Source organism: Flavobacterium sp. 140616W15 (genome assembly GCF_003668995.1).
Classification (GTDB): domain Bacteria; phylum Bacteroidota; class Bacteroidia; order Flavobacteriales; family Flavobacteriaceae; genus Flavobacterium.
In genome coordinates this window covers 3344939-3460281 of sequence record NZ_CP033068.1, presented here as the reverse complement: position 1 = coordinate 3460281, position 115343 = coordinate 3344939, and the positions used below count along the sequence as shown (strand labels likewise).

103 protein-coding genes, 4 tRNA genes and 3 pseudogenes (2 of these 110 running past the window's edge) are annotated in these 115343 nt (G+C 32.0%); 61 read left to right on the top strand and 49 right to left on the bottom strand.

Annotation, left to right across the window (positions count from 1 at the left end; genetic code table 11):
* The 5 genes from EAG11_RS15170 to EAG11_RS15150 all read left to right on the top strand — a co-directional run.
* Positions 1–703 carry the 3' portion of a dicarboxylate/amino acid:cation symporter gene (locus EAG11_RS15170; RefSeq protein WP_129539889.1) on the top strand. It extends 521 nt beyond the left edge of the window, so 703 of the gene's 1224 nt are visible here — the last part of the coding sequence; the start codon falls outside the window, past its left edge; it ends in the stop codon at positions 701–703.
* 158 nt (positions 704–861) lie between these two features.
* Entirely contained in the window at positions 862–2271 is a 1410-nt protein-coding gene (locus tag EAG11_RS15165) for a pyridoxal-dependent decarboxylase (protein ID WP_129539888.1), read from the top strand.
* 295 nt (positions 2272–2566) lie between these two features.
* Positions 2567–4948, top strand: coding sequence for a TonB-dependent receptor (locus EAG11_RS15160; RefSeq protein ID WP_129539887.1), 2382 nt, complete (start codon positions 2567–2569; stop codon positions 4946–4948).
* 49 nt (positions 4949–4997) lie between these two features.
* Positions 4998–6233: a DUF4374 domain-containing protein gene (locus tag EAG11_RS15155; protein ID WP_117590090.1), complete on the top strand. Its 1236-nt coding sequence runs from the start codon at positions 4998–5000 to the stop codon at positions 6231–6233.
* Between the two features lie 197 nt (positions 6234–6430).
* A complete protein-coding gene (locus EAG11_RS15150; RefSeq protein WP_129539886.1) occupies positions 6431–7603 on the top strand; it encodes a PepSY domain-containing protein in 1173 nt (390 codons plus the stop codon).
* Positions 7604–7951: 348 nt separating this feature from the next.
* Here the strand turns inward: EAG11_RS15150 and EAG11_RS15145 are convergent, their stop codons facing one another.
* A complete protein-coding gene (locus EAG11_RS15145; protein WP_129539885.1) occupies positions 7952–10066 on the bottom strand; it encodes an outer membrane beta-barrel family protein in 2115 nt (704 codons plus the stop codon).
* A gap of 556 nt (positions 10067–10622) precedes the next feature.
* Positions 10623–11519 (bottom strand): gliding motility-associated ABC transporter ATP-binding subunit GldA, encoded by an 897-nt coding sequence (gene gldA / locus EAG11_RS15140; RefSeq protein ID WP_129539884.1) that lies wholly within the window; start codon positions 11517–11519, stop codon positions 10623–10625.
* A 146-nt stretch (positions 11520–11665) separates the two neighbouring features.
* Here gldA and EAG11_RS15135 point away from each other — a divergent pair, with 146 nt between their 5' ends.
* Entirely contained in the window at positions 11666–12247 is a 582-nt protein-coding gene (locus tag EAG11_RS15135) for an outer membrane beta-barrel protein (protein WP_129539883.1), read from the top strand.
* 234 nt (positions 12248–12481) lie between these two features.
* Positions 12482–13057, top strand: a complete 576-nt coding sequence (locus EAG11_RS15130) for an outer membrane beta-barrel protein (RefSeq protein WP_371414643.1) — start codon at positions 12482–12484, stop codon at positions 13055–13057.
* A gap of 177 nt (positions 13058–13234) precedes the next feature.
* On the opposite strand, the gene metE is transcribed toward EAG11_RS15130, so the two are convergent.
* Positions 13235–15559 (bottom strand): 5-methyltetrahydropteroyltriglutamate--homocysteine S-methyltransferase, encoded by a 2325-nt coding sequence (gene metE / locus EAG11_RS15125; protein WP_129539882.1) that lies wholly within the window; start codon positions 15557–15559, stop codon positions 13235–13237.
* A 157-nt stretch (positions 15560–15716) separates the two neighbouring features.
* Between metE and EAG11_RS15120 the strand changes: the two genes are divergently transcribed.
* Both EAG11_RS15120 and EAG11_RS15115 read left to right on the top strand, forming a co-directional pair.
* Positions 15717–16178: an Lrp/AsnC family transcriptional regulator gene (locus EAG11_RS15120; protein WP_129539881.1), complete on the top strand. Its 462-nt coding sequence runs from the start codon at positions 15717–15719 to the stop codon at positions 16176–16178.
* Between the two features lie 79 nt (positions 16179–16257).
* Positions 16258–17604, top strand: a complete 1347-nt coding sequence (locus tag EAG11_RS15115) for a deoxyguanosinetriphosphate triphosphohydrolase (RefSeq protein ID WP_129539880.1) — start codon at positions 16258–16260, stop codon at positions 17602–17604.
* Between the two features lie 3 nt (positions 17605–17607).
* Here the strand turns inward: EAG11_RS15115 and EAG11_RS15110 are convergent, their stop codons facing one another.
* From EAG11_RS15110 to EAG11_RS15100, 3 genes are read right to left on the bottom strand one after another with little or no spacing between them, the layout of a single operon-like run.
* Positions 17608–18603 (bottom strand): DUF3078 domain-containing protein, encoded by a 996-nt coding sequence (locus EAG11_RS15110; protein WP_129539879.1) that lies wholly within the window; start codon positions 18601–18603, stop codon positions 17608–17610.
* Between the two features lie 39 nt (positions 18604–18642).
* Positions 18643–20424: a 1-deoxy-D-xylulose-5-phosphate synthase gene (locus EAG11_RS15105; RefSeq protein WP_129539878.1), complete on the bottom strand. Its 1782-nt coding sequence runs from the start codon at positions 20422–20424 to the stop codon at positions 18643–18645.
* A 52-nt stretch (positions 20425–20476) separates the two neighbouring features.
* Entirely contained in the window at positions 20477–21343 is an 867-nt protein-coding gene (locus EAG11_RS15100; RefSeq protein WP_129539877.1) for a hypothetical protein, read from the bottom strand.
* Between the two features lie 63 nt (positions 21344–21406).
* On the opposite strand from EAG11_RS15100, the gene EAG11_RS15095 reads away from it, so the two are divergent.
* Positions 21407–21850, top strand: coding sequence for a nucleoside deaminase (locus EAG11_RS15095; RefSeq protein ID WP_039112436.1), 444 nt, complete (start codon positions 21407–21409; stop codon positions 21848–21850).
* A 44-nt stretch (positions 21851–21894) separates the two neighbouring features.
* Here the strand turns inward: EAG11_RS15095 and EAG11_RS15090 are convergent, their stop codons facing one another.
* The gene (locus EAG11_RS15090; RefSeq protein ID WP_129539876.1) at positions 21895–22419 is read right to left on the bottom strand and encodes a hypothetical protein; all 525 of its coding nucleotides are present in this window, start codon (positions 22417–22419) and stop codon (positions 21895–21897) included.
* 241 nt (positions 22420–22660) lie between these two features.
* On the opposite strand from EAG11_RS15090, the gene EAG11_RS15085 reads away from it, so the two are divergent.
* Together EAG11_RS15085 and pbpC are read left to right on the top strand one after the other, a co-directional pair.
* Positions 22661–28336, top strand: a complete 5676-nt coding sequence (locus EAG11_RS15085) for an alpha-2-macroglobulin (protein WP_129539875.1) — start codon at positions 22661–22663, stop codon at positions 28334–28336.
* Between the two features lie 105 nt (positions 28337–28441).
* A complete protein-coding gene (gene pbpC, locus EAG11_RS15080; protein WP_129539874.1) occupies positions 28442–30817 on the top strand; it encodes a penicillin-binding protein 1C in 2376 nt (791 codons plus the stop codon).
* Between the two features lie 7 nt (positions 30818–30824).
* Here pbpC and EAG11_RS22395 read toward each other — a convergent pair whose 3' ends face one another.
* From EAG11_RS22395 to EAG11_RS15065, 3 genes are all read right to left on the bottom strand, one after another.
* Positions 30825–31112 (bottom strand): hypothetical protein, encoded by a 288-nt coding sequence (locus EAG11_RS22395; RefSeq protein ID WP_242499174.1) that lies wholly within the window; start codon positions 31110–31112, stop codon positions 30825–30827.
* A gap of 623 nt (positions 31113–31735) precedes the next feature.
* Complete coding sequence (locus EAG11_RS15070) at positions 31736–33280, bottom strand: ribonuclease E/G (RefSeq protein WP_129539873.1); 1545 nt, start codon at positions 33278–33280, stop codon at positions 31736–31738.
* Positions 33281–33666: 386 nt separating this feature from the next.
* Positions 33667–33957, bottom strand: coding sequence for an HU family DNA-binding protein (locus tag EAG11_RS15065; RefSeq protein ID WP_024981932.1), 291 nt, complete (start codon positions 33955–33957; stop codon positions 33667–33669).
* Between the two features lie 131 nt (positions 33958–34088).
* On the opposite strand from EAG11_RS15065, the gene mutY reads away from it, so the two are divergent.
* The 4 genes from mutY to gldD are packed head-to-tail and all read left to right on the top strand — an operon-like array spanning position 34089 to position 37500.
* Complete coding sequence (gene mutY, locus EAG11_RS15060; RefSeq protein WP_129541115.1) at positions 34089–35123, top strand: A/G-specific adenine glycosylase; 1035 nt, start codon at positions 34089–34091, stop codon at positions 35121–35123.
* 49 nt (positions 35124–35172) lie between these two features.
* Positions 35173–35613 (top strand): single-stranded DNA-binding protein, encoded by a 441-nt coding sequence (locus tag EAG11_RS15055; RefSeq protein ID WP_129539872.1) that lies wholly within the window; start codon positions 35173–35175, stop codon positions 35611–35613.
* Between the two features lie 23 nt (positions 35614–35636).
* Positions 35637–36932 carry a gliding motility-associated protein GldE gene (locus EAG11_RS15050; protein ID WP_129539871.1) on the top strand — a complete coding sequence of 432 codons (1296 nt, stop codon included), beginning with the start codon at positions 35637–35639 and terminating at the stop codon, positions 36930–36932.
* Between the two features lie 4 nt (positions 36933–36936).
* On the top strand, positions 36937–37500 hold the full coding sequence (gene gldD, locus EAG11_RS15045; protein WP_129539870.1) for a gliding motility lipoprotein GldD: 564 nt from the start codon (positions 36937–36939) through the stop codon (positions 37498–37500).
* A gap of 75 nt (positions 37501–37575) precedes the next feature.
* On the opposite strand, the gene EAG11_RS15040 is transcribed toward gldD, so the two are convergent.
* Positions 37576–37953, bottom strand: a complete 378-nt coding sequence (locus tag EAG11_RS15040; RefSeq protein ID WP_129539869.1) for a heavy-metal-associated domain-containing protein — start codon at positions 37951–37953, stop codon at positions 37576–37578.
* Positions 37954–38057: 104 nt separating this feature from the next.
* Between EAG11_RS15040 and EAG11_RS15035 the strand changes: the two genes are divergently transcribed.
* Complete coding sequence (locus EAG11_RS15035; protein WP_129539868.1) at positions 38058–38924, top strand: DMT family transporter; 867 nt, start codon at positions 38058–38060, stop codon at positions 38922–38924.
* 128 nt (positions 38925–39052) lie between these two features.
* Here the strand turns inward: EAG11_RS15035 and EAG11_RS15030 are convergent, their stop codons facing one another.
* Together EAG11_RS15030 and EAG11_RS15025 are read right to left on the bottom strand one after the other, a co-directional pair.
* Complete coding sequence (locus EAG11_RS15030) at positions 39053–41101, bottom strand: pitrilysin family protein (RefSeq protein WP_242499173.1); 2049 nt, start codon at positions 41099–41101, stop codon at positions 39053–39055.
* Positions 41102–41114: 13 nt separating this feature from the next.
* Positions 41115–42437: a pitrilysin family protein gene (locus EAG11_RS15025; RefSeq protein ID WP_129539867.1), complete on the bottom strand. Its 1323-nt coding sequence runs from the start codon at positions 42435–42437 to the stop codon at positions 41115–41117.
* A 269-nt stretch (positions 42438–42706) separates the two neighbouring features.
* Here EAG11_RS15025 and rplU point away from each other — a divergent pair, with 269 nt between their 5' ends.
* From rplU to EAG11_RS15010, 3 genes are all read left to right on the top strand, one after another.
* Positions 42707–43141 carry a 50S ribosomal protein L21 gene (gene rplU, locus EAG11_RS15020; protein WP_129539866.1) on the top strand — a complete coding sequence of 145 codons (435 nt, stop codon included), beginning with the start codon at positions 42707–42709 and terminating at the stop codon, positions 43139–43141.
* Between the two features lie 24 nt (positions 43142–43165).
* Positions 43166–43426: a 50S ribosomal protein L27 gene (gene rpmA, locus EAG11_RS15015; RefSeq protein WP_007805051.1), complete on the top strand. Its 261-nt coding sequence runs from the start codon at positions 43166–43168 to the stop codon at positions 43424–43426.
* A gap of 287 nt (positions 43427–43713) precedes the next feature.
* On the top strand, positions 43714–44895 hold the full coding sequence (locus tag EAG11_RS15010) for a hypothetical protein (RefSeq protein WP_242499172.1): 1182 nt from the start codon (positions 43714–43716) through the stop codon (positions 44893–44895).
* Positions 44896–44901: 6 nt separating this feature from the next.
* On the opposite strand, the gene EAG11_RS15005 is transcribed toward EAG11_RS15010, so the two are convergent.
* A complete protein-coding gene (locus EAG11_RS15005) occupies positions 44902–45459 on the bottom strand; it encodes an AAA family ATPase (RefSeq protein WP_129539865.1) in 558 nt (185 codons plus the stop codon).
* A 415-nt stretch (positions 45460–45874) separates the two neighbouring features.
* Here EAG11_RS15005 and EAG11_RS15000 point away from each other — a divergent pair, with 415 nt between their 5' ends.
* The 3 genes from EAG11_RS15000 to EAG11_RS22645 all read left to right on the top strand — a co-directional run bounded on the left by EAG11_RS15000 (position 45875) and on the right by EAG11_RS22645 (position 47989).
* Positions 45875–46951, top strand: coding sequence for a calcium:proton antiporter (locus tag EAG11_RS15000; protein WP_129539864.1), 1077 nt, complete (start codon positions 45875–45877; stop codon positions 46949–46951).
* 49 nt (positions 46952–47000) lie between these two features.
* Positions 47001–47534 (top strand): phosphotransferase, encoded by a 534-nt coding sequence (locus EAG11_RS22650; RefSeq protein WP_256387062.1) that lies wholly within the window; start codon positions 47001–47003, stop codon positions 47532–47534.
* A 95-nt stretch (positions 47535–47629) separates the two neighbouring features.
* Positions 47630–47989, top strand: coding sequence for a hypothetical protein (locus tag EAG11_RS22645; RefSeq protein ID WP_256387061.1), 360 nt, complete (start codon positions 47630–47632; stop codon positions 47987–47989).
* Positions 47990–48086: 97 nt separating this feature from the next.
* On the opposite strand, the gene EAG11_RS14990 is transcribed toward EAG11_RS22645, so the two are convergent.
* Both EAG11_RS14990 and EAG11_RS14985 read right to left on the bottom strand, forming a co-directional pair.
* Positions 48087–50498, bottom strand: a complete 2412-nt coding sequence (locus EAG11_RS14990; protein ID WP_129539863.1) for an ABC transporter permease — start codon at positions 50496–50498, stop codon at positions 48087–48089.
* A complete protein-coding gene (locus EAG11_RS14985) occupies positions 50492–51217 on the bottom strand; it encodes an ABC transporter ATP-binding protein (RefSeq protein WP_129539862.1) in 726 nt (241 codons plus the stop codon). The genes EAG11_RS14990 and EAG11_RS14985 overlap by 7 nt, the downstream gene beginning before the upstream one ends.
* A 273-nt stretch (positions 51218–51490) precedes the next feature.
* On the opposite strand from EAG11_RS14985, the gene EAG11_RS14980 reads away from it, so the two are divergent.
* From EAG11_RS14980 to EAG11_RS14970, 4 genes are read left to right on the top strand one after another with little or no spacing between them, the layout of a single operon-like run.
* A complete protein-coding gene (locus EAG11_RS14980) occupies positions 51491–52840 on the top strand; it encodes a sigma-54 dependent transcriptional regulator (protein WP_129539861.1) in 1350 nt (449 codons plus the stop codon).
* A 1-nt stretch (position 52841) separates the two neighbouring features.
* Positions 52842–53519: a hypothetical protein gene (locus EAG11_RS22900; RefSeq protein WP_371414596.1), complete on the top strand. Its 678-nt coding sequence runs from the start codon at positions 52842–52844 to the stop codon at positions 53517–53519.
* Positions 53520–53524: 5 nt separating this feature from the next.
* Positions 53525–54175, top strand: a complete 651-nt coding sequence (locus EAG11_RS22895) for a PAS domain-containing sensor histidine kinase (protein ID WP_371414595.1) — start codon at positions 53525–53527, stop codon at positions 54173–54175.
* Positions 54176–54212: 37 nt separating this feature from the next.
* Positions 54213–54647, top strand: a complete 435-nt coding sequence (locus EAG11_RS14970) for a GNAT family N-acetyltransferase (protein ID WP_129539860.1) — start codon at positions 54213–54215, stop codon at positions 54645–54647.
* A gap of 60 nt (positions 54648–54707) precedes the next feature.
* On the opposite strand, the gene EAG11_RS14965 is transcribed toward EAG11_RS14970, so the two are convergent.
* Complete coding sequence (locus EAG11_RS14965) at positions 54708–55094, bottom strand: helix-turn-helix domain-containing protein (RefSeq protein ID WP_129539859.1); 387 nt, start codon at positions 55092–55094, stop codon at positions 54708–54710.
* Between the two features lie 172 nt (positions 55095–55266).
* Between EAG11_RS14965 and EAG11_RS14960 the strand changes: the two genes are divergently transcribed.
* From EAG11_RS14960 to EAG11_RS14955, 4 genes are all read left to right on the top strand, one after another.
* Positions 55267–55608: a hypothetical protein gene (locus tag EAG11_RS14960; protein ID WP_129539858.1), complete on the top strand. Its 342-nt coding sequence runs from the start codon at positions 55267–55269 to the stop codon at positions 55606–55608.
* Between the two features lie 255 nt (positions 55609–55863).
* The gene (locus EAG11_RS21780; RefSeq protein WP_164998714.1) at positions 55864–56001 is read left to right on the top strand and encodes a hypothetical protein; all 138 of its coding nucleotides are present in this window, start codon (positions 55864–55866) and stop codon (positions 55999–56001) included.
* Positions 56002–56014: 13 nt separating this feature from the next.
* On the top strand, positions 56015–56164 hold the full coding sequence (locus EAG11_RS21775) for a hypothetical protein (protein ID WP_164998713.1): 150 nt from the start codon (positions 56015–56017) through the stop codon (positions 56162–56164).
* Positions 56149–56466, top strand: coding sequence for a hypothetical protein (locus tag EAG11_RS14955; protein WP_129539857.1), 318 nt, complete (start codon positions 56149–56151; stop codon positions 56464–56466). Before EAG11_RS21775 ends, EAG11_RS14955 begins: the two co-directional genes overlap by 16 nt.
* Positions 56467–56894: 428 nt before the next feature.
* Here the strand turns inward: EAG11_RS14955 and EAG11_RS14950 are convergent.
* Together EAG11_RS14950 and EAG11_RS14945 are read right to left on the bottom strand one after the other, a co-directional pair.
* Positions 56895–56978 (bottom strand) — tRNA-Tyr (locus EAG11_RS14950).
* 79 nt (positions 56979–57057) lie between these two features.
* Positions 57058–57135: transfer RNA gene (locus tag EAG11_RS14945), tRNA-Val, on the bottom strand.
* Between the two features lie 386 nt (positions 57136–57521).
* Here EAG11_RS14945 and EAG11_RS14940 point away from each other — a divergent pair.
* Positions 57522–57956: a hypothetical protein gene (locus EAG11_RS14940; protein ID WP_129539856.1), complete on the top strand. Its 435-nt coding sequence runs from the start codon at positions 57522–57524 to the stop codon at positions 57954–57956.
* A 17-nt stretch (positions 57957–57973) separates the two neighbouring features.
* Here EAG11_RS14940 and EAG11_RS14935 read toward each other — a convergent pair whose 3' ends face one another.
* From EAG11_RS14935 to EAG11_RS14920, 4 genes are all read right to left on the bottom strand, one after another.
* On the bottom strand, positions 57974–59008 hold the full coding sequence (locus tag EAG11_RS14935; protein WP_129539855.1) for a two-component regulator propeller domain-containing protein: 1035 nt from the start codon (positions 59006–59008) through the stop codon (positions 57974–57976).
* Between the two features lie 195 nt (positions 59009–59203).
* Positions 59204–59284 (bottom strand) — tRNA-Tyr (locus EAG11_RS14930).
* A 49-nt stretch (positions 59285–59333) separates the two neighbouring features.
* Positions 59334–59408 (bottom strand) — tRNA-Val (locus EAG11_RS14925).
* A 201-nt stretch (positions 59409–59609) separates the two neighbouring features.
* The gene (locus tag EAG11_RS14920; protein WP_129539854.1) at positions 59610–60848 is read right to left on the bottom strand and encodes a folylpolyglutamate synthase/dihydrofolate synthase family protein; all 1239 of its coding nucleotides are present in this window, start codon (positions 60846–60848) and stop codon (positions 59610–59612) included.
* Between the two features lie 131 nt (positions 60849–60979).
* Here EAG11_RS14920 and EAG11_RS14915 point away from each other — a divergent pair, with 131 nt between their 5' ends.
* Positions 60980–61675: a MotA/TolQ/ExbB proton channel family protein gene (locus EAG11_RS14915; protein ID WP_129539853.1), complete on the top strand. Its 696-nt coding sequence runs from the start codon at positions 60980–60982 to the stop codon at positions 61673–61675.
* A 3-nt stretch (positions 61676–61678) separates the two neighbouring features.
* The gene (locus EAG11_RS14910; RefSeq protein ID WP_129539852.1) at positions 61679–62074 is read left to right on the top strand and encodes a biopolymer transporter ExbD; all 396 of its coding nucleotides are present in this window, start codon (positions 61679–61681) and stop codon (positions 62072–62074) included.
* A 70-nt stretch (positions 62075–62144) separates the two neighbouring features.
* Here the strand turns inward: EAG11_RS14910 and EAG11_RS14905 are convergent, their stop codons facing one another.
* The 6 genes from EAG11_RS14905 to EAG11_RS14880 all read right to left on the bottom strand — a co-directional run bounded on the left by EAG11_RS14905 (position 62145) and on the right by EAG11_RS14880 (position 68423).
* The gene (locus EAG11_RS14905; protein ID WP_242499171.1) at positions 62145–63101 is read right to left on the bottom strand and encodes an energy transducer TonB; all 957 of its coding nucleotides are present in this window, start codon (positions 63099–63101) and stop codon (positions 62145–62147) included.
* A 249-nt stretch (positions 63102–63350) separates the two neighbouring features.
* The gene (locus EAG11_RS14900; RefSeq protein WP_129539851.1) at positions 63351–64577 is read right to left on the bottom strand and encodes a Glu/Leu/Phe/Val dehydrogenase dimerization domain-containing protein; all 1227 of its coding nucleotides are present in this window, start codon (positions 64575–64577) and stop codon (positions 63351–63353) included.
* A gap of 123 nt (positions 64578–64700) precedes the next feature.
* The gene (locus tag EAG11_RS14895) at positions 64701–65276 is read right to left on the bottom strand and encodes a chalcone isomerase family protein (protein ID WP_129539850.1); all 576 of its coding nucleotides are present in this window, start codon (positions 65274–65276) and stop codon (positions 64701–64703) included.
* 135 nt (positions 65277–65411) lie between these two features.
* Positions 65412–65987, bottom strand: coding sequence for a chalcone isomerase family protein (locus EAG11_RS14890; RefSeq protein ID WP_129539849.1), 576 nt, complete (start codon positions 65985–65987; stop codon positions 65412–65414).
* 663 nt (positions 65988–66650) lie between these two features.
* The gene (locus EAG11_RS14885) at positions 66651–67187 is read right to left on the bottom strand and encodes a chalcone isomerase family protein (RefSeq protein WP_242499170.1); all 537 of its coding nucleotides are present in this window, start codon (positions 67185–67187) and stop codon (positions 66651–66653) included.
* 660 nt (positions 67188–67847) lie between these two features.
* Positions 67848–68423 carry a chalcone isomerase family protein gene (locus EAG11_RS14880; protein WP_129539847.1) on the bottom strand — a complete coding sequence of 192 codons (576 nt, stop codon included), beginning with the start codon at positions 68421–68423 and terminating at the stop codon, positions 67848–67850.
* A 617-nt stretch (positions 68424–69040) separates the two neighbouring features.
* Here EAG11_RS14880 and EAG11_RS14875 point away from each other — a divergent pair.
* From EAG11_RS14875 to EAG11_RS14815, 13 genes and pseudogenes are all read left to right on the top strand, one after another.
* Positions 69041–70183 (top strand): acyl-CoA dehydrogenase family protein, encoded by a 1143-nt coding sequence (locus EAG11_RS14875; protein WP_129539846.1) that lies wholly within the window; start codon positions 69041–69043, stop codon positions 70181–70183.
* 107 nt (positions 70184–70290) lie between these two features.
* The gene (locus tag EAG11_RS14870; RefSeq protein WP_129539845.1) at positions 70291–70968 is read left to right on the top strand and encodes a Crp/Fnr family transcriptional regulator; all 678 of its coding nucleotides are present in this window, start codon (positions 70291–70293) and stop codon (positions 70966–70968) included.
* 80 nt (positions 70969–71048) lie between these two features.
* A complete protein-coding gene (locus tag EAG11_RS14865; protein WP_129539844.1) occupies positions 71049–71645 on the top strand; it encodes a peroxiredoxin-like family protein in 597 nt (198 codons plus the stop codon).
* Positions 71646–71651: 6 nt separating this feature from the next.
* Complete coding sequence (locus EAG11_RS14860; protein ID WP_129539843.1) at positions 71652–72110, top strand: YHS domain-containing (seleno)protein; 459 nt, start codon at positions 71652–71654, stop codon at positions 72108–72110.
* A 6-nt stretch (positions 72111–72116) separates the two neighbouring features.
* Positions 72117–72497: a DoxX family protein gene (locus tag EAG11_RS14855; RefSeq protein ID WP_129539842.1), complete on the top strand. Its 381-nt coding sequence runs from the start codon at positions 72117–72119 to the stop codon at positions 72495–72497.
* A gap of 7 nt (positions 72498–72504) precedes the next feature.
* A complete protein-coding gene (locus EAG11_RS14850; protein WP_129539841.1) occupies positions 72505–72993 on the top strand; it encodes a DinB family protein in 489 nt (162 codons plus the stop codon).
* Positions 72981–73691 carry an NRDE family protein gene (locus tag EAG11_RS14845; protein ID WP_129539840.1) on the top strand — a complete coding sequence of 237 codons (711 nt, stop codon included), beginning with the start codon at positions 72981–72983 and terminating at the stop codon, positions 73689–73691. The genes EAG11_RS14850 and EAG11_RS14845 overlap by 13 nt, the downstream gene beginning before the upstream one ends.
* 11 nt (positions 73692–73702) lie before the next feature.
* Positions 73703–74737, top strand: coding sequence for a D-alanine--D-alanine ligase (locus EAG11_RS14840; protein WP_129539839.1), 1035 nt, complete (start codon positions 73703–73705; stop codon positions 74735–74737).
* A 4-nt stretch (positions 74738–74741) separates the two neighbouring features.
* Positions 74742–75395 (top strand): hypothetical protein, encoded by a 654-nt coding sequence (locus EAG11_RS14835; RefSeq protein ID WP_129539838.1) that lies wholly within the window; start codon positions 74742–74744, stop codon positions 75393–75395.
* Positions 75396–75413: 18 nt separating this feature from the next.
* Positions 75414–76387 (top strand): annotated as a pseudogene (locus EAG11_RS14830) (M20/M25/M40 family metallo-hydrolase).
* Between the two features lie 37 nt (positions 76388–76424).
* A complete protein-coding gene (locus EAG11_RS14825; protein WP_129539837.1) occupies positions 76425–77102 on the top strand; it encodes an SDR family oxidoreductase in 678 nt (225 codons plus the stop codon).
* 63 nt (positions 77103–77165) lie between these two features.
* Positions 77166–78446, top strand: a complete 1281-nt coding sequence (locus tag EAG11_RS14820) for a hypothetical protein (RefSeq protein ID WP_129539836.1) — start codon at positions 77166–77168, stop codon at positions 78444–78446.
* 74 nt (positions 78447–78520) lie between these two features.
* A complete protein-coding gene (locus tag EAG11_RS14815; RefSeq protein ID WP_129539835.1) occupies positions 78521–79126 on the top strand; it encodes a SprT-like domain-containing protein in 606 nt (201 codons plus the stop codon).
* Positions 79127–79239: 113 nt separating this feature from the next.
* Here EAG11_RS14815 and EAG11_RS14810 read toward each other — a convergent pair whose 3' ends face one another.
* The 6 genes and pseudogenes from EAG11_RS14810 to gcvP form a co-directional block, all read right to left on the bottom strand.
* Entirely contained in the window at positions 79240–80001 is a 762-nt protein-coding gene (locus EAG11_RS14810) for an ABC transporter ATP-binding protein (protein ID WP_129539834.1), read from the bottom strand.
* Positions 79998–80747 (bottom strand): ABC transporter permease, encoded by a 750-nt coding sequence (locus EAG11_RS14805; RefSeq protein ID WP_035619715.1) that lies wholly within the window; start codon positions 80745–80747, stop codon positions 79998–80000. Before EAG11_RS14805 ends, EAG11_RS14810 begins: the two co-directional genes overlap by 4 nt.
* An 81-nt stretch (positions 80748–80828) precedes the next feature.
* Complete coding sequence (locus EAG11_RS14800; RefSeq protein ID WP_129539833.1) at positions 80829–81677, bottom strand: glycosyltransferase family 2 protein; 849 nt, start codon at positions 81675–81677, stop codon at positions 80829–80831.
* Between the two features lie 30 nt (positions 81678–81707).
* Complete coding sequence (locus EAG11_RS14795) at positions 81708–82229, bottom strand: methyltransferase (RefSeq protein WP_129539832.1); 522 nt, start codon at positions 82227–82229, stop codon at positions 81708–81710.
* Positions 82230–82388: 159 nt separating this feature from the next.
* A pseudogene (locus EAG11_RS14790) lies at positions 82389–83446 on the bottom strand (3-oxoacyl-ACP synthase III family protein).
* A 259-nt stretch (positions 83447–83705) separates the two neighbouring features.
* A complete protein-coding gene (gene gcvP / locus EAG11_RS14785; protein ID WP_129539831.1) occupies positions 83706–86555 on the bottom strand; it encodes an aminomethyl-transferring glycine dehydrogenase in 2850 nt (949 codons plus the stop codon).
* 147 nt (positions 86556–86702) lie between these two features.
* On the opposite strand from gcvP, the gene EAG11_RS14780 reads away from it, so the two are divergent.
* Positions 86703–87506, top strand: a complete 804-nt coding sequence (locus EAG11_RS14780) for a hypothetical protein (RefSeq protein WP_371414594.1) — start codon at positions 86703–86705, stop codon at positions 87504–87506.
* Between the two features lie 58 nt (positions 87507–87564).
* On the opposite strand, the gene EAG11_RS14775 is transcribed toward EAG11_RS14780, so the two are convergent.
* The 8 genes from EAG11_RS14775 to EAG11_RS14740 all read right to left on the bottom strand — a co-directional run bounded on the left by EAG11_RS14775 (position 87565) and on the right by EAG11_RS14740 (position 91854).
* Positions 87565–87963, bottom strand: coding sequence for a DUF1090 family protein (locus EAG11_RS14775; RefSeq protein WP_129539829.1), 399 nt, complete (start codon positions 87961–87963; stop codon positions 87565–87567).
* 65 nt (positions 87964–88028) lie between these two features.
* The gene (locus EAG11_RS14770) at positions 88029–88490 is read right to left on the bottom strand and encodes an SRPBCC family protein (protein WP_129539828.1); all 462 of its coding nucleotides are present in this window, start codon (positions 88488–88490) and stop codon (positions 88029–88031) included.
* Positions 88491–88519: 29 nt separating this feature from the next.
* On the bottom strand, positions 88520–89428 hold the full coding sequence (locus EAG11_RS14765) for a TIGR01777 family oxidoreductase (RefSeq protein WP_129539827.1): 909 nt from the start codon (positions 89426–89428) through the stop codon (positions 88520–88522).
* A gap of 55 nt (positions 89429–89483) precedes the next feature.
* Positions 89484–89870 (bottom strand): hypothetical protein, encoded by a 387-nt coding sequence (locus EAG11_RS14760; protein ID WP_129539826.1) that lies wholly within the window; start codon positions 89868–89870, stop codon positions 89484–89486.
* Between the two features lie 13 nt (positions 89871–89883).
* A complete protein-coding gene (locus EAG11_RS14755) occupies positions 89884–90240 on the bottom strand; it encodes a hypothetical protein (protein ID WP_129539825.1) in 357 nt (118 codons plus the stop codon).
* A 4-nt stretch (positions 90241–90244) separates the two neighbouring features.
* Entirely contained in the window at positions 90245–90949 is a 705-nt protein-coding gene (locus EAG11_RS14750; protein WP_129539824.1) for a YqjF family protein, read from the bottom strand.
* A complete protein-coding gene (locus tag EAG11_RS14745; RefSeq protein ID WP_129539823.1) occupies positions 90946–91281 on the bottom strand; it encodes a hypothetical protein in 336 nt (111 codons plus the stop codon). Before EAG11_RS14745 ends, EAG11_RS14750 begins: the two co-directional genes overlap by 4 nt.
* Positions 91282–91350: 69 nt before the next feature.
* Positions 91351–91854, bottom strand: a complete 504-nt coding sequence (locus EAG11_RS14740) for a GbsR/MarR family transcriptional regulator (RefSeq protein ID WP_129539822.1) — start codon at positions 91852–91854, stop codon at positions 91351–91353.
* 376 nt (positions 91855–92230) lie between these two features.
* On the opposite strand from EAG11_RS14740, the gene EAG11_RS14735 reads away from it, so the two are divergent.
* From EAG11_RS14735 to EAG11_RS14705, 7 genes are all read left to right on the top strand, one after another.
* A complete protein-coding gene (locus tag EAG11_RS14735) occupies positions 92231–92542 on the top strand; it encodes a hypothetical protein (protein WP_129539821.1) in 312 nt (103 codons plus the stop codon).
* A 90-nt stretch (positions 92543–92632) separates the two neighbouring features.
* On the top strand, positions 92633–92842 hold the full coding sequence (locus EAG11_RS14730; RefSeq protein WP_129539820.1) for a DUF1843 domain-containing protein: 210 nt from the start codon (positions 92633–92635) through the stop codon (positions 92840–92842).
* A gap of 40 nt (positions 92843–92882) precedes the next feature.
* On the top strand, positions 92883–93056 hold the full coding sequence (locus EAG11_RS14725) for a DUF1843 domain-containing protein (RefSeq protein ID WP_082001761.1): 174 nt from the start codon (positions 92883–92885) through the stop codon (positions 93054–93056).
* A gap of 80 nt (positions 93057–93136) precedes the next feature.
* Positions 93137–94561 carry a radical SAM/SPASM domain-containing protein gene (locus EAG11_RS14720; protein ID WP_129539819.1) on the top strand — a complete coding sequence of 475 codons (1425 nt, stop codon included), beginning with the start codon at positions 93137–93139 and terminating at the stop codon, positions 94559–94561.
* A 354-nt stretch (positions 94562–94915) separates the two neighbouring features.
* Entirely contained in the window at positions 94916–95329 is a 414-nt protein-coding gene (locus tag EAG11_RS14715; RefSeq protein WP_129539818.1) for a DUF1842 domain-containing protein, read from the top strand.
* A gap of 246 nt (positions 95330–95575) precedes the next feature.
* Complete coding sequence (locus tag EAG11_RS14710) at positions 95576–95845, top strand: hypothetical protein (protein WP_129539817.1); 270 nt, start codon at positions 95576–95578, stop codon at positions 95843–95845.
* Positions 95846–95905: 60 nt separating this feature from the next.
* Complete coding sequence (locus tag EAG11_RS14705) at positions 95906–97357, top strand: hypothetical protein (protein WP_129539816.1); 1452 nt, start codon at positions 95906–95908, stop codon at positions 97355–97357.
* Between the two features lie 229 nt (positions 97358–97586).
* Here EAG11_RS14705 and EAG11_RS14700 read toward each other — a convergent pair whose 3' ends face one another.
* A complete protein-coding gene (locus tag EAG11_RS14700) occupies positions 97587–99614 on the bottom strand; it encodes a M3 family metallopeptidase (protein WP_129539815.1) in 2028 nt (675 codons plus the stop codon).
* 221 nt (positions 99615–99835) lie between these two features.
* Between EAG11_RS14700 and EAG11_RS14695 the strand changes: the two genes are divergently transcribed.
* The gene (locus EAG11_RS14695; protein ID WP_242499169.1) at positions 99836–100507 is read left to right on the top strand and encodes a hypothetical protein; all 672 of its coding nucleotides are present in this window, start codon (positions 99836–99838) and stop codon (positions 100505–100507) included.
* A gap of 70 nt (positions 100508–100577) precedes the next feature.
* Here the strand turns inward: EAG11_RS14695 and purE are convergent.
* The 3 genes and pseudogenes from purE to EAG11_RS14680 form a co-directional block, all read right to left on the bottom strand.
* Positions 100578–101057 (bottom strand): annotated as a pseudogene (gene purE / locus EAG11_RS14690) (5-(carboxyamino)imidazole ribonucleotide mutase); the annotation flags it as partial.
* 49 nt (positions 101058–101106) lie between these two features.
* On the bottom strand, positions 101107–102261 hold the full coding sequence (locus tag EAG11_RS14685; RefSeq protein ID WP_129539814.1) for a 5-(carboxyamino)imidazole ribonucleotide synthase: 1155 nt from the start codon (positions 102259–102261) through the stop codon (positions 101107–101109).
* Positions 102262–102315: 54 nt separating this feature from the next.
* Positions 102316–102867, bottom strand: a complete 552-nt coding sequence (locus tag EAG11_RS14680; RefSeq protein WP_129539813.1) for a hypothetical protein — start codon at positions 102865–102867, stop codon at positions 102316–102318.
* 98 nt (positions 102868–102965) lie between these two features.
* Between EAG11_RS14680 and hpt the strand changes: the two genes are divergently transcribed.
* From hpt to obgE, 4 genes are all read left to right on the top strand, one after another.
* On the top strand, positions 102966–103496 hold the full coding sequence (hpt, locus tag EAG11_RS14675) for a hypoxanthine phosphoribosyltransferase (RefSeq protein WP_129539812.1): 531 nt from the start codon (positions 102966–102968) through the stop codon (positions 103494–103496).
* A gap of 88 nt (positions 103497–103584) precedes the next feature.
* Entirely contained in the window at positions 103585–104157 is a 573-nt protein-coding gene (locus EAG11_RS14670) for an adenylate kinase (RefSeq protein ID WP_129539811.1), read from the top strand.
* Positions 104158–104307: 150 nt separating this feature from the next.
* Positions 104308–105531 (top strand): hemolysin family protein, encoded by a 1224-nt coding sequence (locus EAG11_RS14665; protein WP_230605205.1) that lies wholly within the window; start codon positions 104308–104310, stop codon positions 105529–105531.
* Positions 105532–105607: 76 nt separating this feature from the next.
* Positions 105608–106609: a GTPase ObgE gene (obgE, locus tag EAG11_RS14660; RefSeq protein ID WP_129539809.1), complete on the top strand. Its 1002-nt coding sequence runs from the start codon at positions 105608–105610 to the stop codon at positions 106607–106609.
* Positions 106610–106685: 76 nt separating this feature from the next.
* Here obgE and EAG11_RS14655 read toward each other — a convergent pair whose 3' ends face one another.
* Positions 106686–107213: an outer membrane beta-barrel protein gene (locus EAG11_RS14655; protein ID WP_129539808.1), complete on the bottom strand. Its 528-nt coding sequence runs from the start codon at positions 107211–107213 to the stop codon at positions 106686–106688.
* 259 nt (positions 107214–107472) lie between these two features.
* Here EAG11_RS14655 and EAG11_RS14650 point away from each other — a divergent pair, with 259 nt between their 5' ends.
* A complete protein-coding gene (locus EAG11_RS14650) occupies positions 107473–109617 on the top strand; it encodes a S46 family peptidase (protein ID WP_129539807.1) in 2145 nt (714 codons plus the stop codon).
* A gap of 73 nt (positions 109618–109690) precedes the next feature.
* Here EAG11_RS14650 and EAG11_RS14645 read toward each other — a convergent pair whose 3' ends face one another.
* On the bottom strand, positions 109691–115343 hold the 3' portion of the coding sequence (locus tag EAG11_RS14645) for a carboxypeptidase-like regulatory domain-containing protein (protein ID WP_129539806.1). It continues 869 nt past the right edge of the window; only the last 5653 of its 6522 coding nucleotides appear in the window; its start codon lies off the right edge, out of view — the gene reads right to left on this strand; it ends in the stop codon at positions 109691–109693.

Here is a 115343-nt window from a genome sequence, read left to right as displayed (position 1 = left end):
CCTAGATTCAGGAAACGAAGTGATGAAACAGTTGTTGAACATTATTATGAAAATGGCTCCAATTGGTTTAGGAGCTTATTTTGCCTATCAGGTTAGTTTTTATGGACCCCAGTTATTTGGGGTTTATGCCAAACCATTGGGGATTTATTATGGAGCTTGTGTGTTCTATTTCTTTGTTTTCTTTAGTTTTTATGCTTTGGTAGCAGGAGGGAAAAGAGCTTTTGTAGTGTTTTGGACAAATAATATAACCCCAGCACTTACAGCTATCGGAACCTGTAGTAGTATTGCAACAATTCCAGCCAATCTTAAAGCAGCTGAAAAAATGGGAATTCCTGCTCACGTTCGTAATGTGGTTATTCCGCTAGGGGCGCCATTGCATAAAGACGGTTCAAGTATGTCATCTATTTTAAAGATTACCGTATTGTTCACCATGTTTGGAAAAGACTTCACAGAACCAAGTACGATACTGATGGCGTTAGGAATTACTGTAATAGTATCAATCGTAGAAGGAGGAATTCCAAACGGAGGGTATATTGGAGAAGTTTTGGCGATAACAGTTTATGGCTTTCCAATGGCAGAAGCTTTGCCAGTGGCAATGATATTGGGAACACTTGTCGATCCAATTGCTACTTTACTAAATGCCAACGGTGATGTGATTTCGTCGATGATAGTTTCCCGATTTTCAGAAAAAACGAAATGGTAGAAATTAATTCACGATTTATTTAAACCTTATAAGCCATTTAAGAAAATATAAGTTTTAATACTTTTCCTAAATGAAGTTACATCGCTTATATGGTTCGTTTTCTTATTACAATTTCAAATTGTAAACTTCAAATTTTATTTTAAACTATACTATCTAAAATGAACACTACACTTCAACAAGATTTAAAAGATATTGAAAATATACTTGAAAAAGTAAAACAACAAGGGATAGAATTTTTGAATAATCTAGATACTATTCCAACTTCAACTTCAAATACAATAACTACCGATAGAAATCTAAATCAATCAGGTTTAGGTGCATTAGTAGCCTTAGATGAATTTAATCAGCGATTAGCTCCCTTAATGATTGCATCGCCAGGGCCAAGATATTTAGGTTTTGTTACAGGCGGGAGTACACCAGCTTCGATAGTTGGCGATTGGTTAACGACAATTTACGATCAAAATACACAAGCAGTAAAAGCACAAGGAGGTGTTTCGGCTTTAATAGAAATTGAGACTATTAATTTATTATTGCAATTGCTTGATTTGCCAAAATCATTCTTAGGCGGATTTGTGACTGGTGCAACTATGTCTAATTTTACCTCTTTGGCAGTGGCAAGACAATGGTTTGGAAAACAACTAGGAAAGGATTTTGCTAAAAATGGAATATCTGATCCAGTCACAATTTTTTCTGCAACCCCTCATTCTTCTTCTATTAAATGCCTCTCGATGTTGGGAATAGGAAGTCAGAATTTCACAAAAATAAAAACTATTGAAGGAAATAAAGAAGCAATAGATGTAGCCGATTTAGAAAAATATATTAAAACTCTAAACGGGAAACCATTTATTCTAATTTCAAGTGCTGCAACGGTTAATACTGCCGATTTTGATGATTTTGTAACCATAAATGAATTGAAGAAGAAGTATAAATTTTGGTGGCATATAGACGCAGCTTTTGGAGGATTTGCAGCTTGTTCTCCTAAATACAAATACTTATTAAACGGATGGGAAAATGCCGATAGTATTACGATCGATTGTCATAAATGGCTAAATGTACCTTATGAAAGTGCTTTTTATTTGATAAAAGAAGAGCATAAGATATTACAGATAGAAACATTTCAAAATTCGAATGCACCGTACTTAGGAGATCCATTAGAGAATTTTAGTTTTTTAAATTTTTTACCCGAAAATTCTAGAAGATTAAAAGCTTTACCAGTTTGGTTTTCTTTATTAGCTTACGGAAAAGAAGGATATCAGGATATAGTCGAGAACAGTGTTGATCTTGCCTTGCAATTTGATGCCTTTATCACAGGGAATGAAAACTTTGAGTTATTAGCTCCAACAAGACTAAATAATGTTTGCTTTACCTTATCGGGAGAACACAATCAGGAAAAGGTAAATTCATTCTTGAGTCGTCTTAATGATACAGGAAAAGTATTTATGACACCTACTGTATATCAAAATCGTAAAGGCATCCGTGCTTCATTTGTGAACTGGAGAACAAGTGAAAAGGATATTGAAATAATCGTAGAAGAAATGAAAAATACAATTCTTGAGTTGAAAATATAAGTAAAACATACAATAGCATTTTTTGAAAGTAGCCCGTTTAATTTGTTAAACGGGCTACTTTTTTTATGTTTTTTTATTTCTTGACGAATTGAAGCTTTGAGTTTTAACTTTTAAGATGTTAAATTTTAATCGAATATTAAGTTAATCTTAATTATTCACTAATAAATATATTAATTTTTTATTGAATTGGCTACTTGAAAGTGAATCATCATTTTTATTTAGAATAATTAAAAATAACTTGGAAATGGTATTTATTGATGTTAATTTTGTGCCAAATTAATTTCAACTTTAAGTAATGAAAATAAATAGAATATTTATCTTAATCCTGGTACTCTTAACTTCGATTCAAGGTTTCTCACAAAATAACAAAGTAAAATTAAATGGAGTCATTTTAGGTAATAACGGGCAACCTATCGAAGGTGTTTCTGTAGAACTAAAAGATACTGCTTATTCAACATTAACCAATGAGAAAGGGGAATATGAAATTATAGCAGAACCACGAAACTATATTTTATCTATTACTTATGTTGGATATAAACCAAAGCAAGTAAAGATTAATTTAAAAGAGGTAAATCAAACAGTTCCAACTCTTACTATTGAAGAAGATATGGCTGCGTTAGATGAAGTTCAGGTTAAAGGAATATCTAAAGTAACCAGAGTAAAAGAATCTGCTTTTCAGGTTAATGCGGTCGATACTAAGTCAATGGCTAACATTACATCCAATTTGAGTCAAATATTGAATAAAACTACTGGGGTAAAAGTTAGGGAACAAGGAGGTATGGGTTCTGATTTTGATTTTTCTATCAATGGACTTTCTGGTAGTGCCGTAAAGTTTTTTATAGATGGTGTACCTTTGGATATTATGGGAAGTTCAATGTCGCTAAACAATATACCAGTTAATTTATCTGAAAGAATTGAAGTATATAAAGGTGTAGTACCAGTGAACTTAGGTTCTGATGCTCTTGGCGGTGCTGTAAATATTATTACGAATCATCAAATATCAAATTATTTTGATATGTCATATAGTTTAGGATCATTTAATACGCATAGTGCTTCATTAACAGGACAGATGCGTGACAAAAAATCAGGATTAACTTTTAAAGCTTCTGGTTTTTTAAATTATTCGGATAACGATTACACAATGCGAGATGTGCAAGTAATAGAAGTGATTGATAAAGATAATTCTCGATTTGTTACTGGTGATTTTAAAAGATTCAATGATCAATATAAGTCTGCTATGGGGCAGGCAGAACTAGGTTTCGTTGATAAATCTTGGGCTGATATGTTTTTTATTGGAGGAAGTTATTCAGCTACAGAAAAAGGAATACAAACAGGAACTAACCAAGACGTAGTATACGGTCAAGTACATAGAGGAGGAGATGCTTATTCATTCTCACTAAGATATTTAAAAAAGAATTTGTTTACAAAAGATCTTGATTTAAGCTTTTTTTCTTCCTATTCAGACGATCAATATACTATTACAGATACCGCACTTAGAAAATATTATTGGGATGGAAGTTATGTGGCAGCTACTTCTTCCGAAATGGGAGGGCCTGCAACTAAATGGAATATTCGACGTCCAAAATATTTTATCGGATCGAATCTTAGCTACAAAATAGACCATAATAACTCGTTAAGTCTTAACTATACTCTGGACAAAGTCGAAAACAAGACTTATGATGAGTTGCTTACTGACAAAGATTATAATCCTGGGAAAATTACAAAGCATATTATAGGGCTATCCTATCAACAGAATTTATTGGAAGAAAAACTGACCAACACGTTTTTTGGAAAATATTATAGTATGTTGTTAGAACAACCTTTTGCTATTACTAATTCTGGAACTGGAGCGGGCGAAACTGTTAGAGATAACAATGGTTACACCGGATATGGAATTGCATCACGCTATAAAATAACTTCGTCTATAGGTATAAAAGCATCTTATGAAAAAGCATATCGTTTGCAAAGAGTAGATGAGGTGTTTGGTAATGGGTACTCGGTTGTAGCTAATCCTAATCTTAAACCAGAGAATAGCGACAATTACAATTTGGGTGGTTATTGGAAGAATGCAGCGGAAAACCACCATTTTTTTATTGAAACAGGAGGGTATTTAAGAAATGCGAAAGGCTTTATTTCCCCAGTTGTTTATCAATCGAATAGTCAGATAAGTAGATTTGAAAATACATCAAATGTTCTTATCAAAGGACTTGAGGCCGATATTAAGTACAATTATCAGGATAAGATAAACGTTGGGATAAATTTTACTTATCAAAGCACGCTTGACAACACGAAATATCCTAATGGATCAAATTCTGGAACAATATCAGCTACATACAAAGATGACTTGCCTAATAGACCTTGGATGTTTGGTAATGCCAATTTAGGATATAGAAAGTCGGACTTCATTAAAAAAGGAAATAATCTACAGCTTAATTGGGATTTGCAATATACACACTGGTATTACCTTACATGGGAAAACTATGGTACAAAAGAAGGGAAAAGTATAATTCCTAATCAGTATATCCAAAATGCATCTATTTCTTATTCTATGAATTCTGGAATGTATAATATTTCTTTAGAGTGCAACAATCTAACAAATGATTTGGCTTATGATAATTTTAAGCTACAAAAGCAAGGACGCTCCTTTTCAATTAAATTTCATTATTTCTTAAAATAGCCTGAAACGAACTTTTATTTTTAATAATTATATAAAAAATATTTTAAACATGAAACGATTTATTAAACCCTCTTTTTATTTTCTATTTATTAGTACATTGATAATGGGTACAACTATTTCTTGTTCTAGTAATGATGATTCTGGAAGTGATTCAGCTGGTGCAAAAGCTGATTATGCGCTATGGTTGCAATTAGGGAGTTGGCCAAATACAACTCAGTACATTGTAGGAGTTGATGATTTGACTAAAGGGAGTGTTAGTTTGGTAGGTAATGGTGCCGAAGTTACAAGCAAGGCAGATTATGGAATTATTGCCAAAAACGGGTTTTATTACTATCCAAGTACAAGTTCTAATTTTGGTAAAATGACTAAATTCGAATTTAAGAACAATCGATTATCTGTTGTATATGAAGTGCCTTTTACGTATCAAAAATCTATAAGTTGTTATGCATGGGTTGATGACAACACGCTAGTATTGTTTGGAACGAATGGAGATGGAAGCAAAGTGTTATATACCGTTGTAAATGCCACAACACTTTGGATAAAAAATGGAGAATTGGCATTGCCTGCGATTCCAGCGGGATATACTTCTTATAATCAAGGGAATATTCAATATTCAAACGGAAAACTATATGTAGCATTTTCTAATATGGCTATTTGGCCATCACTTGCTGAGGCAGGTATGAATATTGCCGTAGTAGATTATCCAAGTTTTGCTGTTGAAAAGGTTATTAAAAGCTCGGAAGCTGATGGTAATGGAGGATCTAATATGTGGATGCCAACTTCTTGTACTGATGAGTCTGGTGATGTTTATATGATGTTTTTTGCTGATTGGATGACTTCTAAAGATAGTCCAACAAAAATATTTAGAATCAAAAAGGGTGAAACTACATTAGACTCTTCTTATAATTTTAACCTTGGTACTGCTTTAGGAGGAGAAACTGCTAGTGGACTTTGGTATGTTGGTAACGGTAAGGCTATTGCTAAATACATAGATTCAAAAATAGTAGCAGAAAATCCTTCGGGATTGTTTAATACTAAATTTGCTTTAATTGATATAGCTACTAGCTCGGTAATTAAAAAATTAGATTTACCTGCAGATAAAGGAAGCCAATTACAAAATGTAATTACATCTGATGGTAAAGTATTTATTCAGGTTAACGCTGAAACTACTAAAGATTATATTTGGGAAGTTAATACCACAACAGGTGCTGTAACTTCAGGAGTAGAAATTGTTGGAGGTTATGATTATATTTTACGTTTAGATAATTTGAAATCATCTAAGTAAAAACTTTAAGAGCTCTTGAAATTTTATTTTCATTTCGCTACTTTCATTAATTGATTGCAATTGCTAAGCTTACACTTTAAGTTAATACAATTTTAATGGCTTGAGGAATTACTTAACTATAAATATTCCTCAAGCCATTTTTACTAATACATCTTTTTTGCCCATAAAAACTATTACCTATTAAAATTATAATATCAATGAGTACTATTAAAAGCCGTTCGAATAAACCACCAAATAAAGGAAAATCACGTTTTAGTAAAATTAATGCATGGTTGCATTTATGGTTAGGACTCGCTTCGGGACTCGTTGTATTTATAATGGGAATTACAGGTTGTATTTTGGTTTTTGAACAAGAAATTAAACATGCAACATCTCCTTGGTTGAATGTAGAAGCGCAAGAGTCAGAAAAAGTATTACCCCCTTCTAAAATATATGCAGCAGTTAGTAAAGCATTACCTAATAAAGAAATTCATGGTTTATGGTATAATGGTTTAGATAAAACGATTAAAGTTGATATCGAATCAGATTCTTTGATATTTGTAAATCCATATAATGGAGTTATTACAGGGATAGTTGATCACGAAGACTTTTTTCATATCATGGATGAAGGACATCGACATCTATGGTTAGGTCGGGATGTTGGTTCACAAGTAACGGCATGGGGAACGCTAATTTTTTTCTTTTTACTTATAAGTGGTCTTATTCTTTGGTTTCCAAAAAAATGGAACAAAACGACAAGAAATGCTAGTTTTAAGATAAAATGGAATGCTAAATTCAAGCGACTCAATTATGATTTGCATAATGTAATGGGATTTTACACTATCATATTAGCATTGCTAATTTCGTTCACTGGATTATTAATGAGTTTTCATTGGGTCAGGTCAAGTACGTATTGGATAGCTGGTGGTTGGGCAGATGAAAAAGAAAAAAAGGAACAAATTTTTACTGTCAAAAAAGATACTTTATCTAAAAAGCAATTAGACAAACTGGCTGCGGCCGATTTTATCTGGAACAAAGTACGCAAGGAAATTGCTAAAGAAAATAAAGAAGCAGTTATCATTGATCTTCCACATGAGCCAGAGGATGATTTTTACGCTTGTACAGATATGAATAAAGGAGTTTGGAGGGATTTGTACTTTGACCAACAAACATTGGAATTAAAGCCTAATTCGCAGAAATATATTGATAACGAACGTTTCTCTAAATGGCTTATGCGATCTAATTATAGCTTACATATAGGTGCTATTGGAGGAATACCAACTAAGATTTTATATTTCGTAGGTAGTTTAATATGTGCAAGTTTACCAGTTACAGGTTTTTATATTTGGTGGGGAAGAAAGAAAAAAGCAAAACCTGGAGTTAAAAATTAAGATTACTTTTTTTTACATATTTTTAGTTAGTTAAAGTCTTTTGAAGATCTGTGTATTTCAAAAGACTTTTTTTATGTTTAAGAAATAAAGAAAGGATCTTTCAAAAACCAATATCATTGTTTTGATGAGTGAAGTTCGATTGTCAGACTGAGTCGAAGTCTCATTTGCTGAATCTCTTTGCGGGACTTCGACTCCGCCAGTCTGACATTAGTATATTGGAATTAATTGCAAGTAACAATTTTAAATGTTTATTATTATCGAATAAAAATAAATAGAGCCTGCTTAAACAAGCAGGCTCTATTCTATCAAAAAATTAAAATAAGAGAAGAAACTAAAGATCCAAAATTATTAAATTCTATAAGTAAAAGAAATTGTTGCTACACGGCTATCAAGGTTGTATCTTTTGTCGATGCTAGTTTGTCCAATAACCGAATTGATGTTGTATTTATTAGTATTAAAAACATCAGTAACATTAAATTTTATGCTCCCCTTATTTGCAAGAACTTGTTTTGATAAACCGATACTAAAATCAAAAAAACTATCTCTTTCGTAAATACCTACATTCGATTTTGATTGGTATTGCGCATTGGCTTCAGCTTTCCAAGTATCAGTAATTGTAAATGAGTTTTGAACATTTAAATTTAATGTTATTATTGGATCAATTTTATTTGAGTTAATCATGTTTCCTTCAAATCTATTCTCAAAAACATTCATCAACGTATTTACAGACCACCATTTATAGACATCGGTAGTATTGGTAATATTTACACCATAATTAAATGATTTTTTGGCATTGATTTGAGAAGTTACTGTTGTATTATCTACAGGATTATAAACATAGATTTCTGTAAAAACATCTTTAGTTTGATTAAAATATACAGAAGCCATAAATGCACTTTTCCATGAATATCCTATCTCTGTTGAATGCGTAATTTCTGGAACCAAATCAGGATTTCCTTGTGAATAATTAAATGAATCATCGTAAAAACGGAAAGGATTTAAATCAAACTGGCTTGGTCTATTAATTCTTTTACTGTATGAAGCATGCATGGAATGATTGCTGTTCATTTCGTATTTTAACGCAAGACTTGGGAACCACTTTAAATAGTCATCTTTATGTTTCTCATTTAATGTTTTTTGATTGATATCAATTGCAGTATATTCAGTTCTTATTCCTCCTTGAATGCTAAGATTTTCTAGTTTGTATTTATAGTTAGCGTAAGCAGCATAAATCTGCTCATCATATACGAAATGATTTGTCGAACTACCATCAATTATCCATTGATTATTGTAATACTCGTAAACTGAGGGATTGTCATTATTCTTTACACTAGCTTTAAATCCCCATTCTAAAGTTTGTTTTTCTTTTATAGGATTTGTGAAATCTACTTTACCAGTGAAAACTTTTAAATGTGAAGGAATATAGCCTCTTCGGTCATTAATTGGCGCGCCAGCGATTAAATTTTGTGCACTTTGAAACTGATTAGATCTAAATTTTGATGTCTCATATTCAAAATCAAAAGTCATATTTTTACCTTCAGTATTAAATTTATGAACTCCTGAAAAAGCATAAGTATAATCAAACCACTTTTCTTTACTATCATTATAGGTCAAAGCATCAAAATCTAATTGATTTAAGCTATTATATAAAGTATTGCTACCGTTGGCAATATTTTGGTAACGACCAATTTTTGCATCAAGTGAAACCTCTAAATTTGTTTTTGAAGAAACTTCGTAAGTTGTTCCAATTTTAAAATTATTAGATGTAAGTGGTTCGCTAGTAGTTGAGTGCTGATAATTTGTTGTAGAGACTTCTTGTCTGCTATCGTCTTTGTATTGAATTTGATCAAAATTTTTACGTTCCTCTTCCCCTCTGAAAGTGTAGCTGTAATTACCAAAAACACCAAATTTGTCTTTATTGTAACTTAAATTCATACCAGAGTTAGTTCTGTTTTTTCTACCTCTTCCGTAACTAGAAAATACGGTTCCCTTTATTCCAGAAGCACTTGGTTTTTTCAATATAATATTAATCATTCCAGCTTTACCTGTTGCGTCATATTTAGAAGAAGGATTAGTAATAACTTCAATTTGCTTAATATTTGATGAGGTTGTAGATTTTAAATAGTTTGCGAGTTCCTTTTGCGAAAGTTGCGTTAGTTTACCATTAATCATAACGCCGACTCCTTGTTGTCCTCTAATAGATAATTCTCCATCTTGAGACACTACAACACCTGGAGCACGCATTAATACATCTAAAGCAGTTCCTCCTTCAGCAACAATGCTGTTCTCAACATTAAAGACCATACGATCTGATTTTTGAGTATAAAGAACCTTCTTTTTTACAATTATAATTTCATCTAATGCATTTATTGATGTTTCGATAATACTATCTTTTTCTTTCTGAGTTTGTGATGAGGCATAAACAGAAAATGCAAGCATAAGGGATGTTATAATATTTTTCATATTATTTGTTTTAATTTATGGGAATAATAAAAGGGCCTTTGAATTAAGCCTAAAGTACAGCTGATCTATAATAATTCTTATTTTAAAAAATGAAATCTGAAATAAACAAAGTCAGTTTTTAATTGTAATAAAAATCATTTTAGCAAATTTCATCTGAGTATTTTTTTTCAAGATAAAATAAGTTACTTGAATGTGAGGAGGAGGAGATTTCTGATGAATAAAATAAAAACATGATTGTGTATTATTTAAATTTTTAAACTTCAAATATAGTATTATTTATAACAAGTCTAAATAAAAACAATTGCAAATTTTATATAAATGATAATCTATTGGTAATTAGTCATTATCCGGTTTTAAATTGGGCTTAAATCGTAGTAAATTCTCTATTTTTTATTTTTTAGACGAATTATATAAAGGTGAGAATACCTAAAAAAGTCCAGGTTTGATGAAATGTCGTTTAATAAAAAAATCCAATTCGCTCTATATAATAGAAAGAATTGGATTTTTATAAGTGAACAGATTTAATACTGTTGAAATGTAAACTGAATACAGAGACTTATTTAGTAATTTCTCTAAACACTGCCTCTAGGTTTTTATTTTTTTGGTTAAGTTGTAGCGTTTTTAATCCGTTGGCAGTAGCAAAGTCAAAAATAGCAGGGCGCATGTCTTTTTCAGTGACAAATGTCAGTTCCCAAATCATGTCATGCGTATTTTTATATGAACTAATGTTTTCTAGTTTGGCAAGAAGTTGTTCTTCTACCTGATAATCAAACTCTACTTCAATAATTTGTTCTTTATCCTCAGAAATTAATTTGTCTAGTTTCTTGTCAGCAACGATTTTTCCATTGTTAATAATAATAACTCTGTCACAAATTGCCTCTACTTCTTGCATAATATGTGTCGATAAAAAAACCGTTTTATTTTTACCTACATTCTTAATTACGTTTCTGATTTCTATTAACTGATTAGGATCCAGACCAGTTGTTGGTTCGTCAAGAATTAAAACATCAGGATTGTGTAATAGAGCATTTGCTAATCCTACACGTTGACGATATCCTTTAGATAACTGTCCTATTTTTTTATGACTTTCGGCTGACAGCCCTGTCAGTTGAATAACTTCCTCAATACGGAATTTTGCCACTTTATAAACATCGGCATTAAAAGCCAAATACTCACGAACATACAAATCCAAATACAATGGATTATGCTCTGGTAAATAACCAATAGATAGTTGCACTGCCTTGGTATCAGTCATGACATCATGACCGTTTACAAGTGCTGTACCCGAATCGGCTAGTAAGTAAGTAGTTAAGATTTTCATCAAAGTTGATTTTCCAGCTCCGTTAGGACCAAGAAACCCAACGATTTCACCCTTTTTAATCGAAAATGAGATTTCGTCTAATGCTTTTTGAGTGCCGTAACTTTTTGATATGCTGTTTACTTCTATCGACATGACTTTTTTATTTGTTGCAAAAGTAAACAGAAATCTGCTCGATTACTAAATTTTTGTCTTTTAAAGAAATCATAAAAAAAACTTAAAGCCCAACAGCAACGGCACCGTTATTGTTAAAGGAATGTCAAATTAAACAAACAAATAAAATGAAAAAATTTTTACTTATTCTTGCGTTAGCTACTTTTAGCTTTGCAAATGCTCAAAAAGGAACAATATTAGTTGGTGGAAACATCTCTTACACTTCTGAAAAATCAGAATTCAAATTTGGTGAAGAAAAAGAAAATACTTTTAGCTTTTCTCCTAAAGTAGGTTACCAATTTAACGACAACTGGACTGTTGGGGGTGAATTTACAGTAGCATCATCTAATCAAGATAATGGAATTGAAGAAGTAAAAAACAATGCTTTCAAAATCGGAGCATTTGTACGTTATTCTGTGCCATTAAACCAGACTTTTTCTGTTTTTGCTGATATGGGTGCAGGTTTCCAAAATGTTAAAAACAAAGAATACGGTCCTGGAAATGCTTATTCAAAATCTAAAGCAGATGGTATGTACGTAGGTGTAACTCCAGCTCTTTTCATCAACATGAAAAATGGTTTTGGTTTAAACTTTAATATTGGTGGTTTAGGTTATGAAACATTAAGTTTTGATAACAACGGTGCTGATTACAGTAGATTCTTCTTTAATTTCGGTAAAGAAGTTGGTATTGGAATTTCTAAAAACTTCTAATCTTAGATTAGTTTTCAATTTTAAAAGCACCCAAATAAGGGTGCTTTTTTTGTGCTTAGAAGTAAGGTTTTAGTTTCTTATATTATTAAATTATGATTTCAAGAGCTTTGCTTAATGTTCTTTTTAAACAAATTGTTAATAAATCTGTTAGAGTTAAATGATGGTATTTTTGTTGTTGTGTGTTTGTAATAACTTAATAAACATTAATATGAAAAAAATGCTACTTATTCTTGCATTAGCTACGTTAAGCTATGCAAATGCTCAAAAGGAACAATCTTAGTTGGTGGAAATATCGGATATTCCTCTGAAAAAACTGATCAACAAGCCGAGAACAGAAAATCAAATTCGTTTACTTTTTCTCCAAAAGTAGGTTACCAATTTAACGATAACTGGACAGTTGGGGGCGAATTTGCATTGTCTTCATCAAAAGGGACAGTTTCTTTACCAAATAATGCTATAGAGGATTCAGAATCGAAATATAATGCTTTAAAAATAGGAGCATTTGTACGTTATTCGGTTCCCTTGAGTGAAACGTTTTCTGTATTTGCTGATTTAGGAGTTGGCTTCCAAAATCAAAAAAACAAAAATTATATTAATGAATCACTTATTTCAAAAACTAAAGCAGACGGTATGTACGCAGGAATAACTCCAGCTCTTTTTATTAATATGAAAAAAGGCTTTGGTTTAAACTTTAGTATAGGTGGTTTAGGGTATGAAACATTAAATTTTGATACTAGTGATACCGATGTTCGTAAATTCTACTTTAATTTTGGTAAAACAGTTAACATTGGAATTTCTAAAAACTTCTAGTATTAAATAGATTAAAAAATTAAAAAGCATTCGTCAATAGCGAATGCTTTTTTTGCTTTTGGTTAAAGTGTTTCAAAAAATAAAGTCAACTAAAGTGAAATCGAAAATAATCATAACTACAAGAATTTCGACTCCACGTAGTTGACACAAATAACAAAAAATAGATTTAAATAAAAATTATAGGCTTACTGCATTTTCAACAGTTGCTCTCATTTCTTGAGCGGCAGCTACCATTTCAATCAGTGCTTTTTTTGTTTCATCCCAATGACGAGTTTTTAAACCACAATCAGGATTAACCCAAAGCTGATTTACAGGAATAACTGCGGATGCTTTTTCTAACAATTTCACCATTTCATGGCTAGAAGGAACGCGGGGAGAGTGGATGTCATAAACTCCAGGGCCTATTTCGTTAGGATATTTAAAATCGGCAAAGGCATCAAGTAATTCCATTTGCGAACGCGAACATTCGATAGTGATTACATCGGCATCCATATCGGCAATATTTTGGATAATATCATTGAATTCGCTGTAACACATATGTGTGTGTATTTGAGTATCATCTTTAACACCACTAGCTGAAATTCGGAATGCTTTAACAGCCCAATCCAAATAAGTAGCCCATTCTTCTTTACGTAATGGCAATCCTTCACGAATAGCAGGTTCGTCAATTTGGATGATTTTAATTCCCGCATTTTCAAGATCTACAACTTCATCTCGTATTGCCAATGCAATTTGTGTACAAGTTTGAGAACGTGGTTGATCATTACGAACAAATGACCATTGCAGAATTGTTACAGGACCAGTTAACATCCCTTTTAGCCATTTAGGAGTTAGTGATTGTGCATATTTTGACCATTTTACAGTCATAGGTTTTGGTCTGGAAACATCACCATAAATTACAGGAGGTTTTACACAGCGGCTGCCATAACTCTGTACCCAGCCATTTTTGGTAAAAGTAAACCCAGCTAATTGTTCTCCAAAATATTCCACCATATCATTACGCTCAAATTCACCATGAACAAGAACATCTATTCCGGTTTCTTCTTGAAAACGAATTGTTTCTTCCGTTTCTTTCTTTATTAAATCATCGTATTGCTGTTGTGATAATTCGCCTTTTTTGAATTTAGCTCTCCAACTTCTCACTTCAGGAGTTTGCGGGAAAGATCCAATCGTAGTAGTTGGGAACAAAGGAAGATCTAAAGCATCTATTTGTTTTTCGCGACGAATGGCAAAAGTATTTTTTCGCTGATCATCACCTGGAGCAATGTCTGCTACACGATTTTTAACCGATTCGTTATGGATTAATTTTGATGTTTTTCTGTTTTCGTTTGCCAAAGTATTTTCTGCAAATTGGATAGAGTTTGCGATATCTATTTCTTTCGTAGCAAACTGTTTCACTAAAACAACTTCTTGTATTTTTTGTTTAGCAAAAGCCAGCCATTGTTTAATTTCCGGAGTAAGGGTTTTATTGTTAGTTTCTAATTCTAAATCGCAAGGACTATGAATTAATGAGCAAGATGGAGCGATTAATATTCTGTTTTCGCCAAGAGCTTTAGTCGCTTTTTCGATAATTGCCAATGAATTTTTAAAGTCATTTTTCCAGATATTTCTTCCATCTACTAGACCAAGTGAAAGATTTACGTTTGGAGATAATAAATTTGATTCTAAAATATCATCTAGTTGTAACGGACAGCGTACTAGATCTAAGTGCAAGGTGTCAACAGGCAAAGCCAATGCTGTAGTTAGGTTTTCTCCAAAGCAGTCAAAATAGTTTGCAAGGATAATTTTTATATTAGGGAAACGGTTGTTGATTTCTGTATATACTTTCGTGAAAACATTTCTTTCTTTATCAGTTAAGTTTAAAGCCAGGAAAGGCTCGTCTAATTGAATATAAGTTACGTTTTCAGTTTCTAATTTTTCGAAAATCTCAAAATATACAGGAAGTAAGGCTTCAATAAGGTCAATTCGGTGAAAACCTTCTTCCTTTTCTTTTCCTAAAAGTAAGTAAGAGATTGGTCCGATAAGGACAGGTTTTGTAGCAATACCTAAATCATTTGCTTCTTTAAATTCGTTGATTATCTTTTCTGAAAATAAAGTAAATTTTTGTTTTTTTGTGAATTCAGGAACAATATAATGATAATTGGTGTCAAACCATTTTGTCATTTCCATAGCAACAACATCTTGCCCATTTTTTTGAGAACCTCTAGCCATTGCAAAATATAGATCGATAGAAGTATTTGTTTTTGCAAAATCATTATAACGCTCAGGAATTGCTCCCAAAGTCAATGTTAAGTCCAGAACCTGATCGTAAAATGAGAAATCATTTGACGGGATTAAATCAATGCCAGATTCAGCTTGCAATTGCCAGTTTTCTTTGCGGATGTTCTTTCCAACAGCCAAAAGTTCTTCATTCGAAAGTTGCCCTGCCCAGTATAATTCACTAGCTTTTTTTAATTCTCTGTTGCTACCAATTCGAGGATAACCTAAATTATTTGTTTTCATTTTTATTTCAGTATTTTTTACTGAACAAATTTATTGTATTGGTTTTTAAAACTTATATTTGGGCTTTATTTAAGTAAATAAACTTTATTAAGTTGTTATTTAAAGATTATAATACTGATGAATCCTTTTAAAACGAACTTTAGCCGTAAAAATTACTATGGAAAATTTAGATAAAACCGATTTAGAGATCTTGAGACACCTTCAGGAGAACTCAAATATCAATACAAAAGACCTGGCAAGCAAATTATTCCTCACTGTTACGCCTGTTTACGAACGTATAAAAAGATTAGAACGAGACGGATATATTACCAAATATGTTGCGCTGTTAGACAAGAAAAAAATGAATTGTGGTATGACTGTTTTTTGTAATGTTCGATTAAAAGAACATGCAAGAAATGTAGGGAGCAATTTTGTGAAAGATATTGTTGCGCTTCCCGAAATTATAGAGTGTTATAATATTGCAGGAGATTATGATTTTATGCTAAAAATCCTTGTTCAGGATATGACTAGTTATCAGGATTTTGTAATGAATAAATTGTCTACTATCGAAAACATAGGGAATACGAACAGTATTTTTGTGATGGGGGAAATTAAACACAGCACCGCATTAGAGTTTTAATCATTACAAAGTCCTGAAATAAAAATGTATTTTTGCCTTTCAAAACCTAAAATCGTTAATCTTCAATCTAAAACACACAATGAACTGGGAACAACTTTTATCACTCAAACGCCAAGGCGATACTAGCAAAAGATTACGTGTAGAACAAGATGATACGCGATTGGGATTTGAAGTAGATTACGACCGAATAATATTTTCATCGGCATTTAGAAGTCTACAAGATAAAACGCAAGTAATTCCTCTTTCTAAAACAGATTTTGTACACACCAGATTAACGCACAGTTTAGAAGTTTCGGTTGTAGGCCGTTCTATAGGTCGTTTGGTAGGAAAAAAAATAATCGAAAAATATCCATATCTAAAAGAAGTTCACGGATACCACATGAACGATTTTGGTGCTATAGTTGCAGCCGCATCTTTGGCACATGATATTGGGAATCCACCTTTTGGACATTCGGGAGAAAAAGCTATTGGAGAATATTTTTCTATAGGAAAAGGACAACAGTACAAAGAACATTTGACGGATAAAGAATGGCAGGATTTAATAGATTTTGAAGGTAATGCTAATGGGTTTTCTGTTTTAACAGCAAGTAGACCAGGAATAGAAGGAGGACTTAGAATTTCATATGCTACGTTAGGAGCATTTATGAAATATCCAAAAGAAAGCCTGCCTAAAAAACCGACCAAAAATATAGCCGATAAAAAATATGGTTTCTTTCAGACTGATAAAGACTTTTTTAATAAAGTAGCTGTCGATATGGGCATGTTACCTAATAAATCTGGAAATGATATTGGTTTCGAAAGACACCCTCTAGCTTATTTAGTAGAAGCTGCCGATGATATTTGTTATACTATTATTGATTTTGAAGATGGAATAAACCTAGGGCTAGTTTCAGAGGATTATGCATTAGAATACCTGATTAAACTTGTAAAAGATAATATTGGCGTAGCCAAATATAAAACGCTAACAACTAAAGAAGACAGGATTAGTTATTTACGAGCTCTAGCAATTGGAAGCTTGATAAATGATGCTGTTAAAGTTTTTATTGATAACGAAGATGCCATCCTTGCGGGTAAATTTCCTTATGCATTAATGGATAAAAGTCAATATAAAGCACAGATGAACGATATTATAAATTTGAGTGTTCAAAAAATATATCAGAGTCGTGAAGTGATCGAAAAAGAAATAGTTGGTTATCAGATTATCCAGACACTTCTAGATAAATTTATAACGGCTTTTAATAATAAATACAACGGAGAAACATCAAACTACGATACCTTAATTTTAAAGATGTTGCCAGAAAAACACCATTTAGAAAAAGAAGGATTGTATGAAAGATTACTTCATATATGCCATTATGTTTCATTATTAACCGATGGAAATGCCTTAGAATTGTATGAAACTATAAATGGAAGAAAAACAAGTTAGTTGTTAAAAAGCATAAACAACTCCAACTCCTAGAACTTGTTTTAATTGTGCTTTCGGACCTTGAGTAACTTGTACTCCGTCTATTTCTTTTTTAGATTTGATGTCATCATCATAAACAAAATGTATGCCGACATTGGCTTTTACATATTGGTTTACAACAAGATCTAGACGGGTATCATAATCGATGTCAACATTTCCGAATCGATTTAGGTAATCGGTATAAAGACTAAGACGATTTTCAAAAAATATATTTTTGAAAATCTCATTTTTTGTATAAGCTGTAAATAAAATACCAAATTCAGCCTTTATTTTTTGGCCATTTTCAACAAGAATCTTATTGTTAGGATCTAGAGGGTCATCAATATAAATGGCTTTTCTAACACCAAATGCTCCCTGATTTGCCAAGGTTTGATCTAAAACCAAAGTGGTTTTTAATGTAATTGGTGAGAAATAGAAAGCACGATTTTTTTGTTTATTAGCGTTTTCAGCCCCTGCTCCTAAGAATACATAAGCTGGAGCAAAAAGTTTGGAAATAGGAATGTCTGTATTTGGATAAGAATATCCATTAGTAAACTGTGAGTTTAAATTAAATTTTGCAGAATAATACCAGTTTGAAAGTGTGTCTCTTCTAAAACCATAAGTTGAGTTAAACTGAAAAGCATCATCAGTTTTACGTAACTCAATACCATCTTGTTTGTTTAGTCCATATTTTAGTAGAAGTTCATTTGCCCATTTATGATTGTCTTTTGTGTATACTCTTGAAAACTCACCTTTAAATAGCCCCGAAATTGAGCTAGTTCCCCCAGCGCTCCAGTTAACAAAAGCAATTTGGGTAATATCAAAACCTAATTTATTTTTCTTAGTCCAATTAGAATGTACATCTGGTAATTGAGTTTGGATTACTGGATTTAATTGAGTTTGAATTAAAGATTTCTGAGCGAAATTTTTAGATGAACAAAATAAAAAAAGTATTAAAATAGGGAAATGGAATAATTTCATTATGGCATTTTTTGTTTTGGGTCTGCAAAATAATTATTTTTAACCAAGAGAAAAAAGAATTTCTAAACTTTTAACGTCAATATTGCATAATTGTTGTAATTCGGTAACAGTTCCATGTTCAATAAAAGCATCAGGAATACCTAATGTTGTTATTTTAGGAGTATACTTATGAAGGGCTGAAAACTCTAAAATAGCAGCTCCAAAACCACCAGTTATAGCCCCATCTTCGATAGTAATTATATTTGTGAACTTTTCAAAAATGGCGTGTAATAATTTGTTGTCTAATGGTTTGATAAACGGGAAATCGTAGTGAGCAATAGTACTTGAATTACTACAATTTTCTAAAGCAGTTATTACATTGTTTCCAATTGTTCCAGAAGATAAAACGGCTGTTTTACTACCATCTTTAAGGCAGGTTGCCGCTCCGATTTCGATTGTAGCATAATTCTTAAAATAATTCTTTTGCCAATCAGTAATTACGCCACGGCCTCTAGGATATCGAATAGCAATAGGATGATCTAATCCTAGCTGTGCAGTATATAATATGTTTTGTAAGGCTACCTCATTTAAAGGAGCATAAATTATCATATTAGGAATGCAACGCAAATAAGCAATATCAAAAACGCCATGATGAGTTGCGCCATCTTCTCCAACCAAACCGGCTCTGTCAAGACAAAAGATAACAGGCAAATCCTGTAGAGCTACATCGTGTATAATTTGGTCGTATGCACGTTGTAGAAAAGTAGAGTAGATGTTGCAATATACAATCATCCCCTGAGTAGCCATACCAGCAGCAAGTGTTACAGCATGTTGTTCGGCAATCCCTACATCAAAAGCACGTTTAGGAAAAGCATCCATCATAAATTTAAGAGAACTTCCAGAAGGCATTGCAGGAGTGATACCAACAATTTTTTCATTTTTTTGAGCCAGATCCAAAATAGTTAAACCAAATACGTCTTGGTATTTTGGGGGAAGATTATTTTCGATTTTAGGGATGATTTCTCCAGTTGCAGCATCAAATTTTCCAGGAGCATGGTATTGAACCTGATTTTCTTCGGCTTGTTGTAATCCCTTTCCTTTGGTAGTAACAATATGCAGGAATTTAGGACCTTTTATATTCTTTAAGCGTTTTAATTCTTTGATCAAAGCAAAAATATCATGACCATCGACAGGACCCGAATAATCAAAGTTTAATGACTTGATCATATTATTCTTCTTCGGATTTTTCCCCTCTTTTACAGCGGTGAGGTATTTTTTGAGCGCACCTACACTTGGATCAATCCCAATGGCATTATCGTTTAAGATCACCAATAAATTAGCATCTGTTACCCCAGCGTGATTCAGACCTTCAAAGGCCATTCCCGATGCAATAGAGGCATCGCCAATTACAGCAATATGATGTTTGTTGAAATCGCCTTTTAAGTTAGATGCAATTGCCATTCCTAATGCTGCTGAAATAGAAGTAGAAGAGTGGCCTACACCAAAAGTATCATACTTGCTCTCGGCTCTTTTTGGGAAACCAGAAATTCCGTTCAGTTGGCGATTGGTATGGAAAATCTCTCTTCTTTCGGTCAGGATTTTATGTCCGTAAGCTTGATGACCAACATCCCAGACTAATAAATCATCTGGCGTGTTAAATACATAATGTAAGGCAATAGTAAGCTCAGTAACACCAAGGCTTGCGCCCAAATGACCTTCTTTTACAGAAACAATATCAATAATAAAATCACGTAATTCCTGAGCAACTTGAGGAAGTTGCGCTTCAGGGAGTAAGCGTAAATCGGCGGGATTGTATATGTTCGAAAGTAAATTGCTTTTCATTGTAAGGTAAAAAGCAAATTTACGGTTTTAAATTTAAATTTTATCCGAGATATCATTCCAATACAATTGGTAAGGAATATTGCATCCTTATTTTTTTTCCACTAGATTCTCCGGGCTCCCATTTTGGTGATAAACTTAAAACTCTAATGATTTCGTTCTCTATTGCTTTATCAATAGCGGGTACTGATTCAAGATATGATAAAGTTCCGTTTTTTTCTACTGCAAAGGAGATTCTAATTTTGAGATTTTTGGTGTCTGTATTTTCGGGCGTTTTAAATTCATCAGCAAAAAAGGTATAAAATGGGTCAATACCTCCAGGGAATTCTGCATTTGTCTGCGTTACCGCTCCTGTAGTAAATACAGGATTATCTTTTTTAACTTGATTTGAAGATTGTGTTTTGTCTTTAGTAGTTTCACCAGAACTTTTAGGAGTTGGTTTTACAAATTTTACATGATCTACTTTTGGCGGAGGTGGTGGTGGTGGAACTTGGGATGATTCATTACCACTAACTTTAATATCTCCAACCATAACACTTTGTTTAGTTGAGGAATCTTCAACTATTTCTATTTTATTTATTTTTTGCTTGTCACCATTTTTATCTTGGCAACTAAACAATGTGGTACCCATAGCAATAAATAATGCTAATAAAAACATTCTATGATATTGAGTCTGCTTGTATAAAACTTTGGCAGGAATTTGAATTATTATGTTTTCTAATTGAGAATTCTTGAATCTGCCACAAACACTTTTGTTCTGATTTGCCATAAAAAAATGCTGTACTTCCTCTGGTAGCATTGTTGTGAAATCAATAACAGTTTTAGAACAACTAAGACAAAAACGCCCGTTTTCAGCAGGAATCATTTTATCCCATTTTTCGTGGCAAGGCTCAGGAATGCTTATTTTGTGTTTTGTTGGCATAATTTTAAAAATCAAAAAAATAAATGTAATAAAAATTACTTCTTAAAAATGTATTTTTGTTTTATGATAGATATTTTTACCGACGAGTATTTTATGAAAAAGGCTTTACAAGAAGCCGAAATGGCATTTGATAAAGATGAAATTCCTGTAGGAGCCATTATAGTAATTGATAATAAGGTCATTGCAAGAAGCCATAATTTAACCGAATTACTAAATGATGTTACGGCTCATGCCGAAATGCAGGCAATAACTGCTGCTGCTAATTTTTTAGGCGGAAAATATTTAAAAGACTGTACACTTTACGTAACGCTGGAACCTTGCCAGATGTGTGCAGGAGCTTTATATTGGAGTCAGATTTCGAAAATTGTTTTCGGAGCAAGTGACGAACATCGTGGTTACGAAAAAATGGGAACTCAACTACATCCTAAAACTGTTGTTGTTCGTGGTGTTATGGCAAATGAAGCTTCGGATTTAATGAAACGTTTCTTTGCTAAAAGACGAAGATAATTAAAGATTATAGAGAAGGATTGTTTAAATAAAGTTGTTTTAGTTTAATATAGATAAGTCATGTAAATACATATGAATATTATAAATGAATTAAAACAAATTATATTGTAAAATGTGTTTTCAGAAAAGCTCTTTTTTGAAAGAAGTATTTTTAAACTTATAGCTATAGAAATAAGTAATACTCCACAAAAATAAAACTGAATTCCATTACTACTTAAATCATTACAAAGAAGGTCGGTATAATCATTCTTTTTTGATTTTACTTTTGTTACAGATTTAAATAATAAAGAATACTCAAGTTCTATATCATTCTCCTCAATATCATCTCTGATAGTCGAAAAAGTAAATTCCTTCTGCGTATAATAGTGAACAGAAACTTTTTCTGGGTTAGATCCTCTTCCTGTAGTTATCACTGCATAGTGTGTTATTACATCTGTTGTTTTTGAGGCTGGTAGAACATAATAATCCGTAAAACACAACAAAATAATAAAAGTTACTACCATCAGGAGGTATACGATAACTGATTTGTTTTTTATAATGAATTCGTTTTCAGTAGAATCTTTACGCAAACTATTTGATGTTTTCTATAATATTAAAAAGAAAGAAATATAGTATATTTAATAATTGATTTTTCATAGCCTTCAAAAAAAGTTAAAAAAAATAGCATTACTGATTTTTCTTCTTAAAAGTAATTAAAATTTACAGTACTTTTATTACATATAAAGCGCATTTAATCAATTGTAAATTTAATTGTGAAGTGCTAAACCTTTATATAGTATATTATTTTGTAACCATTAATTTGATACTAAATTGAGAACAAGAGGATTAGTTTACGTGTTGTTTGTTTTTTTTATTTTTCAGTCTTGTGGAAGGAAATCTGCTTCTGATTTTAATTCTGATTTTTCATTATTCAAAGATTATATAACGAGTTTTACCGGAGGGATTGTTTCTTCTCAATCGGATATACGCGTTGTTTTGGCTTTTGAGAAAAAAGAATGGAAAATAAATGAAGTTTTAGATAACGATTTATTCGATATTTCGCCAAGTGTCGATGGTAAAGTTGTAGCGCTTTCTAGCAATACTATTGCTTTTATCCCCGAAAAAAAGCTAAAAGCAGGAACAGAATATCAAGTAACCTTAAATTTAGATAAACTAATTACGCTTCCTAAAAAAGGAGATGATGATAAAGATTTGTCTAAATTCAATTTTACTGTTAAAACCGTTAAACAGGATTTTATTGTAAATACGCTAGATGTTCAATCGTATAGTAAAGAATATCAATACCTAAATTGTGTATTAAAAACGGCTGATATTATAGATTTAGAAACAGCAAAAAAACTAGTTTTAGCTAGCCATAACGGAAAAAATCTTACTATTAAATTTGATAAAGCAGCAAGTTCTGGGAAGGAATTTAAGTTTATCATAGATAGTATTCAGCGTTTATCTGATGCAAGTAATCTTGAGATTTCTTATGATGGAAGCGATTTTGACATTGATCAAAAAGGAAAAATGGATTTTCTAATAACATCAATAAATGAGTTTAAAATAATAAAAGTTGAGATTCCAGACGAAAACAATCAATCTGTATTAATTAACTTTTCGGAGCCGTTAGAAAAAGGACAAGATTTTAAGGGATTGGTTGCCATACAAAATACAAACAACTTAAAGTTTTCAACTCAAGGAAATATTTTAAAAGTTTATTTCAGTAATCAAAAACCAGTTGAGGAAGTTGTACATGAGGTTGCTGTTGCTGTTATAGATTCAGCAAGTGTAGCAGTAGATTCAGCAAGTGTATCTGTGGATAGTGCTGCGGTGGCTGTACAAGAAGTAGTAGAAGAACCAGAGTCAGAGCCAGTATCTGATCAAACAGTAACTGGTGAACTATTGTTGGAAGTTTTTCAAGGAATAGAAAGTCAGTATGGTCGAAAGATGAGTGAAAATTACACGGAGAAAATTTCTTTCGATCAGATAAAACCGAATATTAAGTTCATAAAAAACGGAACGATTTTACCAAGTTCAAATAATTTAAAATTAAATTTTGAAGCGGTAAATCTTAGTGCAGTAGATGTAAAGGTTTACAAGATTTATAAAAATAATATCTTACAGTTTCTTCAGAACAATGAATTAAATGGAGCTCAAAATCTAAAAAGAGTGGCACAACCTGTTGCCAAAACAACAATTAATCTAAAAGAAAATACTTTAATTAATCCAACTAAGTGGAATACTTATGCCTTGGACTTGTCTAAAATAATCGCACCAGAACCAGGAGCAATTTATAGAGTGGAGTTCTCGTATAAAAAAGCATATTCTTTATATAAATGTGAAACTAGTGAAGTAGATACAGATCAAACAGAGGAAGAAGAGGTAGATGAAAATGATGTAAACTACAGTGGTAACTCATACGATGACTATTATTATGATGATTACGAATGGAGAGAAAGTCAGGATCCTTGTACAGGTTCCTATTATTATAATGCGAAAATTGGAACTAATATTCTAGCTTCAGATCTGGGAGTAATAGCCAAACGAGGAGAGAATAAATCCTATTTGTTTGCAGTAAATAACATAATCACCACCGAACCAGTTTCGAATGCAAGAGTAGATTTATACAGTTTTCAGCAACAGAAATTAATAACAGGAACAACAAGCAGTGAAGGAATCGCTTCTTTTCAGTTAGATAAATTTGCCTATTTTGCTATTGTCACTTTAGGAACGCAATCGACTTATGTGAAACTTGATGATGGAAATTCATTGTCGGTAAGTAACTTTGATGTAGCGGGGGAAACCTTGCAGAAAGGTTTAAAAGGATATATTTATGGTGAGCGTGGAGTTTGGCGCCCAGGAGACAATTTGTATTTATCATTTATATTTAATGATGCAGCAAATAAATTACCAAAAGCACATCCGATAAAATTTAGATTAACTGATCCTAACGGAAAAGTTACGTATCAAACGGTTCAGAAATCGAATGATCTAAATCATTATGCGTTTACAGTTCCTACAGATGCAGAAGCGCCTACAGGAAATTGGGAAGCTATGGTAAGTGTAGGAGGTGCTAAATATTACAAGAGCATAAAAATTGAGACGATTAAACCAAATCGTTTAAAAATAAAAAATACTTTTAAGAGAGCAATATTATCTTCATCATATCCAAATACAAGTAATCTTGAAGTTACATGGCTTCATGGAGCGATTGCTAAAAACTTGAATGTAGAAATGCAAGCAAAATTTTCTCAGCAAAACACTACTTTTAAAGGATACGAAAAATATGTTTTTGATGATTTGGTACGTCAATTTAGTACAGAGGAAATTAATATCTTCTCAGGGAAACTAGATGCAAACGGAAGAGCAACCGTAAACATTGAGCCTAAATTACAAGGGCAGGCACCAGGAATGTTAAGAGCAGCTTTTATTACCAAGGTTTTCGAAGAAGGTGGTGATTTTAGTACAGATGTTATCTCAACAACCTATTCGCCATATAACACTTATGTGGGAGTAAAATCGCCAGAACCTACAAAATACGGAATGCTTGAAACCCGTAAAATGAATCGATTTGATGTTGTAACTGTTGATGAAAATGGAAGACCAAAATCTGTAAGAGATTTAGAGGTAAAAGTGTATAAAACAGAATGGCGCTGGTGGTGGGACGCTTCGAGTGATAATTTATCCAATTACAATTCATCAAATGCTACCACATCTTACAAAACATTTAGAGTAAATACAGATGCAAGCGGAAAAGGAAGTTTTCAATTTGCATTGACAGATGAAGAATGGGGACGTTATTTGATTCGTGTTTCGGATGAAGTTGGAGGGCATGCATCAGCAATAACCGTAAATATAGATTGGCCAATCTGGTCTGGAAAAACAAGAAATACAGATGCTTCTACAGCCAATATGCTTGTTTTTTCTACAGATAAAAAGAATTATGCAGTAGGCGAAAAAGCACAAATATCTTTCCCTTCGAGTGAAGGCGGTCGTGCTTTAATCTCTATAGAAAATGGCTCGAAAGTAGTACAGACACTTTGGGTGAAAACTCAAAAAGGAGAAACTAAAGTTGAAGTTCCGATTACAGGAGCTATGGCGCCAAATGTGTATTTTAATATTACACTTTTGCAGCCCCATGCATCAACCAAAAATGATTCACCAATTCGTATGTACGGAATTGTTCCAATCGAAGTAATTGATAAAACGACGATTCTAGCTCCAAGTATAGTAATGCCAGATGTACTGAAACCAGAACAAACCTTTCCTGTAAAAGTAAGTGAGAAATCTGGAAAAGAAATGACTTATACAATTGCAGTTGTTGATGAAGGATTACTCGATTTAACCCGATTTAAAACGCCAAATGCATGGGACAGCTTTTATGTTAGAGAAGCTTTAGGTGTAAAAACTTGGGATGTATATGATGATGTAATTGGCGCATATGGCGGTAAAGTAAATCAGATTTTTAGTATTGGTGGAGATCAGGACTTAGGTGGAGGAAAAGCGAAGAAAGCCAATCGTTTTAAACCGGTAGTTGTTTACCTCGGACCATTTAAATTAGGAAAAGGAGAAACTAAAACACATCAGATAAAATTGCCTAAATATATTGGTTCAGTAAGAACAATGGTAGTTGCTGGAGATGCAAACACAAGTGCATACGGAAGTGTAGAGAAAGCAACTCCTGTTCGTAGTCCGTTAATGGTATTGGCTTCATTGCCAAGAAAAATTTCGCCATCAGAAAAAGTAACTATCCCAGTTACGATTTTTGCAATGGAAAAAAACATCAAAAACGTTACTGTACAAATTAAAACAAGCAATGGATTAAGAGTTGTAGGAAGTCCAGCTCAAAGATTGACATTTACACAGCCAGATGAAAAAATGGCCTATTTTAATCTAGAGGTGGGTAGCTTAACTGGAATTGCCAAAGTACAAGTTATTGCGACCTCAGGGAAAGAAAAATCAGTTTATGATGTCGAAATTGATATGACGAATCCAAATCCTGTTACGAACACATTTACAGATGTGGTTTTGGAACCAAATAGTTCAAAAACGATTGTTTGGAAAACATTTGGAGTGTCAGGAAGTAATAAAGCCAAGTTAGAAGTGTCGTCAATGCCAACTATTAATTTAAATGGAAGATTGCAATTTCTTATCCAGTATCCGCATGGATGTGTGGAGCAAACAACTTCGTCTGTATTTCCACAGTTATTCTTAAATGATGTGGCAGATATTGATGCAACACGCCAGCAGCTTATTCAAAAGAATGTTACAGCAGGAATTACAAGATTGGGAAGTTTTCAATTGTCAAATGGAGGACTTCCGTATTGGCAAGGGAATTCAATTGCCGATGATTGGGGAACCTCTTATGCAGGACATTTTATGATTGAAGCAGAGAAGAAAGGATATGTATTGCCAATCAATTTTAAATCAAAATGGCTTTCGTATCAACAAAAAGAGGCCAAACAATGGCGATTTGAACCGCGTTATGGGAATGATATGGCACAAGCATATCGCTTGTATACATTGGCTTTGGCTGGTTCGTCTGATTTGTCTTCAATGAATAGATTGCGTGAAACAAAAGGTATTTCTAACGAAAGCAAACTTAGACTTGCAGCAGCTTATGTTCTGGCAGGACAAAAAAGCGCCGCTTCGAGTTTGTTATTAAGTAGTAAAATCGATGAGGAGTCTTCAGCGTATAATTATTACTATTATGGTTCAAGCGATAGAAACCGTGCGATGGCTCTAGAAACAATGTTGTTATTAGGACAGAAACAAAAAGCATTTGCTATGGCTGTAAAACTGGCTAAAAGTATGGCAAGTGATCAATGGATGAGTACACAAACTACAGCTTATTCTTTGTATGCGATGGCTCAATTTTCATTGAACAATGGTGTAAAAGGAATAGATGTACAGTATAGTAAAGATGGAAAAAGTCAAGTTATAAAAACTTCAAAAACTGTTGCCGATAGAAGTTTGACAGTCAAAGCAGGTACAAACAGTATCACTTTAAAAAACAATAAAAAGAATACGATTTATGTTCGCGTATTGAATACTGGAATTTTACCGATAGGTCAGGAAAATGTAATTCAGAGTGATGTATCGGCTGGTATAGTCTTCAAAAACAGAAAAGGCGGAGTAATAAATGTTTCTAAGATAACACAAGGAACAGAATTTATCGCTGAGGTAACAGTTAGAAGCCTAAGAAATGAACGTGTCGAAAATGTAGCATTGACTCAAATTTTACCTTCAGGATTTGAAATTGTAAATACTCGCTTTACAGATTATGGGGACGCAACCAATAATGTCGCTGATTATATTGATATCCGTGATGATAGAACTAATTTCTATTTTGGACTAAAAGCAGGTGAAACCAAAGTGTTTAAAATTCTCTTGAATGCATCTTATTTAGGAAACTATTATTTACCAGGATTGCAATGTGAAGCAATGTACGATAATACATTCCTGGCGAGAACTAAAGGATTTTGGGTTGAAGTGGTGAAGTAAAGTTTCACGCAGATTTTACAGATAGAAATAAAATCTGCAGAATCAGCTAAATCTGCGAGCAAAAAAAACTTTACGAACTTTGCGGTTAAAATTACATTAGAAGATTTGAAAAATAAATTAAAAGCGTTCCTTCAACGCATTATAAATTGGATAAAACAGAATAAGATAAAATCACTGCTAGCATTTTTGTTAGTGGTGATTTATTATTTTTCATTACCACGAACATTATTTCAAGAACCCTATTCTACGGTTATTGAGAGTAAAGAAGGAGAGTTGTTAGGAGCGAAGATTGCTCGTGATGGACAATGGCGTTTTCCTGCCCAGGACAGTGTTCCTGATAAATTTAAGAAGTGTATAGTATATTTTGAGGATGAATATTTCTATAAGCATCCAGGTTTTAATCCTGTTGCTATGGTCAATGCTATTAAACAAAACAGAAAAGCGGGAAAGGTTGTTCGAGGCGGAAGTACACTTACACAGCAAGTAATCCGATTGTCGAGAAAAGGAAAAGGAAGGACTTATTTTGAAAAACTGATAGAAGTTGTTCTTGCGACAAGATTAGAATTAGGATATTCAAAAGATGAGATATTAGAGCTGTATGCAGCTCATGCTCCTTTTGGAGGAAATGTAGTTGGTCTAGAAATGGCTTCATGGAGGTATTTTGGAGTGAAATCAAATCAGTTATCGTGGGCAGAGAATGCGACTTTAGCAGTTTTACCAAACGCACCAAGTTTAATTTATCCAGGAAAGAACCAAATAAAATTATTAGAGAAGCGTAATCGCCTTTTGCGTAAGCTTAATCTGGAAGGAATTATTGATAGACAAACTTATGAACTATCTATAGAAGAGCCTTTACCTCGAAAACCATATGATCTGCCACAAATAGCACCTCATTTATTGCAACGAGTGGCTAAAAATCAAGAAGGAGTTAGAGTAAAAACTACGATAGGCTTTGATTTGCAAAATAGAGTAAATCAAATTGCAAAATACTATTACAATCAATACAAGCAGAATGAGGTTAGTAATTTGGCTATTTTGGTAATTGATGTATCCAATAGAAACGTAATAAGTTATGTAGGGAATTCTCCAACAAATAGCGATCATCAAAAAGATGTTGATATAATAGATGCACCAAGAAGTACAGGAAGTATTTTAAAGCCCTTATTGTATGCTGCAATGCTCGATGATGGAGAGTTATTGCCGAACACATTAGTTGCTGATGTACCAACGCAGATTGCGGGTTATACACCACAAAATTTCAACCTAACATTTGATGGGGCAGTGCCAGCGCATCGGGCATTATCAAGGTCGCTTAATATTCCTTCGGTTTTGATGTTACAAGATTTTGGAGTAAATAAATTTTATGAAGAACTGCAAAAATTTAAATTAAAAAATATTTCTAAACCGCCAGATCATTATGGGCTGTCACTTATTCTGGGAGGAGCTGAGAGTAATTTATGGGATTTATGCCGTAGTTATGCAGGGATGTCATCGACAGTAAATTATTTTAATAAAAGTAATGGAAAGTACCGAACAAATGAGTTTACAGAGCTAAATTATGAAAACGATTTTGAGCCTGATTTTGGAGACGAAAGTACGCAGAAGAATATCTTAGGTGCAGGTTCAATTTGGTTAACGTATAACGCTATGGAAGAGGTAAACAGGCCAGAAGGAGATGAAGCCTGGAAGTTTTATGACAGCTCACTTAAGATAGCTTGGAAAACAGGTACAAGTTTTGGTAATCGTGATGCATGGGCAATAGGAACAAATTCTAGATATGTAGTTGGAGTTTGGGTAGGAAATGCAACAGGAGAAGGAAGACCAACATTAACAGGAGTTACAAGTGCAGCTCCAATTTTATTTGATGTGTTTAATTTATTACCAAGGCAAAAATGGTTTGCAACTCCCTATAAGGATTTGGATGAGGTTGAAGTTTGTCGTTTAAGTGGATATTTAGCTAAAGAAGGTTGTCCAAAAATAAAGCAATGGGTAACACTAAAAGGAAAAACGACTTCAATTTGCCCGTATCATAAAACAGTACATTTAGACCAAACCGAAAAGTTTCAGGTAAATAGTAGCTGTGAAAGTATCGAAAATATAGTTGTGAAGAATTGGTTTGTTTTGCCTCCTGTAATGGCATGGTATTATAAAAGTAAGCATATCGAATATATGCCATTACCGCCATTCAGAGATAATTGTACGGGCACTCAAACTGCTTCTATGGATTTTATTTATCCTAAAGCGAATAGTAAAATCTATTTAACCAAAAATTTTAATAGTGAAGTGCAACCTGTAATTTTTAGAGTGGCGTATTCACAAAGAGAAAGTCAATTGTTTTGGTATGTGGATAATGTTTACAAAGGAGTGACTAAAGTTTTTCATGAAAAACCAATTGTGATGACAGCTGGATTTCATTATATTACAGTTGTAGATGAATTTGGGAATGAAATAAGACGAAAAGTTGAGGTTGTGAGGGAATAAGTGAGGGTTACATTACTTTTAGTTTACCATAAGCATCGTTATTCTTGGTGAACCTGAAAGTAATTCCAAAAGTAAAACCTTTAATTACAGGATTTTTTTCTCTGTTAAATGATGCGGAATAACCAAAACCTAAATCGATCATGTTTAATAATGTTAAACCAGTCAATGCATAGGCGTTTTTATCAGAACCGCCCGTTTTTATGAATAGGAATTCCTTTAAGTTATAGGATAAATGTAAGTCAGGTAAACCATAGTGTTTACCATCATAACTGGTAATTCCATATCCTAAGCCCAAAAAAAGTTTGTTTTTATCTTTGCAATCTAAGCAAAATTCTAAACCGCCAGTAAGCTGACTTTTTGTTGCAATCGAATAACTTGCATAAAAGATTGGCCACTGAGGGATTCTGAATCTTGAGTCGTTGTTGTTTTGTTTATAATTAAACTCTCTTGTGTAGGATTTACTATCGTCCTCATTGTACCATTTTGCATTACCAACTAAATATTCACCTTCAGGGTCTTTTGAATAACCTTCAAATTGTATTTTATTACTTTTTAAATAATAGTCATTAATTATATAAACAGAATCAATATTAGCTATTCTGTAACCAAGAACATTTTTTGCTTTTGTTTTTACAGGTTTGATTCTATAGTAAATAGCTAATTCTTTGTCGGTAGTTCTCCAATTTTTGTCAAAAAAAGAGTGTCATTTTGAGCGAATGCTTTTGTAGAGAGTAAAACAAAAGCTACTATGAAATAATTTAAGTATTTTGTTAGATACATCTTTGATAATTTAAACAGATCTCAAATGTAAGAAAAATGCTTTTGTTTGAACGGTTTGTTTGAAATACTTAAAATATTCTAAACTTTAATTTATAGGTACAAAAAAACCACCAATCTTTCGAAAGGCGGTTTCTTGTTTTATTCTTTAATAACATTTCCGTCTTTATCGTAGAAATGATATTCTAAGTACGTGTAAGCGTCACGAGGTATAATTTTCACCCATTTTTTATATTCAAAAAACCATTTTGAACGTATTGATGGAAAACCTTTACAGAGGTAAGCTGCCACAAATGGATGTGTGTTAAGCACAACTTTTTTGTGGGTTTTTAAATGTCTTTCTAAATCAGCAGTGATTCTGTCAATGATTAAAATTGGCGCTTCAATTTCGCCATTTTCATTGTTAGGATTTTCTTCTCTAGTTTTAATGTTTACTTCGGGTCTTACTCTTTGTCTTGTAATTTGAACTAATCCAAATTTGCTAGGCGGTAAGATTTTATGTTTTGCTTTATCGTCGCTCATTTCTTCTCGCAAGAAGTCGAACAAAATCTTCCTGTTTTCAGGATTAGACATATCAATAAAATCAACTACGATTATTCCACCCATATCACGCAAACGTAATTGTCTAGCGATTTCGGCAGCAGCAATCATATTAACTTCCATGGCTGTGTCTTCTTGATTAGTGGCCTTATTAGAACGGTTTCCGCTATTTACGTCTATAACGTGTAAAGCTTCAGTATGTTCGATAATAAGATAAGCCCCTTTACTCATAGAAACAGTTCTCCCAAAAGAAGTCTTGATTTGTCTCTCAATGTTGTATTTCTCGAAAATTGGAGTATCATTTGATTGATAAAACTTAACAATCGATTGTTTTGAAGGTGCAATTTCTTGCAGATAATCCTTCGTTTGATGGTACAACTCTTCGTCATCAATTTGAATACCACTAAAGGTATCATTAAATACATCTCTTAATATTGAAGAAGCTCTATTGAGTTCTCCTAATACTTTGGATGGATGATGAGCAGTTGGTAATTTTTTACACATTGCAGTCCATCTGCTAAGCAGGTTCTGCAAATCTTTTTCTAATTCGGCTACGTTTTTGCCTTCGGCTACTGTGCGAACAATAACACCAAATCCTTTAGGTTTGATCGATAATACAAGTTTTTTTAAGCGATCCTTTTCTTTTTTGTCTTCTATTTTTTGTGAAATAGAAACACGGTCAGAAAAAGGAACCAGAACAATAAAACGTCCAGCCAAAGATAGTTCTGCACTAATTCTTGGACCTTTAGTAGATATTGGTTCTTTTACGACTTGTACTAAAACAGATTGATTAGCACTTAAAATATCAGTAATGGTGCCGTCTTTATCAATCTCTTTTTCAAACTGAAAGGTTTTTAGGGAGAAATCTTTTAATTTACCTGCGCTTACAAGTTTTATGAATTTCAATTGAGAAGCTAAGTTAGGTCCTAAATCATGATAATGTAAAAAGGCATCTTTTTCAAAGCCAACATTTACAAAAGCAGCATTAAGTCCAGCAACTGGTTTTCTTATTTTGGCTATAAAAATATCGCCAACTTGAAAATTGCTTTTCTCTTCTTCTTTGTGTAATTCAATTAGTTTTCCATCTTTTAATAAGGCAAAATCTACGAAATCAGAACTTGATCTAATGATTAATTCTTTATTCATTTGTAAATTTTTATCCGAACTTTTTAGTTTTCAGTTCACAGTTTTCAGTTCATAGCTTTGCAACTCTTAAACTCATAACATATAACTCATAACTGAATTGTAAGGATGGATTAAACAATATTTTTAACAGGTATTGAACCCGGGGAAAATTAGCAGGCAGTAAGCAGTTTTATGTAATCAGTAGACTGAGTACTGTGTATTGATGACTGGTAACTAATTTTCAATTTCAATGAACGTTTAAAAAGAAAAAAGTAGTTTAAAACTACTTTTTCTTCTTGTGACGGTTAGCTCTCGCTCTTTTTTTACGTTTGTGCGTTGCTACCTTATGTCTCTTTCTTTTTTTACCACTTGGCATATCTTATCGATTTTATGATTAATTAATAGTATTATTTTGCTTCGTTATTTGTCTTTACTCCTTCTACGAAAACTTTTGCAGGTTTAAACGCAGGGATGTTGTGTGCTGGAATTTTAATAGTGGTATTTTTAGAAATGTTTCTTCCAGTCTTCTCAGCTCTGGTTTTTACAATAAAACTACCGAACCCTCTTAAATAAACATTGTCTCCAGTTTCTAATGAAGTTTTTACTTCATTCATAAAAGTCTCTACAGTTGCTTGAACGTCACCTTTTTCAAGACCTAATTTTTCTGAAATCTTCGCTACGATATCTGCTTTCGTCATTTTCTTTCCTATTTATAATGGTATACTATTTTTTGAGTTTGCAAATATAGGAATTAAAAAAACAAATATTCAAGCTAATTCGTTAAATTTTAATTACATAAACTTTTACTTTTGTTGTCTAATATTTAATGATGAATTTTTCTAAACAATTGATAAAATGGTATTTACAAAATAAACGCGATTTGCCATGGCGAAATACTACCGATTCTTACCCTATTTGGCTATCAGAAATAATGCTACAACAGACCCGAGTAGCGCAAGGAATGCCTTATTTTTTGTCTTTTACAAAAGCATTTCCTACTGTTTTTGATTTGGCTAACGCCAATGAAGAGCAGGTTTTGAAACTTTGGCAAGGATTAGGATATTATTCGAGAGCTAGAAATTTGCATCAAACAGCACAGTTTGTAGCAAATGAATTAAACGGAGTGTTTCCTGGAACTTATGCTGAATTATTAAAATTAAAAGGAGTAGGAGAATATACAGCAGCTGCTATAGCATCGTTTTCTTATAATGAAGCTGTTCCTGTTGTGGATGGAAATGTGTTTCGTGTTTTATCACGTTACTTCGATGTTGAAACAGATATTGCTCTAGCTTCGACTAAAAAAGAATTTGCTGCTTTGGCGTATGAATTAATGCCGAAAGATAATCCCGCAATTTTTAATCAGGCTATAATGGAGTTTGGCGCGTTACAATGTGTACCCAAAAGTCCAAATTGTTTGGTTTGTGTGTTTAATGATAGTTGTGCAGCTTTACAGCGGAAAAAAGTTGATGTGTTGCCGGTTAAATCTAAAAAACTAAAAGTAACGGCTCGATATTTTAATTATCTGGTTGTTGAGGATGAAATAGGTAATACTGTTTTGCAAAAACGAACAGCAAAAGGAATCTGGCACAATTTGTATGAGTTTCCACTGTTAGAAACAGATGCTGAAAAAGATTTTGATTTTATAGCAGCTTATATTAAAGAAGAGTTTTTTGTTGCGTACTCTATTATAGGAATAGAAGAATGTAATCCAAAAAGTATTATTCATAAATTATCACACCAGCATTTGTTTATTAAATTTTGGAAAATAAAAATTAATGAGACAATTATAAATGGGATTAATGCGCAGGATTTAAAAACATATCCTTTTCCTATAGTGATTCATAATTTTATTGAAACAGAATAAAATAATTTTCTAAAAAAATGTATCTTTGATAGAAATACAATAGTAAGTCATGAACGGAACATTAAATAAAGTGATGTTGATAGGTCATTTAGGTGACGATGTAAAAATGCATTATTTTGATGGTGGGAATTGCATTGGGCGATTTCAATTGGCAACTAATGAGGTTTATATAAATAAAACAACCAATGAGAAGATCACTTCAACAGAGTGGCATAATCTTGTTGTGCGTAATAAAGCCGCAGAAATTTGTGAAAAATATTTGTCAAAGGGAGATAAAATATATATCGAAGGAAGAATAAAGTCACGCCAATGGCAAGCCGAAGATGGCTCGACGAAACATACGACCGAGATACAAGTAACAGAGTTTACTTTCTTGACAACTAAAAAAGAGACTGAAGGGCAGAAGCAGAATCCTTCTTCAGAATCGTCAAAAAACACTAACTTTGACGCCTCGAATGATGGCTTACCAATAAATGATTTGCCATTCTGATTGTTTAACTAATTCTTTTTAATTTGGACCCAGAGCCCAGTTTATACGTTGCAAACATCTTAGATGCCGACCTGATTGTTGGTTTTCTTGGAATATTTATTTTACTTTTTTGTTCGGCCATTGTTTCAGGCGCCGAAGTAGCACTTTTTTCGTTGTCTCAAAAAGATATTGATGAGGCATTACAACAAAACGTATCCAAAGGAAGAATAATTTCTAACCTGTTGGATAAACCCAAAAAGCTTTTAGCGACACTTCTTGTGGCCAATAATTTTATTAATATTGGAGTTGTTATTTTGTTCTCTTTTGTAGGTCGAGATATTTTTGGAGCAGTGATTTCTCCAGTGTTAAAATTTATTCTAGAAGTGATTTTGGTTACTGCTTTGATATTGTTTTTTGGTGAAATTTTGCCAAAGGTTTATGCAAGTCGTAATAATCTTAAATTTGCACAGCGAGTAGCATATCCATTAGCTTTGTTAGATAAATTGCTTTCTCCTATTAGTCTGCCAATGCGTTCAGCAACAATTTATTTGCATAATAAATTAGGGAAGCAAAAGACGAGTTTCTCAGTAGGGCAATTGTCTCAGGCTTTAGAACTCACTGATTCAGAAGATACATCAACTGAAGAACAAAAAATATTAGAAGGGATTGTTTCTTTTGGAAATACAGATACAAAACAGGTAATGAGTCCGAGGATTGATATTTTTGCATTAGAGATTTCAGAGTCTTTTGAAGCAATATATCCTAAAATTATCGAAAAAGGATATTCTAGAATTCCAGTTTACCGAGACAATATTGATCAGATTGAAGGGGTTTTGTTCGTTAAAGACTTGCTTCCATATATAGATAAAAAAGATTTTGACTGGGCTACACTTATTCGAGAGCCATTTTTTGTGCCAGAGAATAAGAAATTAGACAATTTATTGAAAGATTTTCAGAGTATGAAAAGCCATTTAGCAATTGTTGTTGATGAATACGGTGGAACCTCTGGGTTAGTTTCTTTAGAGGATGTTATAGAAGAAATAGTAGGAGATATAAGTGATGAGTTTGATGATGAACACATTAATTTTTCTCAAATTGATGATAAGAATTACCTGTTTGAAGGAAAGATAAATCTTAAAGATTTTTATAGAATTATAGATGTTGATGAGGACTTATTTGAAATACAAAAAGGAGAAGCCGAAACATTAGGAGGTTTTATTTTGGAAATCATAGGAAATTTTCCAAAGAAGAATCAAAAAATAACTTTTCAGAACTGTGTTTTTACGATAGAATCAGTGGATAGTAAAAGAATAAAACAAATAAAAGTAACAATAGAATAACAAAATGCTTAAAAAATCAATTGCCATAATCACGATTTTTATAATAACATTGACTGTAGTAAGTTGCAAAAATGATGTTGTGCCTAAGCCAGCAAGTTATTTGAGACTGGATTATGCAGAAGCTAAATATGTAAATTTTGAAAACCAATGTCCTTTTGCTTTTGAGATAAATGCAGATGCAGTTATAAAAGGGGAAAAAGATTGCGGGTTCATGATTTCATATCCAAAAATGAAAGCTACGATTTACCTTACTTATAAACCTGTCAATAATGATATTAATAAATTATTGAAAGATGCTCAGAAGTTAACTTACGAGCATGTTATAAAAGCGGATGATATATTAGAACAGCCGTATTTAAACCCTGATAAAAAAGCTTATGGTATGTTTTATCAAGTTGACGGAAATGCTGCTACAAACTCTCAATTTTATATCACAGACAGTATTAAGCATTTTGTGACGGGCTCAGTTTATTTTTATGCTAAGCCAAATTTTGATTCAATCATGCCTGCAGCGAGTTATATTAAAAATGATATGCAACATCTGATGGAAACTATTAAATGGAAGTAATTATAAGAAATACAGATACAAAAAAAGAGCATTCGTTATGAATGCTCTTTTTTTGTATCATTAAAATCGTTTGAATTACGATTTCATGTTTGAAACTTTATATGTTTTACCGTCACCAGTAGCTTGAACTATTTTAGTTAAGTTTTCAGGATTTTGAACAGTTTTGTCAAAAGTTACAGTAGCAGTTTTTTTGTCAAAATCTACTTTAGCATCTTGTACGCCATCAAGGTCAGCTAATTCGCTTTCGATAGTTTTTGCACATCCCATTGCACAAGTCATTCCTTCAATCTCAAAACTTGCGGTTTGTACATTTTGAGCAGCAATTTCTTTATTTGCTTTTGGAGCAACAGTTTCAGTTGTAGTTACTTCTTTAGTTTCTGTTTCATTCTTTTTGCAACTTATAAATAAAAGGCTTGCAATTGCTAAAGTTGCGATTGATTTTACGATTTTCATATTGTTTTGTTTTAATAGTTTACGACAGGATTTGTTTGCAAAATTAATAAAAATCGAATGGAGAATTCATAAATTTATTACAATTTTGCTTTAAAAGAGGTGATATGGGTTTAAAAGAAGTAAAGTGGGTTTATTTAATAGGATTAGCTCTAATTTGGGGGAGTTCTTTTATATTGATAAAAAAAGGATTAATAGGTTTAACAGCGATTCAGTTGGGTTCTTTGCGAATTATTTTTGCTGCCTTATTTTTGCTATTGATTGGTTTTAAAAGCTTGGCTAAAATTCCGCAACGCCAATGGAAATTTATTGCGTTAACTTCTTTTTTTGGAACATTTACACCTGCCTATCTTTTTGCAATTGCCGAAACGGAAATTGATAGCTCGATTACGGCAATCTTAAATTCGTTAACTCCATTAAATACTTTGGTAATAGGAGTGTTTATTTTTGGAATGCAATCTCAGAGACGACAAATTTTTGGTGTTTTTATTGGTTTGGTAGGTTGTTTGCTTTTGGTTTTTAATGGAGCAATGAGTCATCCTGAGCAAAATTATTACTATGCCATTCTAGTAGTTGTGGCGTCACTTTGTTATGCAATAAATGTAAACTTGATAAAGAAGTACTTGTCGGATTTGAGTTCGCTGAGTATTACTACAGGGAATTTTATGGTGTTATTAATTCCTGCAATTGTAATATTAAGTTTTTCAGGATTTCATGAAGTAATGTATGACGAAAAAGCCCAGTATTCTATTTTCTTTATTGTTGTTCTTGGAGTAGTTGGGACGGGTATTGCAAACGTTTTGTTTTTTAAATTAATACAAATGTCGTCTCCTGTATTTGCAACTTCAGTGACCTATTTAATTCCGATAATAGCTTTCTTCTGGGGATTTTTGGATAATGAGATGCTTACGCCAATTCAGCTTCTGGGAGCTTTTATTGTTTTGGTAGGAGTTTATCTGTCGGCGAAGAAGTGAGTTTTAATTGTGGGCTGATATTCGTAAAAAGTAAGCTGGTTTTTTGTGAAAAGTAAAACACAAAAAAAAGCTTTGTCAAAGTTTAAACTTTGACAAAGCTTTTAAGAATTTTAGTATTTCAGCTTCTTCTATAAGAAATCAGCGTCAGAAACTCCTTCGTTGATTTTTACTTCCGACATTTTGATGTTTAATTCAAAGCCTACATTTTGAATAATATTAAAAGGTATCTTAACTCCTTTTACTTCTTTGTAGTCACCAAAATTTGTAATTTGTGTTATTGATTTTCCTGCTTGTTCGGCTACTTTAGCTTCAGCAACTTTTAATCCAGATTTTGTGTCAAAAAAGTAGGTTGTTTTGCCGTCTACTATAGCATAAGCATCGTTATTATTAATTGGTTCGACACGGTCAATTACTAATCCATCTTTTTTAGAAAGCTGTAGTTCTTCAAAAGGAACAGCACTAGCTTTCATTTCAGCAAGATCTTTGCCTTCAAGATTTTTTCGTTGTCCTTGTTGTTCAATGTAAGCAGTTTTTTCATTGACAACTTGTTTCATTAAGTTCATAGGTCCCATAGCTAATGAAACCATCATTTTTCCTTTAGCATCCATTTTAGAAGTGAATGTTAATGGTGATGGTGCCTGAGGAATGGTTGTTGATCCTAGCATTGCAATAGTTTTTACAGAGGCAACAGCTTTTTCTCCACCAATAGCTTTTATGTAGTTATCGAATACATTTTTGGCAGTTACTCCTTTAGGAACCTCTTTTTTTAATGATGGTTTTTCAGTAGGATTAGCATACTTGTCAAAATAACTAATAGGAATATTTAGTTTTTCTAAACCTGGAATTACTTCAGATCCTTTTCCGGTAACTACAATTCTCATATTGTCAATTAGGAAATATTTATTGGCTACTCTAAGTATTTCATCAGGAGTTACATTGTTAATGTTTTGAATGTATTTTTCATAAAAATCTTTTGGAAGATTTTCAGTTTCTATATTCAATGCATATCTAGCTACTGTTTGAGGTTTCTCAACCTGCATTACAAATCTACCTATGTATCCTGCTTTAACAGTTTTTAAAATCTCGTCCGAAACTTTTTCACTTCTGATTCTTTTAATTTCTTTTACAAATTCTACTACAGCACTGTCCGTTACGGCATTTCTTACTGCAGAAGCGGCTTTGAATTTAGTAGTGTATTTTCCGCTTCCTAGACCTGAACTAGCACCATATGTCCATCCGTGGGCTTCACGTAAATTCATATTTAAATAACTGTTGAAATCTCCTCCTAAAATTTGATTAGCAATTACTGCAGGAAAGAAATCTGGATCATTCATTTTTAAATTTACGGTGTTAACTAATGCTATCTCTGATTGTACAGCATTTGGAACATCAACAAAGTTAATTTGAAGATTAGCTACGTTTATAGGAGCAGGATAAGTGTCTTTTGGTTGTGTTTTTTTCTCCCACTTTCCAAAAAGTTTTTCTACAGCTGCCTTAGTTTCTTTAAATTTTATATCTCCAATAACTACCAAATAGGCATTCTCAGGGACAAAATGTTTTTTGTAATTCTCTTCTACATCAGCCAGTGTTATGTTTTTTAAGGTTTCTTCAGTGATGAATTCTCCAGAAGGATGATTTTTTCCAAATGCTAATGCGTCAACGACTCTTCTTTCGATAGCAGGTACGCTTTTTTCTTCAGCTTTAAGACCTTCGCTGAGTTTTGCTTTTTCTTTGTCAAATTCTACTTGAGTAAAATTAGGCTGTAAAGCACCTTCAGCTAATAATTCTAAGATTCTTCCTGAATATTTAGAAAGAGAGCTTGCGAAAGCACCACTTGAGCTGAAATTAATATTCGCTCCATAAAAATCTATCTCTTCGTTAAAAGCTTCTTTGTTTGTTTTTTTTGTTCCATCGCCAATCATATTACTTGTTAGCTCATCTACTCCTTTCTTGTTTCCTTCTGTAAAAGGAGCGTTGTCAAGGGTTAGGTTAAAGCTTACTCTAGGTAATTTGTGGTTTTCAACAACCAAAACTTTCATTCCGTTTGCCAAAACAAAGGTTTGTGGTTTTTTAATATTTACTATTGGTGATTTACCTGGTTTAGGTTGTGGACGATCTTGTGCTTGCATAATTCCTGTTACGAATAATAGGATTAAAATAATGTTTCTTTTTTTCATGATTCTAAGAGTCTTAATTTTGTGCCTTCGTAGTAGGAACATAGTCTAAAATTAAACGTTGATTAGGATTTAGATATTTTTTTGCAACATCTCTAATTTCTTCTCTTGTTATTGAGTGATAGAGATCGATCTCAGTGTTTATAAGATTTACATCGCCATAAAGTAGGTAGTAACTTGCTAGGTTTTCAGCAATTCCCTCAACAGTTGAGTTTGAGTTAACATAATTGTTGTCGAACTTGTTTTGTAGTTTTTCGTAATCTTTCTCAGAAATCAAGTTGGTTTGAAGTTTTACAATTTCTTCATCAATTTCTTTTAATAAATCATCAGACGTGTAAGGGTTCATAGGTAAACCATATAAAATGTACATGCCGTAATCTTCTTGGCTAAAACCAACAGCTCCAATTTGTAAAGCCATTTTTTTGTCGTCAACTATTTTTTTGTAAAGCTTAGAGCTTTTTCCATCACTTAAGTAAGAAGAGATTAAATCTAGAACTCTTGCATCTCTGGTTTTCATAGATGGAGTACGGTATGAAGCAACAAGCATCGGAATTTGGATGTTTGGATCTTCGTATTTAGCTTTTATAGGTTGAGTGATTGGCTCTTCTGTAAAAGTTTGTTTTTGAAGTTTTTCTCCTTTTTTGATTGGTCCAAAGTATTTTTGAACCCATTCTTTTGTTTTTGTTTTATCAAAATCTCCTGCAATTACCAAAACAGCATTGTTTGGAATGTAGAATTTTTTATTAAAAGCTTTGAATTCGTCCAGAGTCGCTGCGTCAAGATCTTTCATGGATCCGATTGTTGTCCAGCGATATGGGTGGTTCTTGAACATGTTTTTCTTTACCTCAGTAAGAATATTTCCGTAAGGACGGTTGTCATAGTTAGTTCTTTTTTCTTCTTTAACAACTTCGTTCTGTGTGTCAACTCCAATTTTGTTTATAACAGGATGCATCAATCTTTCTGATTCCATCCATAGTGCTAATTCTAAGTTGTTAGATGGGAAAACCTCGTAATAATAAGTTCTGTCGTCAGATGTGTTAGCGTTATTGGTTCCGCCATTGGCAGTCACAATTTTCATCCATTCACCACGTTTAATATTTTCTGTTCCTTCAAATAATAAATGTTCAAAAAAATGTGCAAAACCAGTTCTGTCTGGAGTTTCGTCTTTTGATCCTACATGGTACATTACAGAAGTTATTACGACTGGTGCCGAGGAATCATTGTGTAAAATAACATGCAAGCCATTATCTAAATCGTATTCTTCAAAAGCTACTTTTTGAGCTGATGCCACTCCTCCTAACATAAGCGCCGCACTTAACATAATTATTGATTTTTTCATAAAGGTTAATAATTTTTTATTACACTTAATAGGTAATGATTAATTAGAAATAGTTACATCAAAAATAACTTATTTTGATTAAGAATGGCATAATAGATTTTTTTTTGATTAATTTTTAACAGTATTTTACTACAATGGTGTTTTAGGGTAAATTGAAAGCAATTGAAAAACAGGGATTAAAAAGAGTGGAATATTTTTGCATTAAGAAATTGCACAGTAAATTATTAATTGTATATTTGCAACCTTAAAAATCAATAAATCAATTTGGTATGTATGCAATCGTAGAGATAGCAGGGCAACAATTCAAAGTAAGCAAAGACTTAAAGGTTTATGTTCACAGATTAGCTAATGAAGAAGGTTCAAAAGTTTCTTTTGACAAAGTTCTTTTATTAGATGATAATGGGAATATTACTTTAGGCGCCCCAGCTATAGAAGGTGCTTCTGTAGAAGCTAAAGTGTTACAACACTTAAAAGGAGACAAAGTAATCGTTTTCAAAAAGAAAAGAAGAAAAGGTTACAAAAAGAGAAATGGTCACAGACAATATCTTACTCAAATTGTAATTGAAGGTATTACTGCAGCTGGAGGAACTAAAAAAGCAGCAGCTAAGAAAGCAGTTGTAGCAGAAGAAGTAGCTACTGAAGAAGCGGCTCCTAAAGCTAAAAAAGCAGCTCCAAAAGCAAAAAAAGAAGCTACTAAAGAATAATAACAATATTTAAACTCATACGTCATGGCTCACAAGAAAGGTGTCGGTAGTTCGAAGAATGGTAGAGAATCAGAATCAAAACGTTTAGGCGTTAAGATTTTTGGAGGACAAGCTGCTATTGCTGGGAACATCATCGTTAGACAAAGAGGTTCAAAACATAATCCAGGTGAAAACGTTTACATTAGTAAAGATCACACTCTACACGCAAGAGTAGATGGAGTTGTAAAGTTCCAAAAGAAAAGAGATAATAAATCATACGTTTCTATACTTCCATTCGAAGCATAATAACTAGATTATATATTATTACAAAACCCGTTCGCTTAGCGAACGGGTTTTTTGTTTTATGAAATTAATTGCATTCCAAAGTTTATTTTTGTAATCCTTTTGTGTTAAAAGTTACTCTTGTTCTGATTTGTATAGATTTATTATTAGTATTTTTGATTGGATAAATTTACGTTAGTTTTGAAAAGAATAATATTGCTTCTGTTAATTTTTTGTACTGGTGTGTATGCAGGTAATGATCCTAAGAATACTCCTAATGAGATTGTATTATTAAATGAAGCTCAAAAAAAGTGCTGTATGAATTTGCAGTCTTGCAAAATAATGGTGTTGATGGAGAGCTGTATTGGCTGAAACATAAAAGTGAATTCCCGGCTTTCGATAATCATGTAAGAGATGCATTGGCAAAGGAAATCTTTATGAATTCTCAGCTGTTGTATATTCCTGCGAAAAATTCTTCTATAGAATTATGGATGCAAGCACAATCGCTTACAAGTTGGATGTTGTATTTGGCCACATTTATTGCAGTATGTGCGGTAATTGCATTGATGCGTAATTATTGGGGTCTCATTATAAAGATTCTCATCAGGCAATTCCAGCCTTTGTTTAAAGTGTTATTTTCTGACGTTTTACTTACTTATGAATTGCTATTGATTGGTGTTGCTTGTGTTTTTATGACTTGCAAAGTTGATGATATGGTTTTGCGTACTGTTCTCGCGCATCTTGGAATCTTTTTGGTCTGGAGTCAATCAACAGCCTTGTTTACTAAAGAGTATCTTGTAAAGGGGTATATACATGAAATACGAGATAATTTCTGGGAGAACAATAAGTGGAAAGTGATAAAGACAATTTGCTTTCCTGCGATTATTGTAACTTTTGCTATTTTGTTTATTTTGTATAAAGTGCCTCAAGATAAACTGTATTATTATGAAGTTGTTATAACAAGTCTTGTGGCTGTTTATGCTTTGCCTATTTGGCGCCCGTTTGAAAAATATATATATCCAGTTCTGATTCCTTATAAGGATCCTCGTATTGAAAGAAGTATTTACTCGTTGGCAACTTGTACTGTTTTGGTTTTATTGGTTGATGCGGTTTTTTTGTATCAGTCAAGTGAAGTCTTGTCATATTTTATAACGGCATTGACCTCTTTATTAACGGCGTCTTTTCTTATTCTGTCTCTAAAGGTTAATTATAAGCATAATTATAAAAATTATATTTATTTACAATTTGTTACAGTCCTTTTTTTACTTTCTGTTTTAATCTGTAGTTTTTATATCCAATCGGTAGAAATGATTTGGGTGGGATTAATAGGTTTGTGTGTATTTGTAATTGTAAAATACTGGGAGGTTGTAATGCATTATTTTAGTTGGAACAGAAGAGCTGGTAAATGGGCATGGAGCTATCTAGGAATGGCAGTATTGTTATGGTTACTGGCTAAAGGTATTTTATTTCTTTTGAATTGCTATTATATATAACTCCAGTTATGTAAATTGTCTGTTTTCAATTATAGACAGAATATAATCAACTCTTTTCTTTGCGTCTAATTTTGGTACTTCGATTAATTGATAATCACAATTATTGTAAGTATTTGTTATTGCTTCATAGGTGTCAGTTGCTTCTTGATAAGTTTGTTTGCGTTCAGAATCTGTTTGGTATATTTCTTTCCAAGGGGGTAGGACAAACACAATTGGATTGTAACGATACATTTTAACGGCTTTTGTTAGTTGTGCAGAAGGCTGTAATTTGATTAGTTCTGTATAAGCTAGAGTGTCTGGGATTCCTCGATCAAAAAAAGTAATGAACGAATTATCTTTGTTTTCGATATAATTTTCAATCGAACGTTTTAGCATTAATAATGTGAACTTTTCTTTATCTGCCCAAGGTAAAGCTTCGCCATTTGATTTTGCTTGCTCTTTAATTATATCACGAGCAACTTCATTTATGCAATTGTAATTCCTTCTTTTTAATTCTTCGATTATAGTTGTTTTGCCAACTCCTGGTCCTCCAGTAATGATAAATAGAGGGATTGATTTGTTCATTTTAACTTATTTAATTTTATTGTTTGAGACGAAAAAAGCACTGTTCTTGGAGTATAAGAAAATGATTTTGTTGAATTATTAGCTGTTTTTTTATGTGCTTTGATACGTGTTAATATTAAAATAAAATTTTATTTAAGAAAGAGGTTTAAATATAAAGATAAATAAAAACTACTTAGTTTTTTAAGTGGTTTGTTAGTTCTTAAAGACTTGTTTATGAACTATTTTGTCTATGACTTATAGGGAATAAGTTTAAAGTGATAGTTTTAATAAATGATTAAGATAATGATAAAATAGTAAATATAATGTAGTTTTTTACTGATTTTAGCGAAAAAAGTTATATATTGGGAATATAAAGCTAATTTATGATAAAATCTATTGGCAAAAATTAATTTACAAGTATTTATATATTAAAAAAATGAAACAATTACTTCAGTGGACAATTATTATTCCAATACTATCTTGGGTTCTCTTTTTTAGCGGGCTTGTCGATAACAGCAGCATTTTTCAAATAGTAGCAAGTATACTGTTAATCCTTAGTGTTATGTCAGCAGTACATCATTCCGAGATAATTGCAGAAAGAGTGGGAGAGCCTTATGGAACCATTATTTTGGCTATATCAATAACTGTTATTGAGGTTTCGATTATTATTTCGTTAATGATGTCAGAGGGTTCAGCAGCAGCTTCGCTCGCTCGAGATACAGTATTTGCAGCAACAATGCTTATTCTTAATGGTATTATTGGATTGTGCCTTTTAATCGGTGGATTGAAACATTATGAACAGAATTTTTCTGTTTCTTCAGTAACCATTGGTTTGGTATCGCTAGTATCGATTATAGTATTTACCTTGGTGTTTCCTACTTTTACAGAAAGTGTTTTGGGATCTTACTATTCAGTACCGCAATTAGTTTTTGCTTCAGCAGCCTGTCTTATTATTTATGCCTCTTTTTTGTTTGCACAAACGAGTCGCTACCGACAATATTTCCTGACAATTGGAGATGATGAAAATGAAGATGCAGCTGAGCCTATAGCTATTAATAACAAGGTGTTCTTTACAAGTCTTACTTTTCTTATTGTAAGTTTAGGAATTGTTGTGTTATTGGCAAAGACTCTATCTCCTACAATCGAGAGCATTATTGTTAGTTATAGTTTGCCAAAAACTTTGGTAGGGGTAGTAATTGCAGCAATTATTTTATTGCCCGAAGCAATTGCGGCTATCATAGCAGCGAGAAAAAATAGACTTCAAACTAGTATAAATTTGGCCTTGGGATCTGCTTTGGCAAGTATTGGGTTAACTATTCCTAGTGTTGCAGCAGTTTGTATCATGATGGATATGCCTATTATCTTAGGTCTTGATATTAAATCTATTGTTTTGTTAGCATTATCGGTGTTTACTGTAATGTTGTCATTAAGTAAAGGAAAATCTAATATTGTTTATGGTGTAGTGCTTTTGGTTAATTTATTTGCTTTTGTATTCCTTATGATTTATCCTTGATGGTAGATAAATTAGTAAAGTATTGAAATGACAGATAAAATATAAAAGAATGCTACAATTTCCAGTAATAAGTTCCGTACTTTCAGCTAGCAAGCTTGGTGAGTTATTGCAACAAGAATATGGTTTAAGTAAGCATACTGAATGTACTCTTTTTAGAACAGCAATGAATCATGTTTATATGGTTACAGATGTTGATAAAAAGTATGTTTTTCGTGTTTATAATTTTGATTGGAGAACAAAAACAGAGATAGCTGAAGAATTGAGGCTTTTGGTTTATCTGTCGAAAAATAAGGCTTCGGTTTCGTATCCAATTGCAGGCAAATTAAATGAATACATACAGGAATTAAATGCTCCCGAAGGAAAAAGATTTGGGGTGTTGTTTTCTTTTGCTGATGGTACAAAATCAGCAAGATTTAACGAAGAAACAAGTTTCTTTATTGGTCAGGCTTTAGCCAAAGTTCATGAGTCAGCTCAAAATTTTGAATTAAAAAGAGTGACCTATAACGAAAGTATTTTGCTGATAGATTCGATTAAGCGAACACAGGTATTTTTTAAAAAAGAAACTGACGAAATCCTTTTCTGAAAAATCTAGCTAATTTTCTTCAAAAGGAGTTTGCTACAATAAAAAATAAAGAAGTTAGATTTGGAGCAGTTCATCTCGATGTATGGTTTGATAATATGCATTTTAATGAAGAGAATAAAATAACGTTTTTTGATTTCGATTTCTGTGGTAATGGATGGTTATGTCTGGATATTTCATACTTTTTGTTTCAGCTGTATGTTACAAATCCAAATGAGAAGGATTACGAAATAAAAGCAGAAAGTTTCCTTAAAGGTTATGAATTCATAATTGAAATAAGTGAAGAAGAAAAACGAATATTGCCATTGGTTTGCTTGGGAGTTATGTTGTACTATATTAGTGTGCAGTGCGACAGATTTGATACTTGGACAAATATCTTTTTGAATGAGGATCATTTAAAAAGATTTACAGGTAATTTAAAACGATGGATTGATTACAATAAAATTAAAATTCAATAAGGTCTTCTAATAGCATTAGAGACAAGAAGAATTTTTTATATAAATCAAAAACTCCTTAAGAAATTAAGGAGTTTTTGTAGTTAATAATGGCTTGGTTTTATTCATATTTTAAATATTTTAAAACATCAACTTTTGTTACTTGATAGGCTTTGGCTAAAACGATTGTCAGCGTTAGAAATAATAATGATACGAAAGCGATTATAAACGGCAGAATAGGAATGCTGATACGATAAGCAAAATTTTCAAGCCATTTTTCTAATAAAAAATAGGCAGGAATAATTCCTATTGCAAAACCAATCACACAAAATATAATATATTGTTTTGATAATTCTTGAAGTAAAATATTGGTCTCTGCACCGAGTGTTTTTCGAATTGCAATTTCTCGTAATCGCCTTTCCATTGAGAAAGAGGCTAAAGCAAATAATCCAAATACAGCAATAAGAATAACAATGATATTTAGTAAAGAAAATAAAAGGCTTTGATTCTTGTATTGTTTGTACTTTCTAGCAAAATTTTTATCTACAAAATTGTATTCGAATGGATATTCTGCATCTACGTTTGTTCTCCAAAATTGATCAAGAGCAGCGATAGTTTTAGACATATCTTGTGGAGCTATTTTAAAAGAAATATTATGTAAGACCTCTTTTCTGATAGCATTGGTAGTTAAATGCATGAAAATCATTGGGCTTATTCTGTTTTCAAGTCCAAAATAATTGAAGTCTTTTACGACACCTACTATCTTATAGTCTTTTCCTCTCCAATTAATTACTTTGTCTATTGGGTTAGCTTCATGCATTGTTTTAACAGCCGTTTCATTAAGTAAAACGTTGGATATTGTATCCGAAGAAAATGTATCGGTTAAATCTCTTCCTTTTACTATTTTGATGCCTAATATATTCAACATTCCATAATCAACTCCCATTCGCTGAACTAAAACTCCCTTATTGCTTTTATATGAAAAGTTATCCCAGGAATTTTCATCACTACCAATAGAAAATAACCCTGCCGAAACTGCTTCGACACCTTTAATATTTAGTGCTTGTTGTTTAATTATTTTATATCTGTCGTATTGGTCTTTGCCTTCCTTGCTCTTAAAAATCACATCTATAACTTGTGCACCTTTAAAACCTAAATCTTTCTCAGTCATATATTTTACCTGTTGGTATACTATAAATGAGCCAATAATGAAGAATGTAGCAATAGTAAATTGTAAAACTAGCATTCCATTTCGTAACCATATTCCGTTTTTGCTGCGAGAAAAATTTCCTTTTAAAACCTTTAATGGTTCAAAATTAGCTATATATATTGCAGGTAAAACTCCGGCAACAACAATTACAATTGTAAAAATTAATACTAATTGAATGTAAAATTGGGATCCTTCGAGTATAAGATCTTTATTTAAGAAAGAATTATAAAAAGGCAAGGTAAGTTCTACGATTACTAATGCTAATAAAAGAGAAAAAAGAGTAATTAATGCTGTTTCAAATACAAATTGAGCTATGATTTGTGATTTTCCTGCGCCAACAATTTTTCTGATTCCTACTTCCTTGGCTCTCTTTACCGCATTGGCTGTAGCTAAATTTATGTAATTTACAATCGAAAGCAATAAGATTAGAACAGATAGTCCCATCAATATTCTTAAGAATTGTAAATTTCCACTGTCTCCAGGAAAAGGATCGTTCCCTTTGTGCAGTCTGGTATTGGGCAGGGAAAGCAAACTTGATTTAACTGGTTCGCCATATTTTTTTATATAATTTTCAACAGATAAACCTTCTTGATTTGCCTGTATTTTTAGGCACTTGTCTATAAAGATGGTATTTAAATCTTTAATGATTGAAGTGGTATCACTTTCCTTCTTTAATTTGACCATCAATCCAAAATTGTAACTCCATTTATCTTTATTCTTCGCTAAATCTTCCTCTATTATAGTAGTTACTGCTGCAGGCATTACAGACGATTTATGATTTAATCGATATACTCCTCTAATGACAAATAGTTTGTCTAAATATTTTACGTGCTTGCCCGTAGGGTTTTCATTACCAAATAATCGAGAAGCAGTTTCTTCAGATAGAGCCATGCTATTGCGGTCCTTAAGAGCAGTCTTTCCGTTGCCATGAATAAATTCATAAGGGAAAAAAGTAAAAAAAGTACTTTGTGCAGTATAAATTTTGTCTAATAATTCCCGTTTTCCATTATATGTAATTGTCTCTTTATAGTATTCAACTTGGGTGTAGCAATAACTATCTAAAGCTGGAGAGGTTATTTTTAATATGGGTGCGATTGTTGCTGGATTTACTGACCAGATGTTGCCTTCTCCAATATCATTCATAACAGAAAAGATTTTATCCTTATCGGGATTCCATTGGTCATATGAATGCTCATTGTTCCAATACAAAATGGCGAAAATTAACCCAGAAATTCCAATGCTCAATCCTAAAACATTCAAAGTAGTAAAGAGTTTGTTGTTTTTGATATGGTAGATAAATATGTTGATCCAATTTTTTAGCATGATTCTAGTTTTTTAGGGTTAGCTATAAAAACATCAACATTTCTATTGTTTGTTTTTTCCGAAAGTATAATTCCATCTTTCATTAAAATTGTTTTTTGAGAAAAAGAAGCATCATAATCAGAATGAGTTACCATTAAAATGGTTGCGCCATTAGCATGTAAATCGGTGAGTAGTTCCATTACTTCATTTCCGTTTTTACTGTCTAAATTCCCTGTAGGTTCATCGGCAAGAATTATTTTCGGATTATTAATTAAAGCTCTTGCTACTGCAACACGCTGTTGTTGCCCACCAGAAAGCTGTTGTGGATAATGCTTTAATCGATGTGCGATATTTAACTTATTGGCAATTTCCTGAACTTTTGTTTTTCTTTCGGATGCCGGGACATTGTTATAGATTAATGGTAATTCGATATTGTCGTAAACTGATATTTCATCAATTAAATTAAAATTCTGAAAAATAAAACCAATATTTTCTTTCCTGGCTTTGGATCTTAATTTCTCTTTTAATCCGACCATTTCCTGATCAAGCAGCAAATAACTTCCGCCAGAAGCGCTATCGAGTAAACCAACAATATTTAATAAAGTTGACTTTCCGCTCCCAGATGGGCCCATGATCGAAACAAAATCGCCTTGGTTAATCGTTAATGATATTTCACTTAATGCGTTGGTTTCTAATTCCTCGGTTCTAAATATTTTTGAAAGTTTTTTAATAATAATCATGGTTGTTTTTTTAGTGTTTAAGTTTTTTATTTTTCATCAACGAAGCAAAAGAAACACATCTGAAAATTAAGATATTTCACAATGCAATTTATAGATGTTTATTTTGTTATTTTTACTTTTGAAAGGTGTTAATAATTAGTGATTTACAAACTCTAATGTGATTTTTATGCCAAAAATTTAAACATTGTAACTGCCTTGTTTTTAAGTTTTTATTTTTTAAATAAAATCCATACTGTCCATAATTGGACATCTTTCGTCCAAAACTGAACAAAAATGAAAAAGACAACTGCTTCAATATTAATCATAGATGATCAAGAAGACATCCTTTTTGCGTCAAAATTGTACCTAAAAAAGTATTTTGAGAATATTTATACGCTCAATAATCCAAAAAACATTGTCGAATTATTAGCAAAAAATACAATTGATGTCGTTTTGCTTGATATGAATTATCGGATAGGTTTTGAGGACGGAAGAGAAGGGTTGTACTTATTGAAAGAAATAAATGCGCTTTCGCCAAAAACGGTAGTTATTTTAATGACAGCTTTTGGTAAAGTAGAAACAGCAGTTGAAGGATTAAAGTCGGGAGCTTTTGATTATATATTAAAGCCTTGGGAGAATAAGAAACTACTAGAATCTGTAAAGCAAGCTGTTGATAAAAGTCGTAAAAACCAAAGAAAGGTTAAGGATATTGAGGTTAATGATGACTTTTTTGTAGGCAATTCAGAAATTATAAAAAAAGCATATTCCTTGGCGGATAAAGTAGCCCAAACAGATGCTAATGTTTTGATACTTGGAGAAAACGGAACAGGTAAATTTGTTTTAGCGCATCATATTTATAGTCAATCAGAAAGAAAAAACGCTCCCTTTGTGGCTGTTGACCTAGGATCTCTAAATTCTAATATTTTTGAGAGTGAATTATTCGGCTATGCAAAAGGTGCTTTTACCGATGCAAAAACAGATACTCCAGGACGTTTTGAAATGGCTCAAAACGGAACTATTTTTTTGGATGAAATAGGAAATGTTCCTTTGCATTTACAATCTAAACTGTTGCAGGTTATTCAAACAAAAACAGTAACCAGATTGGGAGAAACAAAAGCCAGAACGGTTAATGTACGGATTATCACTGCGACAAACTTAAATCTAAAACTAGAGGTAGAAGACAAAAACTTTAGAGAAGATTTGTATTATCGTATCAATACAATGGAAATAGTTTTGCCGCCTTTGCGAGAACGCAACGAAGATAAAATTCCTCTAGCTGAATACCTGTTGGAAAAGATGAGTCGAAAATACGGAAGAGAAGCAGTTGTTTTTGATAAGAAAGTATTTGAGCAAATCGAGCGACATGCTTGGAAAGGTAATATTCGTGAAATGGAGAATAAAATAGAACGAGCAATTATCCTTTGTGAAAACAATCGTATTACAGTTTCAGATTTGGATCTGGAGCAGATAACAACATATGATGAAAATGCAGATGATATTCAGCTATCAACAGTAGAGAAGGCCACAGTTGAAAAAGCATTGCTTAAAAATAATAATAACATTAGTAAAACAGCCGAAGAATTAGGGCTATCAAGAGGATCCTTATACCGACGTTTAGAGAAATATAACATTAGCATTAACTAATATGTTCAAATCATTTAAAATATACAATCTCCTTTTTTTAAGGTTAATCATCATATTGGCTGCAATTGAGATTACCATTTTGGTTTTTAAAAAGGAGTTGCTTTTTACTGCTATATTTAGTTTGTTTATTGTTTTCTTACTGATTCGTGAAATGTATTTTTATGTCAAAAATTTTGTTTTGCTTTATAATAAAACCATCGCATCGATAGTGCAGGATGATTTTTCTTCGGATTTTTCTAAGCATAGGTTCAATAAGAATTATGATGATTTGTTTAATTTATATGATACACTGAAGACGAAACAAAAAGAAGAAGTTTCGCGAGATATTGTTTACCGTTCTATATTGAATAATATCGAAATGGGAATTTTTATTTTGCAAAAGGAAGGAGATGACTGGAATATCTTTTTGATGAATGATTATTTCTCTAGATATTTTGATGTTCCAAAAATTACCAAATGGAAGTATTTAAAAAACCATCTGCCGGCTTTATGCAATATTATTGAAGAACAGGGTTTTCAGGAAGTCAAAACGGCGATAGAAATACGAGTAAATCAAGAGAATGTACAAACATTTGTCATGCAGACATCTAGAACAGAGATTTGTGATTTAGATTATTTTATTGTTTTGCTGGATTCAATTCAGAATGTAGTTGAGAAAAAGAGAAAGAAGCTTGGGTAAATTTAATGAAAGTAATCTCCCATGAGCTTTTAAATTCGATAACGCCAATTCGTTCGATTTCTCAAAATCTTCAAGAATTAGTAGAGCAAGATTCTATTTCTTCAGATGATTTAGAAGATATCAAAAATGGAGTAGGAACGATGTTGAGGAGGAGCGATCTTCTGCAGAAATTTGTAGAAGGATATCGTAAATTAGCCATGCAGCCTTCACCACAAAAAGAAAAAATCGATTTATTGCAGCTTATAGAATATTGTCTTCAAATTATGAATCCATTATTCAAAGAAAAAGGAATTGAAGTCATAAATACAATAACTTTTAAGTATTGGTTGTTTGTTGATCAACAGCAAATAGAGCAAGTGCTGATTAATCTTTTGACCAATAGTATGCATGCTCTAGAAAATACTGAAAGCAAACAGATTTCAATTGCTGCTGAAATTAAAGAAAATAGGATTTTTATAAAGATTACAGATAATGGAAGCGGAATCGATGAAGAAATAGAAAACAAAGTATTCTTGCCTTTTTTTACCACACGAAAAGAAGGAGCAGGAATTGGACTAACACTCTCTAAAAGCATTATCGAGGCACATGGCGGTTATTTAGATTTTAAAAATCAAGACGGAAAAACCACTTTTGTGATTTGTTTGGTTGAAGGTTAAAGTTAAAAGATTAGGTGAAATTATAATTGATTTAAAAATGATTATTAGAGAAGCAAAAGTTGAGGATATAAAGCAAATTCAAGTAGTTAGAAATTCGGTAAAAGAAAATACTTTGTCTGATCCTGGATTGGTAACAGATAAAGATTGCGAGGATTTTATAATGACAAGAGGAAAAGGTTGGGTTTGTGAAATTAATAATGAAGTTGTAGGTTTTTCGATTGTAGATCTAAAAGACAATAATATTTGGGCATTATTTTTAAAGCCTGAATTTGAAAAAAGAGGAATTGGCAAACAGCTTCACAATGTTATGCTTGACTGGTATTTTGAGCAAACAAGGGTTAATGTTTGGTTAGGAACTTCTCCAAATACAAGAGCCGATTTATTTTATAGAAAAATGGGTTGGACAGAAATAGGTAAACATGGCAAGGGTGAAATTAAGTTTGAAATGACTTATGAAGCTTGGATGAAATAAAAAAGCAGCCATAAAAAAAACTCCATTGGTAATAATGGAGTTTTGGAATTTAAAAAAGGTTTATTTTTCTTTTAATAATTTCTCTAAGTATTCAATCTTTTCTTTTTCAGATTGAAGTAAACGTTCGTATAATTCTAGAATTTTTTCTAAAGGATTAATTGAACATAAATAATTATTGTTATTTGAACTACTGTCAGTAAATGTATTGTTGATAATATTAAAAACCGCTTCTTCACTAAATTCTTTTATTCCTTCAGAAGATACATTTAGTGCATTAGAAATTTTTTCTAAAATAACTTCTTCTATTGTTTCACTCCCTTCAATATTAGATATAGATTGTTGGCTTACTCCAATTGCAGTGGCCAAAGCTTCTTGTTTCATTCCGCGTAGCTCTCTAATTCGGCTAATATTTCTGCCTATATGTTTTGGTTTTGTTGCTGTGCTCATAGCTCAAAGATATTTAAAATTCTCTTAAAAAATAGATTTTGGTAAAAAACAAGTACCATTTGGTAAGATACAACTCTTAATGGTTGGGTACAGCGCTAAGTCGATTTTCTTTGTATGTAATAGACAAAAATAGAAAATATTAAAGAATGTTTAACTTGTAAAAAACAAAATTATGGTAGTGCCAGAAATTAAGAACTCTGAGGAATTTAGACAATTAATAGGTAGTTATTTCACGACAATAAAGCCCTTAAATGATAAAACGGGTTGCTGTATTGCAGAAATCAAGGTATCGAATTATTGTGAACTTTCATATGTTATTACCAATATGTTGAAATTATGTGCTCTTGCACTAGATCATGAAACGCCTGGAATTTCAAATATGGCCAGAGATTCATCTATTGATATTGCATTAATACTAAAAGTAGTTATGCAGTTGCTCCCTCTAGACGAAATTGAATTTATGGATGAGATTAACAAAATGCTAATTATGAATCCAAATTCTACAGATTTGTAATCTGTACTCAATAATAAGGAACGAGTGAAATAAGGGATAAAAACGTACTGTTTCTTTAGCTCTATTTTTATATATCTTTTTAGCTTTTTTGTATTCAGATTGTTGTGATACAAATCAGTACATTGTTTTAATAAAACATAAGTAACATGTATTTGTAAGATTTTTTACTATATATTTACTCGAAATAAAATGCTGATAGCTTTTAATTTAAGAAGCTTAAAGCATCCAATTTTAGTAACCAATAACCATAAATACATGAGAAGAATTAAATTAGGGATTGCCTTTGTTTCAGTTTTATTATTGTTTTCGAACTGTAATGATGAAACATTTGAAAATCCGCAAGAGGTAAGCGCGACAACAAAATTGCTTTCTGGGGTAAATCAAAGATGTTAAAGGGATTTATTCGATGATAACCACAAAGGAATATAGTAAAGAAAGAGGAATGTCAGGACACTCTGATCTTATGTTTACTGATAGTAGTAATTTAGGCAACTGTGTATATGGATGCTTTTTTGAAAGGCCAATAGAAAGAATAGACGTATGGATACTAAATTAATAATAAAATTTACAACACTGTTACTACTAGTAACAGTGTTCTCTTGTACAAGTATTAAAGGAACTGATAAAGTTAATACTTATTATGGGGATAATTTCTATTACCCAGGATCTTCAAAAGGTAAACAAATTTCCATTAATTACTGGGTTAGCTCTTATAAAAGAAGTGCTTTTTATGACTGCTTTTTTCAAGGATATAAAAATGACTCTATTTATAAATTAGCAAAAAAAGAAGATTTATTCTTTGAAACTATTATTCCTATTGATAAATGGGATAAGATTAGCGCTGATAGTAAAAAATAGCAGATAATATGCCAGTGGTTGAGAGTCACTATGATGACGAATTAGGTAAAAAGAAAAAATATATTTCAGCAACATGCCTATGTTATTTTGCTAGTAGAGAATTGGATTCTATTGCTAAAGAAGAATATAAATTATTCAGGAAAGATAAAAAAAAATAAAGAGTTCTTCGAATAATCAATTGATTATGTTTGGCATATAAAAAGTATCAAAAAAGAGAATAATACGAAAGAATAATTGTTTTATGTTTTTTATACTAATTTTAAAGGAATTAAATTATTTATTCTGATAATGTAGATTTGGAATGCGTGCCTGCAACAGTAATGAATTTTAAAACAAAAAAACCTGTGAATCTTTTGATTTACAGGTTTTTTAATGTTTTGGGTTTTGAAAAGATTGAAAAAGTGACCTTTTTACTTCTTTTGCCCTTTTGGTGGGGAGAGCAGGATTCGAACCTGCGAAGTTCACACAGCAGATTTACAGTCTGCCCTCGTTGGCCGCTTGAGTATCTCCCCGTATCAATAGTACAGATTTAAAATCTGTAGTTATTAAGTAAGCCATAAAAAAAACTCCTTAATTTCTTAAGGAGTTTTTTGGTGGGCGATGAGGGGTTCGAACCCCCGACCCCCTCGGTGTAAACGAGGTGCTCTGAACCAGCTGAGCTAATCGCCCTATTTTATTAGGTTGCTATCATTTTCTGATTGCGAGTGCAAATATAAGATTGTTTTCTGGATATCCTAAGCTTTTTTTTATTTAGATAAGAAGAATTTTTGTTTTGTGTTTGCAATGATTTGATACATAGTGTTGTTTTAATTAAATATAAGGACAGAAAAATAATTTGGTCGGCTCTTTGTAGTTCTATTCGTATAAGTAGCTTGAATGAAATCTTTGTAGGGCAGTGATAAGAATATGCTTTTGTTTTGATTTGCAAAAGTTGACGATTAGTATTGCAATTTAAATTTTTTAGTTATTTTAGTAAAAAATGAAATTGGAGATATTACGTAAATCTACGTCTAGTTATTTCAGCTCAAATAAATAATGGAAAATTAAAATATTAAATGAAAGTAAAAACCTTAAGCACTTCGTTTTTAGTGTTATCGTATGTAGTTTTTATATTAGTACAAATACTTATTTCGGTAGTTGTAAGATTTGAATTTTCATATTTTGACATGTTGATTTTTCATTTTATTTCAGTTTTTTTATTAGGATATATATCTACAGGGACATTAGTTGTTGCTTTTCAAAATGAAAAAGACATAATTGTAATTGAGTGGGAAAAGAAGCCTGTGTATACGAGAATAGAAAATCAAACAATTAATTTGTCTGAAATTAAAAGTTGGAAAGTGTATGATGGGCGAGTTGCTGATAGACTAAAAATATACTTTAATAACAATAAATCTTTAACTATAGATTTTAATAATTTAACCGACTTTGGGGAAAACTCGAGAAAAATGGATAAATTATTAAATGTTTTAAGAGTTAAAAAAGGTTGATGGGTGAAATGTTATTTCTAGTCGTCTTTACTTCTGAAGTCTGTGGTAGTTTTTCCGTTATAACGATATACTCCCTTCATAGATCCAAACCAAATATCTCCTTCACGAGTTTCTAAAATGCCAAAAAGGCCATTTCCTCCTGACTTAATTTCGGTTACAGTAGGGTTTTTGTCAGACAAGGAGTTTCCGTCATAGCGAAAAAGTGCCCAAACTTGGCTATTATTTCTTTGTGAATTAGTCCAAATATTACCTTTTCTATCTTCGATTATGTGACCGACAAAATTCTGTGTGAAATTAGTATACACTTTGCCGTCATAGCGCCAAAGGCCATCAGGTCCACCAAGCCAGATATTACCTTTTTTATCTTCCATTATAGAACGAACATTTTTAAAGGGTTTGTCGTTATGGGCGAAAACGGAAAATGTTTTTCTATCGTATACAAAGGTGTTGCCTCTTGTAGCAAACCAAAAATTACCCTTTTTGTCTTCGATAATAGAATTAGTCTCATAAGGACGTCTATTCGGGAAAGTTTTTCCTGTTTGATCCTCGTTCATCTCATTGCCATCTATGATATAATTTCGAAAAGACTTTCCATCGTAACTACTTGCTCCTCCAGAAACACCAAACCAGATGTTGCCCTTTTTGTCTTCATAAATACTTGTTACTTCATTATTAAGGAGTCCTTCTTTAGTTGAGAAATTCTGAAAAGATTTACCATCATAATAATATGCGCCTGAGCCAATAGTGCCAAGCCAAAAGTTACCTTTTTTATCTTCTAAAATTGAAAAAAAGCGGAAAGGGATTGCTTTGCTTGTTATGTTGGTAAAAGAGTTCCCATCGTAACGGAAAACACCAGTAAACGATGCAATCCAAATATTGCCTTTTCTGTCTTGTATGATATTCCGAGATATCCATGGAGGGCCATCGGAGGTAATTACGCCATTGGTTTCGGAGTTGATAATTATTTTTTCTCCCTCGATTCGTTTTTGTTGACAGGAGGTGAGAAGAAAAAATATTAATAGCAAAGAATAAATCTGTAAGTATTTCTTCATTGTGTTTTGTATTAGCTCAGATTTTATGCTAATATAAAAATAATTTCTACAGCTCTATAGGTTTTGGTATTGATGGTTAATAAGAGCTTTAAAAACAAAAAACCTGCGAATCCTAGGATTTGCAGGTTTAGCTACTTTTTTGAGGGTTTTTGTAAAGATTGAAAAAGAGATCTTTTACTTCTTTTGCCCTTTTTGTGGGGAGAGCAGGATTCGAACCTGCGAAGTTCTCACAGCAGATTTACAGTCTGCCCTCGTTGGCCGCTTGAGTATCTCCCCGATACTCGGTAAAGTATAAAAAAACTCCTTAATTACTTAAGGAGTTTTGTGGGCGATGAGGGGTTCGAACCCCCGACCCCCTCGGTGTAAACGAGGTGCTCTGAACCAGCTGAGCTAATCGCCCTATTTTACTAGGTTGCTATCATTTTGTGATTGCGAGTGCAAATATAAGACTGTTTTCTGTATCTCCAAAGCTTTTTTAAATAAAATGTAAAATTAATTTTTAGCTTGTTGATTTTTAGTTATTTGTACTACTTGATTTTTACATTAAAAATCAAGTAGTACAAGTTTTGTTGTCTTTTGAATCTAATTTGTTTGGCCTTTTTTATTTCTCTTCACTAGATAAAGGTAGTTCGGCTACTACAAATGTGCTTCCGCCTACATAAATGAAATCATTTTTTGTTGTGTTTTTTTTAGCAGCAACAAAAGCATCAGAAACAGAATTGTACGTTTCACCAATTAATCCATGTTTTTTTGCGTTTTCTTGTAAAATAGAAGTAGCTAAACCACGAGAAGAATTAGGGCTACAGAAATAGTACTGCGCTTTTTTTTGGAATAGAGGTAGAATAGAATCTAAATCTTTATCGTTTACAACCCCCAGGACAATATGCAAGTTCTCGAAAGTTTCTTTTTTTATTTGGTTCATGACAATTGCCAGGCCATGTTTGTTATGGGCAGTATCACAAATGATTTTTGGATTCTCACCAAGTTGTTGCCATCTACCTTGTAAACCAGTGTTTTTTGTAACTTTTAATAAACCCGTTTTAAGGTTTTCATCAGTAACTTTAAATTCATTTTGAGAATTTAAAATATGAATTGTTTGCTGTACCGTCTTTTTATTATGCTGTTGGTAATCTCCTAATAAGTCCGAAGGATAAACCTCGGTAATCATATCGGAAGCAAAATAAATAGGTGCATTGTTTTCTTTAGCTTTGGCTAAAAAAACAGGCTGTGTCTCTGGAGTATATTCTCCAATTACTACAGGAGAGTTTGGTTTAATTATTCCCGCCTTTTCACCTGCAATTGCGGTAGGGGTATTTCCTAGAAATTGAGTGTGATCTAAATCTATATTGGTAATCACCGAAATTAGCGGTTTGATAATATTGGTAGCGTCTAATCTTCCGCCTAAGCCAACTTCAATAATAGCGATATCTACTTTTTGATTAGCAAAATAATCAAACGCCAAACCAACCGACATTTCGAAAAAACTCATATCATTAGATTCGAAAAAAGTTTTGTGTTTGCTTATAAACTCACAGACAAAATCTTCTGAAATTTCTTCACCGTTAATTTTAATGCGTTCTCGAAAGTCTTTTAAATGCGGCGAAGTATATAATCCAACTTTATAACCAGCTTCCTGTAAAATCGAAGCAAGCATATGTGAGGTTGAGCCTTTACCATTTGTTCCGCCAACATGAATACATTTTAATTGATTTTCAGGATTATCAAGATGAGAAGCCAGTAGCTTAATGTTGGTTAGATCTTCTTTATAAGCTGAAGCCCCCTGTAATTGATACATCGGGAGTTGATTAAACATCCAGTTTGTAGTTTCTTGATAGTTCATTTATTTCTTGTAAAATAGTTGCTGATTGAAATAATTTTCGTTTTTTTTAGTTTAATATAACAACGAAAAGTATCTTTATTGCAAAATTGGAATATTTTTTAGAATTAATTATTAAAAACAAGAATTAATATATGTTTAGCTTCATTCAATTACAAGCGGATACCATTGCAAACGCCGCATCTAACGTAGTTATCGAAAAAATTGCACCTAATACAGAGATTTCTGTTTTAGGATTTATTTTAAAAGGAGGGGTCTTCCTTATTCCAATTGCCATCTTATTGTTTTATACTTTTTACATAATAATCGAGCGTTATTTATATATAAGTAAAGCATCTAAAATTGATAATAGATTAATGATGGATGTTAGTGTAAATCTGAATTCTGGTAATTTAGATATGGCTAGAAGTATTGTTGAGAGAAGTGATACTGCAGCAGGTAATATTCTTAAGGAAGGTGTTCTTGTTATAGGTAGGCCAATTGCCGAAATTGAATCGAATATGGATCGTGCAGCCGATATTGAAATAGGGGAGATGGAAAGACGTCTTGGGCATTTAGGTCTTATTGCAGGTATTGCGCCAACTTTAGGTTTTATTGGAACTATTTCAGGGGTTATTAAAATATTTTATAGTATTTCTGTTACTGAGAATATTAGTATTGGTAATATTTCTGGAGGTTTATATGAAAAAATGATTAGTAGTGGTTCAGGATTAATTGTAGGTATTATTGCTTATAGTGCTTACCACCTTTTGAATGGTAAAATTGATGATTTTGCATTGAAAATTCAGAAACAAATACTAGAATTTGTAAATATCATTCAAAGATCATAAGCTATGTCTATTAAAAGGAAAAGAAGATTTCATGCCGAGGTGGCAACTTCATCGCTAAGTGACATTATGTTTTTCTTGCTTTTGTTTTTCTTGATTATATCGACATTGGCAAATCCTAATGTTATAAAAATGACATTACCAAAAGCCAAAGCAAACGAAAAAACAAACAAACAATTTATAAGTTTATCGGTTACAGAAGATAAAAAATTCTTCATTGATAAACAGCCTGTAGATTTTGAAGAGTTAGAAGCAACGTTAATGTCGAAATTAGGTACAGATAAAGAACAAACAGTAGTGGTAAGGATTCCGTTTAATTTACAAGTACAAGATTTGGTCGATGTACTTCAAATAGGAGTGAGAAACAATCTTAAGTTTGTTATTGCAACAAGTCCCAAGTAAAGTAATAAAAAATCAAGGTTATATAAAAAAGGCTTTCAGTGTAAATATCTGAAAGCCTTTTTTATTATTCTTAATTCAAATCGAAATTGTAGATGATCTTACCTACTTGTTTTTCGGGAGCATCGCTACTTGCAGCCCATTTTGTATTCATTGCAGCTATTTTGGCTTGATCTAGTAAACATTTTGCGGTATTTGTAGTTCCTTTAATTCCTGCAATTGCACTTATCGTTCTTCCGTTTCTGTCTACAGAAACTTCTACAACTACTCTTCCAACTTCATTGCAAGTATAGTTTGGAGCAGGTTTAGATAATGCTTTTCTGTTTCCAAGAGAATACCCTGGTCCACCACCAGAGCCACTTCCAGATCCGCCACCACTTCCTGAGCCGTATCCGCTTCCTGTTCCTATGCCATTACCAGTTCCGTTTCCGCCACCAGTTCCACCGCCAGAACCGCCAGTTCCGTAATAACCATTAGAATTCAAGTTTCCGTTTGATTTTCCTTTGTTTCCTGCAACTTTATCATCTCCGTCACCACCTTTATTTGAGCCTTTTAAAATACTCGATAAAGCATCATTAGTAGTGTTTGAAACTTTTGGTTTTTCAACTACAGGTTTTGGGTCAGGTTTTGTAACTGTTATTGGCTTTTTAGTTTTCTCTTTTTCAGGAATTACAACACTTTCTTCAGTTGAATTTTCTTGTGATAGTATGGCTTCTTCGGGAGCTGATTTTGCAGGAGTTTGTTTAGCATGGTTTTTTACGTCCAAAACTTCACTTTTGTAATTTGCACCTGAGCCCAAATCGCTATCGCCAAAGTTTACAGTAACGCCACCGCCACCTCCGCCTCCAGCTAGTTCGTTTATACCATTTGCAGGTGGCCAAAAACGAATGAAGAATAAAAGCAGTATGATTAGTCCATACAAAAGCACAGTAACGATGATTGATTTCTTTCTATCAGAACCAGGAGCATTTACAAACGTGTCGCTAGCTTTGCCTAGTAATCTAGATATTAGGCCAGTAGGGATTGCCATATTTTTATAAAATTAGTTTTAAATTTAAACGTTTAAAAGTACTAAAAATTGTTTACAATCAAAGGCTGGTACGGATTTTATGAAATGCTGGTTTTAGTATTTGTTTCTTGTATGCAGATTTGTATTGTGTCAATTCAAATACCTAATGGAATAGATATTATTGGTTCGATCTGGGGAGTAAAGAACAAAAAAAACGGATCAAACAGGTAAAATACAAGTTTGATCCGTTTAGGATAAAGTATAAAAAAATTATACTAATTGTTTCAGTGCTATTTCAAATGCAGTTGCACTGATATTTGTTTTTGATTGGTTTAAAGCATGCGCTTTAACAATTGCATTTTTTATAATTTCTGAAGTATCATTAAAAATAGCTTCATCGGTCATTTGTACTTTCTTTTCCATGAAGTAAGCAAAAACACGTGCCATTCCACAGTTTGAAATAAAGTCAGGAATTAAACTCACTTTACTGTCAACTTGTTCCATTATAGAGCCAAAGAAAATTTCTTTGTCAGCAAAAGGTACATTTGCACCACAAGAAATTACTTCTAGACCATTAGTAATTAAAGCATCAATTTGATTTTGAGTTACCAATCTAGAAGCTGCACAAGGAGTGAAAATTTCAGCTCCAATTGTCCATATTTTTTCATTTATTTCTTCAAATGGAATCATATTATCAGCAACAAGTTTATTACCATCTTTGGCTAAAAATAATGCTTTGATTTCATCAAAAGAAAAACCTTCTTCTTTAATTAATCCGCCATCTCTATCGATAATTCCAATTACTTTAACTCCCATGTCTGCCAAATAAAAAGCAGCAGCAGATCCTACATTTCCGAATCCTTGTACGATAGCTTTTTTACCTTTTACCTCACCACCATAAGTAGCGTAAAAATGACGTACAGCTTGGGCAACACCAAAACCTGTAATCATATCAGCAACTGTATATTTTCTTGTTACATCAGGGGAGAATTTTGGATTTTCGATTACTTTGATAACTCCCTGACGCAATTGACCAATTCTGTTGATTTTATCTGCTTCAGTAGGTTTAAAGTGACCGTTAAAAACCCCTTCTTGCGGATGCCAAACACCACATTCTTCGGTCATTGGAATCACTTCGTGAATTTCATCAACATTTAAGTCACCACCAGTTCCATAATAACTTTTTAGTAATGGAGAAACTGCTTTATACCAACGTTGTAAAACCCCTTTTTTTCTAGGATCATTTGGATCAAAATTGATACCAGATTTAGCACCGCCAATCGCAGGTCCAGAAACTGAAAATTTTACTTCCATTGTTTTTGCCAATGATAAAACTTCGTTTACATCTAAACCTTTTCGCATTCGAGTACCCCCACCAGCGGCTCCACCTCGAAGGGAATTAATTACTGTCCATCCTTCGGCTTCGGTTTCAGAATCTTTCCAGTTGAATACGATCTCAGGTTCCTTATTTTCAAATTTCTTTAATAAATCTTTCATTTTACTGCGATTAGTTTAATTTAGACAAATATAAAAAATAGGTTAATGCGAAATGTGTATTGTGAAAAAAAAATCGATTGCTTCACATAATGATGTTTTTTTAACCAAATTAGCTAAAAATTGTTATTTACCTAATAATTGATTTTTTAATTTTTCATCAGCCGGTTTGTCTGCTAACCAGATACCAAAAAGAGCTTTCTTGAAATCTGTTCCTTCAATTTTTCCTTTTAAATTATTGTTTTTATATACCCAGATTGAAGCATCATAAGGTGAATATATAAGTTTAAAAACATCTTTTTTGGTTATGTTTTCGCTTAAGTAGCTTTTAAATTTTTCAATTCGAGGTAGCAATGATTGTAAATTATCTCCAGCAGTTTTTCGGAAACTATCATCCATTGCTTTTGTTAGCTTTTTAGAAGATACCATTGAAGAGGTGATTTCAATTCTAATTGCCATTTCAGTATCACTATCAAGAATAAACTTTGCGTCTTGACTTAATTGCGATAGATATAATGCCTGTACATATAAATCTGACCACATTGCTGTTCTTCCGCCTGCACCATTTAATGATAAAGTTTTGTTCTGAAATTCTATTGTTCTTGGAACCATTACACCTTCAATATTAAAAATTTTCTGAGCCGAAACGGTTGAAAATTGCAAAGTCATTATTATTGTAAGTGATAGAAATAAAGTTTTCATTAGTATTGTAATTTAAATTTTTCGCAAAAATACTTCTTATTTCTTTATTTTCTGGTCAAATAAGAAGTCTTTTTCCTTAAATACTTTATTTAACGTGCTTTAATTGAAAGCTAACATTTGAAAATATTACAATATTTATTTACCTAATAATTGATTTTTTAATTTTACATCAGCAGGTTTATCAGATAACCATATTCCGAAAAGTGCTTTTTTGAAATCTTTTCCTTTAATCTTTCCTTTTAGAATATTGTTTTTATAAACCCAGACAGCAGGATCTACTGGAGAATAAATAAATTTAAAAACATCCTTTTGTTTTATTTCACCAGCTAGTAAATTAGTAAACCGTTCTAGTCTTGGTCTTAAGAGTTCGATATTATTTCCAGCAGATTTTTCGAAACGTTCGTATATAAGTTTTGTAAGTTTACTTGCTGGTTCAATTGTGGAAGTAATACTAATACGAATAGCCATTTCAGTGTCACTTTGCCTGATATAATCAGCATCTTGAGTTAATTGCGATAAGTATAATGATTGAACACATGAGTTTAACCATAATTTAGACCTGTTGCCACCACCATTTAATGATAAGGTTTTGTTCTGAAACTGAATCGTCCTTGGTAAAACAACTCCATCAACAGTAAAAGTTTTTTGTGCAGAAACATTGGTGAATTGTAAAGTTGAAATTACTGTCAATAGCATTAAAAATTTTTTCATCTTTTTGTAAATTTTGTGATTTTTACAAAAATACCCCTAATTTCTATATTTCATGGGTGATTAAGCTGTCTTTTTGATAAAAGTGACTTATTTAAGAATGTTTTTTGTTTTAGTTAAAGTTCATATTATTAGTTGGTTAGTTTTTTTAGATTATTGTTAAGTGAGGTTTTTTAGCCTCGGTTATTTAATTTATTGAACCCTTTTAATTTTCCATTTTAAGATATAACTCCTAAATGGGATAGTTGTATTTTTTTGTTGTAATTGTCTTGTTTTCAGTGTGTAATGTGTGGGTTTTAGCGAATAAAACTGAAAAATTATTAGAAGTTTATAAGGAGTCATGTATTGCTATATTTGAAATAGGCTGCTTTTTTTGTGTTTGTGTATGTGATATGTCAAATCTACTTTAATTATTCTGTAATTAACTATTTATTTGTAAAATAAAAGCTACTAAATTTAATTAATTCTAATATGTTTTATCTTACAAAGTTGAATTATGATTTTTTTTAGGATACTTTTAGATAAAATAATAAATCATTTGCTCTTGCTAAATGTTTTTGATATTGATCGTAATATATAAAGACACAATTTTTGAGTAATTAGACTTGTAATTTTGTTATAATAGAATCTTATTAGATTGATGTTTGTTTTGTCAGAAAGTGAGGATTATTTTCCTAATAATTGATTTTTCAATTTTTTATCAGCAGCTTCGTCAGATAGCCAAATTCCGAAAAAGGCTTTTTTGAAATGAGTCCCTTGAATTTCCCCTATTAATACATCGTTTTTATAGACAAATATAGTAGGATCAATAGGAGAGTAAATAAATTTAAAAACATCTTTTTGTCTCATTTCCCCACTAAGTATATTATCTAATTCTTCTAGTCTCGATCTCAAGAGTTCAAGATTATTTCCAGCAGATTTTTTAAAATGGTCATATATTAGTTTTGTTAATTTGGTTGAAGGTGATATCGTAGAGGTTATATCTATGCGGATTGCCATTTCAATATCACCATCTATAATATATTCAGGATCTTGAGTCAACTGTGATAAATACAATGATTGTACACATGATCCTAACCAGATTTTTGATTTTCCACCAGCACCATTCAATGATAAAGTTGTATTCTTAAATTGGATTGTTCTTGGTAGTACAACACTCTCTACGGTAAAAGTTTTTTGTGCGGAAATAGTTGCGAATTGCAAAGTAGAAATTAGTATAAGTAACGTTAAATTTTTTTCATATTTTGTAATTTATCTTATTTCTTACAAAAATATGTTTAATTGTGTGTTTTTATATGAATATACTTATTTTTAACTCAAATATCTTAACCTTTATAGAATTTTTAGTTTTGTTTAACTTACCAGTAATCAGTGTTTTATATAATTGTTGTTTTGCTAGTGAGAAGTTACTTTTTCTATATCATTTTTTTATTTAAATTTTTTTGTTTTGTAGATTGTGCATTAGAATATTGTTTTTTTTAGAATTAATATTCTTATTATCAGTAGTTAATGTACGGATTTAGATTTTTATCGTTAAATGAGTTTGTATTTAGGATTACTCTTTTAGCCATAAAAAAAGCTTCGCTAATAGGTAGCGAAGCCAGTTTTATTTTTGAGCTTGGGTATATTTAAATTTAACAAATAATTTGTAATAAAAAAAATACGAAAAAAATATTTAATTGTTATTTTGTCTTACAAATATGGTTTTTGTCTTTTTGGAAATAATTTTAGATTAAAAATTAAAGCTGGTTAGTATAATTATTTTAGTTAGTATGTCTTAGAAAAATTTTCTTTACTGTTCTTTTTCTATTACAATATTGTTCAATAATTTGTTTGATATTTTAAACTAGATAGTATTGAAAATTATTTTCCTAATAATTGATTTTTCAATTTTTCATCAGCAGGTTTATCAGATAACCAAATTCCGAAGAGCGCTTTTTTGAAATCAAATCCTTCTACCTTTCCCTTTAAAATATCATTTTTGAATACCCATACAGACGAATCAATTGGAGAATATATAAGTTTAAAAACATCCTTTTGTGTTATTTCGTCACTTAAGTAACTTTTAAATTGTTCGATTCTGGGACGTAATGCTTCTAAATTGTCTCCAGCTGATTTTTCGAAACCACTATTCATTGCCTTTGTTAATTTGTTAGACGATACCATTGATGAAGTAATTTCGATTCGAATAGCCATTTCGGTGTCACTATCAATAATAAATTGGGGATCTTGACTCAATTGGGATAAATATAAAGCTTGAACATATACTTCTAACCACATTTTTGATCTACCACCAGCACCATTTAATGATAAGGTTTTACTTTGAAATTGCATTGTTCTAGGTACTACAACACCATCAATATTAAAAGATTTTTGAGCTGTAACGCTTGAAAATGGTAACACTAAAATTACAATAAGTAATAGTAAATAATTTCTCATATTTATGTTATTTGTGCAGTTTTAGCAAAAATACTTTTATTTCCTGTCTTTTTTAAAAAAAAATAGTGTTTTTATTGAGAAAATCTCTTGTGTAAGAAAATGTCCATTTGAAAACTACCTATTTGGTTATTAGTGGCTTACTAATATTGGTGTTTTAGTAATATAATCCTTCAGATCTACTTCTGTCTTTCTCCAAACTTATATTTCTATAAAGTATTGAATCGTATTTTTACTAATTACTTTCGATATGTTGTTACGAGAAAAATCATATTATTAATAAATTCTAGATTGGTTATGAAGTGGAATTATCTAGAGTAGTCTTTTGTTATTTTTGAATTGATGTGATTTTTGAGTATTTTTATAGAAAGGACGTAGTTTTTTTATGCAAAAAATGGTTGTGTTTTAAGTATTTCGAAAGCTAATTTGGCGCGTATTAACGTAAAATTAATTATTACTGAAAAGTTGTTTTGAAGCAAAGTCCTTGATATTATTACGATAACGATATAGTGAGCTGTTTTCCTTACTCAAAAATGCTTGCCAATATTGAAAATTTCAGTATAAAAAATTACCTTTGAATATATTTTTTTAACAAAAAGCAACTTTTATTTTATAATACTATGGATTTTAATCTTACCGAAGAGCACTTAATGATACAACAAGCCGCTAGAGATTTTGCTCAAAACGAATTATTGCCAGGTGTGATAGAAAGAGACGAAAAGCAAATTTTCCCTACGGAACAAATAAAAAAAATGGGACAACTAGGATTCATGGGAATGATGGTAGATCCTAAATACGGAGGAAGTGGTTTAGATACGACTTCGTACGTAATTGCAATGGAAGAGATTTCGAAAGTTGATGCTTCGGCTTCTGTAGTTATGTCGGTAAATAATTCATTAGTTTGTTGGGGACTTCAAGCTTTTGGTACCGAAGAACAAAAACAAAAATATTTACCAGGATTAGCTTCGGGAGAAATTCACGGTGCTTTTTGCTTAAGCGAGCCAGAAGCAGGAAGTGATGCTACATCACAAAAGACTTCAGGAATTGATATGGGTGACCATTATTTGGTAAACGGTACAAAAAACTGGATTACTAATGGTAACACTGCTTCAGTATATATTGTAATTGTACAAACTCATGCAGAATTGAAGCATAAAGGAATAAATGCTTTAATCATGACTAAAGATATGCCAGGTTTCTCTGTTGGTCCTAAGGAGCAAAAAATGGGAATTCGTGGTTCAGATACGCATTCATTAATGTTTAGTGATGTAAAAGTGCCAAAAGAAAACAGAATCGGTGAAGATGGATTTGGATTTAAGTTTGCTATGAAAACCTTAGCAGGTGGAAGAATCGGAATAGCTTCTCAAGCATTAGGAATAGCTTCTGGAGCTTATGAATTAGCACTTAAATATTCAAAAGAGCGTAAAGCTTTTGGAACTGAAATTTGCAACCACCAAGCAATCGCTTTTAAATTAGCAGATATGGCGGTAAATATTGAAGCAGCCCGTCATCTTTGTATGAAAGCAGCTTGGGATAAAGATCAACATAACAATTACGATGTAAGCGGTGCTATGGCTAAATTATTTGCTTCGCAAGTGGCAATGGATACTGCAGTAGAGGCTGTGCAAATTCATGGTGGAAACGGATACGTAAAAGAATATCATGTAGAACGTTTTATGCGTGATGCAAAAATTACTCAGATTTATGAAGGAACTTCAGAAATTCAAAAAATAGTAATTTCAAGAGCAGTTATTGCTGGATAATCTTTTAATTTAATTAAGATCAACGACCCTTTCGATAATATGACTTCGAAAGGGTTTTGTTTTTAAAATTTAAAATTAATTACATTTACAATCCTAGATTGGATATTATGTACGAAGATTTAAAATATTGGTATTTGCGTGATCACAAATTGTTCCGGACATTAAGTTATGGACAAATAAAACAACTGTGTATCATTACAGGTTTTAAAAAAGCAGAAAAAGGGGAGATTATTTATTTCTCTTCTTCTGATTTGCCTCGTATTTTCTTATTGAAGAAAGGAAATATCAAAATTGTTGCAGTCGATGAACAAGGAAATGAAACTATAAAAGATATTATTCAGAAAGGAGATCTGTTTGGTGAACTGACTTTAGAGACTGATAAGGAAGCAAATGAATATGCAAAAGTGCTTTCAGAAGATGTTTCTATTTGTAGTTTTTTAATGTCGGATTTTGAGGATTTATTATTGCGAAATCCGAGTTTAGCACTATCATATACAAAATTTGTTGGGCTGAAGATGAAACGTATCAAAAATAACTACTCCAACTTAATTTCTAAAGATGCCAGAACGAGATTGATTCAGTTCTTAAAAGATTGGGCTGAAAAAGAAGGAGTGAAGGCTGGAAACTTAGTAACAATCGAGAATTATTTAACTCAAAACGATATTGCTCAAATTATCTGTACTTCAAGACAAACGGCAACTCAATTGATTAATGAATTAGAAACAAATAAGCTTTTAATTTACAATCGAAAAGAAATTATAATACAGGATATTACTAAATTATAATTATTTTATTAGAACTGTAATCTAGCCGACATTTTGGTTTGCAATACCGAAGTAGCTTTACATTATTAAAATGTAAGACTATGAAAAAAATAATTTGCATTGCTTTAGTGGCAATAAGCTCAATAATACATGCTCAAAGCATGATGCCCAAATTGGCAACGGATATTTCACCTTTATTAATAGGTGAAAAAATTCCAAATACTACTTTAAAATCATCAGAGAATAAAGATATTATTCTTTTAGATTTATTTAAAAAGAAGAAAACAATTTTAGTTTTCTATCGTGGCGGGTGGTGTCCTTACTGCAATGCTCATTTATCAGCTTTGGCTGAAGCCGAAAAACAACTATTGGATTTAGGATATCAAATTATCGCTATAAGTTCTGACTCGTCTAATAATTTAAAAATCACTGAAGAAAAAGATAAACTGAATTATTTGTTGCTTTCTGATAGCAAAGGAGAATTAGCAAAGGCAATGGGAATTGTTTTTGAAGCTCCAGAAAACTATAAATTAATTTTAAACGTACATTCTAATGGAGGTAATAAGTTATTCTTACCAGTACCTTCAGTCTTTATTTTAAATAAAGAAGGAGAGATTCAATTTGAATATATAGCACCAGATTTTAAACACCGCATATCTACTGAATTATTGGTTGCAGTTGCAAAAAACTTAAAATAAAGTAAGATGAAAAAGATAGTTGCAATAGTGTTTGTTTTAGTATCGATTACTATGTTTTCACAAAATGATGCGAAAAGAATTACTCAGTTTAATTTAGATAATAAAGTTGCTATACAAGGTTATGATCCTGTGGCTTATTTTAAGCAAAATAAAGCTATAAAAGGTAAAGATGATTTTAAAACATCTTATATGGGAGTTACTTATAAATTCTCATCGGCTACAAATAAAGATGTTTTTATCAAAAATCCTACGGTATTTGAACCACAATTTGGTGGATGGTGCGCTTTTGCAATGGGAGATTCGGGAGATAAGGTTAAAATAAATCCTGAAACGTTTAAAATCATTGATGAGAAACTCTATTTATTTTACAATGCTTTTTTTAATAATACTTTGAAAAGATGGAATGAAGATGAAATAAATTTAAAAGCAAAAGCAGAGAATAATTGGAAGAGGATATATAAATAATTAAGGATGAAAACGAAACACATAGCTTGGATTCTAAGAATAATTGCTTCAGCAATTCTATTGCAGACTTTGTATTTTAAGTTTACCGGTGCACCTGAGAGTATTTATATTTTCTCGACTTTAGAGGTTGAACCTTATGGAAGAATTGGAACTGGAATTGCTGAATTGGTTGTTGCGATTCTAACTTTAATTCCTAAAACAACGTGGCTAGGAGCTTTAGGCGGATGTGGTATTATGATTGGTGCTATTCTTTCGCATTTATTTGTTTTAGGAATTGAAGTTAAAGGTGATGGAGGGCTCCTTTTTTGGCTTGCTCTAACTACATTAATTTGTTGTTTGGGATTACTTTATCTAAATAGAAATAAAATACTTACCCTTTTAAAATGAAATCGTCATGTTATTAAAATCAATAAAGCACAGTTTAGATGAGTTAACAAATTTGTTAGATCAATTGTCGGATAAAGAATATTCAAAACCTCACGGAGTTCTAAGTGATTCAAGCATTGGGGAGCATATCCGACATATTCTTGAAATGTTTCAATGTCTTGAAAATAGTTACGATTCTGGTATTTTAAATTATGATAATAGAGAACGTGATAAATGCATTGAAACGAAAATACAATTTGCGAAACAATTCGTTCTTGATGTAAAATCAGGTTTAAAAAGTGATAATAAAATAATTTATTTGGAACAGAATATTAATGGTCTTACGTTCAGAATCCAGAGTAATTATTATAGAGAGTTATTGTACAACTTAGAACATTGCATCCATCATCAAGCGTTGATAAAAGTGGCTCTTTTTCAGTGTGATAATGTTGTATTAGATAAAAATTTTGGTGTAGCACGTTCTACAATCGAATATAGAAAACAATGTGTACAGTAACTTTTGTAAATAGTAAAGGAAAAATTATTCTGACTTCTAATCGGGATGAAAAAGTGATGCGGCTTAGTGCGATTCCGCCTAAGAATTATATTAGAAAAGGGAAGCATTTGATTTTTCCAAAAGATTCAAAAGCAGGAGGTACTTGGTACGTAGTAGACGATGAAGGAACAGCTTTGGTGCTCTTAAATGGTGCTTCAGTAAAACATGAAGTTAAATTACCTTATCGAAAAAGTCGTGGATTAATTGTTTTGGATATTATAGAACACAAATCACCAAAAGACTTTTGGAGTGTAATAAATTTAGAAAATATTGAACCTTTTACATTGGTTTTATATGAGAAAAACAAGCTTTTTCAGTTGCGTTGGGATGGTTTTCAAAAAGAAACGATAGAGTTGAATGCGAATGAAAATCATATTTGGTCTTCTGTTACTCTATATTCAGAAGAAATAAGAGAGAAAAGAGCCAGCTGGTTTGCTTCATTCTTAACAGGTAAAGATGAAATTTCAGCATCAGAAATGCTAGACTTTCATAGATACACTGAAAAAGATAATAATGAAAACGGATTAGTTATTAATCGTGACAACAAATTAAAAACATTGAGTATTACTCAAGCTGTAGTCGAAAAGAATAAAGTGACGCTAGGGTATTATGATTTAATTATAAATCTCGACTACCTAACATCATTTATTACAATTTAAAACTATAAAAGATGAAACTGTTTTTTCATAAAATCGGCAATTGGGAATATTGGCCATTTCAGATTTTGTATATACCTATTTATTTTCTTTGGGGTTTTTATGCCATCAAAGCAAAGTCAATATTTTTCTTTAATGCATCTAATCCAAGAATTAAAAACGGTGGATTTATGATGGAAAGCAAAAAAGCAATTTATGATTTGATTCCAAAAAAATATTATCCTAAAACTGTTTTAATTAAGGAGAAATCTGTTCTGTTAGATATTGTAGCTGCAATTGTAGAAAAAGGAATTCGGTTTCCATTAATCGCAAAACCAGATATAGGGTTACGAGGCTCAGGTGTGAAAAAAATTAAATCTGTTGAGGAGTTGAAGGAATATGCGACAAAAGCAAATTTTGATTTTTTATTGCAGGATATAATTCCATTTGAAAATGAAATTGGAATATTCTATGTTCGTCACCCCAATGATAAAACAGGTAAAATTACAGGAATTGTTTCTAAAGAATTTCTGATAGTCATTGGTAATGGCGTTGCAACTATCGAAGAGTTAATAAATGAAGTTCCTAGATATAAGCTACAACTTGATGCTTTAAGAAAAGAATACGGTACATCATTACAACGAGTTTTGTCTACAGGTGAACAGCTTAATTTAATGCCTTTTGGGAACCATGCCAGAGGGGCAAAATTTTTAGATGGAAGCCACTGGATTACTCCTAAACTTACTCAAACAATTAATGCTATTTGTATGCAAATTCCAGAGTTTTATTTTGGGAGATTTGATATCATGTACAATAGTTTAGAAGAATTAGAACGAGGAGAAAACTTTTCGATTGTTGAATTAAATGGAGCAGCGAGTGAACCAACGCATATTTATGACCCAAAGCATTCCTTATGGTTTGCATGGAAAGAACTCGCGAGACATATTACTTATATGTATGAAATAAGTATTGCAAATCACCAAAAAGGAGTGCCGTATTTGGCTTATAAAACTGGAATAAATGAATATCGATTGCACTTGGCACAAAGTAATAAAATCGTAAATTTTTGAAACGATGAAACGGATTAAGAATATTTCGGTAGGTTTTGTGGTTAGTTTTTTAGGCTCAATTCCGCTTGGATATCTAAACTTAGTTGGATTTGAAATCTATAATAAAACAGGATTTCATAATTTGTTTTTGTTTCTGTTAGGGATCATTTTTGTAGAATCATTCGTTATTTACTTTACGCTATTATTTGCAAAACAGCTGGTGAATAATAGAAAATTAATGAAAGGGATAGACTTTTTTGCAATTGCTTTCATGCTGATTCTGTCTTATTCATTTTATGCTCATGCTGATACAACTATAAATAACGATAGTTACATAGAGAAATATATAATGTATTCTCCTTTTGTTATTGGAGTTTTACTTAATTGTTTTAATTTTTTGCAATTGCCTTTCTGGACTGGGTGGAATTTGTATTTAATAAATGAGAATTTTATTTCTATAGAAAAGAATTATAAATATTATTATATTGCAGGAACTTTAATTGGAGTTTTTTTAGGAATGCTAAGCCTTATTTTAATATTGCAACTCATTTTTAAGAATACATTATATGTTTTTAACTATGTGATGTCAATTCTTATTCCGTTGTTTTTCATTGTCTTGGCAGGTGTTCAGACTTTTAAAGTGTATAATAAATATTTTAATGTAAAGCTTAAAACTTAGCTAAATCAAACCACAGTAATGAAAAAACTATTCTTTTTATTTCCGTTTATTTTTTTTGCGTGTAAAACCAATACACAAGTTGCAATCGAAGCAACGCAGTCAAATCCAAAATTAGTAATTGATTATAAAGTAAAAGAGAGTGAAGTATCTTCGGCTTTAAAATATCTCTCCTCAGATGAATTAGAAGGTAGGGAAACTGGAACAAAAGGAATTGAAAAAGCAGCTGTTTATCTAGAAGATTTTTTTAAGAGTAATAATGTGAAACCTTATTTTTCTTCTTATCGAGATACTTTATCTACGTTTAAAGCTCCAGCATATAATATAGTTGGATATTTAGAAGGAACAGATCCTAGTTTGAAAAAGAATTTGTGATTTTAAGTGCACATTATGATCATATTGGTATTGATAAAAAAGGGCTTAATGGCGATTTTATAAATAATGGTGCTAATGATGATGCGTCTGGAGTTGTAGCAGTTGCTGAAATGGCTAAGTATTTTAGTCAAACGAAATCGAATAAAAGAAGTGTGTTATTTGTATTTTTTGCAGGAGAAGAAAAGGGACTTTTGGGTTCTAAACATTTGGCTAAAAAACTTAAAAGCCAAAACTTTAATTTATATACTCAGTTAAATATCGAAATGATTGGTGTGCCAATGAAGCGTGATTTTTTAGCTTATATTACAGGTTTTGATAAATCGAATATGGCAACAAAAATCAATGAATATACTGGAGATAAAACTATTGGGTTTTTACCCAAAGAAGCCGAATACAAATTGTTTTTCAGATCAGATAATTTTCCTTTTTACGAAGCATTTAATGCTCCTTGCCAATCTATAAGTACATTTGATTTCGAAAACTTTGAGTTCTACCATCATGTTTCTGATGAATTTAAAGTGATGGATGTACCACATATGACTTCATTTATTCAAGAATTTTTGCCTGCGGTGACGCATATGGCAAGTTCTCCAACAAAAGAGATTATCATGACTAAATAAGCTATGCTTTTTTATTGGTTTTCCTTATTTTTGCCAGATGAAAAATATTATTATCACAGGAACGAGTAGGGGGATAGGTTATGAATTGGCTTTGCAATTTGCAAATGCTGGACATCAGGTATTGGCAATTTCAAGAAAAATCCCTCAATTGCTTTTGGAACATTCTAATGTGACTTGTCTTTCTATTGATTTATCCGATGAGTCTGAATTATACAAAGTAGACGAATTTCTTTCTTCGACTTGGAAAAAAGTAGATGCATTGGTGCATAATGCTGGAGCTTTGCTTTTAAAGCCTTTTGCAGAAACTACTCAGGCCGATTTTGAAAATATTTATAAAGTAAATGTTTTTGCAGTAGCCAATTTAACTAGAGTTTGTTTGCCATATCTTCAAAAAGGAAGTCATGTGGTAACAATAAGTTCTATTGGAGGTGTTCGCGGTAGTCTTAAATTTGCAGGACTTGCAGCGTATAGTTCTAGTAAAGGAGCCGTGATTACACTCTCAGAATTATTGGCTGAAGAATACAAAGAAAAAGGAATCTCATTTAATGTTTTGGCATTAGGTTCTGTTCAAACAGAAATGTTGCAAGAAGCTTTTCCAGGATATCAGGCACCAATTTCGGCAGAGGGAATGGCAACATACATTTACGATTTTACCCTTAATGGGAATAAATATTTTAACGGAAAAGTGTTGGAGGTTTCTTCTACGAATCCTTAGATAATAAGCAAACCATACATCATTTTCTAATCAATAAAACCCTATAAGATATTAATTTAAGCCATGAAGAGAAAAACTTTACTTATTACAATTTTATTTATTACCACTTTTTTTAATCAAAATTTATCTGCCCAATCTTATAAATCAGAATATTTGAGTTTCTATAATTTTGTTCTTCCAGAAAGTTATCTGCCTGTTGGGTATAGAACTTATGCCGTGAATATAAACCTGTCTGAAAATCCAATATCTGTATTTGTTGATGGGGTGAAAAAAGGGGAAAGAAATCGACTTTCTTATAATGTGTTTTTTAAAAAAGAGCCTTTACTTTTACTTCTTTCAGGTACGGAAAGTGAAGTAAATTATAATGGTACAGCTATTCAGTCTATAGTTGATCTAGGTCATGTGAATTACTCATACAAGGCTGATGATCATTTTATACTTGATGTCTCTATCGATAACGTTGCTTATTTAGGAGAAATTGAAGAGCATAGAAATGCAGAAACACCTTTTGGTTATATCGCCTATTTTAAGTATGATGTTATTTTTAAAGTTAAAAATAGTATAAGTAGTAATGTGGTGATGGAAAAAACATTCAAAATTAAAGAGCGATTGTCTGAAACTGCTATGGGGTTTGAGGGAGCTAAATCTAGTTTTAAAACAAAAATAGAAGCTATAGATTATGTGGCTACGAATATTGATAAGAATCTTATTTATAATGAACTTGTAAAGAATATTCAGGGAAATATGAAGGTAAGAGCTGATTCCTGGATAGGTGTTGCACATTATGGGGATAGTTATTTTTTTTCCAGAATCTCTAAAGCAGATAAAAATCCTTTGTTTCTTAAATTAAATCAAGATATAGATGCAATGGAAAACTGGACTAAATCTAAAGCTGAGCCTATACTAGATGAGGCGCTTTTGTTAGCTAGTACTGAATTTATAGAGAATAACAATTTGACAGTGAAGGATAATTCTACAGCTTTTACAAGAGGAGAAAGTTTGAAAAACTATAAAAATTTTAATGATAAAAAAAGAATTTTCACTGATTTTATTTTAAAAATGTACAACTACTCTAAGCAATTAGATGTAAATGATAAAGGACAAAAAGTAGCTATTTGGGCTTGTTATGCTAATATAGCTTCTAGTTTTGCTTTTATAGGTAATTATAAAAGTAGTTTAGAATATCTTCAAAAAGCACGAGTATTAGATTATCAAGAGCGTAAAATACAAGAAATGGAAGATCAGATTACACGTAGGCAGGCTAAACTAAATGTATTTATGGATGCTAATGGAGAAGTTAAAAAGGATGTAAATGAAAATTATATAAAATATTTAAACCTATAAATGTTTTACTTTATTTAAATAGCTATAAAGTAATGATTTCTTAGATTTGTCAGATATTAAATAACCCGATTAATTTGAGCCAAACTCTAGCAAAATATATACCTGAACATGCAGTGATACCTGTTTTTGATTTGATTGTTGCCAATCAAGTTCATCTGAAAATCGTAAATGAACGTCAGACACGTCATGGTGATTATAGAAAAGGGCCAAGCGGTAAACATGAAATTACTGTGAATTCTAGCTTAAATAAATACAAGTTTTTGATTACACTAATTCATGAAATTTCTCATTTGGTAGCCTTTGAGAAATTTGGAAGAAATATTAAACCTCATGGAAATGAATGGAAATATTCTTTCCAGCGGTTAATGGTTCCATTTATACGACCGGAGATTTTTCCGAGTCATTTATTACCATTGTTAGCCAAACATTTTAAAAATCCTACAGCAAGTAGCGACACTGATGCAACATTGTCATTGGCTCTTAAACAATATGATCAAGAAAACGATAAGAATTATATTTTTGAAATACCATTTGGAAGCGTTTTTAGGATACATAACGGAAAAATTTTTAAGAAGATGGCCGTAAGGACCAAACGGTTTGAATGTCTCGAAATAAGCTCCGGGAGGACTTATCTTTTTAATCCAAATGCAGAAGTAGAGCTATTACCAGTTAAGAATTAGTTCTAAACTGCAAAAAAAAAGAAAGCCATTTAGAAATTAAGTTTAAGAACTGAATCTTAAATTATCTTAATTTCTAAATGGCTTGTAATTTATTTTAGAATTTTACCGAAAGGTTATCCTTTTAAATAAGCTTCTCTTACTTTTTTGAATAAATTTGATGAATAAACAAATTCTACAATAGCTTTATTATCAGTTACAAAAATCTGTTCTTTTGTTCCTTGCCATTCTTTTACACCATTTTTTAAGAATAAAATATTCTCACCAATTTCCATTACAGAATTCATATCATGCGTGTTAATTACGGTTGTGATATTATATTCTTCGGTAATTTCTTTAATTAAGTTATCAATTAAAGTCGAAGTATTTGGATCTAAACCAGAGTTTGGTTCATCACAAAATAAGTACTTAGGGTTATTTACAATAGCACGAGCAATAGCTACACGTTTTTGCATTCCTCCAGAGATTTCCGACGGTAATTTTTTATGAGCATCAATTAGATTTACTCTTTTTAAAACGAAATCTACACGATCTTGAATTTTAGATCCAGTATCTGTAGTAAACATTTTAAGAGGGAAAGCAACGTTTTCGGCAACGGTCATGGAATCAAATAAGGCACTTCCTTGAAATACCATTCCGATTTCGGTACGTAATTCTCTTTTTTCATCTGGATCTAGTTCTGAATAAACTCTACCATCAAACTCAATTGTTCCAGAATCTGGAGCATGAATACCTAGTAAGCTTTTTAATAATACCGTTTTTCCAGATCCACTTTGCCCAATGATTAGGTTTGTTTTCCCAGTTTCAAATACGGTCGAAACGCCTTTAAGTACTTTGCTGTCGCCAAATGATTTTTCTATATTTTTTACTTCTATCATGAGCCTAATAACAATTGTGTTAGTATATAATTAAAAAGGATAATAGATACAGATGTCCAAACGAATGCTACTGTACTTGCTTTTCCTACTTCTAGTGCACCACCTTTCATATAATAGCCATGAAAAGATGGAATAGTTGCCAATAGCATGGCGAATATTATCGTTTTAATAAAAGCATAAGTAATATGAAACGGAATAAATTCCATTTGTGCTCCCATTATAAAATCATCACTGGTTGTAAAACCGCCATAAACTCCAGCTAGCCAACCACCAAAAATTCCTAAGAACATACTAATTCCGATTACAAAAGGATATAGTAGTAAAGCAATTATTTTTGGAAAAACCAGGTAGTTTAATGAATTAACCCCCATAACTTCCAGCGCATCAATTTGCTCGGTTACTCGCATAGTTCCTATACTCGATGTGATGAAAGAGCCCATTTTCCCTGCCATAATAACAGAGATAAATGTTGGGGCAAATTCTAAAATAACGGATTGTCTGGTTGCGAAACCAATTAAGTATTTTGGAATTAATGGATTTGTTAAGTTTAATGCGGTTTGAATTGCAACAACTCCTCCTACGAAGAATGAAATGAAACAAACAATACCAAGGGAATCAATAATTAAGTCATCAATTTCTTTAAAGATTAGTTTCTTCATAACAGACCATTTGGTTTGTTTATTGAAAATTTCTTTAAGCATCAAGAAGTATCTTCCTATTTGGGATAAATAACGAATGAGCATCATAGTTTTTACGAATATGGGCTAAATTACGAAAATAGTTGCCAGTTTACGGTTTAGATTTTATAGTTTTTTTGATTGCTTGAACTAAAAAAGCTTTTCTTTCATTTTTTTCAAACGATAATTTCGAATGAATTTTGCTTGTGCATCGGTTACCAATAATGGTGTTTTTGCTTTTTTTGCTTTCAAAAATCCTTTAATGTAATCAAAAAATAGAAAAGGTCTTTTCTTCATCATTGCTAGTTTTGCAGATGCAATTGCAGTGATCCAAAAACCATAGCCTAAAGTATAAAAAGCTTCACCTTGTTTATAACGTGCTGTTTTGCTGTAATTAGCACCAGTTGGTTTAAGGTGTTTTACGTGTAAAGAAGAATCGGTAACTATTTTCCAATCGTAATATTTACAAAGCAATTCGTCTACTGTGTCCCAGCCCATTGAGGGTTTTAGGCCTCCAATTTGTTGAAAAGTTTCTTTTCGATAGGCTTTTAGTGCACCACGAATATGATCTTTGTCGGTTAGATTTTCTAATATCCAATCTCCATTTTTTTCTATGTAGCAAAAACCTCCTGCCATTCCGATTTTTGGATCGGATTGAAAGTGAGAAATAACAGTTTCGAAATAGTTTGGAGGAAAAATTAAATCTCCATCTAATTTTACAATGATATTATAATCCTCGTCGAGTGTTTCAAACCCCTTGTGAAATGCTTGGATTACTTTGCTTCCTGGCAAATGTATAGCACTCGAGGTTTTATTAACCAATGAGATGTATGGATTTTCTTTGACATAATTCAATACAATTTCTTCCGTTTTATCGGTAGAATTGTCATTGACTACAACAACTTTTTTTGGTAAAACGGTTTGCGAAATCAATGACTGCAACGTTAAACCAATATATTCTTGCTCGTTATGTGCCGGTATAACAATGTAATATTTCATATTTAATAAACTGAAAACTGATACTGAAAATTATTTTCTTTCTGCGTAAACAATATAGTATCTATTTGTAAAGCTTCGCAATAAAGGACGGATTCCGATTTTTTTTACTGGATTGGTCCATTTTTGTCTGTCGATTATTTTCCAGCCTGTTTTTTCAAGAAGCCAATCTAATTGCCAATCTTCAAATTCGTGATAATGTCTGTCCCACATATCTGTTTTACTACGATATGCTGGTGAGAACCATAAACGCATAGGAATCGAGATAAATAGTTTATCTGATTTTATTTCGTTTAAAATAGTGAATGGGTTTAGCAAATGTTCGAAGATTTCGAAAGCGGTAACCACATCTTGTTTTTCGGTAGAAAATACTGTTTGGTCGATATCTAAATCTTCTCCTGTGGTATTTTTTACCTTAAAACCTTCAGCTTTCATGATCTTTGAAAACGGATTTTCAACTCCTAAGTCCAAAACGGTTTCGGATGTTGTAATGTGTTTTTTTAGAAATTCTAAAGTATGTTTGAATCGTTTATTCGGAAATGTTTTTTCGTACATAGTTATTGCGAGGAACGAAGCAATCTCTCGTTCTTATTTTAATTAGGGTGCAAATATACTAAAAAGTCCGCATTTTAAAATGCGGACTTTTTTAGTTTTAAGTCGTAGTGATTAGTTTAGCATACTCTAAACGGTGACTGAATAATTCCTGAAAACGAATTAATGTCTGTATACAAATGCGTTAACATTCATTCCTGCTCCAACTGAAGCAAATATGATAACATCACCTTTGTTGATTTCATGATTTTCTATTTTTCCTTGTAATAGTAAATCGTAAAGGGTTGGAACTGTTGCTACACTACTATTTCCTAAATCGTGAATACACATAGGCATGATGTTTTCAGGAGGAGTTTTTCCATGTAGTTTATAAAAACGATGGATTATAGCTTCGTCCATTTTTTCGTTTGCTTGGTGAATCAGAATTTTTTTGACATCATCAATTGCAATACCGCTTTTATCTAAACAGCTTTTCATAGCTGCAGGAACTTGGCTTAAAGCGAATTCGTATATTTTACGGCCATACATTTTTATGTATTTGGTATCAGGATCTAAATCGGGATTGTATGATTTTCCAAAGAATAAGTAGCCTGCTTCATCATTTGCAAAAGTAGCACTCTCGTATGATAATAAACCAGTTTCATCATCCGAAGCTTCGATAACTGATGCACCAGCTCCGTCTGAATAAATCATAGAATCTCTGTCATGATCATCTACAACTCTCGAAAGTGTTTCGGCTCCAATTACTAAGCAACGCTTTGCCATACCAGATTTAATGAAAGCATTAGCTTGTAACACGCCTTCAATCCATCCTGGACATCCAAAAAGAATGTCATATGCAACACATTTTGGATTCTTAATTCCTAATTTATTTTTACGCGTGTCGCTAAACTTGGTAATATGTCAGATTGAGTTGTTCCGTATTTTACATCGCCAAAATTGTGTGCGAAAATGATGTAATCAAGCGTTTCTGGATCGATATTAGCATTCTCTATTGCTTTTTGTGAAGCAAAATAGGCTAAATCGGAAGATGTATATTTGTCTTCTGCATAACGTCTGTTTTCAATACCTGTTATTCCTTTGAACTTATTGATGACAACTTCATTTGGGTAACCAAAAGGAGTTCCGTCTTCATTTAAAAATACATGTTCGTTAAAATCTGTATTCCTTATTTCTTTTTGTGGAATATAACTTCCTATTCCAGTTATTTTTATTTTCATTACGCAGTTTTCCTAATAATTTAGGCTAATTTAGAAATAATATTATAATTACAACTATAATATTTACTATGCGCGCATATAATTATGAAATAATTTATCTTTAGTTAAAATATTTGTTTATATTCTGATTATTTGTGTTGTTTATTGTGTTTTTGTGAATTAATTTGTGCTGGCTTGAAAATTTATTTTTATAGGTATTTTATAGGATAAAAAAAAATGCCTCGATTAATCGAGGCATTTGTAAGATTTGTTTTTATTTTTATTCTTCCATATATGCTTCAATAGGAGCACAGCTACAAACCAAATTTCTATCTCCAAAAGCGTCATCGGCTCTGCGTACAGTTGGCCAGAATTTGTTTTCAGCAATATAATCTAATGGGAAAGCAGCTTGCTCTCTTGTGTATGGAAAATCCCAAACATCTGTAGTAAGCATTGCTAATGTATGTGGTGAATTTTTTAATACATTATTTTTATCTTCGATTGTTGAAGCTTCAATTTCTTTACGAATAGAAATCATAGCCTCACAAAAACGATCTAATTCTTCTAAGTTTTCACTTTCAGTAGGTTCAATCATTAAAGTTCCTGCTACTGGGAAAGAAACCGTTGGTGCATGGAAACCGTAATCCATTAGACGTTTTGCGATATCAGTAACCTCAATTCCTTTTTGTTTAAATGGACGACATTCTAAAATCATTTCGTGAGCTGCACGACCCATCTCTCCAGAGTATAAAGTATCGTAATGACCACTTAATTTTTCTTTGATGTAGTTAGCATTTAAAATGGCATGCTGAGTAGCGCTTTTTAAACCTTCAGCTCCTAACATAGAGATGTATCCATAAGAAATTAGACAAACTAAAGCTGAACCCCATGGAGCAGCAGAAATAGCTGTAATTGCATGATCTCCTCCTGTTGCAATAACTGGGTTCCCTGGTAAAAATGGAACTAATTGTGGAGCAACGCAAATTGGTCCAACTCCTGGTCCACCACCACCGTGAGGGATTGCAAAAGTTTTGTGTAAGTTTAGGTGACAAACGTCAGCTCCAATTGTAGCAGGATTTGTTAATCCTACTTGAGCATTCATATTTGCACCATCCATATAAACCTGACCACCGTTATCGTGGATTAATTGAGTAATTTCTTTAATAGCACTTTCGTAAACTCCATGTGTAGAAGGGTAAGTTACCATTAAACAAGATAGATTATCTTTATGTAGAATTGCTTTTTCACGTAAATCTTCTACGTCGATGTTACCGTTCTCCAAAGTTTTTGTAACAATAACTTTCATTCCAGCCATTGCAGCCGAAGCAGGATTTGTTCCGTGTGCTGATGATGGAATTAAAGCAATGTTTCTATGGTGATCTCCTTTTGATTGGTGGTACGCACGAATAACCATAAGTCCTGCATATTCTCCTTGTGCACCAGAGTTAGGTTGCAAAGTAGTTCCAGCAAATCCGGTGATAACGTTTAATTGCTGTTCTAGTTTTTTCAACATCTCTTGGTATCCTTGTGCTTGATCAAGAGGAGCAAAAGGGTGAATGTTGTTCCATTGTGGGTTGCTTAATGGTAACATTTCAGCAGCGGCGTTTAGCTTCATCGTACAAGAACCTAGTGAAATCATCGAATGATTTAAAGCTAAATCTTTACGCTCTAACATTTTGATGTAACGCATCAAAGCAGTTTCTGAGTGGTATTTGTTGAAAACATCATGTTGTAAAAATGATGATGTTCTTTTTAAATGCTCTGGGAAATGATTTGTATTAGTTAAGCTATCAATTGCTGTTGCTTTTTGATTTGTAGCAATAGCAAAAACTGAAATGATTTCGTTTACCTCAGCTACACTTACTGTTTCATTTAATGAAATAGAAATTGTGTTATCGTCGATGTAGTAAAAGTTAATTTCGTTTTGTTCTGCAATTGTACGTACTTTTTTAGCATCGGCTTTTACTACGATTGTATCAAAGAATGCAGTATTGGTTTGTTCTACTCCTAGCTTTTTTAATTCATTTGCAAGAGTTGCAGTTGCAGCGTGAACTTTGTCTGCAATATATTGCAATCCTTTTGGTCCGTGATATACTGCATACATTCCTGCCATTACAGATAATAATACCTGTGCAGTACAGATGTTTGAAGTTGCTTTATCACGTTTTATATGTTGCTCACGTGTTTGTAATGCCATACGTAAAGCACGGTTTCCGTTAGTATCAATTGTTACTCCAATGATACGTCCTGGCATGCTTCGCTTGTATTCGTCTTTTGTTGCAAAATAAGCAGCGTGTGGTCCGCCATATCCTAACGGAATTCCAAAACGTTGTGTAGTTCCTACAACAACAGCGGCTCCAATTTCTCCTGGAGGAGTTAATTTTGCTAAACTTAAAATATCAGCTGCAACAGCAACTTTTATTTCATTTTCTTTTGCTTTAGCAATGAAAGCTGCATAATCATGAACTTGTCCGTGTTTTCCAGGATATTGAAGGATTGCTCCAAAATAAGCTGTTGAGAAATCGAATGTTTCGTGATTTCCTATAACTAGTTCAACTCCGATTGGTGTTGCACGAGTTTGTAAAACTGATAATGTTTGTGGTAAAATTTCTTCAGAAACGAAAAATTTATTGATTTCGTTTTTCTTTTGATCTCTTGATCTTACATCAAATAACAGAGCCATCGCTTCAGCAGCAGCAGTTGCTTCATCTAATAAAGATGCATTTGCAATTTCCATTCCAGTTAATTCAATAACTGTAGTTTGAAAATTAAGAATTGCTTCTAAACGACCTTGAGCAATTTCAGCTTGGTAAGGTGTATATGCTGTGTACCATCCTGGATTTTCGAAAACATTTCTTTGAATTACAGCTGGAACAATTGCTTGGTTGTATCCTAAACCAATATATGATTTAAAAACCTTATTTTTATTTCCTAATTGGTGTATGTGATTTGAAAACTCATATTCTGTCATTGCAGGATCTAAGTTTAATGGTGCTTTTAAACGAATGTCATCTGGAAGCGTTTCATAAACGAGTTGTTCAATAGATTCAACTCCGATTGTTTTCAACATATGTTGATGGTCCGTTTCTCTTGGCCCAATGTGTCTTAAAGCAAAAGCATCTGTTTTCATATAGTAGTAAAAGTGTTGTTTTTTAGTGCTGCAAAATTAAGTATTAATAATAATTTAATTGCTATTTTCAGTGGCAATTTTTGTGAAATTTACAACTAAAGGGTTGATTTCTTAATAATTGATTATTTTTGTTCTATGAGGGTAATTATGCAACTAATTAATTTTTACATCATAAGTAGTATTCATGTTGCTTTATCATGTTATGCATTAGTGCGTTTAACATTCCATATGTTTGGTATTGAGTATGATGAATCAATCTCTTTATTTGTTTTTTTTGGAACAATTGTCGGCTATAATTTTGTGAAATACGATGCCTTGGTTCGAGTAAAGAAATTACCAATAGGAAATCAATTAAAAATTATTGCTGTTTTTAGTTTTTGTTTTCTTATATTGGTTGGTTATTATTTTTTTCAATTAAAGAGGATTACTCAAATTGTTTCGGTTGGAATTCTGGCAATTACAGCACTTTATACACTTCCTTTTTTCCCAAATCGAAAAAATGCCCGAAATTGGGCAGGAGTTAAGATTTATATTGTAGCGCTTTGTTGGGTTGGAGCTACTTTGGTTTTACCATTGATAAATGCCGAAATTGCTTTTACATCCGATTTTTATTTAAAATGTGTGCAGCGTTTTATTTTAGTCTTTGTACTTATATTGATTTTTGAGATTATCGATTTAGCAAATGATGATCCGCATTTGCAAACTGTTCCACAGCAAATAGGAGTAAAGCGAACTAAAGTTTTGGGGTTACTACTTTTGATTCCATTTTATTTTTTGGAGTTTTTAAAATCTAATTTTGATAAAAATCAATTGGTGATTAATTTAATCATGGTTCTTGTTTTGTCGCTTTTTATTGTTTTTGCAAATGAAAAACGACCTAAATATTATACCTCTTTTTGGGTAGAAAGTATTCCGATTTTTTGGTGGCTGATGGTTGTGTTTTGTGGATAAAAGATATAGAAACAAAAAAACCGATGCATGAACATCGGTTTTTTTATAAATAAAAGTTTTATTTCGTTTTTTGATCCGCAAGAGCTTTATTTAATTCAGCTTTAGCTTCGTCTAATTTCTTCTTTTTCTTGTTGATTTTTTCTTTAGATTCTTGATTTTTAACCGCTTTGTTGTACTCATCGGTTCTTTCCTTAACTTCTTTTTGTTTTTCTTTTACTTTTTTGTCAAGGTTATTGGTAACTGTTTTTGTAGTACAGTTCTTTTTAGTTTGAGCTATTGCCTCTTCAACACCTTTAATTTGATTTTGATTTCCAGCTTTCTTAGCGTATTCTAATTTTGTGTTCAATTCACATAATTTTCTTTCGCATCCTTTCAATTCTTTACAATTAGTTTGTGCAAACCCCATAGATGTGATTGCAAAAAAGGCTACTGATAAAATTTTTGTTTTTACTGACATATATTTATTTTTAAAATTGTTTTAGTAATTATTCACACTACATAATAATTATAAAGGTAAGGAATTTACTTTAGTTGCCCTTGTTCAGATACTTCTTTTAGGATTTTGTTTCGTTCTAAAAGGAATTGAATTAAATGTTTCTTTAAAAATAAATCATCAAATAATTGTCCTAAGATCCCAAACGGAGTTTCATATTGTAATTTATCAGTCATGATTGTTTGCCCATTTTCTTCTTCAAAAAAATGTTCGTGTTTAAATGATTTAAATTTTCCTTCAACCATTTCATCTACAAAATAGTCGTAAAAATTCATTGCAGTAATTCGGCTTTTGTGCGTTAAGTAAAACCCGAAGTGTTTTCCTCGCCACGTTACCGTTTCGTCATAATTTATTAATCCAGTTGTTGTGCCAGCAATTGCAACTTCTTTTGTTTTGCTTGCAGATTGCAGATGTACATCAATATTTCTAGAATTATCAAAGACGATTTGTTTTGGTGCTTTTATTTTTGTTGTAAGATGAATTGTCGTCATAATCAGTGAGGATTCTCTTTGTCAAAGTTTTAATTCAATAGGTTTCGAAAAGCAACTTCTATATTATCGAACTTAAATTTAAATCCACTTTCTAAAAGTCTTTTCGGAATTACATTTCGACTTTTTAAAACTAATTCAGGTTCTGTTCGAATAAAGAAAGCTCCTATTTTAAGTAGAAATGTATTGAGTGGGATTCCGAAAGGAAAACCAACAGCTCTTTGAAGTTTCTTCATAAAGTCAGCATTACGAATTGGTTTTGGAGAAACAACGTTAACAACCCCGATCATTTCTTTTTGGAGTATAAAATCTACTGCATTTGCAAAATCGTCTTCGTGAATCCAACTAATAAATTGATTTCCTTTTCCTTGTTTCCCTCCGAATCCAATTTTGGCTAAGGTTTTTAGGGGATTAAAAGCACCACCTTCCTTTCCTAAAGCTATTGAGGTTCTTAAAGCAGTTTTTAATGTATTTGGAGTTTCTGTTTTAAAGAATGCTTTCTCCCAAGATAAAGCTACATTTATAGAAAAATCATTTCCAATTTCGCCAGTAGTTTCATCCATTTCTTTATCTAATGAAAATCGATAAATGGTAGCTGTTGATGAATTTAGCCAATGCTTAGGTGGAGTTACACAATTTAAAATAGCTTTGTTTAAAATTCGGGTACTTTCTATTCGAGATAATAGAATTTCTCTTTTGTTTTCTTTGCTATAACGACAATCTACAGATTTTCCTGCCAGATTAATTAGAGCCGTTGCGTTCTCAAGTTCACTTTCCCAACCAGAAAAAGTTTTTGCATTCCAGTTAACGTATTTAATTCTATCAATGGTTTGTGATCTTCCTCGGGTTAGAATTACAATTTCTTCAAATTTATTTTTGAAATGATTGACTAAAACTTGTCCTAAAAAACCTGTTCCAGCTGCGATAATAAGCTTACTCATTTTGCATAGTATTAAACCTAACAAGCTTTTAAAACCTGCTAGGTTTGGTTATCAATTAAACTTTTAAAACTAATCTGTCTTCTTGTTGTGCTTCTCTGGCTTTTCTTTTTCCTCTAAAAAAGAAATATAAATTAAGAAATAACATCAATCCGAGGTAAATAGAAAAACTTCCTATTTTATAGCTTAAAGCTTCAATTAAGATTTGATAGTTACTAATGTCTTCGCTTATTCTTAATATCATTAATGCAAAGCCAAGATTAAGTAGATAAAATCCTGTTTCAAAAAGTTTATTTGTTGCATCGGCAATTTCTTCTCTTCCTCTAAAGATGTCAAGCATGTATATTTTTCCGTTTACGAATAAAGTTTTAGAAACATAATAGGTAAGGAAAAGTGCTATTGGTAAATAGATTGCATAACCGACTAAAATTTTTGTAGTTTCCATGATGTTTGATTTACTAGTTATTAATTAATTTCTGAACGTATTTAGTTATTATAAGGATGTTTATATAATGTAATCCTGAGATGACAAATATGATAAGTGCGGTTTTGGTTGCTATAACTTCTATGAGTTGATTGGTCGCTATTATTGTTTCCCACGAAATTAAAGTCATGGCACAATAACCAATATTTAATAGATAATACCCCAGAAGCAATATCTGGTTTATTCGAAGGCATAAATCTTCATGATCGGGTATAAGTTCGGAAACGAATATATTACCATTTTTATAACAGGCTTTTCCAACCCGAACAATAATGAAAATGGTAATTATTAAGTAAATGAAGTACCCAATAATATTAAGATTTGTATTCATGACTTTATTTTTTCTTGTTCTCGACAGTAATCTTAGAGCCAATCGCTAAAAAAGTCGAAAGTGGTTTTGATTGATTCAGGAAAGCAAAATCTTTCCCGTAATTATCTTCAAAATCAACATCTATTTTATAATCGATTATTGCTAGTTGTTCCCATCTTGGATGAGTTACTTCATACTCAAAAGTGGTATTTTTATCGTATTTTGTATATCCAAAATAATGCTCAGTAATAAATTCGGCTTCAGAGTTTAATTCTATTTCCTTTTTTTGTTTTTCAGTTTGAACCTCAATTGAATTCCATTTGTTATGATTTTTCCATTGATAAACAAACGTTTTAGAATCTTCATTTTCTGTAACAGAATGTTTCATTTTGTTGGTTTGGTAATGTTCCTTGTATAGAGTGTTTGCAATAAAAGTAATGGCAATTTTCGGGACTATCTCTTTTATAAATACGACTCCACGTTTCCATTGTCCATTTTCAAATCGTTTTACATAAAAGCGAAGGTTTACTTCTTCAAAGTTGACATGAAAAGGAACTTTAATGCCTAATACTTTTGTATTTTTGAACATAAAACCAACTAGACTTACGTAACATTTGTTATTCCATAAATCAATCTCAGTTCCAGGAGGAACATATTTTTCGAGTATTTTAGCATCGACCTCATAATTAAATAATGCTAAATTTTTCCATTCTGCGGTTAAGAAGCTCATAGGTTTGCTTTTCTATAGATTATTACTGAAAGATAAATGGCAAGAAGTATTGGGATTAATATAAGACCGTGTTTTAGTATCGGTATATATTCGATTTTTGGGAATGCAAACCATGTTGCAAAATATATAATTACAGTTGTAATATAGATTTGGAGATTTCTGTCATATGGTTCATCTATTATCATTTTTATAGCTATAATAACTTGAAATATGCCTGTTATGATTGTTGCAAGGATACCTAAAATAGGGAATACTTCATGGATAATCCCTGCGATACCCAGTATAACTGGTAAACCGACAAAAAAGTAATTTAGATAGTTTATTGCTTTCATAGTTATTTATTGTTTTAAACTTTCAGAAAAAAATGAAAGTTTTGATTAAATTTTTTTAGTTTTGAGGTTTTACTTCATAATCTTTAGAACCAAACGTCCCAACCAGTTTTCATTAAATTCTGTCATTTTATCTAGCATATTGTCTGTCTTTAATACAAAATCATACAACTTGGTGGTTTGCTCAACAAAGTGTTTTTCTTCTGCTGAATCTTTCGAGTCAATAGATGAAACTTCTTTTAATATTTTAAGAGCAGGTTTAATTTCGCGTTTACTTCTTTCTCTTGCGATTTTTACAGCAAGTTCGTCTAAATCTTTTTCGGCAGTAAAGAATTCTCTTCTTTCTCCCGATTTGTATTCTTTGTAAACAATTCCCCAATCCATCAAAGCACGTAAATTCATGCTGGCATTACCACGAGAAATTTGCAATTCTTCCATTACATCTTCCATAGAAACAGGTTCGTTAGATACCATTAATAAAGCATGGATTTGTGCCATGGTTTTATTAATACCCCATTGAGAACCTAACGCCCCCCATGTTTGAACGAATTTATTTTTTGCTTCTTTGAATTCCATATAGCAAATGTAAATAAAAGTTTTTAAACTTTCAAAAATAAATGAAAGTTTGTTTTCGTGAAGTATAATTTATTTTTCAATGAATTTAAAATTAGTTATTTATAGGTTTTTGTGTTCTGTGTCATTTTTTGTTTGTTTCATGACCAAAATTTCCCGTTTGATACCATTTTGTTAAAAATGCCTATTTATTTATTATAGCTTTGAAATAGAAGTTAGCCCCAAATCTATCATTTATAATAGTTTTTTTGATATTTAAATGATTCAGCTAACTCATTAAATGAGTGGAGCAGAACCCACTAAAACAAACGGACTGTTTCGCACAGTACAAAGCGGAGGCGGATCTGAAAAGCCTTATGAGTAGGACAAAACTATTATTATGCAAGCAATACCTGTAAAAGTAAAAAATGTGAATGTGTATCCTTATGTTGAATGGAATGGTGGAGGCGTTGGGCCTGTTATTCTTCCTGTTATTGAAGGAGCTAGTGGAACCTATGGATTTGGTACACTTGGGAGATCTTTATTCTATAATCTTAATTTAGAAAGCCACAAACCAAAACTTAACATTCATCATAAATATGTAGCTACGGGAGAGAACGAAGATGGTACTCGTTTTACTACTGAGTGGATGTTTTGTACAAATGTTAGTGATGATTCACAATTTGGAAGAACTATAACATTGGGTAACTAGGCTACTACAATGATTTTTTTACATGACTAATAACTTATAAAAGTTATTAGTCATGAAGTAAAACAATAATTAGTATTAAAAACTATAACGATGGGAATAATTATGCCATACGGCGTCGCTATTAGAGAAGCTTTAGTATCAAATGATTTGGCTAAGATGGAGGCTGTCGCTAAACAAGCGAAGCAAACCATAAAAGATCAAGGAGATCTAACTGTAGCTCTGCTAGACTTGCTAGACGCAATAGATTCTTTAAAAAGAAAAAATAAACTGACTTGTACAGAGAAACAAGGGGGTAACTGAAAAACCTAAAGAGTAAGAATAACTATAAACATAAGATATTATGGCAACAGTACTTTACGGAGTAGGAATCAGAGAAGCGATAGCTTCAAATGATTTAGAAAAAATGGTTGCAGTAGCTGAGCAAGCTAAGAAAACCATAAGAGATCAAAAAGATTTGCATGTAGCATTGGTAGAATTGCTTGATGCAATTGATGCTTTGAAAAAGAAAAAGTAATCGAAAAAAGACGGTTTATTAAGTTTTACTTTTTAAGCCGTTTTTTTAATCAATTATCAAACCATAAATAGAAAATTAAGATGGACAAGACTTCGGCACGATACAGAGTAAGAGATGATTATGAAACAGCTACTCCAGTTCATGTAGTGTGGGAAATTACTTTAGCATGTAATTTGAAATGCTCACATTGCGGATCTAGAGCTGGAAAAGTAAGACCTGGAGAATTAACTACGGAACAATGTTTTGGTGTTATTGATAGTCTTAAACGTCTTGGTACAAGAGAGATTTCTATTATTGGTGGAGAAGCTTTTTTGAGAAAAGACTGGCTTGAAATTATCGAAAGAATACATCAAAGTGGGATTGAATGTTCTATGCAGTCTGGTGCATATAATTTAAACGAAGAACGAATCATTGATGCAAAAAAAGCAGGAATAAATAATATAGGTGTTTCCATCGATGGGATGCCTGATACACATAATAAAATAAGAGGAAGAAGAGATTCTTTTGAACATGCTGTTAATTGCTTACAACTGCTAAAAAAACACAATATAACTTCTAGTGTAAATACAGTAATTACTAAAAGAAGCAAAAATGAGCTGAATGAACTCTTAGATGTTCTAATAGAAAATGATGTAAAGAACTGGCAAATACAACTTGCTGTTGCTATGGGTAATGCTGTGGATAATTCAGATGAGTTAATAGTTCAGCCTTATGAATTAATTGATTTTTACGATGACCTTATTGTAATATACAGAAAAGCCTTAGCACATAATATTTTAATACAGGCAGGAAATAACATTGGTTATTTTGGACCGTATGAACATATTTGGAGGCAGGGTAATGAAAAATATTATACAGGATGCTCTGCAGGACATACAGGAATAGGAATTGAGGCTGATGGTAAAATTAAAGGTTGCCCTTCATTACCAACAAGCGCTTATACAGGAGGTAATGTAAAAGATATGGAGTTGGAAGACATATGGAAGTATAGTCAAGAAATGGTTTTTTCAAGATATAGAAATAAAGAAGAATTGTGGGGTGGTTGTAAAGGCTGTTATTATGAATCTTCTTGTTTGGCTGGCTGTACATGGACAAGTCATGTGTTGTTTGGGAAGAGAGGTAATAATCCTTTTTGTCATCATCGCGCTTTAGAATTACAAAAGAAAGGCCTTAAGGAGCGAATAAGAAAAATACAAGAAGCACCAGGCGTATCTTTTGATATGGGACTTTTTGAAATTATAGTTGAAGATGAAAATGGAGTAATAGTAGAGATACAATCACCAAATAGTGAAACTCCCATTCTAGTTCCTGATAATACAATTCGGGTTCCAAGAATCCCCAAAGCACTTAAGTTGTGCAGCGGATGTGATAATTATGTTTATGAAGAAGAAACTATTTGCAGTTTTTGTAATGCTGATGTTCAAAAAGTAAATGATGAATATGCAGTTAAAATGGAAAAAGCAAAGCAAACGTTGGAAAAGTTAGAAATGTTAATGATGAAATAATATCGAACAGTTTTTAGATTTAAGTTTTCATTCTTCCTATAGATTTTAAATACTGCAAAAAACTAATGTTGCTGCATTTTAGATGTTAGTTTTTCATAAAATGTTCACTTTTAATCGGTTGCCCGGAATGGTTTTATTCCGATTATTGTTTGCTCTATGGATAAAAAAACCTGTCTTATGACATTTTTTTATTTATGACTTTGGATGTATTGTAATTTTAATAAAGAAAATAGAAAGAGATTGCTTAGAAAGGTTGTTTCTAATAAATCAAAAATTTTGGAGCAGAACCCAATAAAAAAAACGAGGCGGTACTGAAAAGCCTTACGAGTAAGGAAAAATTTAAATTAGAAAATTATGTCAAATTTATTAGTAGGTGCTTATTTAGCACAAGGCACAATCGGAAATGTTGGAATACCAGGTGCTCCAATCGCAAGATTTAGTTTAGTAGTAGTACCATCTCAGCATTCTGTGACAGGTACTGTAGTAATTACTCAGGCTATACAAGGTCCTGATAGCCATATCGTTGTTCCGGTAACAGGAAAAATATATGCAACAGGGCTTGGAAAGTATACAAAAGTAGTTAGTCTTAATGGACAATATGTGCATCATGTAACTCCTCCAGCTATAGGTGCATTTTTAGCCAATTTTGATGCTGCATTTGCTATTGATAATAGTTGGAATGGAATTGGAGGATTTTCATACTATAATCATACAATTGAAGACGTACCAGTAAAAGCTTTAGCAGTTCTAAAAGAAGAATTGGCATAAATGCAAAAGCCTAAATTGAATAGGAAGTTAATTTATTCGAAAAGGTCGTCTGTTCAGATGGCCTTTTTTTGAAGCTTAGTTTTTGATGAAGTATTAATTTGATTGTTTTTTTATTGAAAATCAGGTATTTATACGTTGTTTTGATTTGTTAGATTATTGTTTCTTTAGTCTTGAAAAACCAAATAGTTTTAATAAAATGAAATCAGCCCCAATGATTTTTAATACTTAACCTATAAAAAATTAAATATGTCGCACGATCCCCCAAATTTAGTTTCTGATACATGGAATTATCGAAGCCTGGACTATCATTCAGACTTATCTCTTAGTGAAAAACTTTTAAAAGAGGAAAGAGTTGCTGAGGTTATTAAAGTACCAAGAATTAATCAAGTCCCGATAAGAGGTTCTTTCTCGATTTCGGACTTTGCAACGATTGTAGGTAGAAACAGTTTACTTAACAGGAGTAGTGTAATGGAAATGTTTTGTTTAGAACCAGAGGAGAACCATGAATTATCTTAGATAAGGAAATAGTATAATACTTCATTCTAAATTCTAAAAAATAAATAAAACCAAGAAATTATGAAAAAAATATATATTATTAGCCTACTAGTTATTGTAATAATTGGAGGTATAGGATTCTACTTTTTTAATAAAAAAGGGCTGTCAACTGGGTATGCTGATGCTAAATCAGCTCCATGTGATTGCGAAACTAGTTGGTTTCCTCATGAACAGACTCCAGCTCCAAAAGAAGGTGATGGAAGTCCATTTGATAGCCAGACGACAACAAATTGTGATTTTCATCAATGGTCGTGGCAAAAATTTTTGTGGCTTACAAAGCCTTTACAAAGTGGGAATCCTTTGTTTTTGGATTCTCTTAGAGTGGTTGATCCTCAGATGGAGCGAGTTAATCCACAGTTTGGTTTAAAACTGGTTCTAAGTTCTTACAATCAAGCTGGTTTTGATGAAGGTATTTTAGTATCTAATCCTAAAGTTAATTCAGAGAAAAGAGCTGGTGGTGATACAGTATTTTATTCTATCCACATTAATGATATATTTATGAAGAAGGCTGTTTTAGCAGCATCTATGATTAATAGTGGAAAATTGCCTTATTCTAATTTGGAGGCATTTCCTGTTGGTTCCCTTGAGTTAAAAGTTTCGTGGATTAATGTAAATTCAATTGCGAAAGAGAAGCGTGCAGATTATTTCACAACTAAAGCAGCTGTTCAAAATAAGAAGAATAAATATGAGATAAAAACTATGGCACTATTGGGAATGCATGTTGTAGGAGTTGTAAAAAATCATCCTGAATTTATTTGGGCTACCTTTGAGCATAAAGAGATGGCCCCTGTTTATGATTGGAAAAATAATTCTGTAACTTCTGAAAAGGAGATGTTGTTTTATGAAAAAGGAACAACTTCAGGGGTGCAAGGCATAACGTTAAAAGGGCATAATCCATTAGTGCCAAATAAGGCATTTGTTCTCTATGAATATGGTGTTCCTAGAGTTTTAGATTCGAGCTCGTTTATGGTTACAAGCCAAACAGAACCAGTGAATTTTAATAACATTGATAATCTCAATAAATGTGTACAAGCAAATTTGAAAGATGTCTTTAAGAATTATTTTTATAACGGTGCTATTTGGTTAAATACTAGTGGTATGTCTCCTGAAAAGCAGGCTGATACAATTGTAAAAAGTGCAATAGCTAGCGTGTTACCAGGTTCATTAGCACGAGGTTCTTCGAATTTAGCTAATGTAACAATGGAAACATATACACAAACATTTCAAGATGATGTTCATACTATTAATGCTACTAATTTGGTAAATTGTTTTACATGTCATCAATCCCAAAATTCTGATACGATACGAGGTATAGGGAAATCCCCTTTGTATCTAAGTCATGTATTCGAGTCGTATTTGTTTATGACAAAACCTAATCTAAAAAATCAAAATAATGCAAAAATAAACCGCATTGAAGAAATACGATTATTAAAGATTGCTCAACTTAAAAAGATTGTTAAAGCTCAGGAATAAGAAGATTATTAATGCAAATCATGTCAAATTTAATGATAACTAAGGGCTAGTAAGAAGTAGCGTATCAAAACGGGAGGGCATTGGTCCCTTAAACAGCAAAATGAGAATAACTAAAAAGCAGCTAAAATTTAGTGTTTTAGCTGCTTTTATCTGTTATTAAGATACTATAAATCTTAGAAAATTAAATTTGAATAAAAAAGGGGGGAATAAATTTAAAGCCTTTTAATTTTTAAATCAATCCTGCTCTTTTTAATAAAGCTTCAGGTTTTGGTTCTTGACCTCTAAAACGTTTGTATAAAATCATTGGATGTTCCGTTCCTCCTTTTGAAAGGACATTGTCTTTAAACTTAGTTGCAACCTCCTTATTGAAAATCCCTTTTTCCTGAAAGTATTCAAATGCATCGGCATCTAGAACTTCTGCCCATTTGTAGCTGTAATATCCAGAAGAATATCCTCCTTGAAAAATATGTGAAAAAGCAGTACTCATTGCATTTTCTTTCACATCAGGATATAATTGAGTGTCTTTAAATTGCTCCGTTTCAAATGTTTTTAAATCAGTGATTGCAGTTGGATCTTGCCCGTGCCAAGCCATGTCTAATAGTCCAAAACTTAACTGACGTAACGTTGCTAAACCTTCTTGAAAACTTGCACTCTCTTTGATTTTATTTACATATTCCATCGGAATAATTTCTCCAGTTTCATAGTGGTTCGCAAATAAAGCTAAAGCCTCAGGCTCGTAGCACCAGTTTTCCATAATCTGACTTGGTAATTCTACAAAATCCCAATAAACTGATGTTCCAGATAAACTTGGGTAAGTTGTATCAGCTAACATTCCGTGTAATCCGTGACCAAATTCGTGAAACAAAGTTGTTACTTCATTAAAAGTCAATAATGAAGGTTTTGTTTCAGTTGGTTTTGTAAAATTACAAACGTTCGAAATATGCGGTCTTTCGTTTACGCCATCTTTTTTATATTGATGTTTAAACGATGTCATCCAGGCACCATTTCTCTTTCCTTTTCTTGGAAAAAAGTCGGCGTAGAAGATTGAAACTAATTCGTTTTTATCATTTGTAACTTCATAAGTCATTACCTCTTCATGGTATTTGTCAATATCAAATACTTCTGTAAAAGTAAGTCCGTATAGTTTTCCTGCAATTGTGAAAGCACCGTTAAGTACTTTCTCTAATTGAAAATATGGTTTTAGTTTTTCGTCATCCAGATTAAAAAGCTGTTGTTTTAATTTCTCCGAATAGTAAGCACCATCCCATTTTTCTAATTGCTCAATTCCGTCCAACTCTTTTGCAAAAGCAGTAAGTTGAGCAAATTCTTTTTTGGCAGCAGGTTTTGCTTTAGCCAATAAATCATTAGAAAAAGAGAATACTTTTTCAGGGTTTTCAGCCATACGTTCTTCGAGAACAAAATGAGCGTGTGTTTTATATCCGAGCAAATTGGCTCTTTCAAAACGTAATTTTACGATTTTAAGCACAATTTCCTGATTGTCAAATTCATTATTTTGAAATGCTTTTGCTCCAAAAGCGATTGCTAGTTTTTTACGCAATTCACGATTATCAGCATAGGTCATAAACGGAACATAGCTTGGATGATCTAGAGTAAAAATCCACCCTTCTTTTTCTTGGCTTTTGGCCAATGAACGAGCTGCTTCGATAGTTCCTTCAGGTAATCCTGCAAGATCACTTTCATTTGTTAGATGCAATTCGAAAGCATTTGTTTCAGCTAAAACATTCTCGCCAAACTGCAAACTCAATTTAGATAATTCTTTGTCGATTTCTCTTAATTGATCTTTTTTATCTTCGGGTAAATTAGCTCCGTTTCTAGAAAAGCTCTTGTATTTTTTGTCAAGAAGTGTCGTTTGTTCAGGATTAAGATTTAGACTTTCTTTTTGGTCATAAACGGCTTTTATCTTGGCAAATAATGCAGCGTTTAGTGTAATGTCATTTCCAAATTCAGATAATAATGGAGAAACTTCCTGAGCGATTTTTTGCATTTCGTCGCTCGTTTCCGCTGAGTTTAAGTTGAAAAAAATACTCGAAAGACGATCTAAAATGTCACCTGAAAAATCCATTGCTACAACTGTATTTTCAAAAGTTGGCGCTTCGGGATTGTTAACAATTGCATCAATTTCGGCTTTCGCCAAAGCAATTCCTTCCTGAAATGCAGGAACGTAGTCTTCGATTTTAATTTGCGAAAAAGGTGCTGTATTATGCTTGTTTGTAAATTTTGAAAGTAAAACGCTCATTATGATGTAATTATTTTATGAATTGAACTCAATGTTTTTGAATTCCAAAGATAACAATTTATAAAAATCTAATCGTCTAAACCAGATCGATTCTCGGCATAAAATCCTCTTAAATTGTGTTATAGATATGTTATTTATTTCTGTACACATTTTTAAAAGCGTAAATTGAAAAAATGTGATTAGAATTATAAAATGCTAATCAGAAATTATAAAATAGAAAAATGATGAATTATCAAATTGTAATAAAGAGAATAGATACTGTAAACGAAGTTGAAGGATATTGGTCAGATGAAGATCTTATTCAGTTATTAGAACGATTCAACTATCCAGATGGTGCATCGGCAGAAAAAAGTAGTTTGCTCGAGTTATTAGAAATGGCTATTTCCGATTACGAGCCTAATGAAGCAGCCGAGATAGTCTTAAAATATAAATTTGCTGATAGATTAAGCGATGGACAAATCGAGCAAATAGCGCATAATATGTTAATAGATAAGGTTTGTGAAGAATATCCAGAAATAGATATGCAAGGAACTTTATTCCATATAAATCAATTACTGTTTAAAGCATATAACGGAAAATTTCCAAACGCAAAAGCTTCTATCGTTCATTTTTCAATGACACCAACTGATGGTGAAGTACAAAAATTGACAGCCGAAAACGTACTGAAATTATTGAATAATGGTTTGTCTGACAGAAATCTTATAAAAAGATTGTTTGAAAATCAAATGTCACAAAATATTTCATTTCCCGAAGCTGTGGCTATTGTTTGGGAATTGACAACTGAAGATAATATAAATTACAGTTTGGTCACTTCAGAGAATTGGATAAACAACGAAGACATAAATGAATATGAATTTGAATCTGTTTTAGAGGAAATCGAAGATGAGGCGTAATTAAATAAACTATAAAAGAACAAAGGCTTCCGTAATGTGAAGCCTTTGTCGTTTTTATGTATGCTTTATTTTTTAAACCTTCAGAAGATTTGTAAACTGCTTCTTTTAGACTTTCTTTATATGCTATAATTTTGTCTAGAACTACTTTATCATGGCTTCCTATAATTTGTGCTGCAAGGATTCCTGCATTCTTGGCTCCGTTTAAAGCAACCGTTGCTACAGGAACTCCGCCTGGCATTTGCAGAATCGATAAAACCGAATCCCAACCATCGATAGAATTACTTGATTTTACAGGAACTCCAATTACAGGAAGTGGTGACATAGAAGCAACCATTCCAGGTAAATGTGCTGCTCCACCTGCTCCAGCAATAATTACAGAAATACCACGAGTATGAGCATTTTTGCTGAAATCGAATAGTTTTTCTGGCGTTCTGTGAGCCGATACAATATCAACTTCAACTTCTATATCAAATCCTTTTAATATATCTATGGCATCTTGCATTACTGGCATGTCGGAGATGCTTCCCATGATTACGGCTACTTTGCTCATGTGTGTGTTTATTTTGTTTTTGGTTTAAAGTTTTTAGAGAGACTGAAAACTATATACTAATTACTTTAATAGTGTTCTTAACATCCTCAGCGATTCGTCTTGCTTCATTCATGTCACCATTTACGATTGTAACGTGACCCATTTTTCTGAAAGGGCGGGTTTGTTTTTTACCGTAAATATGTGGTGTTACACCATTCCATCCTAAAATAGTTTCGATATTTTGATAAACTACGTTACCAGAAAATCCTTCAGCTCCAACCAAGTTTACCATAACACCAGCTACTTTACTATCAGTATTCCCTAACGGAAGATCTAGAATGGCGCGTAAGTGGTTTTCGAATTGTGAAGTATAACTTGCTTCGATAGAATAATGTCCAGAATTGTGAGGGCGTGGAGCAACTTCGTTTACTAAGATTTCATCGTCTTGAGTTTGGAACATTTCAACTGCCAAAAGGCCAACATGATTAAATTTCTCCGAAACATTAAGCGCAATTGTTCTTGCTTTTTGAGCTACTTTCTCGTCTATTCGAGCAGGACAAATTACATATTCTACCTGATTTGCTTCCGGATGAAATTCCATTTCTACAACAGGATATGTTTTTATTTCTCCCGATGGATTGCGGCAAACAATAACAGCAAGTTCATTCTTGAACGGAACCATTGTTTCAGCAATACATTCTACATTAGGCAGACTATCTAGATCAGAAGCTTGACGAATAACTTTTACACCATTTCCATCATATCCAAACTCCGTACATTTCCATACAAAAGGCATCTCGATTCCGCTCGATGTGACAGTAGATTTTAAACTTTCTAGATTTTCAAATCTTTGAAAAGGAGCAGTTGGGATATTATTTTTAATGTAAAAATCTTTTTGGATTCCTTTATTCTGGATTCCTCTTAAAGTTTTTGGCGAAGGATATACTTTGATGCCTTCGTTTTCTAATTTTTCAAGAGCTTCAAGGTTTACAAGCTCGATTTCGAAAGTTAAAACATCTACTTGTTTTCCGAAATTGTAAACAGTTTCAAAGTCCATTAGGTCACCTTGAAAGAATTTATTGCAGGCAATTTTGCTTGGAGCTTCATCGCTTGGGTCTAAAACATAGGTTTGTATGTCAAATTTACGTGTGTCAAAAAGAAGCATTTTGCCTAATTGGCCACCGCCTAATATTCCTAATTTAAAATCAGAAGAAAAATAATTCATTGTTGTGTGTTTGTGATGCGCAAAGATACTTTATAATGATTGAATAGGAAAATGCTATTTTATTTTCTTGAGAATTTCTCGGGCAACTGCTTTATAAGCAGCAGTATGATTTCCGTAATCCTTGGTTAATATGATTTGTAATTCGGGATGAATCCAATCGAAATGTTTGCCTAATATATGTAAGGTTCTAATGGAGTAGGCCTTTGCTGCGACTTTGGTATCGGTTATTAACCAATCAAAACTAGTCTCGATGATATCCTGAAGTTGAGTTTCAGAAAGATTAATATTTGTTTCTGATTTTTTATAATGAGCTGTGACTAGAAGTTGACAGATTTTTGCAATAGGTCTAATAGAACTTTCGTCTTTTAAAACTTTAAGGTTCGAGCAAAAAAAATCGAGATGAGGTTGTAGCCATTCTAGCTTTTCATAAGATACAAATTCTAAAATCCAACAGGCTTTATACGTGTTTTTGTTTGAAATGTCGAAGCAAATTGCAATTAACTCTGGAAAACAATCAGGATTTTCCAAAACACTTTGCGCACCTTTAAGTCTATTTTCTCTGTAAGCACTTACGTAATCAAGGTTTTTTTGTAATTCAGAGGCCATTGATTTTTTTTTGATTTAAAAATACAAATTTAGGGTCAATTTTCAATTCTAAAACTCGAATTCTGTATCTTTGCCCATTATTTTAAATGTAAAAAATAATGATACAACTTCACGATAAACAATTTGTTCCGTTTATTTCGGCTAAAGAAATCGATTTTGCAATTACTAAAATGGTAGCCCAGGTACAAGATGATTTTGGAGATGAAATTCCAATTTTTATCGGTGTACTTAATGGTTCTTTTATGGTTGTTGCCGATTTTTTAAAAAAATATAAAAAACACTGCGAGGTTTCATTTATTAAAATGGCATCTTATGAAGGAACAGAAACATCTCACGATGTTAAACAACTGATAGGGTTAAATCAAGATTTAACTGGGAGATCAGTGGTTATTATTGAGGATATTGTTGACACAGGAAATACTGTAGTTGAACTTAAAGAAATGTTTAAAAAACAAAATGTTAAGCATTTAAAAATAGCTACTTTGTTCTTTAAACCTGAGGCTTATAAAAAAGATGTTAAAATTGATTATATCGGAATTCGAATTCCAAACAAATTTATCGTTGGTTACGGTTTAGACTATGATGGTTTGGGGAGAAATTTGTCTGAAGTATATCAATTAGCAGAATAAATTTAGAATCAAAACCAAAGAATTATAAATTAACTATTCACTTTAAACTTCTTTAAAGAATAAGGAAGTACGACACAACACACAAACTATGATTAATATTGTTTTATTTGGAAAACCTGGTGCAGGAAAAGGAACTCAGGCAGAATTTTTAAAAGAAAAATACAAATTAACACATCTTTCAACTGGAGATATCTTTCGTTTTAATTTAAAAAATGATACAGATTTAGGTAAGAAAGCTAGAGTTTTTATGGATAATGGTGAATTAGTACCATGTGAAGTAACTACTGCAATGTTAATTGATGAAGTAAAAAAACACCCAGATACAGCAGGATTTTTATTTGATGGTTATCCTAGAACACTAGATCAGGCAGCAGCATTAGATCAGTTTTTACCAACTATTGGTACAAGCGTTACTGCAACAATTGCTTTAGAAGCTGATGATGAAATTCTAGTAGCTCGTTTATTAGAAAGAGGAAAAACAAGTGGAAGAGCTGATGATCAGGATGAAGAAAAAATTCGCGTAAGATATCAGGAATATAACGAAAAAACGGCTCCATTAATTGGATATTATAAAGAGCAAAATAAATTTTACGCTGTAAATGGCATCGGGTCTATTGAAGAAATAACGGAGCGTTTGACAAGTGTAATTGATAATTTGTAATAAAAAAAATAGTTTAAAGTTTAAGGTTTAAAATTTACCTAAATAGTATTTATTCGGGTTAAATTTTAGGCTTTAAACTTTAAATGTTTAAACATAAAAATGGAAATACTAATAATATTTTTTCTAATAATTTTAAATGGGGTTTTCTCTATGTCGGAAATCGCATTGATTTCGGCAAGGAAGAATAGATTAGAGACAGCAGCAAAAAAGGGAAACAAAAGTGCTAGAATCGCCCTTGATTTGGCAAATTCACCTAATAAGTTTTTGTCGACAGTTCAAATAGGGATTACTTTAATCGGTATTTTGACTGGTATTTACAGTGGTGATAAAATCACGATGGATGTTGAAGGTTTTGTAAGTACGTTTGAAGTTTTACGACCTTATGGACATTCAGTTGCTGTGGGGATAGTAGTTGTGGTTTTGACTTTCTTTTCTCTTGTTTTAGGTGAATTGCTGCCTAAAAGAATTGGATTGAATCATCCTGAAGCTATTGCTAAAGCTGTAGCATTGCCTATGAAGATTATTTCGATCATTACCGCTCCGTTTATTTGGTTATTGACTAATTCGACAGACTTTTTATTAAATGTTTTGCAAATAAAACCGACTGCCGATGGTAAAGTAACCGAAGAAGAAATAAAAGCCATTATTAAAGAAGGAACTGAAGGTGGTGAAGTTCAGGAAATTGAACAAGATATTGTTGAGCGTGTTTTCCATATTGGAGATAGAAAAGTGAATTCGTTAATGACCCACAGAAAGTCAGTAGTTTTCTTGCCTTTAGATTCAGATAAACAGCGTGTAAAAGAATTAATATTAGAAGATTTACACTCCATTTATCCTGTCTATAAAGAGAATTATGATGATATTTCGGGAGTTGTTAATTTGAAGACAATCTTTGCTAATATTGAAAAAGAGGATTTTAGTTTGGCTTCTATAATGACAGATGCGCCTTTTATAATGGAGCAAACTACAGCATATAAAGCATTAGAGAATTTTAAGAAAACGGGTATACATTATGCTTTTGTTTCTGATGAATATGGAATTTTTCAAGGAATTATAACATTAAATGATATTCTGGAAGCTCTTGTAGGAGATGCAGCTGATTTTTATAAAGATGAGTTTCAACTAGTAGAAAGGGAAGATGGAACATGGTTGGTTGATGGGCATTATTCATTACATGATTTCTTAACTTATTTTGAGTTAGACGAATTGATTAATGATTATGAAGTTACAACTGTAAGTGGACTTATTATGACTGAATTATCACGTATTCCTAAAGAAGGAGAAAAGTTGATTTGGCAAAAATTTGAGTTGGAAGTCATCGATATGGATGGCGTTAAGATTGATAAAGTATTAATAAAAGCATTAAAAGATTAAAATAAAATAGTTTCCAGTCTTAGTTTTCAGTAGCAAGTAGCGCTGAAAATGAGATTGCAACTGAATACAGAGAATTATGACAGAGGGAAATTTTGTAGATTACGTTAAAATATTTGTTTCTTCCGGTAAAGGAGGAAAAGGTTCAACGCATTTACATAGAGAGAAATTCATTGAAAAAGGTGGTCCAGATGGTGGAGATGGAGGACGTGGTGGTCATGTTTTTTTGGTAGGGAATAAAGGACTTTGGACTTTGTTTCATTTAAAATTTGCTCGTCACATTAAAGCTGGCCACGGTGGAGATGGTGGAGGAGACAGAAGTACTGGAGCTGATGGTGATGATAAGTTTATTGAAGTGCCATTAGGAACAGTTGTTAAAGATAAAGAAACGGGTGAAGTTTTATTTGAAATTACTGAACACGGAGAAAAACAAATTCTTTCTAAAGGTGGTAAAGGAGGATTAGGGAACTGGCATTTTAGAAGTTCAACTAATCAAACACCGAGATATGCGCAACCAGGTTTGCCAGGAGTAGAGATGGATGTAATCTTAGAGCTTAAAGTTCTTGCTGATGTTGGTTTAGTTGGTTTCCCAAATGCAGGTAAATCTACTTTGTTGTCAGTTTTAACTTCTGCGAAACCTAAAATTGCTGATTATCCGTTTACGACATTAAAGCCTAATTTAGGAATTGTAGCTTACAGAGATTTTCAATCTTTTGTAATTGCAGATATTCCGGGTATTATCGAAGGAGCAGCAGAAGGAAAAGGATTAGGACATTATTTCTTACGTCATATTGAACGTAATTCGACTTTGTTGTTCTTAGTTCCAGTTGATACTCCTGATATTAAAGCGGAGTATGATATTTTGGTAAATGAATTAACAAAGTATAATCCAGAAATGTTAGATAAAGAACGTTTGTTGGTAATATCTAAATGTGATATGCTAGATGACGAGCTTAAAGCTGAGCTTAAAGTAGAGCTTGACGTGGCTTTTAAAGATACTCCTTATATGTTTATTTCTTCTGTAGCCCAACAAGGTTTACAAGAGCTTAAAGATAAATTGTGGAAAATGTTGAATGATTAATGTCTGAATTGACTATTATTTATAAACAAAAAAACCACCAATAGGTGGTTTTTTTGTTTCAATAAAGAATGTATTCTTACAAAGTAAAGTTTTTAGAAATACCAATGTTTAATGTTTTTCCAAAATTGAATCCAATTTTTTCTCTTCTAGGATCGTTTTTACCATCTATGTTATCGTAGTTGAATCCACCGATAGAAAAGTTTAAACCAAACCCTTGTTTCATGTTTATGAATAATGCAGGAGTAATATAAGCATACATTCCTTTTGCATCATTTATAGAATTTTGTTGATAACCTGATCCTATGTCTGCAAAAATTGCAAATGTTTCGCTAAGAGGTCTAGAGTAACGAACAAAACCACCAATCTTTTGGTTGTCTGATTTTGATCCCTCTTTGTGTATGCTACCAACTGTTGCATTTACCCCTGCAGTCCAGTTTTCTGAGAATTGGTAACCGAATGTAGGTGAGAAATCAAATGATTCGTTTTTTACATCTCCAATTTTATCAGAAGAATATTCAACATTTCCTCCTACAAGAATTGTCCCTTTTTGCGCAGTAGCCATAGCAGAAACTACTAATGCTACACATAGTAATAATTTTTTCATGTCAGTATAAATTTAATTTATACAAAAGTATAATAATTTTTATAAGAAATTAAGTATGCTTAAATATTATTTAATAAATTATTTATTACATATTTATTTGTGAAATAAAATGAATTATGTAAGATAGATCCGTTTGTGAATGTGAGGAATTCATAAGTATTAGATGAAATCTTGTTCATATACTTAATATGGGGATTGTACATAGGTATTTAATTGTGAAAATGCACTATATTCGCACAACTAAAAATATTTAAAACGTATGAAAAAAATAATTTTATTTTTAACAATGTGCCTTATGGCTTTTCCTGTTCGTGCAGACGAGGGAATGTGGTTCTTGATGTTTATCGAGAGATTAAACCATAGAGATATGCAAAAAATGGGCTTACAGCTTACATCTGAAGAAATCTATAGTATCAATAACCATAGTTTGAAAGATGCAATAGTTCAATTTAATGGAGGATGTACTGCTGAAATGGTTTCTAAAAACGGTTTGGTTTTAACAAACCACCACTGTGGTTACGATGCTATCGCAGAACTTTCTAGTGAAGAGCAGAATTACTTAAAAAATGGTTTCTGGGCAAAAGACAAAAGCGCTGAAATGAAACCAAAATCATTATATGTTCGTTTCTTCGTTCGTATGGATGATGTTTCTAAAAGAATTTTATCAAAAGTAAATGATGGAATGACAGAAGCAGAGAGAAACAAAGCGATTCAACAAGAAACGGCTTTGATTGAGAAAGAAAATAATGAAGGAGGAAAATATACAGTTTCTGTTCGTCCTTTCTTTCAAGGAAATGAATATTACTATTTCGTATATCAAGATTATAAAGATGTACGTTTAGTAGGTACACCTCCAGAAAGTGTAGGGAAATTTGGTGGGGATACTGATAACTGGGAATGGCCACGTCATACTGGAGATTTCTCAATGTTTAGAGTATATGCAGATAAAGATGGAAATCCTGCTGAATATTCTAAAGACAATGTGCCTTTACAGCCAAAGCACTATTTGCCGGTAAGTTTAAAAGGTGTTAAAGAAAATGATTTTGCGATGATATTAGGGTATCCAGGAAGAACAAACCGTTGGATGCCAGCTGGTGGAATTGAGCAAAATATTAAGTTTGCTTACCCTGCTTGGGTTGAGGGAGCTAAAACAGGAATGGATCAGATGAAAAAATATATGGACAAAGATGCAACAGTTCGTTTGCAATACGCGTCTAAATACGCTTCGACTGCTAATTACTGGAAAAACCGTCAAGGTATGATTGATGCTTTAACTAAAGCAGGAACAGTAGCTACCAAAACGGAACAAGAAGATAAGTTTTATGAATGGGCAGCTTTACCAGCAAACAAAGAAAAATACGAAAATGTAATTCCAACAATTAATGGTTATTATAGAGAGACGAATTTAAAAGCGACTCATGATAATTATTTAACGCAACTTTTACGTACTTCAAGTTATGCAACTGGCCCTGTAAATTTAGGGAATGCCTTAATTGCTTACTACAGAGAAAATGATGCTAAAAAAGCAGAAATGTTACCTAAGATTAATGCTTTGATTGATAATATTTATGGTGAGTTTTATGCTCCTCTTGAAAAAGATGTGTTAACTGCTCAATTGAATTTATATGCTTCTAAAGCTACTGAGTATGGTTTAGCTCCACAAATAGCTAAAATGAAATCAGAGAATAACGGTGATTTTACTGCTGATGTTAAAAAAGCAACTGAAATAAGTTACTTTACATCTAAGGATAAAGTATTAGCGTTTATGGCTGATCCAAAACCATTAGCGATTGTACATGATCCATTGTACATTATATCTAATGATTTGATGACTAAATTCCGTGCTAAAACTGACGGACAATTAAAAGCTGATGATAGCTTCGCAATTGCTTACCGCAAATTAGTAGAAGGTTTAAGAGAGTCTAAATTAAATACTATTAAGTATCCTGATGCAAACTCAACTTTGAGATTAACTTACGGAAAGGTTCGTGCTTTGCCAGAAGATAAAAGAAATGATGCTAAAACTAATAACTATACTACAATGACCGGAATGGTTAAAAAGTATAAAGCAGGAGATCAAGAATTTGATTTACCAGCTAGATTATTAGAATTAAATAAAGCTAAAGACTTTGGTCAATATGCAGATAAAGCAGGATACATGCCTGTAAATTTCTTGACAGATAACGATATTACAGGAGGGAATTCAGGTTCACCAGTAATTAACGGAAAAGGAGAGTTAATTGGTGTAGCTTTCGACGGAAATATTGAAGCAATGGCAGGAGATGTTATTTTTGATCCTAACTTACAAAGAACAATCAATGTTGATATTCGCTATGTACTTTGGATTATAGATAAATATGCTGGAGCAAAGCATATTGTAGACGAAATGACAATTATCAAATAATAGTAGTTTCTAAAATTATAAAACCCTATCTCATGTTTGTATGAGATGGGGTTTTTTATTGCTTTGTTTTTACTTATTTTATATTGACTCTTATTCCCTTGCTATGACTTGAGTATTCTGGAGCATACATACTTTGTATTGTAGAAATTCCATTAGAGAAGTTACCACCATTGTTTACTCTAATATCATATTCCAGTACATAGGTTCCTTTATTTATCTCATCAAAGAAAAAATGTGTTGCAGCATCTTTTGTGCTTATATAATAACCTAATCGATCGTTGTATTTATATTCTGAAAGAACATTTACAGGTTCAAAACAAGAAGCTCTCATATCTTTTAAATGCACAAATTCCATATTTTCTTTAGAAGAAATTATTAATCTTACAGTAATTAAATCACCCATTTTTAATGATGACTTAGTTGTGATTTTCTGTAATTGATCTCCGTCAACTGTTTTTGTTTTGATGTATAATTCTTTAGAAACAGATAAAGCTGTATTTGGGTTCGTTTTAATTTTATCTAAATCTTCAAAATATTGCCAATAGATACCTCCTAAACCAGAGATTTTTGATTTGTTTTCTATTTTTACTGAAGCCATTTCTTTTTTTACTTCATCAGCTTTCCAGTTGAGTTTGATATAACCAGTTGTAGCTTCTTTTTCATTTTCGTTTAGTTTTTCGTTTAGAATTTTTTCATCTCCAATTTTAATAACAGTATTGTCTTTTATGCTTAATCCATTCTTGCCTTGCATTAATAAGGCATAAACGGCTTCGGTAGTGGATTTTGTAGTTGGCCAGTTTTTGGTTTGCTTATTTTTTAGCAGCCAGACTTTCATCGCATCTACTGATTTAGTGTCATTATTTACTTCAGCGAAAGCCTCAATCAATAAAGCCTGAGTTTCTATAGGTGCTTGATACCAATACCATCCCGCTTTATTCGTAATCCAGTACATTCCCCAGTCTTCATTGTTAGAAGCTGTTTCTTTTAAACTCTCGATGATTTTTTTAGCTGTTTCACTTTCTCCGAAGCGATTTAAGGTTAAGACGGCTAATCCTTTTTCGTAAAGAGAATACTTTAACCAGTCTTTCTTTGTGGTTTCAAGATATAATTTAGTAGCTTTTTTCAAAGTATCCGAAAGGGGATAATTATCTAAATAAAAACTTCTGGTATAGAGATAATGTAAATCAGAATAAGGATTAATCCAGATTAGTTTATTGGTTGCTTTTAAATTTTTAGTTTTATAGTATTCTAAAAACTTGTTATCCAGAAATGGAATTCCGGTTTTGGCAATAGCATCAATTTTATCATTATTATCTTCTGTTTTATTCAATTTAGATAGATGACCTAAACCTGCTAGAATGTGCCTTGTAATGTATTCGTTTTCATCACTTCCGTCAAACCAAGAGAATCCTCCAGATATTTTTTGCTTTTGTTTTAATTTATCAAATGTAGCTTCTTGTGAAGTTTTCATTTTTTCTAAATCAAATAAAAGAGCTAGATTCTTTTTCTTTTCGTCTTCGCTTTGTGCGTCATTTAACCAAGGAGTTTCTGCAATAATGATTGATTTTAGTTCTTCATTTTCTTCTAATTTTGAATTCAGTTTTTCGTTCTTTCTCCAATTTTCAAAAATAGTTGCAATCTTCGGATTACTCGATATGATTTCTGAAGCCAAAGAATTAGCATAAAAGCGTGCAAAAGTTTGCTCAGCACATTCATGTTCGTATTCCATTAAATAGGGCAAAGACTGAATCGCAATCCAAGCAGGATTAGAAGTATATTCTAATGTAAGTTGGTGATTTTTTAAAGTTGTTGAAGTGTTATTTTTTAGATTCTCAAGTGTATATTCTTTGGTTGAATTTTCTCGAACCCAAATTGGGATACTTTCAGTAACCAACATGTTATTTGTTAAAACAGGAAGTATGTTTTCTTCACCATCAGAGAAATTACCTGATTTAGCTAGAATTTTATATTGTACACCTTGTATGCCTTCTGGAATCGAAACAGTCCAACTTGCAGTTGTATTTCCAAATGCCTCAACAGTAAAGTTTTTAACGTTTTTTACATTCAGCATTTTTGCATCAATTGGTTGCATTGTTGTAGCATCAAAAAACTGTAAGATTGCAATTCCAGTTTTAGCTTCAGCAGTAATATTTGATATTTTAGTACTAATAACAATCGTGTCTTTTTCTCTTAAGAAACGTGGGAAATTCGGCAAAACCATTAGTTCTTTTTGGGTAATAACACTTTTCTCTAAATAACTCGAAACAGCATCTTTGTTATGTGCCAATAATCGGAGTTTCCAAGCGGTTAAAACTTCGGGTGAAGTGAAATTAAAGCTAACATTTCCTTTAGCATCCGTTTTTAAATTTGGAAGAAAGAAAGCGGTTTCCGATAAATTTTTTCTTGCTTTTACTTGGGTTAGTTCTTTTATAGCATTTTTTGTGGTGATTATTATGGCCCCATTTGCTCCTTTGTTTCCGTAAAGAGCAGTTGCTTTTTTTTCTGTTATAACATCAACTGAAAGGATGACTGAAGGATTTAGGTTTTTAATTGTTTCTTCGGTTGCGATTTCTCCATCAATTATACATAATACATCTTTGTTTGTCGCTATAGAGCTTGCTCCACGAACGATTAATCTATTAGTGGGACTTTTAGAGATACTAACTCCATTAATAAACCCTTGAAGACTGTCGCTAATTCCTAGAGTATTATTTACTTGATTATCTTCTTCAACAATAGCTGCGGTTCCAGTTCCAGTAGCTTCAACTGAATAACTCATCGATTTTTTTTCTTTTTTCATTCCCAAAGCTGTAACTACAACTTCTTGAAGTTGATTAGAGTCTTCTTCTAAGGCTATAGTAATTTCTTTTGAATTATTTATTTCAACAGTTTTGGTCTGCATTCCTACGTAAGAAAAAACCAACTCTTCTCCTGTAGCGGCATCAATTTCATAGTAACCATCAAAGTCAGATGTTGTAGATCTTGGTGTGTTTTTTACCGTGATAGATGCTCCTGGTAGTGGCAAGCCTTCATTATCTGAGATTATGCCCCAAATTAGTTTTGCATTGGCAGGTTTTCTTGTTTTTTTACTAAGCTGTTTTTGATATTCTTTTTGTTGGTAAATTGAATTGGGGGTATTAAAATTAAATCCAAACCAAATTAAATTTGTAGTTTCATTATTTACTTGTATACCTTTCAAATATGTGTTTAGATTTCTGACACTTGTAGATGTTTTTTCAAATCCTAAATATGTTTTAGTATTGATTCCATTATAATTGTATCGGTTGAAATCTAAGCTACTCCAATCTTTAGTAGTAAATTGGTCCAATGAGCTATCATACATAGAAGCCAAAACTTCTGCTTCATTCCTAGTGCCATTTGTATTTAATTGAAAGGACCAATTTTCACTGCTGCCAGGCTGTATTTTATTTCTAAAACTTTCTACTTTCCAGTTTAATGTTGGGACATGATTTTTTAAAGTTATTGCTACTTCATCATTAAAGGTTTGGTTTTCAAAAACACTTTCAAATCCTAATTTAATTTGTTTTTCAAATTCATTTTTCAATGGAATTTTCATGGTGACTTCATTATTTTTAAGATGTTTTGTTTCTTCAAAAAATACTTTACTGTCATAATTTCCAGTTGTTATAATATAAAGTTCAGGAATAACCGAAGTTATTTTTAATAAAACAAAACCATCTTTTTTAGGATCATCATTAGTTTGTTTTACGGTAAATAATTTCCCTGTATCGTATTTGTCTTCGCTTTGCGTAAGTTTAAATTCGGATGAGCTTTCAATAGGATTATTGAAGCTGTCTTTTGCTGAGAAAACTATTTTGTAATTACCAGATTTATAATTTGAAATAAAGTCTAAAGTGACTTTTTTATCTTTTTCAGTGTTGACTTTCTTAGAAAAAACTAAAGTTCCAGTAGCTTTATCTAATGTGTCTTTTTTATTGTTTTCGAATGGAAATAATATTTCAAAATCTTGTTCGGATATATTGTTTATTTCAGGTTTTTCCCAAGTTCTAGACTTGAATTTATTTGAGAAAGGACTAATGTAATAGATTTTAATTTCTCCTTTTGTAGCTAGAAATTCTCCATTTAAATTAGTACTTGTTAGTGTGATTTCATTTTTGTTTTTAGTCTCGATTTTATTAGGAAGTGTGGCATTAAGAATTAAATCATGATATCCTACTTTTATAGTGGTTTCAGCAGTATGAGTTTCACCATTAATATCGGTTATGGATGCATTTATTATATAATTAAAAATAGGTAATTGCTCTTTGTTTGAGTTTTTAGATGGAACTGCCATAAAATCAATAATGAATTTACCTGAGGCATCAGTTTTAGTTTCTTCTGTTACTAAAACTTCGGGTTCTTCCCGTCCATAATAATTTCTAAAATAATTTATATATCTAGTTACAGTATAGGTAACCTTTGCATCAGAAATGATGCTTCCTGCAAAAGCTTTGGCGGTTCCTTTTACTTTTATAGCTTGATTAAGTTGAAAACTTTCTTTTTTTGGTTCAAATGTAACTTCGAATTTAGGACGTTTATATTCTTCAACTCTGAAATCTGATTGTGAATTTTCAAAATGTACATTATCCCAAAAAGGATGTTGGGCTTTTTTTTTGTTATAAATTGAATCTTTCTCATAGTCATTAGGCTCTTCTGTAATAATTCTAAAATTACCTGTTAATCCATTTTTTGGTAAAGTAAATTTTCCTGAAAAAGAGCCGAATTCATTTGTTGTTACATTAAACTCTTTAATACTATCTTCATTAGGGTCTTCAATTGTAATTTTAAAAGTTGTATTTGTAACGACATTCGTTTTGTTTTTATTTTTCTGAATAGCTATTCCTTTATAATATACAGTCTGTCCTGGGCGGTAAATAGCTCTGTCTAGGAAAAATTCAACTTTTCCATTTGAATCTTCTTTTTCATTTTCATTGTAAATGTTACTGTATTGAATATAATTTTTGCTAATTAAAATGGTGTCATTTGCGTGAGACAATTCGATAGTTTTATAATTATAAATGGAATCTTTTTTATAAGAAGCTAAACCATCTTTGTCTGTTTGGATATTGAACCTAAGAGATTTTATTGTTGCATTCTCTAAAGGTTTTCCTGTTTTTCGATCTAGAACTTGAAATGTTTCTTTTGAGTCATTTTGTGATGCTAGTACTGAAATGTTTGAAGTTGTAATGGTTTCAAACGCGAAGGCTTTTTTATCTTTGGTGTCAGATTCACTTTCAAAATAAACTAAATAAGAGCCAGTTTTTAGATTAGGCAATAGTATTTCTGTAGAATATTCAAAATAATCTTTTTTGTTTTTTAATGAATAAAATTTTGACGAAAGAAGCGGCTCCTTTTGGATAATTGAGTCAACTAAGTCTTTCTTCTGAGTAGAATTGTTTTCATATTCTTTTAGTTGCTTTTGACTAATCCTGTAAAATGAAATTTTAAGCTGATCTACGTTTTTATAGTTGATGTAAGCTCTGATATTCTCTTCATTGTAAGTGTATTTTTGAAGTTGAATGTTTATTGATTTGGACCTAATACGTTCCTTTCTTTCAAGCGCTAATTTGTACGTATTTGATCGATTATTAATTCTTGTGATACTGTCGAGAATTATAATTGCTTTGATGTTGTAATCAGGATGAGTTTTTTTTGATGCCTTTTCTTCTAAAAGAATAGCTTTTTGTAATTGAATTTTTTGAATC

What these genes read in the sequence shown, in the direction of transcription:
- EAG11_RS15165 (WP_129539888.1), top strand. Translation starts at nt 862, where the DNA reads ATGAACACTACACTTCAACAAGATTTAAAAGATATTGAAAATATACTT.
- EAG11_RS15160 (WP_129539887.1), top strand. Translation starts at nt 2,567, where the DNA reads ATGAAAATAAATAGAATATTTATCTTAATCCTGGTACTCTTAACTTCG.
- EAG11_RS15155 (WP_117590090.1), top strand. Translation starts at nt 4,998, where the DNA reads ATGAAACGATTTATTAAACCCTCTTTTTATTTTCTATTTATTAGTACA.
- EAG11_RS15150 (WP_129539886.1), top strand. Translation starts at nt 6,431, where the DNA reads ATGAGTACTATTAAAAGCCGTTCGAATAAACCACCAAATAAAGGAAAA.
- EAG11_RS15145 (WP_129539885.1), bottom strand. Translation starts at nt 10,066, where the DNA reads ATGAAAAATATTATAACATCCCTTATGCTTGCATTTTCTGTTTATGCC.
- gldA (WP_129539884.1), bottom strand. Translation starts at nt 11,519, where the DNA reads ATGTCGATAGAAGTAAACAGCATATCAAAAAGTTACGGCACTCAAAAA.
- EAG11_RS15135 (WP_129539883.1), top strand. Translation starts at nt 11,666, where the DNA reads ATGAAAAAATTTTTACTTATTCTTGCGTTAGCTACTTTTAGCTTTGCA.
- metE (WP_129539882.1), bottom strand. Translation starts at nt 15,559, where the DNA reads ATGAAAACAAATAATTTAGGTTATCCTCGAATTGGTAGCAACAGAGAA.
- EAG11_RS15120 (WP_129539881.1), top strand. Translation starts at nt 15,717, where the DNA reads ATGGAAAATTTAGATAAAACCGATTTAGAGATCTTGAGACACCTTCAG.
- EAG11_RS15115 (WP_129539880.1), top strand. Translation starts at nt 16,258, where the DNA reads ATGAACTGGGAACAACTTTTATCACTCAAACGCCAAGGCGATACTAGC.
- EAG11_RS15110 (WP_129539879.1), bottom strand. Translation starts at nt 18,603, where the DNA reads ATGAAATTATTCCATTTCCCTATTTTAATACTTTTTTTATTTTGTTCA.
- EAG11_RS15105 (WP_129539878.1), bottom strand. Translation starts at nt 20,424, where the DNA reads ATGAAAAGCAATTTACTTTCGAACATATACAATCCCGCCGATTTACGC.
- EAG11_RS15100 (WP_129539877.1), bottom strand. Translation starts at nt 21,343, where the DNA reads ATGCCAACAAAACACAAAATAAGCATTCCTGAGCCTTGCCACGAAAAA.
- EAG11_RS15095 (WP_039112436.1), top strand. Translation starts at nt 21,407, where the DNA reads ATGATAGATATTTTTACCGACGAGTATTTTATGAAAAAGGCTTTACAA.
- EAG11_RS15070 (WP_129539873.1), bottom strand. Translation starts at nt 33,280, where the DNA reads ATGAATAAAGAATTAATCATTAGATCAAGTTCTGATTTCGTAGATTTT.
- EAG11_RS15065 (WP_024981932.1), bottom strand. Translation starts at nt 33,957, where the DNA reads ATGACGAAAGCAGATATCGTAGCGAAGATTTCAGAAAAATTAGGTCTT.
- mutY (WP_129541115.1), top strand. Translation starts at nt 34,089, where the DNA reads ATGAATTTTTCTAAACAATTGATAAAATGGTATTTACAAAATAAACGC.
- EAG11_RS15055 (WP_129539872.1), top strand. Translation starts at nt 35,173, where the DNA reads ATGAACGGAACATTAAATAAAGTGATGTTGATAGGTCATTTAGGTGAC.
- gldD (WP_129539870.1), top strand. Translation starts at nt 36,937, where the DNA reads ATGCTTAAAAAATCAATTGCCATAATCACGATTTTTATAATAACATTG.
- EAG11_RS15040 (WP_129539869.1), bottom strand. Translation starts at nt 37,953, where the DNA reads ATGAAAATCGTAAAATCAATCGCAACTTTAGCAATTGCAAGCCTTTTA.
- EAG11_RS15035 (WP_129539868.1), top strand. Translation starts at nt 38,058, where the DNA reads ATGGGTTTAAAAGAAGTAAAGTGGGTTTATTTAATAGGATTAGCTCTA.
- EAG11_RS15030 (WP_242499173.1), bottom strand. Translation starts at nt 41,101, where the DNA reads ATGAAAAAAAGAAACATTATTTTAATCCTATTATTCGTAACAGGAATT.
- EAG11_RS15025 (WP_129539867.1), bottom strand. Translation starts at nt 42,437, where the DNA reads ATGAAAAAATCAATAATTATGTTAAGTGCGGCGCTTATGTTAGGAGGA.
- rplU (WP_129539866.1), top strand. Translation starts at nt 42,707, where the DNA reads ATGTATGCAATCGTAGAGATAGCAGGGCAACAATTCAAAGTAAGCAAA.
- rpmA (WP_007805051.1), top strand. Translation starts at nt 43,166, where the DNA reads ATGGCTCACAAGAAAGGTGTCGGTAGTTCGAAGAATGGTAGAGAATCA.
- EAG11_RS15005 (WP_129539865.1), bottom strand. Translation starts at nt 45,459, where the DNA reads ATGAACAAATCAATCCCTCTATTTATCATTACTGGAGGACCAGGAGTT.
- EAG11_RS15000 (WP_129539864.1), top strand. Translation starts at nt 45,875, where the DNA reads ATGAAACAATTACTTCAGTGGACAATTATTATTCCAATACTATCTTGG.
- EAG11_RS22650 (WP_256387062.1), top strand. Translation starts at nt 47,001, where the DNA reads ATGCTACAATTTCCAGTAATAAGTTCCGTACTTTCAGCTAGCAAGCTT.
- EAG11_RS22645 (WP_256387061.1), top strand. Translation starts at nt 47,630, where the DNA reads ATGCATTTTAATGAAGAGAATAAAATAACGTTTTTTGATTTCGATTTC.
- EAG11_RS14990 (WP_129539863.1), bottom strand. Translation starts at nt 50,498, where the DNA reads ATGCTAAAAAATTGGATCAACATATTTATCTACCATATCAAAAACAAC.
- EAG11_RS14985 (WP_129539862.1), bottom strand. Translation starts at nt 51,217, where the DNA reads ATGATTATTATTAAAAAACTTTCAAAAATATTTAGAACCGAGGAATTA.
- EAG11_RS14980 (WP_129539861.1), top strand. Translation starts at nt 51,491, where the DNA reads ATGAAAAAGACAACTGCTTCAATATTAATCATAGATGATCAAGAAGAC.
- EAG11_RS22900 (WP_371414596.1), top strand. Translation starts at nt 52,842, where the DNA reads ATGTTCAAATCATTTAAAATATACAATCTCCTTTTTTTAAGGTTAATC.
- EAG11_RS22895 (WP_371414595.1), top strand. Translation starts at nt 53,525, where the DNA reads ATGAAAGTAATCTCCCATGAGCTTTTAAATTCGATAACGCCAATTCGT.
- EAG11_RS14970 (WP_129539860.1), top strand. Translation starts at nt 54,213, where the DNA reads ATGATTATTAGAGAAGCAAAAGTTGAGGATATAAAGCAAATTCAAGTA.
- EAG11_RS14965 (WP_129539859.1), bottom strand. Translation starts at nt 55,094, where the DNA reads ATGAGCACAGCAACAAAACCAAAACATATAGGCAGAAATATTAGCCGA.
- EAG11_RS14960 (WP_129539858.1), top strand. Translation starts at nt 55,267, where the DNA reads ATGGTAGTGCCAGAAATTAAGAACTCTGAGGAATTTAGACAATTAATA.
- EAG11_RS21780 (WP_164998714.1), top strand. Translation starts at nt 55,864, where the DNA reads ATGAGAAGAATTAAATTAGGGATTGCCTTTGTTTCAGTTTTATTATTG.
- EAG11_RS21775 (WP_164998713.1), top strand. Translation starts at nt 56,015, where the DNA reads ATGATAACCACAAAGGAATATAGTAAAGAAAGAGGAATGTCAGGACAC.
- EAG11_RS14955 (WP_129539857.1), top strand. Translation starts at nt 56,149, where the DNA reads ATGGATACTAAATTAATAATAAAATTTACAACACTGTTACTACTAGTA.
- EAG11_RS14940 (WP_129539856.1), top strand. Translation starts at nt 57,522, where the DNA reads ATGAAAGTAAAAACCTTAAGCACTTCGTTTTTAGTGTTATCGTATGTA.
- EAG11_RS14935 (WP_129539855.1), bottom strand. Translation starts at nt 59,008, where the DNA reads ATGAAGAAATACTTACAGATTTATTCTTTGCTATTAATATTTTTTCTT.
- EAG11_RS14920 (WP_129539854.1), bottom strand. Translation starts at nt 60,848, where the DNA reads ATGAACTATCAAGAAACTACAAACTGGATGTTTAATCAACTCCCGATG.
- EAG11_RS14915 (WP_129539853.1), top strand. Translation starts at nt 60,980, where the DNA reads ATGTTTAGCTTCATTCAATTACAAGCGGATACCATTGCAAACGCCGCA.
- EAG11_RS14910 (WP_129539852.1), top strand. Translation starts at nt 61,679, where the DNA reads ATGTCTATTAAAAGGAAAAGAAGATTTCATGCCGAGGTGGCAACTTCA.
- EAG11_RS14905 (WP_242499171.1), bottom strand. Translation starts at nt 63,101, where the DNA reads ATGGCAATCCCTACTGGCCTAATATCTAGATTACTAGGCAAAGCTAGC.
- EAG11_RS14900 (WP_129539851.1), bottom strand. Translation starts at nt 64,577, where the DNA reads ATGAAAGATTTATTAAAGAAATTTGAAAATAAGGAACCTGAGATCGTA.
- EAG11_RS14895 (WP_129539850.1), bottom strand. Translation starts at nt 65,276, where the DNA reads ATGAAAACTTTATTTCTATCACTTACAATAATAATGACTTTGCAATTT.
- EAG11_RS14890 (WP_129539849.1), bottom strand. Translation starts at nt 65,987, where the DNA reads ATGAAAAAATTTTTAATGCTATTGACAGTAATTTCAACTTTACAATTC.
- EAG11_RS14880 (WP_129539847.1), bottom strand. Translation starts at nt 68,423, where the DNA reads ATGAGAAATTATTTACTATTACTTATTGTAATTTTAGTGTTACCATTT.
- EAG11_RS14875 (WP_129539846.1), top strand. Translation starts at nt 69,041, where the DNA reads ATGGATTTTAATCTTACCGAAGAGCACTTAATGATACAACAAGCCGCT.
- EAG11_RS14870 (WP_129539845.1), top strand. Translation starts at nt 70,291, where the DNA reads ATGTACGAAGATTTAAAATATTGGTATTTGCGTGATCACAAATTGTTC.
- EAG11_RS14865 (WP_129539844.1), top strand. Translation starts at nt 71,049, where the DNA reads ATGAAAAAAATAATTTGCATTGCTTTAGTGGCAATAAGCTCAATAATA.
- EAG11_RS14860 (WP_129539843.1), top strand. Translation starts at nt 71,652, where the DNA reads ATGAAAAAGATAGTTGCAATAGTGTTTGTTTTAGTATCGATTACTATG.
- EAG11_RS14855 (WP_129539842.1), top strand. Translation starts at nt 72,117, where the DNA reads ATGAAAACGAAACACATAGCTTGGATTCTAAGAATAATTGCTTCAGCA.
- EAG11_RS14850 (WP_129539841.1), top strand. Translation starts at nt 72,505, where the DNA reads ATGTTATTAAAATCAATAAAGCACAGTTTAGATGAGTTAACAAATTTG.
- EAG11_RS14845 (WP_129539840.1), top strand. Translation starts at nt 72,981, where the DNA reads ATGTGTACAGTAACTTTTGTAAATAGTAAAGGAAAAATTATTCTGACT.
- EAG11_RS14840 (WP_129539839.1), top strand. Translation starts at nt 73,703, where the DNA reads ATGAAACTGTTTTTTCATAAAATCGGCAATTGGGAATATTGGCCATTT.
- EAG11_RS14835 (WP_129539838.1), top strand. Translation starts at nt 74,742, where the DNA reads ATGAAACGGATTAAGAATATTTCGGTAGGTTTTGTGGTTAGTTTTTTA.
- EAG11_RS14825 (WP_129539837.1), top strand. Translation starts at nt 76,425, where the DNA reads ATGAAAAATATTATTATCACAGGAACGAGTAGGGGGATAGGTTATGAA.
- EAG11_RS14820 (WP_129539836.1), top strand. Translation starts at nt 77,166, where the DNA reads ATGAAGAGAAAAACTTTACTTATTACAATTTTATTTATTACCACTTTT.
- EAG11_RS14810 (WP_129539834.1), bottom strand. Translation starts at nt 80,001, where the DNA reads ATGATAGAAGTAAAAAATATAGAAAAATCATTTGGCGACAGCAAAGTA.
- EAG11_RS14805 (WP_035619715.1), bottom strand. Translation starts at nt 80,747, where the DNA reads ATGATGCTCATTCGTTATTTATCCCAAATAGGAAGATACTTCTTGATG.
- EAG11_RS14800 (WP_129539833.1), bottom strand. Translation starts at nt 81,677, where the DNA reads ATGAAATATTACATTGTTATACCGGCACATAACGAGCAAGAATATATT.
- EAG11_RS14795 (WP_129539832.1), bottom strand. Translation starts at nt 82,229, where the DNA reads ATGTACGAAAAAACATTTCCGAATAAACGATTCAAACATACTTTAGAA.
- gcvP (WP_129539831.1), bottom strand. Translation starts at nt 86,555, where the DNA reads ATGAAAACAGATGCTTTTGCTTTAAGACACATTGGGCCAAGAGAAACG.
- EAG11_RS14780 (WP_371414594.1), top strand. Translation starts at nt 86,703, where the DNA reads ATGCAACTAATTAATTTTTACATCATAAGTAGTATTCATGTTGCTTTA.
- EAG11_RS14775 (WP_129539829.1), bottom strand. Translation starts at nt 87,963, where the DNA reads ATGTCAGTAAAAACAAAAATTTTATCAGTAGCCTTTTTTGCAATCACA.
- EAG11_RS14770 (WP_129539828.1), bottom strand. Translation starts at nt 88,490, where the DNA reads ATGACGACAATTCATCTTACAACAAAAATAAAAGCACCAAAACAAATC.
- EAG11_RS14765 (WP_129539827.1), bottom strand. Translation starts at nt 89,428, where the DNA reads ATGAGTAAGCTTATTATCGCAGCTGGAACAGGTTTTTTAGGACAAGTT.
- EAG11_RS14760 (WP_129539826.1), bottom strand. Translation starts at nt 89,870, where the DNA reads ATGGAAACTACAAAAATTTTAGTCGGTTATGCAATCTATTTACCAATA.
- EAG11_RS14755 (WP_129539825.1), bottom strand. Translation starts at nt 90,240, where the DNA reads ATGAATACAAATCTTAATATTATTGGGTACTTCATTTACTTAATAATT.
- EAG11_RS14750 (WP_129539824.1), bottom strand. Translation starts at nt 90,949, where the DNA reads ATGAGCTTCTTAACCGCAGAATGGAAAAATTTAGCATTATTTAATTAT.
- EAG11_RS14745 (WP_129539823.1), bottom strand. Translation starts at nt 91,281, where the DNA reads ATGAAAGCAATAAACTATCTAAATTACTTTTTTGTCGGTTTACCAGTT.
- EAG11_RS14740 (WP_129539822.1), bottom strand. Translation starts at nt 91,854, where the DNA reads ATGGAATTCAAAGAAGCAAAAAATAAATTCGTTCAAACATGGGGGGCG.
- EAG11_RS14735 (WP_129539821.1), top strand. Translation starts at nt 92,231, where the DNA reads ATGCAAGCAATACCTGTAAAAGTAAAAAATGTGAATGTGTATCCTTAT.
- EAG11_RS14730 (WP_129539820.1), top strand. Translation starts at nt 92,633, where the DNA reads ATGGGAATAATTATGCCATACGGCGTCGCTATTAGAGAAGCTTTAGTA.
- EAG11_RS14725 (WP_082001761.1), top strand. Translation starts at nt 92,883, where the DNA reads ATGGCAACAGTACTTTACGGAGTAGGAATCAGAGAAGCGATAGCTTCA.
- EAG11_RS14720 (WP_129539819.1), top strand. Translation starts at nt 93,137, where the DNA reads ATGGACAAGACTTCGGCACGATACAGAGTAAGAGATGATTATGAAACA.
- EAG11_RS14715 (WP_129539818.1), top strand. Translation starts at nt 94,916, where the DNA reads ATGTCAAATTTATTAGTAGGTGCTTATTTAGCACAAGGCACAATCGGA.
- EAG11_RS14710 (WP_129539817.1), top strand. Translation starts at nt 95,576, where the DNA reads ATGTCGCACGATCCCCCAAATTTAGTTTCTGATACATGGAATTATCGA.
- EAG11_RS14705 (WP_129539816.1), top strand. Translation starts at nt 95,906, where the DNA reads ATGAAAAAAATATATATTATTAGCCTACTAGTTATTGTAATAATTGGA.
- EAG11_RS14700 (WP_129539815.1), bottom strand. Translation starts at nt 99,614, where the DNA reads ATGAGCGTTTTACTTTCAAAATTTACAAACAAGCATAATACAGCACCT.
- EAG11_RS14695 (WP_242499169.1), top strand. Translation starts at nt 99,836, where the DNA reads ATGATGAATTATCAAATTGTAATAAAGAGAATAGATACTGTAAACGAA.
- EAG11_RS14685 (WP_129539814.1), bottom strand. Translation starts at nt 102,261, where the DNA reads ATGAATTATTTTTCTTCTGATTTTAAATTAGGAATATTAGGCGGTGGC.
- EAG11_RS14680 (WP_129539813.1), bottom strand. Translation starts at nt 102,867, where the DNA reads ATGGCCTCTGAATTACAAAAAAACCTTGATTACGTAAGTGCTTACAGA.
- hpt (WP_129539812.1), top strand. Translation starts at nt 102,966, where the DNA reads ATGATACAACTTCACGATAAACAATTTGTTCCGTTTATTTCGGCTAAA.
- EAG11_RS14670 (WP_129539811.1), top strand. Translation starts at nt 103,585, where the DNA reads ATGATTAATATTGTTTTATTTGGAAAACCTGGTGCAGGAAAAGGAACT.
- EAG11_RS14665 (WP_230605205.1), top strand. Translation starts at nt 104,308, where the DNA reads ATGTCGGAAATCGCATTGATTTCGGCAAGGAAGAATAGATTAGAGACA.
- obgE (WP_129539809.1), top strand. Translation starts at nt 105,608, where the DNA reads ATGACAGAGGGAAATTTTGTAGATTACGTTAAAATATTTGTTTCTTCC.
- EAG11_RS14655 (WP_129539808.1), bottom strand. Translation starts at nt 107,213, where the DNA reads ATGAAAAAATTATTACTATGTGTAGCATTAGTAGTTTCTGCTATGGCT.
- EAG11_RS14650 (WP_129539807.1), top strand. Translation starts at nt 107,473, where the DNA reads ATGAAAAAAATAATTTTATTTTTAACAATGTGCCTTATGGCTTTTCCT.